The following is a 114602-nucleotide window of genomic DNA, read 5'->3' on the forward strand; positions in this document are numbered from 1 at the left end:
AATGGTCGCCTGTTGGGGAGAAATAGCGATATCGATCTCGCCCCCCTGCACCAAGTCCACATAGGCGGCGTTGTTGATCAGCGTCAGCACCTTCTTCGCACCTAAACGCTTGGCGAGCAGCGACGACATGATATTGACCTCGTCGTCGTTGGTCAGCGCGCAGAAGATATCGCACTCTTCGATATTCTCCTCTTCCAGCAAGCGCTTGCTGGTGGCGCTGCCGTGGAGCACCACGGTGCGATCCAGCCGCTCGGAGAGGGTAGTGCAGCGCTCCAGGCTGTGTTCGATGATTTTGACCTGGTGGCTATGCTCCAAATGCTCCGCCAGCCGCTCGCCAATATTGCCGCCCCCGGCGATCACCACGCGGCGGAAATCCCGCTCGACCCGGCGTAGCTCGCTCATCACTGCGCGAATATCCCGGCGGGCGGCGAGAAAGAACACTTCGTCGTCGGCTTCGATCACCGTGTCGCCGCGGGGAATGATCGGTCGGTTACGGCGGTAAATGGCGGCTACGCGGGTATCCACGTTGGGCATATGGCGGCGCAGAAAAGCCAAATCCTGGCCCACCAGCGGGCCACCGTAGAACGCTTTCACCGCCACCAGCTGTACCAGCCCACCAGCAAACTCCAGCACCTGTAGGGCGCCGGGGTGCTCAATCAGGCGGCGCACGTGGTCGGTGACCACCTGCTCGGGGCTGATCAGTACATCAATGGGGATCGCTTCGTGGGCAAAAAGGCCTTTACGCGTCAAATACGCCGTGGCGCGCACCCGGGCAATTTTGGTCGGGGTGCGAAACAGCGTATGGGCGACCTGGCAGGCGATCATATTGATCTCGTCGCTGTTGGTGACGGCGATCAGCATATCGGCGTCTTCGCAGCCCGCCTGGCGCAGTACAATGGGGTAGGAGCCCGCTCCGGTGACGGTGCGGATATCGAGTTTGGTGTGCAGGTCGCGCAATTTCTTGGCGTCAGTGTCAACGACGGTGATGTCGTTCTCCTCACGGGCGAGGTGTTCAGCCAGTGTGCCGCCGACCTGGCCGGCGCCGAGAATGATGATTTTCATTGCTGAGCATCGGTTCCATTAAAAGCGCCAGCGCGCGATGTCATTAAGACCAAGCGTTAAGGCCGGTCGGTGACCTATCATGCGCTGCAATAAAGACGGCGGCCAGTGTAAACCAGCCGCCGCCGAAAAGCAGGTGGGGATTACTCTAGCGTGAAGCCCACTTTAACCGTGACCTGCCAGTGGGCTACTTGACCATCTTCAATATGGCCGCGGGTATCGACGACTTCCAGCCAACGCATGTGGTTAATCGTTTCTGATGCTTTGGCCAGTGCGTTCTGTACCGCTTCCTCAATACCCTTCTCGGAAGAGCCGGTCAGTTCCACATGCTTATAGGTGTGATGACTCATAAATGTCTCCTTCCTTGTCATAAATTCACTGCCCCACGGCAACAGTTAGCGTCTAGGCAGTGCGCTTCTCTAGTCTGGCATAAAAAAAGCCATCGTGACTGCTCTGGGCCGGAAACAGTTGACGACCCGCACCGCTGGTGATTCCCCATGCAACGTCGTTAGGCGTGGTCACGTGGGCGTTGGGGGTACGGGCGAGAAACGCCTCAATCTGCTCACTGTTCTCTTCCGGCAGCACCGAGCAGGTGGCGTACAGCAGGGTACCGCCTTCGCGCAGCATGGGCCAAAGGTTGTCTAACAGCTGGCGCTGAAGCTTGGCAAGCGGCCGGATATCATCTTTGCGGCGCAGCTTTTTGATATCGGGATGGCGGCGAACAACACCGGTGCCGGAGCAGGGGGCGTCGAGCAGAATGGCATCAAAGGGGGTGCCGCTCCACCAGTCGCGCTCGGTGGCATCGGCGTGTTCTAGCACCGCCTCAACACCCAGGCGGGTGAGCGTATCTTCCACCCGCGCCAAGCGCTGGTTATCGCTATCGATCGCCGTTAGGGCAATATCAAACTGCTCGAGCAAGTGGGCCGTTTTACCGCCTGGCGCGCAGCATGCATCAAGTACGCGAGCGCCTGGCCGTGGTGCCAGGGCTGGGCCAAGCAGTGCCGCTGAGAGCTGAGCGGCCTCGTCCTGAACGCTAACGTGGCCCTCGTCAAAGCCGGGCAACGCGGTGACATCGCAGGGCGTTTCCAGGGTGATGGCGTCTGGTGCGTGGGGGCATAAGTGGCCGTTTAACCCCTGTTCGGTGAGCATGCCCAAATAGGCTTCACGGTCGTTGTAGCGCTGATTGACCCTTAATGTCATCGGCCCAGGGTGGTTGTTGGCCTCAATAATATTGCGCCACTGCTCTGGCCATGCTTGACGCAAGGCGTTGAGGAGCCACGGCGGATGTTCTAGCGCGACGCTCTCGTCCCGGTCTACCTGGGCCTGGAGTGCCTCGGATTCGCGCTGTAGCCGCCGCAGGCAGCCATTAAGCACACGAGTGGCCCACTCCTTATTCAGTAAGCGCGCCGCGCCAGCGGTTTCGCCTACCGCCGCATGGGCGGGAATGCGCATATACAGCAACTGGTAAATACCCAGCAGCAGCAGCGCCTGAATATCGCTGTCGCGTTTTTTAAACGGCTGCTTCAGCAGCACGCCGGCAAGGGCTTCCAAGCGTGGTAAGCGGCGGCAGGTGCCGAAGCAGAGCTCTTTGAGCAACCCGCGGTCGCGAGCCACCACGCTGTGCTCATCCAGCCCCGCCAGGGAACCCTGGTCGCTAAGCACCGGGGCCAAGGCGCGGGCCGCAGCAGCGCGTACTTCCTGACCACTGCCGCCACCTTGAGGGGAGCGCTTTTGGCTCATGGTGCTTCTCCTTCGCTGGCCTGGGCCGCTGGTTGATCAAAACGAGCACCAAGACGCGTGCCGGTAGCAAGGCGCGTGTGGCGCGCATTCAGTAAGTCACGTACGGCCATGGCTTTACCGCCAGGCAGCTGTGCGCTAGTCACGCACAGTACCTCGCGGCCGTTGTGCCCACAGGCAATCCGGAGATGATCGTCGCCGTGATCGAGTAGTGTGCCGGGCTCGCAGGCTGGCTGCTTGCCCTCTTCGACGTGCGCCATTAGCAGCCGCAAGCGATCATCGCCTAATGCGCACCAAGCCACCGGCCAGGGGTTAAAGGCGCGAATCTTGTTGGAGAGCAGGTGAGCTGGCTGGTCAAAGTCGAGCTCGGCTTCCGCTTTGCTCAGCTTGGCGGCATAGGTGACGCCCTCTTCCGGCTGAGGCGTGGCGTGAGTGGTGCCAGTGGCCAGATCGTCCAGGGTATTGATCAGCGCATTGGCGCCTTGAATGGCGAGGCGGTCATGCAAATCGCCGCCGGTGGTGCGCTCTGTAATAGGTGTACGCACTTCCGTGAGCATCGCGCCGGTATCCAGGCCAGCATCCATCTGCATAATGGTTACGCCGGATACCTTGTCGCCCGCTTCAATTGCGCGCTGAATCGGCGCCGCGCCACGCCACCGGGGCAGCAGCGAAGCGTGAACGTTAACGCAGCCGAGTCGCGGTATGTCCAGCACGGCCTGGGGTAGCAGCAGACCATAGGCGACGACAACCATAATGTCGGCCTCGAGCGCGGCCAGCTCGGCTTGAGCCTCGGGCGCTTTTAACGTTTGGGGCTGATAGACAGGCAGGCTGTGCGCCAGAGCCAGCTGTTTGACCGGGCTGGGCGTTAGCTTACGACCGCGACCAGCGGGGCGGTCGGGCTGGGTGTACACCGCCACCACCTCATGCTGGCTTTCCAGCAGCGCGGCAAGACTGGAGGCGGCGAATTCAGGCGTGCCGGCAAAAACAACGCGCAATCTTGACATAGAGAGAGGGCTACCTGGCTTAGCTGAAATGTAAGTAGAAAAAAGGCTTAGGCGTCCTGCATCTGCTTATGGCGTTTCTGCATTTTCTTGCGGATACGGTCACGCTTTAGCGGCGACAGGTAGTCCACAAACAGCACGCCCTCAAGGTGGTCGTACTCGTGCTGGATACAGTGTGCCAGCAGGCCCTCCGCTTCCAGTTCGTAGGCATCGCCATTACGATCCAGCGCGTTGAGCTGCACTTTAAGGTAGCGCGGCACTTCGGCGTAATGCTCGGGAATCGACAGGCAGCCTTCTGAAAGCGGCTCTTTCTCGTCGCCAATCGGGGTATAGCGCGGATTGATAAGCACCAGCGGCTGGGAGTTATCGTCGCTGACATCCATGACGACAACACGGCGATGGACATCGATTTGGGTCGCGGCTAAGCCGATACCCCGTGCGTCATACATGGTCTCCAGCATATCGTCGACGAGTTGGCGTACCTCATCGTCAACGGTTTCCACCGGAGCGGCCTTGGTGCGCAGGCGCTCATCGGGGAATTCAAGAATAGGAAGTTTGGCCATGGCGTTACAATCACCGTTATGCTGAGTCTGAATTAAGTCAAGCTAGGCAGTGACGAGCGTCTTCTAACCTAGGTACTTTATGATGGGTCACTATAACATGCTGTCAACGTTTCTGGGCATGCGCACCCGATACGCACAGGGTTTCAGCAGCAACATAATCATCGCGCTGATGCATTTTATTGGGGAGAGCAGAATGGCGGTAAAGCAATACGCCTATCGGTTAGCTTTGAGCGGTTTGCTGATGAGTGCAGTTATGCTTGTGAGTGTCGATGCCGCTGCTTGGGAGCGTGATCAAAGCGTCATTAAACTCTCTCCGCAGGTGCGTACTTTGCCCCATGGTGAAGCGATCGAGCCTATCGTCTTGGAGGAAGCGCGAGCCTTTCTACGCGAGCACCGCGTTGTCGATGATGCCGAGGCGCTGCAGGCGCTGGCTTATGTAGTGGCGGGAGACGATCGCCGCTTGATCAGCGGTGCGGGAGATCGGTTATACGTGCGGGGTGATGTGCCACGCCATGGTCAGTTGGGCATCTATCGGCAGTCGGAGCCCTACCTGGCAATGGATGGCACGCCGCTGGGCTTAGAGCTGATTAACGTGGGCATCGCTCGCCATATCAGCAGTGAAGGCGGTATTGCGCAGCTTGACGTCGTTAGCTCCCATCAGGAAGTACGGGTTAACGATATCGTGTTGCCATTGGAGGAGCGCGAGCTGAGCCGGGAGTTTTTGCCCCGTGCGCCGCTCAATGCCGTCGAAGGTCATGTGATTGCCGTGCCAGGTGGCGTGCGTTTTATTGGCCGTTTCCAGATCGTCGCGCTGGATCTTGGCACCCTGGATGGCTTACAGGCGGGCCATGTGCTGCAAGTCAATCAGCAGGGTGAGCTGATTAACGACCCGCGCACCCAAGAACTGGTTCAGTTGCCGAGCAGTGAAGCGGGCACAGTGATGGTATTTAAACCCTATGATCGCGTCAGCTATGCCTTGGTAACCCAGGCGTCCCGGATGCTGGAGGTGGGCGATGAGGTTGGGGCAGCGACGAACTAACGGGCGGTAAATAAAGAAGTTTAAAAATAGGAGGGAGTATGGACGCCCAGGCGTGGCTGGTGGTCAATGCGTTGCCGGGGATGGGGGCGCTGAGAATTGCGCAATTATTAGCTCGTCAGCCGCAGTGGCCGGAAGGCTGGCTGGCAGCACTGCCCAGCCGTGCAGCCAGCGAGTTGCGCCTGTGGCTTGAACATCCCTCCCGCAGCCCGTTGCAAAAGTTGGTTGATGAGACCCTGGCGTGGCAGCAGAGCGGGCCAAGTCGCCATGTGCTGCATCGCGACCACCCCGCCTGGCCTGCGCTGTTAAATGAATTGCCCGACCCACCTGTAGTGCTCTGGGCCCTGGGGGATCTTGGCGCCCTGGAGGGCCCTAAACTTGCCATAGTCGGCACGCGTCGTCCTACCGGCGAAGGCACCCACAATGCGCAAACCTTTGCCCGCGATCTGGTCCGCCGCGGTTGGTGCGTGGTCAGCGGCATGGCGTTAGGGGTCGACGGCGTAGCCCAGCGCGCGGCCCTGAATGCCGGTGGGCGCACAATTGCCGTACTCGGTTGCGGTGTGGATGTGATCTATCCCGCCTCCCACCGTGATCTTCACGAGCAGCTTAGCCGTCTACCCGGTGGGCTACTGTTATCAGAGCACCCGCCTGGCACCGTGGCCCGCCCGGCATTTTTTCCGCGCCGTAATCGAATAGTTACCGGCCTCTCGCTCGGCACGTTAGTGGTCGAAGCCACCGAAAAGAGCGGCTCGCTGGTGAGCGCGCGGCTTACCTTAGAGCAAGATCGGGAGCTGTTTGTGCTGCCCGGCTCGCTGCACAACGTCCAGGCCCGCGGCTGCCTGACGCTGCTGCGTCAGGGCAGTGCCCACTTAGCCTGCAGCGTCGATGACATCATTAGCGATCTTGGTCATTGGGCAGAGGCGTTTATCCCGTCCGATGACGTCACTCCGTCAGCCGCACCCGAGCAAACCGAGAAACCACCTGAACAAGCACCGCTGCCCGAGGCCTTACCTGACCCCTTATTAATGTCACTCTCGGCCACGCCGACGCCGATTGATCTGTTGGTGCACACCACCGGTGTGGCGGTCAGCGACTGCCAGCAGCGCTTGCTAATGCTGGAGTTAGAGGGGTGGGTAACCCAGCAGGCGGGAGGCTGGGTGCGGCTACCAAGGCCATGATAGGATAAAGCAATTAGAGGCATGTTAGCCGTGAGGAGAGAGCATGAGTTTGGCGACCGATCTAGCCCCAGCGATTAGCGCTTTACGTGCCGGTGGGGTGATTGCCTGCCCCACTGAAGCGGTTTGGGGGCTTAGCTGTGACCCCGAAAACGACGCAGCTTTAGCCCATCTAATGCGCATGAAAGAGCGCGATCCTGCCAAGGGCGTCATCCTCGTTGCTGCCAATATTGGCCAGTTCCAACCCTGGTTGAGCCAGCTCCCATTAGCGATGCATGCTCCTCTTGCGGCAAGCTGGCCGGGGCCCAATACCTGGCTAGTGCCTGATTATGGACGCAGCCATGGGCTGGTGCGCGGTGCCCACGAGCGCGTAGCGCTGCGGGTGACCGACCACCCGGTAATGAAAGCCCTGTGCGAAGCTTTTGGTGGCCCGCTGGTGTCCACCTCGGCTAACCGATCGGGGGAGCCGCCAGCGATGAGCGCCGCTGAGATCACCGCCATCTTTGCGGACGAAGTGGCCCATGTGGTGCAAGGCGAGCTAGGCGGCAATGCCAAACCCAGCACCATTAGAGATTTAGCCACCGGTAAAATCATGCGCCCCTAGACGCTGCTCAACTCACTATTCACCGATGACTACTCACGATTCACCCATTACGACTCACCAATGACCACCCAGGAGTTCACGTGGCCCACGAGCACCTTGATGACGTTAAACACTACCTTCTTGAGCTGCAGGATCGACTCTGCGCTGGACTGGCGAAAGCCGATGGGGGGGCGCAGTTCCAGGAAGATAGCTGGGAGCGTGAAGAGGGTGGTGGCGGACGTTCGCGAGTGATGACCCATGGCGGCGTGTTTGAAAAGGGCGGCGTCAACTTCTCTCATGTCTATGGTGCCCAATTGCCGCCTTTGGCCACCGCTGCGCGCCCTGAACTGACCGGGCGCAGCTTTCATGCGGTGGGTGTCTCCTGGGTACTGCACCCGGAAAACCCCCATGTGCCCACCAGTCATGGCAACGTGCGCTTCTTTATTGCCGAGAAAGCCGGCGAGCCGCCGGTATGGTGGTTTGGCGGCGGCTTTGACCTAACCCCGTTTTACCCCGTGATGGAAGACGTGGTGCACTGGCACCAGGTGGCAAAAGCCGCCTGCGAACCTTTTGGCGACGACGTTTATGCGCGCTATAAAGCCTGGTGCGACGAGTACTTCTACCTCAAACACCGCGATGAAACCCGGGGCGTAGGCGGACTGTTTTTCGATGACCTGAACGAAGGTGAATTTGACGACTGTTTTGCCCTTCAGCGAGCGGTGGGCGACAGCTTCTTAGCAGCTTATCTACCCATCGTCGAGCGGCGTAAAAACGACACTTGGGGCGAGCGCGAGCGCGATTTTCAGCTCTACCGCCGTGGCCGCTACGTGGAGTTCAATTTGGTATGGGATCGCGGCACGCTGTTTGGCTTACAGAGCGGCGGACGCACGGAGTCAATTTTAATGTCTATGCCACCATTGGCGCGCTGGGAGTACGCCTTTGAACCCGCCCCCGGGAGTGCCGAAGCGCGTTTACAGGATTTCTTATACCCCCGCGACTGGCTCGGCGAATTTGCTGAGGATGCAGGCCAACGAAAAAGCGGAGAGCTCTCATGACCGATCGCTACTGTGTATTTGGCAACCCGGTCAAACACTCCAAATCCCCGCAGATCCACGCTGAGTTTGCCCATCAAACCCAACAAGCGCTCGAGTACACCGCTGAAGAAGCACCGGTGGATGGCTTTGCCGGTGCCTGGCGGGCGTTTATTGATGCCGGCGGGCGCGGTGCCAATGTTACGGTACCTTTCAAGGGCGATGCCTTTGCACTCTGCGACACCTTGAGTCACCGCGCCCGTCGTGCGGGGGCTGTGAATACGCTGATTTTGGGCGGCAATGGACGTACCTACGGCGATACCACCGATGGCATTGGCTTGGCACGCGATTTGGCCTATCACCGCGTAGCGTTAATGGGAAAGCGTATCTTAGTGGTCGGGGCTGGCGGGGCAGTGCGCGGCATTCTGGAGCCACTGCTTGACGAGCAGCCAAGCGAAATCGTTGTGGTTAATCGCACCGCCGCCAAAGCTGAGCAATTGGCCAGCGATTTTGCCGATCTAGGGTCTATCCGCGGCGGCGGTTTTGATACCGTGAACGGTACGTTTGATGTAGTGATTAACGGCACCAGTGCCAGCCTCTCCGGCGATTTACCGCCGCTGCCGGATACGTTGTTTAATGCTAACGCCTGGGCCTACGACATGATGTACGGATCCGAACCGACGGTATTTTTACAGTGGGCGGGGCCACGGGGTGCGAAACTGCTCGACGGCTTGGGCATGTTGGTCGAACAGGCCGCCGAGTCGTTTTTCCTGTGGCGTAATGTGCGTCCAGAGACGGCATCGGTACGCGAAATGCTACGCCAGTCGCTGGAGTTTGACGCCTTTTAATGATGAAAGGCGTTAGTAAGGGACTCAAAGCGACTCAATATATGCCTCCACATCTGCATGTAGATTGCCAACTAAAGCGACTTCTCTCATGAATAGCTGAGTGGCTGGCGATAAGCTAGCCCCTTTTCGGGTGACTAATTCGTAGGGTTCGCTACGCGAGTGCAGTTGGATAGGTAGCCGAGACACCATGCCCGCATCAACAAAAGGTTTCGAGGCATCGACGGACATGAGCGCGACTGCTTCGCGGTCATGGCCAAGCATTGAGATGCTCGTGAAAGCGGATGCCGTTTCGATAGGGTAGAGCGGAAACGGTATCTTGGCCTCGTGAAACTCGCGTTCCAGCAGTAGCCGCATCGGCATGTTGGCGGGATACACAATCCACGAGGTGTCAGATAAATCGGCGAGTGTCAGCGCTGAATGGCGGGTGAGCGGATTGTCAGGATGGCAAATGACCGCCAGCTCCTCCTCGTGGATGTCCAGACTGGTGTACAGGTGCGGCCTTTGATTGACTCGCGACCGGCAGATGGCGGCATCGAGTCGACCACGGTCAAGTAAGTTGAGCAGGCGCGCGCTGGTATCTTCGACCACCTCGATGGAGATCGCCGGTTGCAGGCTGCGAACCCGCGACAACGCCGCCGAAATCAGCGGCACAGCCCCCATGATCAATCCCACCGCCAGTCGGCCTCCACGGCCTTGCTGCATGCTTTCCAACTCTTCATGGAAGTGAGCCAGATCCGTGTTGATCAGGCGTGCATAGCGCACCGCACAGAGCCCCATGTCCGTCGTTTCCAGCCCCTTATGCGTACGCTGAAACAGCTGTACGCCCAGCATGGCTTCGATTTCATTGAGAGCTTTGGTGGCCCCTGGCTGGGTCAGCGCCACGGACTCGGCCGCTTTTTGCACCGTGCCATGTTCATGCAAGGCAATCAGCAGACGCAAGTGGCGCATGCGCAGGCGGGAGATGATCGACGTTAGTGTAGACATGAATTTTCGTTATGCCGCTATCAGAGGTTGTCATTATCCAGCGTTGGGCTCCGTGAATATAGTCAATGCAGCAAGTCACTCTCTATTTCCGAATAATTAACAAAGACGACAACACGCTATGGCACTCATCAACTACGTAACCCAAGTACAGTTCGGCGACGGCAGCGTCGAGCTACTGCAAGACGAATGCAACCGCCTGGGCATCCATCGCCCATTGATTGTAACAGATGAGGGTATTCAACAAGCGGGGCTGCTGGAACGGATTCAGCGTGTCCTGGATCATCCCGCCGCCGTTTTTACCAAGACGCCGCCCAACCCGAACGAGGGCGCGGTACGCGAGGCGGTGGCGTTTTACCAGTCCCAGCAGTGCGATGGTGTGATCGCGTTGGGCGGTGGCTCGCCCATCGATCTCGCCAAGGGGGTGGCGGTGAGCGTGGCGCATCCCGGGCCGCTGCGCCAATTCGCCGTCATCGAAGGCGGCATGTCACGGATCACGTCGGCAACCGCTCCGGTGATTGCCATTCCGACAACGGCAGGCACCGGCAGCGAAGTCGGCCGTGGGGCCATTCTGATTCTCGACGATGGCCGCAAGGTGGGCGTGCTGTCGCCCCACGTGGTACCCAAGCTGGCGATCTGCGATCCCGAGCTGACGCTTGGCTTGCCTGCCCGCATGACTGCTGCGACGGGCATCGATGCCATCGCGCACTGTATGGAAACCTTCATGGCACCCTCGTTCAATCCTCCGGCGGATGGCATTGCCCTGGATGGCTTACGGCGCGCCTGGGCGCATATCGAAACTGCGGTCAACGAGCCTGGCAATCGTGAGGCACGCACGAACATGATGAGTGCCTCCATGCAGGGCGCGCTGGCCTTTCAAAAAGGGCTTGGCTGCGTGCACAGCCTGAGTCACTCGCTGGGTGGACTCAATCCGTCGCTGCACCACGGCACCCTGAACGCCATTTTGCTGCCCGCGGTCATTCGCTTCAACGCCCAGGCCGAGACGATGGTCAAGGAGGACAAGCTGGCCCGGATGGCGCAGGCGATGAACTTGCCAGCGGGCCAGGACGTGGCAGACGCCATGCAGGCAATGACGAAGCGCCTGAACCTCCCCACGGGTTTGGGCGAGCTCGGCATCACCCCGGCCATGTTCGACGACATCATCCTGGGGGCACTGGCGGATCACAGCCACAAGACCAATCCCATCGATGCCAGCGCCGACGACTACCGCCACCTTCTCGAATGTTCGCTGTAAATCTCGGCGAGCGATTCCTCTGAACCATCGGGAGAGCAAAGTATGAGTACCACGTTGACCGGCCAGCAGTTCATTGGCGGCGAGCGCAGCGGCCAGGGCCAAGCGTCGCTGGCCAGTGTGGCCGCTGCTGACGGCAGTCACCACGAGCTGGCCTACTTTCAGGCGACCGTGGAAGAGGTCGAACAGGCGGTGGCAGCTGCCACCGCCGCTTATCCGGTTTTTCGCCAATGCTCGCCAGAAGTGCGCGCGCAGTTTCTGGAAGCGATTGCCGACGAGCTCGACGCACTGGGCGATAACTTCATCAATGATGTCGTGCGTGAGACAGCGCTACCCGCCGCCCGTATCAACGGTGAGCGGGGGCGTACCAGCGGGCAGTTACGGCTGTTTGCCGAGGTGTTGCGCCGAGGCGACTTTTTGGGCGCGCGCATTGATCTGCCGCTACCCGAGCGCACGCCCATGCCGCGTCTCGACCTACGTCAGGTCAAGATGGGGCTTGGGCCGGTGGCGGTCTTTGGGGCGAGTAACTTTCCGCTGGCGTTTTCCGTGGCGGGGGGTGATACCGCCTCGGCGCTGGCCGCTGGCTGTACCGTCGTGGTCAAAGCCCACTCCAGCCACATGATGACCGCCGAATGGGTCGCACAGGCCATCGAGCGAGCGGCACGCAGCACCGCCATGCCTGCAGGCGTGTTCAACATGATCTATGGCAGTGGGGTCGGTAAAGACCTGGTACAGGCACCGGGTATCAAGGCGGTGGGCTTTACCGGTTCGCTGTCAGGGGGGCGGGCGCTGTGTGATATGGCCGCGCAACGCCCGGAGCCCATCCCGGTGTTTGCCGAAATGTCGAGCATCAACCCTGTCTGGCTGATGCCAGAGGCACTGCGGGTAAGAGGTGAGCGCATCGCCACTGAGCTAGCGGCGTCGGTGACCCTGGGGTGTGGCCAGTTCTGCACCAACCCCGGGCTGGTGTTGGCGGTGGACTCCCCGGAAACGGAGCAGTTCATTGCCGCGTTGGAGGATGCGCTGGCGAGTGCCGATGAGCAGGTCATGCTCAACCGTCAAACCCTGGAGCACTATCAGCAGGGCGTCGCGCGGCTCGCCGAGCTGCCCGAAGTCACTCAGCTCACCGGGGGCACGGCCGAGCCGGGTCGTGCACGGGCGCAGCTGTTCCGCGCGACGCCCGACGCTTTGTTCAGGCCGGATCGTCCGCTGGAGGACGAAGTCTTTGGGCCGACTACCATCGTCGTGACGGTGCCGGATACCGAAACGCTGGCGCGCTATTTCGAGATCATGCAGGGGCAGTTGACCATCACCCTGCAGGCCGAGCCGGAAGATCTCTCAGCCCACGCGGCGATGATGACGCAGTTAGAACATCGCGCCGGGCGCCTGCTGCTCAATGGCTACCCCACGGGGGTGGAGGTGTGCGATGCGATGGTTCATGGCGGGCCTTACCCGGCGACCTCGGATGCCCGGGGAACCTCGGTCGGCACGCTGGCGATCGACCGCTATCTACGCCCCGTCTGCTTCCAGAACTACCCCGACGCCTTCTTGCCGAGTGCCCTCCAAAACGCCAATCCGTTAGGGCTGATGCGCTTGGTCAACGGACAACTCAGCCGAGACTCACTCGGTTAGCACGCCGGTTCACGCGCAGCACATCACCACAATAAAACAACATAGGTTCTATAAAAATGATGTTCAAAACGCCAACTCTAAAACGTATCACGCTAAGTGCCTTGATTTTACCATTAAGCTTATCGGCGCTTCATGCGCATGCAGCGTATCCTGAACGCCCGATCCAGATGATCGTCCCCTGGGCCGCCGGAGGAGGCACCGATTCGATCGCAAGAACGATTGCGGTGGCGCTTGAACAGGAGCTCGGCCAACCGGTCAACGTGGTCAATCGAGCCGGTGGCGGCAGCGTCGTGGGTCATACCGTGCTCGCCAATGCGGCCCCAGATGGCTACACCATCGGCATGATGACCGGCGAGATCAGCATGATGCACTGGCAAGGCCTGACGGCGCTCGATTACGCAGACTTTACCCCTATTGCCCAGGTCAATTACGACTATGCGGGGGTTCAGGTCAGCGCCGAATCGCCCTACGCCAGCTTGGGCGAATTGATCGAGGCCATTCGCTCCCAACCAGAGGGTACCTTCAAAGCCTCTGGCGTCGGCCAGGGCGGTATCTGGCACGTGGCGTTTGGGGGGATGCTGGTCGACCAGGAGATCGATCCGCGCGCCGTGCGCTGGATTCCCAGTGAAGGGGCAGCTCCTGCTATGGTCGATCTGGTGGCCGGCGGTATCGATATCGCGCCTACGTCAGTACCCGAAGCACGCGCCATGATCGATGCCGGACGCGTCAAATCCCTCGCCATCATGGCCCCTGAGCGTAACCCCGTTTTCCTAGACGTTCCCACGCTGAAAGAAGAGATCAATTCCAATTACACCCTTGGCGAGTGGCGTGGCATTGGCGGGCCTGCGGGCATGGACGAGGAGGTCGTCGCAACACTAGAAGCCGCGCTGGAGAACGCCTTTGAAAGCGATATCTATCAAGACTTCATGAGGCAGCAGGGGTTCGGCGCGGTATGGCGTGATTCGGCCGACTTTGCGGACTTCATGCAAGAGACCGACGCCCTGATGGGCAATGTCGTAGAGAATCTCGGGCTCAAACGCTAGGGTATCGTCGCCATGCTCAATCGCTCTTCGCAAACGCTCGGTGAGTGTTTCGCAGGGGGTGTGGTGGCGGCGTTGGGCCTCTTCATCGTCATGGAGGCCCAAGGCTTTCCCACCTTGCCCGGCCAGCGCTACGGCGCCGCGCTGTTCCCGCTCATCATCGGCTATGCCATGGTCGTGGGCGGCGCCTGGCTGGCGTTGGCCAACCTTCGCCCCGTCATGCAGTGCTTCACCGCCTCTCGCCCAGTGAACCTCAAAGCGGCAGCCTTGAACTTTCATCGTCTGTTCCTACCCGTCTGGCTGGTCATTGGCTATTTGCTGTTGGCCGACACGCTGGGGGCGCTTCTGACGCTGGCGCTTCTGGTCGCTTTGCTCATGCTAGTGAGCGGCGTGCGGCCCTGGCTGGCGCTGGTGATGGCACTGCTGACGGCGGCAGTGATCTGGGGCGCTTTCGTTTACATGCTCAGGGTGCCTTTACCCCTGGGCACGCTCTTTAATGGATAATTGTATGGACGCCATTCTTAGTGGTGCCGAGCTGGTCTTCAATCTGCAAACGCTGGCCGTGATTCTGGCGGCGGCAGCCTTTGGTATGTTCGTGGGCGCCATTCCCGGGCTAACGGCGACCATGGCCGTGGCGCTGCTGGTGCCGGTCACGTACTTCATGGCGCCTATCCCCGCTATTGCGGCGATGGTTACTACTGCGGCGGTGACCATCTTCGCCGGCGATATTCCCGGCGCTTACCTGCGTATACCCGGCACGCCCTCTTCTGCGGCTTATGTCGATGAAGCCTATGCGTTTTCGCAAAGAGGCAAGGCCAGCGAGTGCCTGGGCATTGCCCTGGTGTGTTCCGTCACGGGGGGCATCATTGGCACCCTGGTGCTGATCTTCGTGGCCCCCTCTCTTGCCGAGTTCGCGCTCAATTTCAGTGCGTTCGAGTACTTCTGGTTAGCGCTGTTGGGCCTGAGTTGTGCGGTCTTCATATCGCCGGGTTCGCACTTGAAAGCGGTGCTATCGCTGTGTATCGGGCTCTCTCTGGCCACGGTAGGGCTGGATTCGACCACGGGGTCGCCGCGCTTTACGTTCGGCGTGACGGATCTGATGGGTGGGGTCAATTTCATTCCGGTGATGATCGGCCTCTTTGCGATTGCGGAAGTCATGAGGTTCACCGCCAAGCCCGCCGATACGCAGGCGGTGACGGTGAAAGACACCGGCAGCGTGTTCGGTGAGGTCAAGCCTTCGCTACGCAAGTACTGGAAATCCGTGCTGCGCGGTAGCGGCACGGGCAGCTTGATCGGGGTGTTGCCCGGTGCGGGGTCCGACATTGCCGCTTGGGTCTCCTATGCCGTCAGCCGGAAGTTTTCGCGCACGCCAGAAAAGTTCGGTTCGGGGCACTCGGAAGGCATCGTGGAAACCAGCTCGTCCAATAATGCCGCGGTCAGTGGCTCCTGGGTTCCGGCGCTGGTCTTCGGTATTCCTGGCGACACGATTACTGCCGTGGTCATCGGCGTGCTGTACATGAAGGGCATGAACCCTGGGCCCGCCATCTTCATGGAGGGGGGCAGCATGGTCTATGCGCTGTTCATGGTGTTCATCATCGCCAACTTAGTGATGTTGCCCGTGGGATATGTCGCCATTCGCCTGGGCAAAGGGTTCGTCGCCACCCCCACCCGAATCGTCATGCCTATCGTGCTGGCCTTTTGCATTGTCGGGGCGTACTCCATCAACAATTCGACGGTCGATGTCATGCTCATGCTGGGGGCTGGGGTCGCGGCCTACGGTTTGGGGCGCGCAGGCTTTCCGGCAGCGCCCATCATTCTTGGGTTGGTGCTCGGAGGGATGCTGGAGAAGAGCTTCATGAGCGCGATGATCCGCAGCAATGGCGATTTGTTGGCCTTCTTCTCCAGGCCCATCAGCGCCAGCCTGGGCGCGCTGGTGATCATGATCTGGCTGTTGCCGTCGTTGATACGTTTAACGCGATGGGCCACGGCCTATCGGCACCGCGTTAACGCATAAACAGCGCACTAAAGGAGGTGTTCAGGCCATCAAAGAAACTACAAAAACTATGTACACACTGCTCGTCAACCCTGTCTTTAACGGTCTTCGATACCGTAAGCATCACATCTAATAATTAAGGAGTAAGACAAATGAGCCACATTCACTTCGTTAAATTAGGCACGCTGACAGGTGCCTTGGCGCTCTCCATGAGTTGGGGCGTATCGTCGGCAATGGGTCAAACCGTGTTGACCGTCACCCACTCGTCACCTGCCGACAGCCATTTCGGCGAGGCGGCCATCGCGTTCGAGCAGAGCCTCGAAGCGCAAACCGAGGGTGCTATCGACGTCGTTATCCAGCGTTTGGACAATGAGCGCGAGGCGCTGGAGAGCGTCCAGTTCGGAACGCAGGAGTGCGCCATCGTATCGGCGGGCCCGCTAGGCAATTTCGTACCCGAAACCCGTGTGCTGGACGTACCCTTTCTGTTCGATGGTTACGAGCATGCGCGCGGAGTGCTGGACGGTGAGACCGGCCAGGAACTGCTGGCGCTGTTTCCCCGCTATGGCCTCGAAGGGGTGGCCTGGATGGAAAACGGCTTTCGCAACCTGACCACGGGTTCCAAGAGCATCGCCTCACCGGGCGACCTGGTGGGTATGAAGATCCGCACCATGGAGAATCCTATCCACATCGCGGCTTGGCAGGCGGCTGGCGTGTTGCCTACCCCGATGGCGTTCTCAGAACTTCCGCCCGCCCTGCAGCAGGGCACGGTGGATGGTCAGGAGAATCCGATTCCGGTCATTCTGGCGAACAACCTCGATATGATGCAGCAGCATCTCTATCTAACGCGCCACGTTTACTCTCCCGGCATTTTTGCCTGTAATCCTGATTTCGTTGCGGGGCTCGACGAGCAGCAACGAGCGGCCCTCGAAACATCCGGAGCGTTTGCGGCGGCCGCGAACCGTAAACGGGTGGAAAAGGATGAGCTGGTCGGCATCGAGACGTTACGCGACCGCGGTATCGATATCGTGGAGATCGATGATATCCAGGCGTATCGCGATGCCATGGCCAGTGCCTACGCCGATTTCGAAGCCGAGTTCGGCGCCGAGAGACTGCAAGCCATCCGAGACTGGAGCGCCGAATGAGCAGAGGCATCGCCACGATCCAGCGCATCGATCGAGGCATTGCAATGGGGGTGGCGTTAGCCGCCTCCTGCGCCTTGGCGATCGCCGTAGGAGCCAGCTTCTGGCAGGTGCTGGGCCGCTTCGTCTTCGAGGCGCCGTCGGTCTGGTCCGAAGCGCTGACCCGCCTGGCGCTGGTCTGGATGGTACTGCTGGGCTGTTCGGTAGCGCTGCGGCGGGGGGCATTCGTAGCCATCGATTTAGCCAAGGTGCTGACCTCGGGCCGAGTGCGTCGGTCGATCGAGCTGGTCACGCTGCTGTCGTGCCTGACGCTGTTTGCCACGCTGTTCTGGTTTGGCTGGGAGGTGGCGTCCCGAGTGCGTTTTCAGCAGATGGCGGGATTGAATATCTCGATGAGCTGGGGATACGCCGCCCTCCCGGTGGGGGCGGTGTTCGCCATGCTGGGCAGCATCGTTCACTTTATCCAAGCAGGTAAAGGAGAGCCGTCATGACCAGTGCGCTGATCACCTCCATGCTGATCCTGTTTGCGATATCGGTCCCTGTCGCCATTGCCATCGGTTTGGCCTCGATGGTCGGCTTGGTGGGATTTACCAGCCTACCGCTGATCGTGGTGCCGCAGCAGATCTTTATCGCGCTGGATAAATTCCCGCTGGCCGCTATTCCCTTCTTTATTCTTGCCGGCAATTTGATGGAAGTGGGCGGGCTGTCGCGCAGGCTGGTCGAGTTTGCGCGTGCCTTCACCGGCCAGCTGCAGGGCGGCCTGGCCATTACCTGTGTGCTGACCTGCATGATGTTCTCGGCCATTTCCGGGTCGAGTGTTGCCACTACCTTTGCCGTGGGAGCCATTTTGATTCCTGCCATGCGCGACTACGGCTATCCCATTGGCTTCGCAGCCGCCCTCATGGCCGTGTCTGCGGAGCTTGGCGTCATCCTCCCGCCTTCGATACCCATGATTCTCTACGGTGTCGCCACTCAGACCTCCATCCCGGATCTGTTTCTCGCGGGGGTGCTGCCTGGGGTATTGATTGCCGGTAGCCTGATGGCCACCATCTTTATCTGGTGCCGGCTCAAGGGGTGGGGCAAGCGCGATGGTGATGGAAGGCTCTCGCGCCTCGAGGCGACACGACGAGCGGTCTGGTCGCTGGTCATGCCCATTTTGATCATGGGCGGTATTTATGGCGGTGTGACCACGCCCACTGAGGCTAGCGTCATTGCAGTTGTCTATGCGCTGGTGGTGGGGCTTTGCCTGCACCGTGAAATGAGCCTCAAAGACCTTGCGCTGGCGTTTCGTAAATCGGTAGTCACGTCTGCGGTGATCATGTTCATCATCGGTGCCGCCAGTTTGATGGGCTACTTGCTGAATCGTCAGGGGGTGCCCGACGCCGCTGCGCTCTGGTTGACCAGCACCTTCGATGGCCCAACCTCGCTGATGCTCGCCATCAATGTCATGCTATTCGTGGTGGGCATGTTCATCGAGACAGGTGCCAGTATCGTCGTGCTCGCCCCGATCCTTCAGGACGCCGCGCTGCGCGTGGGTATCGAGCCGGTGCACTTTGGCACCGTCATGGTGGTGAACCTGGCGCTGGGGATGATTACACCACCGTTGGGCGTCAACCTGTTCGCCGCCGCGCAAATTGCAGGTTGCTCGATCACCGCCATGTTAAGGCCTTTGCTGGTGTTTCTGGGTGTCATCATCGTCTGTTTGATGATCATTACCTTCGTCCCTCAGCTATCACTGTTCCTGCCGGGCACGATGGCGCGTTAACAAAGCAATCAAAGCGTGCGGAGGGCGCTCTCCGATGTCGGGGCAGCGCACTCTGCTCACCACGAACATTATCGATGGGTATTCAGAGATGGCCAGTTCGCTCATTGCTCGGCTCCAAAGCGTCACGGGCAAGCGCTATGTGCATGTTGGCACCCGTGCGACCCACCGATTCCGTAAGGGGTATCGTTACGGCGACGGAGAAGTGATGGCCGCCGTCGAGCCGGGCACGCTTTGGGAGCAGTGGCAGGTATTGCAAGCCTGCGTGGACGCCGATGTTGCGATCATCATGCAGGCCGCCAATACCGGACTGACCGGCGGCTCTACTCCTTTCGGAACGGGCTATGACCGGCCCATCGTGATTGTCAATACCCTGCGGATTGACCGGGTCGATTTGATCGACGAGGGGCGTCAGGCTATTTGCCTTCCCGGGGCCACGCTGGATCGGCTGGAGCGTGCGCTGCGCCCCATGGGCCGTGAACCCCACTCGGTGATTGGGTCGAGCTGCATTGGCGCCTCGGTGACCGGCGGTATTTGCAACAACTCGGGCGGCTCGCTGGTACAGCGTGGGCCCGCGTATACGCAGCTATCGCTGTTTGCCCAGGTGACCCCGGAACGCAAGCTGGTGCTGGTGAATCACCTAGGGATTGAGCTGGGTAACTCACCGGAAGAGGTACTGACCCGCTTGGATAGAGGCCACTACTCACCAAGCGATATCCAGATGAGCGAGACCGCCTGGGCGTCCGATCGGGAATACCAAACCCACGTGCGCGATATCTCGGCCGCGACGCCAGCGCGCTTCAACGCCGACCCACGCCGCCATTATGAAGTATCCGGCTCTGCGGGGAAGCTGGCCGTGTTTGCGGTACGGCTGGACACCTTCCCCGCCGCGTCCAACGAGCGCGTTTTCTATATTGGCACCAATGATCCCGCCCAGTTGCAGCAGATTAGAAGAGACCTGCTCGGCCAGTTCCAGCACCTGCCCATCGCGGGCGAATATATGCATCAAGATGCCTTTGATATGGCGCACGTCTACGGCAAGGATCTTTTCCTGTTCATCCGCCGGTTCGGCACCCTGAACGTACCGAAAGCCTTTTCCGCGAAAAGCTGGTTCGATGGTGTCACCGAGTCGCTGCGCCTGGGCCGCCGACTCTCTGACCGGCTGCTTCAGGCCGCCTCCCGGCTGTTCCCCGAACATTTGCCACGACGCTTGCTCGACTACCGTGACCGCTACACACACCATCTGATGCTGCGCACAGGGGGAGAGTGCATCGAGGAAATGCGCGCCTATCTAGCGGAGCGTTTCCCAGCCGAGCACGGTGACTTCTTCGAGTGCACCGATGAGGAGGGCAGCGCCGCGTTTCTCAATCGCTTCGCCTCTGGGGGCGCCGTGGTGCGCTACCGAGCCGTTCATCCGCGCACGGTCGAAGATATCGTGGCACTTGACGTGGCGCTGCCGAGGGATGCCCTCGATTGGTTCGAGATCCTGCCGCCTGAGATCGAGGCACGGATCGAGCGCAAGTTCTATGTAGGGCACTTTCTGTGCCATGTTCTGCATCAGGAGTATCTGGTGAAAAAAGGCGAGGATTGTCACGCCTTGGAGCGGGAGATTTGTGCGCTGCTCGATGCCCGGGGAGCCGAGTACCCTGCCGAGCACAATGTGGGGCATCTCTATCACGCCAAGCCAGCGCTACGCGACTTTTATCGGAAGCTCGACCCCACCAACCATTTCAATCCTGGGATCGGTAAAACATCAAAACAGCGTGATTGGCAGTAAAACGAGCCTGCAAAAAGAGCATCGTGTCGATGGTTCTCGGCCTTAGGGGATGTCGCTAAAATGAGGCGTTAGCTATTTATATAGCTGACGCTTATGATCATGGAAACATAAAAATAATACTTAGGAGTTGTCATGAAACATCTTCCACAAATAGCAGTAATGACATTAGCGGTGGCTGGAGGGATGGGGTTAGCACCTGATACTCAAGCCAGAGTCACTGGGTTTGAAATTGGCAACACGGTCGTTGATTACGACGGTGAACGCTTTGGAGAGGCTGGTGCTTACGAGAGAATTGAGGCCGTGGCCAGCTTTGCTATTGACCCTACGAGTTCTAGAGCCAGTAACATTGCAGATTTAGAGAAAGCGCCTGTTAATGATCAAGGTGAAGTGGTCTTTAGTACGGAAGTGGTTATTCTACGACCTACTGAGCAAGCCTCAGGAGTGCTGTTCTACGAAGTCCCTAACCGTGGCCGCAACTTGAGTTTTCCGTTACTTAATCTAACGAGTATCTCGGGAGACTTTACAGTAGATGAGTCAGGTGATGGTTTTTTAATGCGCCAGGGTCACACCATGGTATGGAGTGGCTGGCAGACCGGTTTGAGCGATAGTTTGATCGAGATTGATTTGCCGGTTATTGAGGGGGTAACGGGGGAATCTCGTGAGGAGTTCGTTTTCGATAACCATGAGTCGGTAAGCGTTGCTTCCCTTACATACCCTGCTGCAGACCTAAACCCCGAACATGCCTCTCTGACCGTTAGGCCTACGCCGGATGCACCTCGTCAAATGGTGGAGGGTTTGTCGTTTCGTTATTTGGATGAAAATCGTATAGAGATTCAGCGGCCCGATAGTATGGATGGCGGCGCTATATACGAGTTTATTTATACCGCCAAGAATGCAGTGCCCGCCGGGTTAGGGATGCTCGCGACGAGCGACCTGGTCGCCTTTCTTAGAGGTGCGCAGGGACATGATGTTGAAACACCACTGAACAATATTGAGCATACCGTGGCAATGGGGATTTCTCAGTCAGGGCGCTTCCTGCGCGATTTAATATATCAAGGATACAATGCTGATAGTCAGGGCAACCGAGTATTTGATGGCGCTATGGCTCATATTGCCGGATCACGAAAGACGTTCACCAACTACCCTTTTGCTCAGCCTGGTCGCTTCTCCCGGCAGCATGAAGATCATGATGCGGTAGGTGATCAATTCCCCTTCAGTTATGTAGAGACGTTGGATCCACTGACGGGGCAGAGCGACAGTATTTTGGCCGCTTGCCGTGCAAACGATACGTGTCCGAAGCTTATGCACACCGACACCTCATCAGAATTTTGGCAGGCGCGTGCGTCATTAGTTGCTACATCCCCCACAGGGGATCCCCTCACTATGCCTGATGATGTGCGGTTATACTTTTTCGCTGGGGCGCCACATTTTAATGCGTGGGGAGAATCCTCTTCTGACAATGACGTGTGCCAATATCCCAGTAATCCCATTAGTGTGGCGCCTAGCATGCGTGCGCTCGTGAATGCGATGGCGTCTTGGGTCGTCGATGATATAGCGCCGCCAGCAAGCCGTTATCCCGGTTTGAATGGTGACGGGCTTGTGGTGAATGGGGAGTTGAGTTTGCCGCCCTTACAGGGAGAAGTGCCTAAGCCGCCGATAAACGAGCTGTATGCCAGAAACCATACTGTGGTGCCACCTGAAGTGGGTGAACAGTATGCGGTCAAGGTGCCAGAAGTGGATGAAGATGGTATTGCCTTGGGAGGCATTCGCCAACCCTATGTAGCTGCGCCACTAGGTACTTATTTAGGCTGGAATTTGCGCGATCAAGGGTATGCAGAAGGCCAGTTGTGTAATTTGTCCGGTAGTTTTATCCCTTTTGAAAGTAGTAATGACGGTAGACAGTCAATATCAAGCCGATACCCAAACCCAGAGTCATACCAAGCGTCCTTGAATGAAGCTATAGATGAGTTGGTAGAGACTGGCTTTATGCTTGAGCCAGATCGCCAATGGGTAATGGAGGGGGCTCCAGAACTATAAAGCACATGCTGAAATAGTCGTAAATGCGGCCTCTTTGTCCTCGCGAGCATGTACTCTCATCGAGCAACAACACGCTAAGAAAGCGGGGGCGGATACTGTATTCGCCCCCGTTGCTTAGTGACCCTGCTAAATACGTTTCACTTAGCGCGCTTAACGTACAATCCCACCGAGCACATCGCCAGTCCCACTACTGAAAGCAGCATGCCGCCATTGACTAACAGCGGCGAGCGCTGAAGCCAGGAGACAAATGGCTGTGGCGTGTCGCGACAGACACCCTCGATATAGTCCCAATGGCCACCATCAAGCTGGCACGCACGGACGTCGTTGAGCTCCCAAAAATAGACGCCCATCAGCACAAATAGCGGCAGCACTAGCAGCAGTAAACCTAACTTGATCATTTAAACCTCAAGCGCCGTTAAGGGCGTGGGCAGTTGGGGGTACGGCCATTGCTGCGTGCTTGTTCGTAGCGTGCCAGGGCACGATCCATATTGGCTTGTAGGCCTTCAATGCGCTGGCCCTGTCCTGGGTGGGTCGACATCCAGGGAGGCGGTGATGCGCCGCCCGAAACCGCCTGCATATTTTCCCATAGCGTGACGCTTTCACGCGGATCGAAACCGGCCTGTGCCATTAGATCCAGACCGATGACATCAGCCTCGCTCTCATGAGCCCGGGAGAACGGCAGTACGATGCCGTACTGAGCCCCCATACCGAGTACGCCCATGAGCTGCTGGCCACCGGCGGACTGCATTCCCGAGGTGCTGGAAATAACTGACAGGCCTAATGAGGTAGCGCTCTCGGTAGAGGCGCGTTCATTGGCATGATTGGCCAGGACGTGACCAATTTCGTGACCTACGACCGATGCCAACTGGTCTTGGTTAGTGGCAACATCCAGCATGCCGGTATTCACACCCATATAGCCGCCGGGTAGCGCGAAGGCATTGGGCTGCTCGGATTTAAATACACGGATTTGCCAGTCTAACTGTTGCTGCTGGGCGGGGAGCTCCGCCACGATGGCGTCGGCAATACACTGTACATAGCGATGACTGGCCTGATCGGCCGTGGGCAGTTCCTGCTGATACTGCGTGAATGCCTGACGGCCCATCTCATTTAATTCACTATCCGAGAGCAACAACAGCTGTGAGCGCCCGGTAGGCGAGGTAGTACAAGCGGCGATAGACGCACATAGTGCGGTAATAGCAAGGGGGCGAAGCCAGCGCATGAGACGGTTTCCTTCTAGACGGATAGGTTTCTTGGACACAAGATAACCGCTGATAGCAGTAAATCAATCCCCCATCATAACCCACCTTGAGGGTGAGTATGGATGCTGAATTGATTCGCCTCCAAACCAAGGCTAGGCCGCAAACGATTGGCTGCAAGCTCCTAGACATAAACCCTCAGCGCTGAGGTACTAACTGCCCATCGGCGCCGACATTTAGGCGAATGGTCGGTGTTAATAATCCTGCCGGAAGCCGCATGCCTAAACCGCGCAGATCCCCTGGTGTGATGGCCAGTTGACTGCCGGGCGGTAGCTCACCTTGGGAGGCCAACTGGCTGGCAAGCTCTATCACGGGCGCCATACGTTGGGTGTCGGTGGCGAGGACATCAAAGGCGACCGGTAGGCGCAAATTAGCATCGTCGCCAGAGGTCAGCGTGACGTCCTGTTCATAGTTACCTTCCACAGGATCAACGCCAGGCATGTCGAGCATCCAGCGAAAGCCCGACATCTCCACCGGGGGCATGCCCGCGGGTAAGCCCAGCCCCATGGCAATGGTGGCCTGAACGGGCAGGCTACCGGCGCCAAGGCTGGACGCAATCAGGCTGGTTAGGTCGCTCGTATCCAAACCAGCATTAATGCTGTAAGGGCCAACGCGTACATCTTCGACTCCCAGAGAAGTCACCGCCAAACGAAACGCAAACAAGCTAGTTTGAGGCAGAGCAATGCAACCAGCCAATAAGCTTGCCATGGCGAGCATAGCAATACCACGCCAGCGGTTAGCAGCATAAAGCATATGTTTATATCCTGATAAGGACTGAGGTGTCAGAGTGAGCGTTGCTGGTAGGTGCAGCTATTTAGGGGCCAGTCTCATCAATTGTCAATAGTGTTTTAGCGGAAGCTAATAGGCTGAATGTCTGATGTGAGGTTAGGCCAATAATTACTAATAGGATGACAAAAACGCTCTTCTTAATATAGAAATGATCATGAGTCCACGAAGCCCAGAGCTATTGCGTCATAGCGCTGGTCGCTTAGTTGGTATCCTTTCCCTCAGGGACGAGCTTTTACCGCTTGAGAGAGGTAATGCCATGGGGCATTTAACCCAGGAACAGTACGGGCTTTATAAAACCCTTCTAGAGTCGACCAAGGCGATCCCATGGAAGTTAAATTGGATCACGAAAGAGTTTGAGTACATCGGCCCCCAAATTGAGACGCTGCTAGGTTGGCAACAGGATAGTTGGAAAACCGCTCAGGATTGGATCGATCGCATACATTTGGACGAGCGCCAAGCGACTGCTAATTTATGTATTTCGCAGTCTGATTGCGGTATTGATCATGAGGCGGATTATCGTGCTCTGACTGCCAGTGGTGGATATGTGTGGGTACGAGATGTAGTACATATTATTCGTGAAAACGGCGTCACGACCGCGCTGGTTGGCTTTATATTCGATATTTCAGAGCGCAAAAAAATGGAAGATGTGTTGCTTCGTCTGAATAAGCAGCTTGAAGCACTCTCTTTTCACGATAGCCTCACTGGAATTGCTAATCGACGCATGTATGACGAGTCAATTCGCGTCGCTTGGGCGCAGGCCCAGCAGTACCGAACTCCGCTGTCGCTAGCTATTTTTGATGTCGACCATTTCAAAAACTATAACGATGAATACGGGCATGCCGCAGGGGATGACTGCTTATGTAAAGTGGCTGAGGCCCTCAATAGCTGTGCTGCCATGCGCTCGACCGACTTGCTCGCTCGCTATGGCGGTGAGGAGTTTGTGTTGATTATGCCAACCACGAGGGGGGAAGAAGCAGTTGAGATTGCAGAAACATGCCGAAGGTTGGTCGCCAATCAGAGAATTCCACATCCAAAGTCGGAGGTGGCGGACATAGTGACTGTCAGTATCGGGATTAACACTATTGTGCCTTCTGAAAACGATACGCTCGCGGCCTTTTTTGAAACCGCTGATCAGAAGTTATACCAAGCAAAGCGTAAAGGGCGTAATCGCCTCGAATTCGTGGATGCTTCATAGGTGGAAAGCTCCACCGGCTGATTCGTCACCATTAAAAACGCCTGCTGGTAAAAGCAGGCGTGATCAAGTACCTCTTCAGATCATCTCAGCGACGGCTTTTGCGCGCCTCTTTGGTGCGGTTAAGCTCGCGCTTTTTGGCTTTCTCTTTGTCGCTGGCGCCTGCCATGTCGTCGAACGGGTTGTTGCCCGAGCGGAACTCAAAGCGAATCGGCGTGCCGCGTACTTTCAATACCTTACGGAAGGTATTGGTCAGGTAGCGGCGGTAGGCTTCGGGTAGCGACTCGGTTTGATTGCCGTGGACGACGATAATCGGCGGGTTGCTGCCACCCTGGTGAGCCATCCGCAGTTTAATGCGTCGACCGTGCACCATCGGCGGTGGGTTTTGGCTTACCGCATCCTGTAGCAGGGTAGTGAGGCGGTTGGTCGACCAGTGGGCGTTAGCGGCATCAAAGGCACGATCGATCGAAGGGTAGAGATCACCCACCGCCGTGCCGTGCAGGGCCGAGATAAAGTGCAGTTCGGCATAATCCGCAAAGCCCAGGCGGCGTTTCACCTCGGTGCGCATTTTATCCTTGGCCTCGGTCTCTAGCCCGTCCCACTTATTGACTGCCAGCACCAGTGCGCGACCGGTGGTCAACACATAGTCGAGTAGATGCAAATCCTGCTCCACCAGACCGCTGGAGCCATCCAGTACCATGATCACCACATGGGACTCTTTGATCGCATCCAGGGTCTTGATGATAGAGAATTTCTCGGCGATTTCGCGCACGTTCTTGCGCCGCCGAATACCCGCGGTGTCAATCAGTACATAGGGCTTGCCGCGGCGCTCGAAGGGAATCTCAATGGCATCGCGGGTAGTGCCTGCTTCATCAAACACGACGACCCGGTCTTCACCGAGGAGGCGATTGACCAGGGTCGATTTGCCCACGTTGGGGCGACCAATGACACCGATGCGAACGCCTTTGCTGCCGGTGTCCGCGGGAATGCTGGCGTCGCGCTCGGGAAACGGTTCGAGTACCACATCAATCAAGGTGGAAACATTGCGCCCGTGAGCGGCCGCAATCGGCCAAGGATCACCTAGGCCGAGCGACCAGAAGTCGCCCATGGCCGAATGCTCTTCCAGCCCATCGGTTTTATTCACCACCAGCCAGGTTTTTTTCTGGTTAACCCGCAGGTGGTTGGCAATTGCCTGGTCAGCGGCGATAAGGCCAGCGCGGGCGTCGACCATAAACAGCACAATATCGGCTTCATCAATGGCGGCGAGGGACTGCTCCGCCATGGCGGCGTCGATACCCTCTTCGTCACCGCTGATACCGCCAGTGTCGATCACCGTATAGACCTTATCGCCCAGCATGCCATTGCCGTACTTACGGTCGCGGGTGAGGCCAGGAAAGTCGGCCACCAGTGCATCACGCGAGCGCGTTAGGCGGTTAAACAGCGTCGATTTGCCCACATTGGGGCGACCGACTAAAGCAATGACGGGTGTCATGGAGTGACTTCCAGGGTTTCCAGGCGACCATTGTTGGCCTGGACATGAATGGTGCTGCCTTCAGTGACCGGGCGTACGCTGATGCCCGAGCTGTGCACGCGAGTGCGACCCACGATATTGCCTTCGCGAGCGTCGATCAGGTGAAGATAACCTTCAAAATCGCCGACAACGAGGCGCCCATCAGCAAAGGCGGGCGCTGTCAGCCAACGATCTTCTAAATCATCATTGCGCCAAATTTCGCGGCCGCTGTTAGCGTCGAGGGCAACAATTTGGCTGTCATCGGTGACCACAAACAGAAAGTCGCCGACCAAAATCGGGGTGTGGCGGCTGGAGAGATCCGCTTCCCAAAGCACGTCACCTTGAGTTGCTTCAAGGGCCACAACACGGCCATTGTAGCTGGTCACGAATAGGCGCCCATCGGGGCTGATAATCGGCTGACCGGAAAGATCCACCAGGCGCTCTACTTCGCTACGTCCGCGCGGGGTAGCAATCTGCATTTCCCACAGCGGCTGGCCGCTGCGGTTATCCAGTGTTGCCAGGCGGCCATTGGCTAGGCCAACAAAGCTGACCGGATCAATGACCATCGGCGTACCGGTGCCGCGCAGGGTGAGTGAGGGCTGCGAACTGGTGTATACCCAACGCTCTTCGCCGCTGGCGCGATCCAAGGCAGTCACTCGGCCATCAACACTTTGTACCACCAGCAATTGCTGATTGGCCTGGGGCGCGGCAAGCACTTCGCTGGATACCCGCGAGCGCCAGTTTTCGCTGCCGTCACGTTGATTCAGAGAGATAACTTCGCCGTTACCGGTGGCCAGATAAACCTGACCGGCAATCGCCGTTAATGCGCTGGAAATAGTGGTATCAAGGTCGATTTCCCACTCGACATTGCCGTTATTGGCGTTCATCGCCATCACCACTCCTTCGACATCTGCCGCGAACACGGTGTCGCCTTCACGGGAAGGCGCGATGGGGTAGCGGGCATGGCCCAGGCCATCGCCCACATTGCGCCGCCACTGCGTCTCTAACGAGGAGGTTTCATCGAAACTGCGCAGCTCTTTAGGCGTATAGGCAGGCTCGCCTTTACTCGCGCAACCAGCCAGCAGTGCCAGCGTCAGCGCGCCCAAGCTTGCGCGTACTAGCTGTTTCGTTGGGATACCAAAAGTCATTGTGTCGCCTCCTCAGCGCCGAGATCATCAAGCTTGAACTGCACGCCGTAAAGCGGCTGGTCTTGAGTTTGTGCCAGTTCCAGAGCGGTTTCCCATGCATCGCGGGCCGCCGGAGTGTCGCCTTGGGCAGCGAATGCATCGCCGCGCACGTTGGCGCGTTGTGCCGCTAGCGCGTCACTTATTGGCTTGTCTAACAGTGCCAGTGCCTGGGTCGGGTTGCCGTCAGCGAGCTCGACACGGGCCAGACGCAGCCACGCAAGGCTTTGCACATAGCGGCGCGAGGAGTTGGCAGCGCTTTCCAGTGCGGTTCGTGCGCCCTCCAAGTTGCCTTGCTGAACCGCCAAGCGTGCGTCGAGCAGCAGGGCGAGTTCGGCGTAGAGCGTATCGCCATGCTCGTCGGTCAGTTCGCTGACCATTTCCCGCGCGCTTGCCAACTGCTCTTCGTCAAGCTCGTTGCCAGCGGTCATATTAACCAGCTGTTGATAGCGCATGGAGGCCGCTTCGGCCTGGCCTTGCTGATAGTTCTGCCAGGCATTCCAGCCGAATACCCCAGCCGCCGCCAGGACAGCGCCTGCGATCAACGACATGCCGTTCTCTTTCCACCAGCGCTTAACGGCGTCTAGCTGCTCTTCTTCGCTTCTCAGCTCCACCACGGGCGGGCTCCTATTTCTAGATGTTCACATGCGAAATGTTCATATGTGCAAACAGTCGTGTTCGAGCAGGCTAGCCGCCTGCCAGGCTTATGCGCGCGGCCTGGACTTACGCGTCACTGGTTAGTAGTTCGCGCAGCGTGTGGCCCAATGCTGCTTGGGAGACGCTTTGCTGTTCGCGGTCGTCGCGCAGAAATTTGACGGTGGCTGACTGCTGGTTGATTTCATCTTCGCCGAGCAGGATAGCTATTGAGGCACTACTCTTATCGGCTTTTTTAATTCGGCTTTTAAAACTGCCGCCGCCGCAATGAAGCTGCAGTCGCAGTTCAGGCAGCTCGCCACGCAGTTGCTCCGCCAGGGTGATGGCGGCCGTGGTGGCGCTATCATCCATGGGCAGCAAGTAGACATCGCAGCCGCCCAGGGCGCCCTCAGGAATCAGCTCAAGGGTGTCGAGCAGCAGAATCAGCCGCTCAATGCCCATGGCAAAGCCCACTGCCGGGGTCGGCTTGCCGCCCAGCTGTTCGACCAGACCATCGTAACGCCCGCCAGCGCAGACGGTGCCCTGGCTGCCCAGTGCCGTCGTGGTCCACTCGAAGACGGTGCGGCAGTAGTAGTCGAGCCCACGCACCAGGCGCGGATTGATCACATAACGTATCCCCGCCGCTTCGAGCATCTTGGTGAGCTGCTCGAAGTGTTCCCGGGATTCGTCATCCAGATGATCCATCAGCTGTGGCGCGGCGTCGAGCATCTCCGCCATGGCCGGATTTTTGGAGTCAAGAATACGCAGCGGATTACTGGTCAAGCGGCGCTTGGAGTCTTCATCGAGGATGTCTAGGTGCTGCTCGAAGTAGGCCACCAGCGTATCCCGATAAGCTGCCCGTGCCTCAGATGAACCCAGCGAGTTAAGCTCCAGAGTGACATGTTCCATCAGCCCCAGTTCTTGCCACAGGCGCGCCGAAAGCAGAATCACCTCGGCGTCGATATCCGGGCCATCAAAACCGAAGGTCTCAACGCCAATCTGGTGGAACTGGCGGTAGCGGCCTTTTTGCGGGCGCTCATAGCGGAACATCGGCCCCTGATACCATAACCGCTGGGTCTGGTTATACAGCAGGCCGTGCTCCATGGCCGCACGCACGCAGCTGGCGGTGCCCTCGGGGCGCAGGGTCAAACTCTCGCTGTTGCGATCGTCGAAGGTGTACATCTCTTTTTCGACGATATCGGTGACTTCACCGATAGAGCGTGCAAATAGCGCAGTTTGCTCAACGATAGGCGTGCGAATTTCATTAAAGCCATAACGCAGCATCAACTGGCGTACTTTGGCTTCAAAAAATTGCCAGCGTGGGCTATCGCTGGGCAGTAGGTCGTTCATTCCACGAATGGCTTGAATCTTTTTAACGGCGGACTTGCTCAAAGAAAACTCCTTATTCTGCCATCAGGCGTGGCTCACCCAGGCTGGCAGCCAGCCCCAGCGGTTAAACGCTGCGGGCAATCATAGCGTCTTGCTGCTGCTGTTTTTCGCGCACTTTTTCGCGAATCAGCTGCTCCAGGTCATCTACCAAGTGGTCGTTGCGCAGCTTGCTGGCGGGCTTGCCGTCGATATACACCAGGTTGGCGGGGCTACCGCCGGTCAGGCCGATATCGGTCTCTTTGGCTTCGCCGGGGCCGTTGACCACACAGCCGATCACCGAGACGTTGAGCGGCGTCATCACGTCTTCCAAACGCTCTTCGAGCTGGTTCATGGTGCTGATAACGTCAAAGTTCTGCCGTGAGCAGCTGGGGCAGGCGATAAAGTTAATACCTTTAGAGCGCAGCTTGAGGCTGCGCAGCATATCAAAGCCGACCTTGATCTCTTCCACTGGGTCGGCCGCCAACGAGACACGGATCGTGTCGCCGATGCCGTCCATCAGGAGCATGCCCAGGCCAATCGATGACTTGACCGTGCCCGAACGCAGTCCACCCGCTTCGGTAATGCCTAAGTGCAGCGGTTGTTCGATGCGTGCGGCAAGGTCGCGATAGGCGGCCACGGCCATAAACACATCCGAGGCTTTGACGCTGACTTTGAAGTCAGGGAAATCCAGGCGATCCAGGTAATCAATATGGCGCATGGCGGACTCCACCAGCGCTGCTGGCGTGGGCTCGCCATACTTCTTCTGTAGGTCTTTTTCCAACGATCCTGCGTTGACGCCGATCCGGATCGGAATGCCATGGTTGCGGGCGGCGCTAACTACCGCGCGTACCCGGTCTTCACGGCCGATGTTGCCTGGGTTGATGCGTAGGCAGTCAACGCCGAGTTCGGCGACCCGTAGGGCAATTTTGTAATCAAAATGGATATCGGCAACGAGCGGTACATTGACCAGCTTTTTAATCTGACCAAAGGTTTCGGCGGCGTCCATATCGGGTACTGAAACGCGCACGATATCCGCACCGGCTTTTTCCAACTGCTGGATCTGGGCCACGGTCGCGGCGACATCCAGGGTGTTGGTATTGGTCATGCTTTGAACGGCAATGGGGGCATCACCGCCCACCGCGACGTTTCCGACCTGAATCTGGCGGGAATGGCGGCGTTTTATCGGAGAAGGGGCGTGCATAAGACGGGTCACTCTCCCAAGGTAAATCGGGCAACGTTGTTGGCGCCTGCGCGGGCGGGGAGGTCGACTTCCTCGCCTTGATAGCGCAGTTCGACGCCGGTGGCATTACCCACGGTTAAACGAAACGGGGGCTCGCCCTCGACGGTCGTCGAGGTGCCGGGCGTTTGTAGGCCAACGAAGACGCGCTGGTTGGTGGCATCAAAAATTTCCGTCCATGACTGCTCGTTAAACGTCAGCTCAAGGACATTGGCATTGGCGGTTTGCTCGGCGGCAGCGGTTTGCTCACTCTCGGCGCTGTCCTGCTCGGTAGCGCTCTGCTCACCTTCACGCTGGCCAGTGCTGCTCTGCTCATCGCTTTCGTCGTCAGCGCCGCTGTCGCTATCCAGAATGGACTCGTCCAGCCCTGCAATAGTGTCAGCGTCATCCTGCGCACTGGGAGCTTGATCTTGCTCAGCCGTTGATGAAGGCGTGGCGTTGGTGGCATTACTGGGCAGCGTCGCGCTTTCGTCGCCACTGGTGAAGCTTGAACCGTCGCTCTCTTCTGTTTCAGCTGCTTCACTGGCTGGTTCTGCTGGTGCAGTAGAGGTCTCTTCCGGGGTAGTGGAGCCAAAGCCCGGCGGCTCGTTACCCCCCCGGCTTTGCCACCACATCACGGTGACGGCAATAAGCCCCACAATGACCAGCAGAGTCACCAGCTTAAACAGCCAAGCGCCAATGCGGGAGGGCGGCCTGGCAGTGGAGACCGGGGTGACTTTGCGTTCGGTGTCGGTGCCGCCGCTACGGGCTTGATAAGCCTCAAGCACCAGCCGGTCATCCATGCCCAGGTATTTGGCATAAGAGCGCAGGTAGCCGCGGCGATAAGTAGCGACAGGAATCTCTTGGTAGTCATCCTGCTCAAGCCCTGCCACCACGGCGGGGCGCAAGTTGAGCGCCCGGGCCGCGTCGGTGAGCGGAATGCCCAACTGCTCGCGCTGGCGTGCAAGTAGTTCGCCAGGAGAGGCGCTATTGGGTGTAACGTGAGTGCTTGGGCTATCAATAACGTTTTCTTGTGACTGTGTATCGCTCATGGCTGAGCATCCTTCATTAAATAAGCGGTGATCAGGGCGTCTATCAGTCAGTCGTTGCCAAGCAGGCGCTGGTATTCGGCGGCGACGCTATGCTCGCCGCGTGAATGAGCGATATCAACCGCCATTCTTAGCGCTGCTTGGTCGGGCTCGGCAAGCTGTAAATAGGTTTGCAGCGGTGCCCAGGCCTGAGAGTAATTGCCCTGCGAATATTCGAGTTCAGCTAACATTAAATAGCCGCGTGAGTTACGCGGATCAATACTTTGCGCGCGCTCCAACCGAGCACGCGCTTTGTCATATTCTTCCAGCGCCAGGTAGCACTGCCCCAGGTTAGTAAACAGCTGGGCACGGTTGGCGTACTGGGCATCCTGTGATGCGGTTTCTAACTGCTCACAGGCGGCATTGAACTGGCCCTGGCCGTACAAGAATGCGGCATAGTTATTACGGGCGCGGGTGAAGTCAGGTTCGGCATTCACCGCCTGTTGAAAATAGTCGTTGGCAAGGTCGCTTTCGCCCTGACGCTGGTAAACCAGGGCCAGTGCCTGCAGTGCTTCGGCATGGCGTGGGGCAATTTCAAGCGCCCGATCCAGTGCGTTGAGTGCGCGGGGAAGATTGTCACGCTCCAGATAGGCAACGCCTAGCTGGGTATAAGCGTCTGCCGCCGCGGGATTGGTTTGCGCTGTATGGTTGTTGGACGAGGCACAGCCGGCCAGCCACAAGCTACCGATCAGTACGGTGAGCATGGGCACCCGTGATGGGTGTTGGCGCCTGCAGTGAGCGATCATGTAAATCCTCGTGTGGTGAACGTCCAACAGCTCGTAAGGCAATACATACAACAGTGCTCATCTAAATAAAAACCGTGACCATCAAAGCGCCGTGCCAGGCGGAAGTCAAGACAAGGCCGGTTTTCTACCCTTTACCCTAGTCCGCATCAAGCTGTACTGACTGGATATAGCGTGCGCTGCGTTTGGTGCGGTCTTTCACGCGACCAACTAGCTGACCACAAGCGGCATCAATATCTTCCCCTCGGGTCGTTCTTACCGTGGCGTTGTAGCCTAAATCATATAACCACTGCTGGAAGCGCATCACCTGGTTGCGCGACGGTTTTTCGTAACCAGAATTGGGAAACGGGTTAAACGGGATCAAATTGATCTTGCACGGCAGCTCTTTAAGCAGTGCGGCAAGCTGCTCGGCGTGCTCCTGCTGATCATTGACGTCCTTGATCAGCGTGTACTCAATGGTGACCTGACGGTTATCCGGGCACTTGGAAAGGTAGCGGTGGCAAGCATCCAACAGCGCGCGAATATTGTACTTACGGTTGATGGGCACCAGCTCATTGCGCAATTCGTCAGTCGACGCATGCAGTGAAATCGCCAGACTAACGTCCATTTCGTCGCCAAGCTTGTCGATCATCGGCACCACGCCAGAGGTCGACAGCGTCACACGGCGTTTGGATAAGCCGTAGCCGTTGTCATCGAGCATCAGCTTCATGGCGGGCACAACGTTATCGAAGTTGAGCAGCGGTTCGCCCATGCCCATCATTACCACGTTGGTCACCGGACGGTTCGCCGTATCCCGCCGCGGGCCAACGCTGCGCTGGGCGACCCATACCTGGCCGATAATTTCAGCAGCGGTTAAGTTGCGCTGAAAGCCCTGCTTGCCGGTGGAGCAGAAGCTGCAGTCCAGCGAGCAACCGACCTGGGAGGAAACGCATAGCGTGCGGCGCTTGCCGTTCTCCGCCGGGATCAGCACCGTTTCTACATAGCTGCCATCCTCCACTTCCAACACCCACTTACGGGTGCCATCGCTGGAGGTGCCTTCATAGACAACCCCAGGGCCACGTATCTCTGCCAGCCTGGCCAGTTTTTCACGCAGCGCTTTGGAGAGATTCGTCATGGCAGCAAAGTCATCGCTGCCTTCCTGGTGAATCCACTTCATCAGCTGCGCAGCACGGAACTTCTTTTCGCCAATCGACAGAAAGAAGGCTTCCATCTGCTCGCGGGACATGCCAAGCAGGTTTTGACGCTCAGGGGGCGCTTTTGCAGCAGGCGTGCTGGCGGCATCTGAGCTATTGGCATCAGTCGGTGGGGCGGGCGTATGTTGGGCTACAGTGGTGGTCATGGCGGTCAGCGTTATAGAAAGGGGCGGGGGACTAGCCCCCGCAAAATGGCCGGCAACGAAAGTTGATTCGGCGGCGCTACCTTAAAGGCTTAGCGCGGGCAGATTTCGTCGTTGCCAAAGAAGTAGCTAATTTCGCGCTCAGCGCTTTCCGGAGAATCAGAACCATGGACAGCATTGGCGTCGATTGTTTCCGCGAAATCGGCGCGAATAGTGCCGGGTGCCGCTTCTTTCGGGTTAGTCGCGCCCATCAGGTCACGGTTTTTAGCGATGGCGCCTTCACCTTCAAGCACTTGCACAACTACCGGGCCAGAGGTCATGAAACCCACCAGGTCTTTAAAGAACGGACGCTCTTTGTGCTCCGCATAGAAGCCACCCGCCTTCTCTTCAGAGAGATGAACCATTTTGGCTGCGACGACTTTTAGGCCAGCTTTTTCAAAGCGGGCAATGATCTCGCCGATGGCATTTTTGGCAACGGCGTCAGGCTTGATAATAGAAAGAGTGCGTTCAGTAGCCATGTAAATGGTCTCCTTGAAAAAGGCTTAAGCAAAAAGTGCCGCCCTAGAAGGCCAGGGCGGCCCAGAAATGAGTCAGTTAATAGTGCTTCGGCAGCTAGCGTTTTTAAGCAGCAGTGCATTGAAAAAGCATGCTGGCGTAACCCAGCTACCGGAGCCTGTGTATCCAGGGGCGCGATTATAGCGCTTAAGCCCGGGGATGAATACCGGCGATGAAGTTGGCGTTAGACAGTAAAGCTTTCACCGCAGCCGCACTCATCTTTGACGTTGGGGTTATTGAAGCGGAAAAAGCGGTTCAACCCTTCGCTGACGTAATCCACTTCGCTGCCGTTGAGCATCTCCACCGCATCGGGGGCGACATAAACGCTGGCGCCATGGGCTTCAAAATGCACTTCGTCATCATTGACGGTGTCGGCAAAATCAAGCACATAGCTATAGCCAGAGCAGCCGCTTGGCTTGACCGAGACGCGTAGGCCAAGGCCTTGGCCGCGCTCGTCAAGCACGTGGCGAATCTGTTGTGCGGCAGCCGGGGTAATATTGAGTGTTGCCATGGGGCGTCCTCCTTAAAATAGTCAGCTAGTCAGCCGCTTGACGGGGCGGTGTACGTAAACCGCTCACCGCATGGCGTATGAGTGTTAGCGCATGGTCAATGTCGGCTTCAGTGGTAAAGCGTCCGAAGCTAAAACGCAGCGATGAGAGCGCCAGCGTGCGGGGCGTTCCGATGCCGAGCAGCACGTAGGATGGGTCGACGCTGGCCGAGTTGCACGCCGAACCGGTCGAAACCGCAACATCGCGCAGCGCCATTAGCAGCGACTCTCCATCCACGCCTTCAAACGCCAGGTTGAGAATATTGGGAACAGCATGGTCGAGAGGGGTATTGGCAAAAATGCCCTCGACGCCTTCCAGGCCGTCCAGAAAACGCTGTTGCAAGCGCGTAATATGGGCGTTGTCTGCGTCGTACTGCTGCTGCATCAGCGCAAAGGCTTCACCCATGCCGGCAATTTGGTGTGTCGGCAGGGTGCCTGAACGCATACCGCGTTCATGGCCACCGCCATGTATCAGCGCCTCAACGCGAATATCCGGGTGGCGTTTCACATACAGCGCCCCAACGCCTTTGGGGCCGTAGGTTTTATGGCCAGACAGCGACATCAGATCAATCTGCTGGGCGACCACGTCCAGGGGGATTCGGCCAACCGCCTGGGCGGCATCGGTATGAAACGCTGCGCCAAACTCATGGGCAACGGCCGATAGAGCGGCAATGTCGTTAATGCTGCCCAGCTCGTTGTTAACCGCCATTAGTGAGACCAGCGCGGTGTCGTCGCGCATCGCGGCGCGCAGCTGCTCGGGCTGAATACAGCCATCTCGCCCCGGCGTTAGCCAGGTGACCTCGAAGCCCTCTTGTTCCAGCGCATGGGCAGTATCCACCACCGCTTTGTGCTCAATGGTCGAGGTCACCAAGTGCAGGCCGCGCTCGCGGTTAGCGCGCATAAAGCCAATCAGCGCCAGGTTGTCTGCTTCGGTGGCGCCGCTGGTCCAGACGATCTCTCTCGGGTCGGCGCCAATGGCGTCGGCAACCTGGCGGCGCGCCTGCTCAATCACCTGTTCTGCCTGCCAGCCTAACATATGGCTGCGCGAAGCCGGGTTGGCAAATAGCTGGTCAACCGTCAGGTAGCGTTGCATCACCTCAACCACGCGGGCATCCGCCGGCGCGGTGGCGGCGTAGTCCAGGTAAATGGGCAGCGTGGGTGTGGTCATCGTTACGTTCCAGCGGTTGATCGTTTTGGGTAATCGGGTCTGTACTGTAGCGTCAGGGTGAAGAGGCGAGAATGCCTGCCTCAGCACGCTGTTTTTGTCGCGACGCAATACGTATGACATCAGGGCGGAGCATCAGTTGTGCCAGGGTCATATCGTCAAGGAAATGGCGTATCTGCACAGAGAGCTCGCACCACAAATGATGCGTCAGGCAAGTATCGCCCTGTTGGCAGTCGGAGAGTCCCTGGCAGCGGGTGGCATCAACGCTTTCATTCACCGCGTCAATCACCTTTGAAACGCTGATGGCATCCGCCGGCTGCGAAAGTAGATAGCCGCCGCCTGGGCCGCGCACGCTATTGACCAAACCTGCACGGCGCAGGCGAGCAAAAAGCTGCTCTAAATAGGAGAGCGATATCTCCTGGCGCTGGGAGATATCGCTTAAGCTGGTCGGGCCGTTGTGGGCATGCAAGGCTAAATCGAGCATGGCAGTAACGGCGTAACGGCCTTTGGTGGTCAAGCGCATGGCAAGCCCCTCGACGCTGTATGCTCAGCGCACTAACGGCAAATGTGCTGCCATTATGGGAAAACCTGAGTGCTTTGGTCAACCATTACGCGGCGGCAGCGTTTCTTGCTTACTGGCCGACGCGTCTGCCGAGTGCTTGCCAAGGCCAGCGCAGCCGGTATCGCCTTCGTCCAGGATGTCGGCAAAATCTTCGTCACGCAGCGCCGGTAGCTGGCCGTCGCGATAGTTGTCATCCAGCTTGCGCAGGGTCGAGCACATGCGCTCGATACGCTCATCCACGGCGTGCATATGATCCAGCATCGCCTGCATGGAGCGGGCCACGGGATCGGGCATATCCTGGCTGACGCCGTAGGCATCAAAGCCAAACTTCTGGCAGATCGCTTCGCGGCGTGCCGGATCTACATCCAGCGCCTCTTCTACATCGGGGTCGGCGCGTTTAACGATTTTACCGGGAATGCCCACCACCGTGGCGCCCGGCGGTACTTCCTTGGTGACCACGGCATTAGAGCCAATTTTCGCCCCAGCGCCGACCGTAAAGGGCCCCAGTATTTTGGCACCCGCGCCCACTATCACGCCATCGCCCAAGGTGGGATGACGCTTGCCTTTGTTCCAGCTGGTGCCGCCCAGGGTGACACCTTGATAAAGCGTAACGTTATCGCCCACTAACGCTGTTTCGCCAATCACCACGCCCATGCCGTGATCAATAAAAAACCGCCGACCAATTGTGGCGCCCGGGTGAATTTCAATGCCGGTGAGCCAGCGTGAAAATGTCGATAGCGTCCGTGCCAGCCACTTGAGGTTTTTTTTCCACAGCCAGTGGCCGCAGCGATGCAGCAATAGGGCGTGCAGGCCCGGGTAGTTGGTCAGCACCTCAAGAAAGTTACGTGCGGCCGGGTCGCGGTCAAATACGCTGTTGATGTCTTCACGTAGACGTTGAAACATGAGGTGTTCCTTGGCGTTAAAGGGCTGCGTCTGGCTATTGAACTATTAGAACGGATTCTTGAAATATCGCCGGTTCTTGGAATATCACCGGTTCTTGGAGTATCACCGGTTCTTGGAGTATCAATAGAGAAATCACGTTAGCAGAATAGCGAAGTTGGGGCACGCAGCGTCAACTTCAAGTTTAACGCTGCTGCTCTCACTGTTTACGGCTTGGGTGGCTTGATGTTCGCCGCCTTCTCGGTGGCCGACAAAATCCCGCGTAGAATATTCATTTCCATACGCTCTGGGCGTGCGCGCAGGTAGAGGCGGCGCAGTCTCGCCATTAGCTGCCGCGGCTGATCAGGGTCGTGAAAATCAATGCCAATCAGCGTGCGCTCCAAGTGTTCAAAATAGCGCTCAAGCTCTGCGTGGGTGGCTAGGTCATCGCTGGGCACTGTTGCAGTCGCATCCGCTTGGCCATATGCTTGATTTAACCAGGCCATACGGCACTCATAGGCGAGCACTTGCACCGCCGCAGCCAGATTGAGCGAGCTAAAGTCGGCATTGGTAGGGATATGCACGTGAGCGTGGCAGCGCTGTAGCTCGGCGTTGGTTAGGCCGCTGTCTTCGCGCCCAAACACCAGTGCCACGCGAGCATCAGCAGCCTGGCACTCGGTAGGCAGCCGGTCAGCTAATTCCCGCGGTGAGAGCATTGGCCAGGGCAGGGTGCGCGAGCGAGCGCTGGCACCCACGGCCAGGGTGCAGTCGGCTACTGCGTCTTCCAGCGTGGCGTGAACCTTGGCTTGGTGCAGGAGGTGATCTGCACCGGAAGCACGAGAAATACTGTCCTGGGTGATCACCTCACAACGAGGAGCGACCAGGGCCAAATCGGCCAACCCCATATTGTGCATGGCACGGGCGACGCCGCCGATGTTACCAGGATGGCTAGTGCCGATAAGAACAATGCGAATGCGCTCAAGCATGAAATAAGGCTCGGTGAATAAAAAGGCTCGGTGAATAAAGAAGGCGATTATTATCGCGTAAAGCGCGCAGTCTAGCATGAGTCGATGGCATGCCCGAGAGCGGTCTGCTAGAATTGCGCGCCAAAGGCGGCACCTGCGCCTACTTAATGCTCTATGCTTAGCATCACGTTCTTTAACATCACTGTCACAAGGCCCGATCATGAATCCGATGGTCCAATTTACGTTGCGTGCTGCGCGCGGCGCCGTTGAACACTTCCTACGCGTACGCGAACGTATTGAAAACGCGCACGATGAATTTAACCTTGACCGCCTGCTCGACGAGACGGCGCGCAAGGCCGAAGCGACGATTGTTCAGCAGTTGGAGCGCGGTTATCCCCAGCACGGTGTTACCGGCCGCTTCACCCCGCATCGCGCAGGAGAAGGCGAAGGCGCGGATATCGTCTGGAAAATTGAACCAATGCACGGCTACTCCAATTTAGCCGTCGCTGGTAAGGGCTTTGCACTCTCAGTGGTGTGTCTTATCAAAGGTCGTCCCGAACACGCAGTGATTATCTGCCCGTTCGCTGACGATGAGTATATCGCCAGCCGTGGTCGCGGCGCCCAGCACAACGACAAGCGCATGCGCGTTAGCAAGCCGACCGCCATTAGCGGTACACGCATGGCCATGAGCCTGCCGGAAGTTTGGCTGCGCCCGCGCAATTTACCTGCCTATTTAACCGTTTCACAGCAGCTTGCCCCACAGGTAGAAAACCTGCTGGCCACCGGCTGTGGGCTGCTGGATTTGTGTGAGTTGGCCACTGGGCGAGTGGATAGCGCTTTCGTGCTCGGCCTGGAAGAGCAGGATATGCTGGTAGGCACGCTGTTCCTGAAAGAGGCGGGCGCCTTGATGGGCACGCCGGACGGCCAGCCTGCGGTGAAAGTGGAAGGGCAGTTAATGGCCGCTGGGCCGCGTCTCTACAAGGCGCTGATCAAGCAGCTAACGCCGCACTTTTAAGTAAGTAGCCATTGCTAAGCTTTTAAAGGCAAAAGCGTTAAAGACGACCGTTTTAAAGACAAAAAAAGCCCCTGCTGGGTTTCCCAGCAGGGGCTTTTTTGTAGGCTAAATAAGAGGAGTAAAGAGATGCGCCGTTAAGGCAGCTCTTCCTCTTCTTCGTCGAGCTCTTTCTTGGTGGGAATCAAATCTTCCCGCGACAGCTTTAGCGGTAGCAGCAGCGCCGCGGCAATATAGATAGACGAGAACGTGCCCACTACGATACCGACCAGCAGCGCAATGGCGAAGTTCTCAATCATATCGCCGCCCAGCAGCAGCAGTGCGAGCAGTACCAGGACAGTGGTCCCAGAGGTGGCCAGAGTGCGCGAGAGCGTGGCGTTAATCGCTTCGTTGAAGATCTGCGGCATATCGTCGATGCGCGAGGTACGGATGGCTTCGCGGACGCGATCATAAACCACGATCGTATCGTTCAACGAGTAGCCGATCACTGCCAGGATGGCCGCCAATACGGTAAGGTCGAAATCGAGCTGAAACAGCGCAAAAACGCCCACCACAATCACTACATCGTGCAGTAGCGCCAGCAGTGCACCAATCGCAAACTTGTACTGAAAGCGGAAGGCGACATAGAGCATTACCACGCCGAGGGCGACCAGCATACCCAGCCCACTCTGGTCGCGCAGTTGGTCACCCACTTGGGCGCCAACAAACTCAGAGCGCACAAGATCCACGCTATCGCCACTGGATCGCAGCAGGTTAACGACCTCACCGCCTACGTCGGCATCAAACGCCTGCTGAAGACGAATCAATACTTCAGTTGAGGCTCCAAAGGTTTGCACGGAGACATCCTGGAAGCCGCTATCTTCAAGCAGTACCCGAATGGCATCTAATGAAGGGGCTGCGCCGTAGCGCACCTCAATTAGCGTGCCGCCGGTAAAGTCCAGCCCGAAATTCAGCTGTAGAATAATGATGGCAGCAATCGACGCGATTAACATGGCAGCCGAGACGATGTACGCAAATTTGCGCCGCCCCATAAAGTCGATTTGCAGATGTGATAGGGGTTTCATTACCACCTCTTAAGTTCTGGGCTAAGCGCGTGGATTAAATCCACAGCTTTTTGACGGGTTTGCTGCCATAAACCAAGTTGACCATGGCGCGGGTCACCATTAGAGCGGTGAACAGCGACGTCAAAATGCCGATAGAGAGCGTAACTGCAAACCCTTTGACGGGGCCGGTGCCAATCGAAAACAGAATAACGGCTACCAGCAGCGTGGTGATGTTAGCGTCGACGATGGATGAAAAGGCGCGTTCGTAGCCGGCTTGAATGGCCTGCTGAACGGACATACCGTTACGCAGCTCTTCACGTATTCGCTCAAAAATCAGCACGTTGGCATCCACTGCCATGCCCAGTGTCAGTACGATACCGGCAATGCCCGGCAGCGTAAGCGTGGCGCCCAGCATCGACATCACCGCGACCAGCAGCGTTAAGTTCAGTGCCAGGGCGATGTTGGCAAACACACCAAACACCTTGTAGCGCACCAGCATAAACAGCACGACCAGGAGCAGACCAATCTGCACTGAAAGCAGTCCACGCTCGATATTTTCAGCGCCCAGGCTTGGCCCAATCGTACGCTCTTGCACAAAGTAGATGGGGGCTGCCAGGGAGCCAGAGCGCAGCAGCAAGGCCAGTTCCGCAGCTTCCGTTGGCGAGTCTAACCCGGTGATCCGGAAGCTGTTGCCCAGGGCACTCTGAATCGTCGCCAGACTAATCAGACCACGCTCAACATAGGGCTCGCGCTCAATGGTCTCTTCGCCCGTTTCCGGGTCGACCACGACGGTGTCTTCACTCTTATGCTCAATGAACAGCACCGCCATATTGCGACCGATATTGGTGCGCGTGGCGCGATTCATCAGCGTGCCACCGGTGCCATCCAGGTTGATGTTGACCTGGGGGCGGCCATTTTCATCGAAGCTGTTGCTGGCACTGGAAACACTGTCACCGGTAATAATCACATCGCGCATTAGCTCTGCTGAACGTGCTGGGTCGTTACGGAAGGTGAGCGTTTCGGTTTCGTTCTCCGGTGTATCGTTGCGCGCTTCCAAACGGAATTCCAGGTTGGCGGTAGCGCCCACAATACGCTTGGCCGCCACCGTGTCTTGAACACCGGGCAGTTCTACAACGATTTGGTTGGGGCCTTGGCGCTGCACCATGGGCTCCGCAACCCCCAGCTCGTTGACCCGGTTGCGCAGGGTGGTCAAGTTCTGGTTGATCGCGTAATCCTGAATTTCGCTGACCGATTGATCGCTAAGCGTCATGACGAGCGTCGAGGCACGACCATCGCCTTCGCTGCTGTATTCAAAGTCAGGGAAGTCACGGCTGATCAGGCGCCTCGCTGTATCACGGTCTTCGCTGCTGGCAAAATCGATCGACAGCGTGCGCTCTTCGACATCGGTATTGCGATAGCGAATACGCTCACTGCGTAGCAGCTCACGCATGGCGCTGGCGTTAACTTCCAGGCGCTGGGTAAGCGCGGCATCCATATCCACTTCGAGCAGGAAGTGCACACCGCCGCGTAAATCAAGGCCCAGCGTCATGGGTGAGGCGGAGAACGCTTGAAGCCATTCGGGGGTGGCTTCGGCGAGGTTCAGCGCTACCGTTGCATCATCGCCTAACAGGTCAGAGGCAATGTCGCGTGCGTTGAGTTGATCATCGTCATGGCGCAAACGAATGAGCCACTGCCCGTTCTCTTCTTCGAGGGCTTTGATCTCAATGTCGTTTTCGCTAAGCGCGGTTTCAACGCGGTCTATCTGGCGCGCATCCAGCGAGTCGCCTTGGGCGCTGCTGATTTGGATGGCGGGGTCTTCGGGGAATAGATTGGGAAGCGAGTAGATAAGGCCAACCACCAGGACGACCAGTATCAGTAGATACTTCCACAGGGGGTAACGGTTGAGCATGCAAGCCCTGCCTTCAATTACAAACGGAATGCTGTGCACGGACACGCCGTGCACAGCAAAGTTCACCATCATTCATACCATGTCACCCCTGCCGGGGTGGCTGGCACTTAATCGGCAGGGGGCGTTACACGGCTTAGATGGACTTGATGGTGCCTTTAGGCAGTACGGCGGCAACGGCGTTCTTCTGCACGTTAACTTCGGTGCCTTCAGAGATCTCGATGGTGAGGAATTCGTCGCTCACCTTAGTGATACGACCCACCAAACCGCCGCCAATGACGATTTCGTCGCCTTTATCCAAGTTCGACACCAGCTGTTTGTGCTGCTTCGCACGCTTGGCCTGGGGGCGCCACAACAGGAAATAGAAAATCAGCACGAAGCCGACCAGCATGACGATTTGCGCAATACCACCGCCAGCAGCGGCTTCTTGGGCATGAGCTGGTGAGATGAAGAAATCCAGCATTGCAGAGAACTCCTGAGTTAGAAAAGCTTAGGTTTTTAGATGCTTGGTTTTTAAAAGCTTGGTTTTTTAAAACATGGCCAAACAGTTTAAACCACCCGCCAAGGCGCGTGGCGATTAATTCGTCAGGGCTGGCTTAGCGGAGGCACTGGTAAGCCGCGCCGTGCATAGAAGCCTTCCACAAAGGTCGTCAATGTACCCGCTTCAATTGCCGCGCGCAAATCAGCCATTACACGCTGGTAGTAGCGTAAGTTGTGGATGGTATTGAGCATCGAGCCGAGCATTTCATTACAGCGATCCAAATGGTGCAAATAGCCTCGTGAGAAATTCTGGCAAGTATGGCAATCGCACTCTTCATCGAGCGGGCGGGTATCAAAGCGGTGCTTGGCGTTACGAATTTTGACCGTGCCTTCCGAGGTGAACAGGTGGCCGTTACGCGCATTGCGGGTGGGCATTACGCAATCGAACATATCCACACCCCGGCGCACGCCTTCCACCAGGTCTTCAGGTTTGCCGACGCCCATTAAGTAGCGCGGCTTCTCATCAGGCATCCAGGTGGGCAGGTAGTCGAGCACCTTGATCATCTCTTCTTTAGGCTCGCCGACGGAAAGGCCGCCAATCGCCAAGCCATCAAAGCCGATCTCCAGCAGCCCTTTGAGCGAACGCTCGCGCAGCTCTGGGTGCATGCCGCCCTGAATGATACCGAACAGCGCAGAAGGCGAATCGCCGTGGGCGTCGCGGGAGCGTTTGGCCCAGCGTAGCGACAGCTCCATGGACTTCTCGGCTTCCTCAAAGGTGGCCGGGTAGGGCGTGCACTCGTCAAAGATCATTACCACATCGGAGCCTAGCGAGCGCTGAACCGCCATGGATTCTTCCGGGCCCATAAAGACTTTGCTGCCATCCACCGGCGAGCGGAAGTGCACGCCCTGCTCGGTGATCTTGCGCGTCTCACCTAGGGAGAAGACCTGAAAACCGCCGGAGTCGGTCAGAATCGGTTTGTCCCACTGGGCGAAGTCATGCAGATCGCCGTGAGCTTCAATCACCTCGGTGCCAGGGCGCAGCCACAGGTGAAAGGTGTTGCCAAGGATGATTTCGGCGCCGATCTCTTTGACGGAATCCGGCGTCATGCCTTTCACCGTGCCGTAGGTGCCCACTGGCATAAACGCTGGGGTCTCCACCGTGCCACGGGGGAAGTGGAGGCGGCCACGACGGGCGCGGCCATCGTCGGCCAGGCGCTCAAAGCGCATAAAGCATTCATTTCGCATATAAAGTAACTCGTTAATCTCGTTCGTTTGGCGCGACGGGTGCAGGGCAAGCGGGTCAACAATCAGCAACAATACCTAGCGGGTCAACAGCATGGCGTCGCCATAGCTAAAAAACGCATAGCGCTCGGCCACTGCCCGTTGATAGGCGTGCATGATGGTGTCATAGCCTACAAAGGAGGACACCAGCATCAGCAGCGTCGATTCGGGTAGATGGAAGTTGGTAATTAAAGCATCCACGCAGCGCCACTGGTAACCGGGATAGATAAAAATATCGGTATCACCACTATAAGGCGCGATCTGTCCATCGCTACTTTTCATGCAGGCGCTTTCCAGGCAGCGCACGCTGGTGGTGCCTACTGCCACCACGCGCTTACCTGCTGCCAGGGTCTCGCGTACTTGCTGGCAGGTGGCTTCCGTGACCTCAATCCACTCGCTGTGCATATGGTGTTCAAGAATATTGTCCACCCGCACCGGCTGAAAAGTGCCCGCGCCCACGTGTAGCGTGACAAAGGCACGGTTAATGCCTTTATCCGCCAGGGCATCCAGCAGCGGTTGATCAAAGTGCAATCCTGCGGTCGGCGCGGCGACGGCACCATCACGCCGAGCGTACACGGTCTGGTAGCGTTCACGGTCGCTGAGTTCGTCTTCGCGGGTAATGTAGGGCGGCAGCGGCATATGGCCGTGCTTTTCAAGCAGCGCAATCATCGGCGTATCGCCCAAAAAGCGCAGCTCAAACAGCGCATCACGGCGGCCTTCTACGATGGCGTGAATATCGCCCTCGAAAATCAGCTCGGTGCCGGGCTTCGGCGATTTACTCGAACGGATATGCGCCAAGCCACGGTGAGCATCCAGCGGGCGCTCCAACAGCATCTCCACTTTGCCGCCGCTGGCCTTATGGCCGTGCAGGCGCGCCGGAATTACCCGGGTGTCGTTAAATACCAGTAGGTCGCCGGGCTCTAAAAGCTCAAGCAAATCAGGAAAACGACGATGCTCCAGCGCACCGCTCTGGCCATCCACGCACAGCAAACGGCAGTCGCTACGCTGCTCAGAAGGGTAGCGAGCAATTAATTCGTCGGGTAGCTCGTAATGAAAATCCGCGCGCTGCATGGCGTATAACTCTTAGCGTTGATCAAACAGGCGGCATAGGATAGCGCTTTGGCTGCATAAAGTCAGTCAATGTGATTGACCTACCTCGACATTTACGTATAATGCGCAGCCATTGCCGGTGTGGCGGAATTGGTAGACGCAGCGGATTCAAAATCCGCCGCCTTTACGGGTGTGCCAGTTCGAGTCTGGCCACCGGCACCAAATTTAAAATCAGGCACTTAGGTGCCTTTTTTTGTATCTGTAATTCCTATCGTATGCGTGTTTGGTCGCGTTCTGGTCGCACCCTCCACAAAGATATTTGTTGACGCCTGCAAGATTGTAGCTTTTAGGCTACATTGTTTTATGACGTCTCTCTCGCATTACTTGACCGCGGATGGTCATGACCCCTTCCAAGCTTGGTTAGATGCTACCAAGGCGAAAGACCGGCAAGCTGCTATGCGCGTATTAACGCGCCTTAACCGGCTTGTAGCCGGTAATGCGGGCGATACTAAAAGCGTCGGCGACGGTGTGATGGAGCTTCGTATCGATTATGGCCCAGGCTATCGCGTCTATTACGCTAAAGTGGGAAGACGGTTGGTTCTTCTATTAACCGGAGGTACTAAAAAACGCCAGCAGGCTGATATTGAACAGGCGAAGGCATTTTTAGTGGACTACCGTAAGAGGTTGAAGAAATGAAAAGCCATGATGATGCTGTGATTACCATGCTTCGTGAAGATCCTGATATGGCTGTCGATTATCTACGCACCGCTTTTGATGAGTTGGATGAGGAAGGCGGGGAAACGGCCTTTCTTATGGCGCTTCGCCATGTGGTGGAGGCCCAGGGTGGAATGGCAGTCGTTGCTGAACGGGCCAAGCTATCAAGGGAAAGTCTGTATCGCGCGTTATCGCCTAAGGGGAACCCTACCTTGCGCACTATGACTGCGGTCATCAAAGCCACGGGCGTACACTTTCATGACTTAACCCGGCAGGCTTCGTGAGTTTAGCTAGATAGCTTGGGTCTGTTGGCGTTACTCGCATCACACTCTAATTGAGCCAAGCATTCCTGCATTTTCGCTTCGCTGATATCTCGAAACTGGCCTTTTAGCAGGGCAGACATTTTAGGCTGAGGTAAGCCTGTTAATTCAACCACTCTGCCCCGGGAAAGTCTGCGCTGTTTGATCACTTCGCCAATGGTGGCGGCAAGCCGTGCTTTGAATAGCGTTTCTTCAGCATTATGGCTGTGAATGTCGTCATAAACATTTTCAGTGCTTTCTTCAATGTGCATTAGTTTCCCCTTGGCGTGCTTTCCACCGATGTCAATCGTTTTCGAGTTTCCTGAATATTGAGCTTGGGCTGTAACTTTAAACTCGTAAGGAAAACTAGATTTTAGTGCTTACCTCCCCGCATTAGCCAACCGCTCATCCGTAAGCTTTCGGTAAAGGGTCACAAGGTTCTCGCTTTTGGCATCCTCGTGCCAACTGGCAGCATAGACTTGGGCACGCTGAGCTAGCTGTTGGCGCAGGGTTTCATCATTTAGCAGGCGATTGACCTTGGCGGCGAAGTCGTCATGGTTATCCTCGGCGATCAGGCAGCCTTCGCCTTCTTTTAATACATCCAGCGTGCCCATCATGGCGGTGGAAACCACCGGCGTGCCCAGTGCCATCGCCTCCAGCAGTACCAGCCCTTGGGTTTCCGTGCGTGATGCAAACACAAAAACGTCGGCGGCGCGGTAGGCGGCTTGCAGTGGGCCGTGGCGGTCGAGATAACCGAGAAACAGCACTGCGTCTGCCACGCCCACTTCCTGGGCGCGCTGAACAAGCGAGTCATGGGCCGGGCCTTCGCCGGTAATGATCAGCCGGGCGGTGGGGTGTTCGGTTAATACCTTGGGGAGCATGTCGATCAGAAAGTCTATGTTCTTCTCAAAAGCGGCGCGGCCGACATAAAGCAGCAGCTGTGCTTCCTGAGGCAGGTGGTAGTGAGCCCGAAAGTCGCTATCATCCTGGGTTCCCTGTGTGTGGCAGAACGACTCCAGCGAGAGGCCGGTGGGAATCACCTTGGTTGGCGTGGTTACGCCGTAGCGGGTTAGCGCTTGCTGCATTGCTTGGGAGGGTGCCACCAAGGCGTCGAGTTGCTGGCACTGGTGCACTGAAAGTCGGCGCGCGGCAAGTTGCAGCCAGCGTCGTGGCAGCCAGCGGATATAGTGATGAACATACTCCTCAAACAATGTGTGATAGGTCGCTACCACTGGAAGCCCGAGCCGACGCCCCAGCGCTACCCCGGCATAGTGGGCGGTAAAGGGCGTATGGACATGAATAAGGTCAAAGGCTTCGGCGGCAAGCTGCGGTTTCAGGGCCATCAAGTCCCGGTAGCGCATCATGCGATCCTCTGGGTCGCCGGGTACCTGGCGCGAGTGGATGCGCAGTACGCCCGGTTCGTCCACTTGGCCTACGGGATAATCGGGACAGATCAGCGTGACCGAGTGGCCCAAACGCTCAAGGGCACCGCGAAAACTGGCGATGGAGGTGGAAACGCCATTAACGCGGGGGAAGTAGACATCCGAAATCATCAGTATCTTCAAACCGCTCAACGGCGTCTCGGTCGTTGACGCCGCTGAGTGAAACAGCGTCAAAGCTGATGCCAGCCGTGCCTCTCGGTCGGCTTTACGCTGCAGGTGAAGGGCATTGCCGTTGGCTAATTGCATTAGGGCCGCGACTTCCTGGTCACTGAGAGGAGGGCTGAAAGAGGGGCGTCGGCGCTGTGGCATGTTGTTTGGACTCTTGTGGCAGCTTATGAACAAGCTATCTCGAGTCCATGACTGGCGGATGACAGCCGGCGCGCTTAGTCAATGCCCGTACACCTACCCGCCAGAGCGTTAGCTCACGGTTGGCTGCTCGCTCGCTTTTTGTTGCCTAGCCGTTTTATAGTGCTGAAATAGCATTCGACGAAATACGGTAACCTTCCATGGCCCTTTTTGAGCTGCACAGCCGCAACTTAGCCCAAGAGCAGGTGGCCCATACCCACGACTTCCATCAACTTATTCTGGCTACCTGTGGCGTTACGGAGCTCTCGATGGAGGGGCAAGGAGAAAGGGTGACCGCCCGCCGTGGCTGTCTGATTCCCTCGTCGCGCCACCACGAGTACCAGGGCGATGGCAGCAACCGTACCTTGGTGTTGGATATACCCGTTGCCCAGTTAGCGTCGCTTGAGAAAGGCAGCGAGATTGAGCGCCTCTTCGATAAACCGCGCTTTTTCAGCGTCCCTCCCGCGTTAAACCAGCTCACTCACGCCCTGGCCAATCAGCTTGAGCAGTGCCCTGGGCTGCAGAATGAAATTGCGATTCTGCTGCTACGCGCGCTGACCATGTATCTGCATGACGCGACTCCCGCAGCGGTTGGGCAGTTGGGCCAACACTGTATTAGCGAACGCCTCGACCTTGCTCGTTTGGATGCCTGGCTGGATCAACATCTGGCTGATGAGATCCGCGTGGAACAGCTAGCCTCCCTATGTGCCTTGAGCCCAGGGCACTTCCATAGCTGCTTTCGTGAGCTAACTGGCGTGACGCCGCTGGCGTATGTACAGCGCAGGCGCCTAGAGCACGCCCGTACGCTGGTTCGCCATAGCACGCTGAGCCTGGGGCATATCGCTATGCTGGTGGGCTTTCGCGATCAGGGCAGTTTCTCCCGCGCTTATCGGCGCTATTTTGAAGTCTCTCCTTCGTCTGATAGATAGACCCTCTCTTAGATAGCCATACCTCCCAGATAGCCGCTTTCAGTAAATGGCTTCTTCCTGAAAACTGCCTGCATGACTTCCGGGCAAATCTACCGCAGTGTCGGGCAAGTAATTTTGCGTTAAGCGTTTTAGTCTCTGAAGACATCTTTTTATAACGGCAAAACCTCTTTCAAGGAAAAACACCATGGGCGTGACCTATCAAGACAGCAATGCGCGTATGAGCCAAGTGGCGATTCACAACGGCACCGTTTACCTCGCAGGCCAGGTTCCCCCTGATGCCACAGCGGATATGCGCGGCCAAACCGAGCAGGTGCTGGCACGTATCGATCAACTGCTGGCTCAGGCGGGCACCTCGAAAGAGCATCTGATCTCGGCGCAAATCTGGGTCACCAGCATGGCGGAGTTCGACCAAATGAACGCTGCCTGGGATGCCTGGGTCGTCCCCGGTCGTCCGCCGGTGCGTGCAGCCCTTGAAGCCCAGCTCGCCAAGCCCGAGTGGAAAGTGGAGATCATGGTGGTAGCCGCGCTGCCGGAGGCCTGATATGCGGGTTGTTTCTGCTGAAGAGGTCACGCGCCACCTGACGTGGGAGGGCTTGATCAAGCGGCTACACACCACCTTCGTGAATGGCGTGGAGTCTCCTCCCCGCCATCACCATGCGATGCACCGGCCGGATGGCGAAGCCACCATGCTGCTAATGCCCGCCTGGGAAGCGGCGGGCTATATCGGCGTGAAAATGGTCAACGTGTTTCCGCAAAACGCCGACCACGGAATCCCGGCGATCTCTGGGCTTTATTTGCTCAGCGAGGGTAAACACGGCCAGCCATTGGCGTGTATCGACGGCAGCGAGTTAACCCGGCGTCGCACGGCGGCAGCCTCCGCGCTGGCCGCCCAAGCCTTGGCGGTTGAAAACGCAGAGACGCTGCTGGTAGTGGGTACCGGCAAGCTGGCACCCATGGTGATCGAAGCCCACGCCAGCGTGCGGCCTATCAAGCGGGTGCTAATTTGGGGGCGTAACCCCAGCAAAGCAGCAGCGATTGCCGACGAGTACGCCGAACGCTTCGAAACCCACGTAGTGGAAGACCTGGCGGATGCCGTGGCAGAAGCGGACATCATTAGCTGCGTAACGCTCTCCACCCAGCCGCTGATCAAGGGCGAGTGGCTAACGCCCGGCACCCACCTGGATCTGATCGGTGCATTTCGACCGCAGATGCGCGAGACCGATGCGCTGTGTCTGCGCCGCTCAGAGGTATTTGTGGATACCTACGCCGGTGCCAAAGGCGAGGCGGGCGACATTCTGCAAGCCATTGACGAGGGTGAGTTCCAGTTCGACCAGATTCAGGCGGAGCTTGCTGAGGTGCTAACCGGGACTAAAGCGGGGCGCTCCGTACCGGAGGCCATCACGCTATTCAAATCGGTAGGCGCTTCCCTGGAAGATTTAGCCGCCGCTATTGAAGTGTGGGAGTCACTGCCCGAACAGCCATAACGATTGCCATAACAACAACACCATCGCTACCCGATGGGTAGCCACGTCACTCATAACGAAGACCGATCAATAATCAAAACGAGGTGTGTTATGAACGCTAAAAAAACCGTATTTATCGCCGCCCTGGCGGCGCTCCCATTGGCGATTGCCAGCGCCAATGCACAGGCGCAGTCCTATGAAATGGTGATTGCCACGCAGTTGCCCGAGGATATGAGCAATAACGAAATCTATCCGGCGCTGGTGCACTTTAAGAACCTAGTGGAAGCACGAACCGACGGGGATCTTGAGGTTACGATCTTCGGCGGCGGCCAGCTAGGTTCCGAGGTGGAGAACGGCTCGGAAGTGCAGGGCGGGCGTACGCTACAGTCAACGATTATGTCCGCCGGGGCGATGTCCTCTTTCTACGAAGACTACCAGGTCGTCACCGCACCGTTCCTGTTCACCAACTGGCGTCAGGCGTGGAGTTTCTTTGATAGCGAATGGTTTGCCGACTTTATGTCCGGCACCGTCGAAGCTGCCGACATGCGTTACCTGGGAACCTTCGACGATGGCGGTGGCTTCGTCGCCTTCACCAATAACGTGCGCTTGATTGAGACCGTCGAGGATTTAGAAGGCCTCAATATTCGTACCGAAGAGAACCCCGCCCACGTGGCAATCATGCGCTCGCTTGGCGCTTCTGCCACACCGCTGCCTTGGGGCGAGCTGATCACCGCGCTGGAAACCGGTCTTGCCGATGGCCAGTTCAATGCGCCGGTGCTCAATACCACCTTCAACTTCGATGCGGTCACCGACTACACCACGCTCACCGGGCATGTGTATAACAGCGCCCCCTGGGTGGTCAGTGAGTCCTGGTACCAATCGCTGCCGGAAGAGCATCAGCAGGCGGTAATCAGCTCCGCTCGGGAAGCGATTCAACTGAGCCACGGTATGTCAGGCGCTTTGGCTACCGCAAGCTGGGTGGAGTCCTGCGAACGCTTTGAAGAGTGCTACCTGATGCCCGACGCCGAGCGTGAGCGGATGGCGGAAATTGCCCGGCCCGCTTGGCAGGAGTGGATCGTCGATGACTTCGGTATGGACGAAGCCCGCGTACAGGGGCTGCTGGACGAAGTTGAACGCGTCGGCCAGCAGTTGGCAGAGGACGACTACCGCATTTATGGCCAATAAAGTCTGGGTCAATATAACCGAGGTCAAAAAAAACAAGGCCAATAACGGTTAGCGAACGATAAACGCTGGGGCGATGTGAGGCCCCAGCGTGAGGAAAAACCATGGGCGTTTTAACTCCTTTGCGCCGCGTGAGCGACCTCGTCAATCAGGTGGCCATCGTGGTGTGTGTGGGCTGTATTCTGGCGATGCTGGGCATCTCGTTCACGGCGTTTCTCTACAAGCTGATCACCGGCAGTACGCTTAGCTGGACCTACTCGCTGGCGCGGCTGTTTCTGCCCTGGATCGGCTTTCTTTCCATGACGATTTCACTGCGCTATGGCGAGCACGTCGCCATGACCCTGCTGGTTCGCAGCTTGCCCCGCGTGATGGTGCAGGTGGCTGCCGGGCTCTGTTTGGCGGTGATTGGCCTGTTTGCGCTAATGCTGACGTGGTACGGCTGGGACTACTTTAGCAGCGCCACCCAGGTCTATATGGTCTCTGACCAAATCCGCATTCCCAGCAAGTTCACCGCCATTGTCATACCCATTAGCGGTGTGATTATGCTGCTGCATCTGGTGCATGGCTTTGCCCTACTGGAGCACTTCATCGATGAGCAAGACGTGATTGGCGGACTCATCGACACCACTGATCGGGAGCACCGCTCATGACCCCTGCAATTATTGCGTTTGTCGTGCTGCTGTTTATTGGTGCGCCGGTGGCCGTGGTGATGGCCATGTCGGGTCTAGCGGGTGGCTTTGCCATGGGCGGCGAGCGCATGCTCGGCATCATCGCCGACCGAATGTTCTCCGGCGTCTCCGGCTTTCTGCTGATTGCCGTGCCCTACTTTATTTTTACCGCTGAGCTGATGAATCAGGGCGGACTAACCCATAAATTGATCGCCTTCAACAATGCGCTGTTCGGCCGGGTGCGCGGGTCACTCTCCCACGTTAATATCTCGGTCTCGGTGTTCTTTGCGGGCCTCACCGGCGCGGCGGTCACCGATACCGTCGCCATCGGCAAAATCATGATCCCTGAGATGAAAAAGCAGGGCTACGATGCCGAATACGCCGCTGCGGTGACCGCCTGTTCTTCCATCATCGGGCCGATTATTCCCCCAAGCGTGGTGATGGTGGTGTACGCCACGCTGCTGCGGGATATTTCGGTGATTGACCTGTTTGCCGGTGGCATTATTCCCGGACTGTTGATGGCGCTGGCGCTGCTGGGCGTCAGCTTCTTCCTGGCCTGGAAGCGCAACTACCCGAAACAGGCTCCTACACCCTTTAAGGCGGCCATCATTGCACTGTTAGTCGCGCTGCCTGCGATGGTAGTGCCGCTGATTATTCTTGGCGGGATTCTCTCGGGGCTCACCACGATTACCGAAGCCTCGGGGTTTGCGGCGGTTTACGCCATCGTCATTGGCGTGGTGTTCTACCGTAATCTGACCTGGCGCAAAATCTGGGATGCGCTGGTGACCACGGTGCGCTTCTCCGGCGTGGTGTTTTTTCTACTGGCAACCTCGGCGGTATTGGGCTGGTTCGTCACCCGCTCAGGCATCGCCAGGGAGGCGGCCAGCATGATCACCACCTTTAGCGATGTAGCCTTTGTGCAACTGATGCTGGTGTGTCTGCTACTCTTGGTGATTGGCACGGTGATGGATGTGCTGCCTGCACTGGTGGTCATTGCGCCGGTGCTGGTGCCAGCGATGATCCAACTAGGCTTTGACCCGCTCCACTTCGCGATCCTGATGATCGTGGTGCTCAATATCTCCAATGTGACGCCACCGGTGGGAATGACGCTGATGACCGCCGCGCGAATAGCCGAGGTGCCCTATGAACGGGCGATAGTGGCCTCGCTGCCGTTTTACGTGTCATTTCTGGTGGTGATTGTGTTGCTGGCGGCGTTTCCGGCGCTCTCTACCTGGATTCCGTCACTGCTGTAATTTAGCTAAGGACTGCGACCCATGAAGTGTTTTTATCACCCTGACCAGGCGTTGCATGCGCCGCCGACCTTTCTGTTGCGCGGCCAGCCCGCGCCCTCGCCGGAAGGGCCGGTGCGCGCTGAGCTGCTTACCCAGGGGCTGGCATCGGCAGGGCTGACCCTGTCCACGCCTGCAGAGGCCGATTCGCCTACGCTGCGCAAGCGCCTGGAGCAGATTCATACGCCGCGTTATCTCGCGTTTTTGGACACCATTTACGCTCGCTGGCAGGCGCTGCCCAATGCGGCGGAAGTGGTTGCGCCCAACATTCACCCTTGCGGAGGTGGCTACCACTACCCGCGCCACCCGATTGGCCAGGCAGGCTGGCATTTGCACGATATGGCCTGCCCGCTGGGAGCAACGAGCTTTCAAGGCGCGCTCGCCTCAGCGGCTAGCGCCGAAGCGGCGGCAGAAGAGGTGCTTAATGGCGCATCTACAGCCTACGCATTGTGTCGCCCGCCGGGTCATCATGCCGGGCCGGAGCGCGCCGGGGGCTTTTGCCTGCTGAACAATTCAGCGCTGGCCGCCACGGTGCTGCGCGAACGTTTTGCCAAGGTGGCGATCATCGATGTGGATCTGCATCACGGCAATGGCACCCAGGATATTTTCTACCATCGCAGCGATGTCTGGACAGGTTCGCTGCACGCTGACCCCAGTGATTTCTACCCGTTCTTTTGGGGCGGCGCTGATGAAGAGGGCTTTGATGACGGCGTAGGCGCTAACGTTAATCTGCCCCTGCCGGTGGGCAGCGATGGAGACGTTTATCTCGATGCCCTGGCGATTCTGATTGATCACCTGCAGCGCTACGAGCCAGAGGCCGTGGTCGTCGCATTAGGCTTAGACGCCCATAAGGATGACCCGCTGGCAGGGCTCACCGTGGAAACAGAAGCCTTTGTCGAGCTCGGTAAACGTTTGGCTGCGTTGGCGCTGCCCACCGTTATTGTGCAAGAGGGCGGCTACCCCACCGAACATCTAAGCGCCAACCTGGCTGCCTTTATGCAGGGCTTTACGGCATGAGCACCACCGGTTTTTACTGGCACGAGCGCTGCTTTTGGCATGATTTAGGCGCCATTGGGGTGTTCTCCGCTCCTGGCGAGTTCTTACAGCCTCAGGCGGCGTCTGAAAGCCCTGAGAGCAAACGGCGGCTGAAGAATATCCTCGAAGTCAGCGGCCTGATTGACGAGCTCCGCGTGGTGAAACCGCCTGCCGCGACGCTGGATGATCTGCTGCGTTTTCATAGCCCGCGTTATTTAGATCAGCTGCAGGCGGGGGATAAAGCCCGGGGCGGCAACGGCGGCGACTGTGCACCTTATATGCCCGGCAGTTGGGCGGCAGCAACACACTCCACAGGACTGGCCATTGCCGCCGTTGAAGCCGTGGCACAGGGCGAGGTGAGCAACGCCTACGCCCTATGCCGCCCGCCGGGGCACCATGCGGAAGCGGATCAAGGTCGTGGGTTCTGCCTACTGGGCAATATACCCGTGGCGGTGATGCGTGCCCGCGCTTTAGGGCAGGTCAAACGCGTGGCGATACTCGATTGGGATGTTCACCACGGCAACGGCCAGCAGGCGGCGTTTTATGACGAGCCCGATGTGTTGACCCTTTCAATTCATCAAGCCGCAAACTACCCGCTGGAAACCGGCAGCTTTGACGAACAGGGCGAAGGAGCAGGCCTGGGCGCTAATCTCAATCTGCCGCTGCCCCCAGGCTGCGGGCTGGGCGCCTACGCCTACGCGATGGAGAAACTGGTGCTGCCCGCACTAGAGGCATTCAGGCCAGAACTGATCGTCGTGGCCTGTGGTTACGACGCCTGCGCTAAGGACCCGTTAGGCAAGATGCTACTGAACAGCCAAGCGTTCGCCACCATGACCGGTCAGCTAAAGGAGTTAGCCGAGCGCTGCTGTGAAGGCAAGCTGGTGTTTATTCACGAAGGTGGCTACTCCGAAGGCTATGTACCGCTGTGCGGCCACGCGGTGATCCAAACCCTGGCGGGTAGTGCGATTAGCGTGTCCGACCCGCAAAACGATGAAATTGCCGCTTGGGGCTATCAGGCCCTGCAACCGCACCAGCAGACGTTGATCGATGACTGGTGCCAACAGTGGGAGCAACGCAAACAATGACACCGCTTTATGACCGCGATGGCTGGATTTGGCAGGATGGCGAATGGCGCGCGTGGCGCGACGCCAAGGTGCATGTGTTGTCTCATACACTGCACTACGGCATGGGCTGTTTCGAGGGCGTGCGCGCTTATGCTGGCCCCAACGGAACGCATCTTTTCAGAGCCGCTGAACATACCCGCCGTTTAGCAGAGAGCGCCCATTCGCTGGATATGCCGCTGCCGTTTAGCGAAGCGGAACTGATAGAAGCCCAGCGCCAGTGCCTGGCGAAAAACAACCTGCGCAGCGCCTACCTTAAGCCCACAGTGTTTTTCGGCGCGGAAGGTATGGGGCTGCGTGCTCAAGGATTAACCACCCACGTCCTGGTGGCCGCCTGGGATTTGGGCCCCTACATTTCGCCCCAGGCCGCGACACACGGCTTGCGCGCGCTAACCTCCTCCTGGGCGCGTCATCACGTCAATATCAGCCTGTGCCGGGCAAAGACTAACGGCCACTACGTTAATTCGATACTGGCGCTGAATACCGCGATCAAAGCCGGGTTTGATGAAACCATTATGCTTGACCCGGAGGGCTATGTTGCCGAAGCCTCGGCCGCCAATATCTTCTTGCTCCGCGACGGCGTGCTGCACACCCCGGAAGTGACCTCCTGCCTTCAAGGCATCACCCGGGACAGCGTGATTCAACTGGCGCAAAAAGTGCTGGGTATTGAGGTGCGCGAGCGACGGATAACCCGCGACGAGCTGTATACCGCCGATGAGGCATTTTTAACCGGCACCGCCGCCGAAATACTGCCGCTGCGCGAGCTGGATGGCCGTCGTATTGGCGGTCGCGCGGGCGCACCGCCCGTTAACGAACCCATCAGTCCCGACAGTGTCACGGCTCAACTGCAGGGCTTATATCGCCAGGCGGTGCGTGGTGAGCTGGATGATTTCAGACACTGGTTAACGCCTTAGGGCTATAGGGGGTGGAAGTACAGACTATGCAACCCCTTTCACCCGCTGCGAGGGCAGGTTGAAGCGAGGGTCTTTTTCCAGGGCCGGAAAATGTTCCCAACCATTCCGGCATTCCCGCCATCCATGGCGGTCAGATGACAAAAGTAGCGCCCAGGGATGGGTTCACAGCGCCCTCGCGGAAACCTGCCCTCAATGCTCACAGCTATCCGTCGGCATATGTCCTGTATCAAATTTACCAAGCTCATCAGGCGTGCTCTTTAATCGCCTGTTCGAGAGCCGCCAATCTTCCCGGTTCCAGTGCGGCTTGTACCGCCGTAATGCGTATTACATTGGCCAGCTCTGGGTGCGCCAGGCGAGCGACCAAAACGCCTTCGGCGAGTAGCTGCTGGTGCACCTCAGCGGCGAGTTCAGCGCTGGGCAGGCGAATGCCGATAAAGTTGGTGGCGCTGGGCAGCACGTCCGCACCGAGGGCGTGAAAGTGCTCCGCCAACTGCTCCCGGCGGGCTTTTACATCAGCAACGTGTTGGTGCACTTCGTCAGGATGGTCGAGTACCACTTCGGCGGCGGCCAGGGTCAGTGACGATACCGCGTAGTGAATACGCACTTTCATCATCATCGCCAGTACGTCAGGGTCGGCGATGGCGTAGCCAATGCGCAGGCCCGCCAGGCCATGAGCCTTGGAAAGCGTGCGTAGGCGAATCACCCCCGGTATTGCTTTGGCAGCGAACTCGCTACCCACGTCATCTCGGAAATCCCCATAGGCTTCATCCAGCAGCAGCCAGCAGGTGTCGGGCAGCGCCTCGCGCAGCTTAAGGATGGCGCTGTCGCTATGTAAGTGGCCGCTGGGGTTATCCGGGTTAGCCAGATAGACCAGCCGGGCGTTTTCCTGATGGGCAGCGGCGGCCAGAGCTTCCAGGTCGGGGGCCAGCACGCCGGGTGCTTCATAATAGCTGGGCTCTACCAGATTGCAGCCCTGGCCTTTGGCAAAATAACCCAAGGTGGGGTAAGTGCCTGCAGTGCTCACCACGGTTTCACCCGGTTCGCAGGTGGTGCGCAGGGCCAGAGCGATCAAGCTGTCAGCACCGGCATCCACCAGCATCGTTTCCAGTGCAATACCTTGCTGTTCGCTCAAGCGCTGGCGCACGCCCAGCGCTTCGGCATCGCCGTAGCAGTAAACGTGTTCGGCTAGGGCATCGCCAAAGTGTTCGCGCAGGGCGCGGTGGGGCATATCCAGGCCTTCGTTAGAGCCCAACCGATGGGGGATCTCCTTTCCAATGCGGCGCTCTAATACTTTGATGCCTGGGAAGGGGTTATGCGGGCCTTCGCCAGTTAAGTGCTCGGGGTAACGGGGCATAGAAAGTCCTAAAACAGTAAACAGTGTTAATGATTAACTTAAAGCGTTTCTTGAAGTACTTTACCGCGATTTAAAAGATTGAGCGGGTCTAGCGCCTGCTTGAGCGTATGCATTAACTCAATCTCGGCGCTGGAGCGACAGGTGCTTAGCCAAGGGCGTTTCTCTAGGCCAATGCCGTGTTCCGCGGAGACCGAACCGCCCAGCGCGGCCAGCGGCTGATAGATCATGGCTTCCACTTCACGGCGCACTTCGGGATCGCCGCTCCCCACGCTAACGGAAATATGTAGATTGCCATCGCCGAGATGGCCAAATACCACCAGTTTCGCATCTGCCCAACGCTGGGTTAGCTGCGCTTCCAAGGCATTGGTGTAACGCTGCATATCGGCAATGGGCAGGCTAACGTCAAAGGTGAGCACCGGCGCCAAGCCTTTGACCAGCCCCTCAATATCTTCGCGTATCGCCCATAGGCCATCGCGCTGAGTACTGGATTGGGCAATCACCGCATCGACAATCAGCTCGCTCTCTAACGCACTTTCCAGTGCTTCGCTAAACTGGGTGGCATTGCGCTTGGCGTCGCTGCCCAGTGAATCAATGATCACATAAAACGGGTGCTCGGTGGCAATTGGCGGGGTGTGGCGGCCCAGGGTTTCAGTGAGTAGCCGGTAGTGGTTTTGCCACATCACCTCAAAAGCGCCGAGGCCGCCGCCAAGCGCTTTGCCCATATGGCTGAGCAACCCGGTGAGTGCCTCAAACGAAGGGCAGGCCACCATCGCCGTTTGCTCGCAGGGGGTAGGTGGCTGCAGGCGCAGTACCGCCCGGGTCACAATGCCCAGGGTGCCTTCGCTGCCGATAAACAGCTGCTTTAAATCGAAACCGGCGTTGTTTTTCAGCATGTGGTTCATGGAACTGACCACGCGGCCATCGGCCATTACCGCTTCCAGGCCGAGCACTTGCTGGCGCATCATGCCGTAGCGAATCACCCGAACGCCACCTGCGTTGGTGGCGATATTGCCGCCAATGGTGCAACTGCCCCTAGCACCCAGATCCAGCGGGAACTGCAGGCCCACCTCTTTGGCCGCCTCTTGAACCCGCTGCAGCGGAGCACCTGCCTGTACGGTGAGGGTGCCGCCCACTTGATCTATTTCTTCGATCGCGGTTAGCCGTTCCAGGGAAATCACCAGCTCATCCGGGCTAGCTTCTGCACCGTGCACCAACCCGGTTAATCCACCGTGGGTCACGATCGGTTGCTGCACGGCGTGACAAGCCCGCATCACCGCAGCGACTTGCTCGGTATCCGCCGGACGCACAATCGCCCCCGCCTGACAGGGCGCGCCGGTCATCCAATCAACGCGACGGCTATGTACATCGTCGCCCGTCAATACGTGGGCAGGGCCGACAATGGCGCGCAGCGTCTCCAGGGTTATTTGCATGGGTGTTCCTTAGCTTGTCTTGTCCATTCATTAAATTACGCAGTCGCTGCCACGGACGCTTCGCGGCCGGGAATCGCCCTGAGCAGGTCTTGGGTGTATGCCTCACGTGGGGCGAGGAAAATCTGCTCGGCGCTGCCTTGCTCCACAATGCGACCGTGCTGCATCACCACAATGCGGTCGCAAACCTGGGCCGCAACGCGTAGGTCATGGGTGATAAACAGCAGCGAGAGCGAAAGCCGCTGCTTCAACTCTTCCAGCAGTTCCAGCACCTGGGCCTGGATCGAAACATCCAGGGCTGAAACGGCTTCATCCGCCACGATCAGCTCGGGGTTGAGCGCCAGCGCCCTGGCAATACCGATACGCTGGCGCTGACCGCCGGAAAACTCGTGGGGGAAGCGCTCCACGGCGCTGGCGCCCAAGCCCACCATGTCTAATAGCTCGCCCGCTTGTTTAAGCGCCGCGGCTTTGGGCGTGCCGTTGGCAATCGGCCCCTGAGCAATCGCCATGCCCACTTTGGTGCGTGGGTTGAGCGAGGCGTAGGGGTCTTGGAAGATCATCTGTACCCGGTGGCGTTCTCGGCGTAGCGCATCGCCTTTGAGCTGGGAAAGATTCACCCCATCCAATAGCAGCTCGCCGCTATCGGGGTGCTCCAAGCGCACCACACAGCGGCCAAGGGTGGACTTGCCAGAACCGGATTCTCCCACAATCCCCACCGTTTCACCTCGCGCCAAGGTGAGCGATACATCCTCTAGGGCACGCACTTCGCGGGAAGGTTTAAGGAATCCGCCCCGTGAGCGAAACACCTTATTGAGCTGCTTGATCTCCAGCAGCGGGGCGACTTGGCTGGTCTCCCGGTGAGGCGGCACCGCATTGCTGGGAATCGCGGCAATCAACGCTTGGGTATAGGCGTCTTGAGGGTTCTCAAGCACCGGCTTGGCGTCACCCAGCTCGACAATCTTGCCGTGTCGCATGACGCAGACGCGATTGGCAATTTCGGCCACCACGCCAAAGTCGTGGGTAATAAACATCACCGACATGCCGCGCCGCTGCTGTAGGTCGCGAATCAGCTCAAGAATCTGCGCTTGCGTGGTGACATCCAGCGCCGTGGTGGGCTCATCGGCAATCAGCAAAACGGGTTCCAGCGCCAGGGCCATGGCGATCATCACCCGCTGGCGCTGGCCGCCGGAAAGCTCGAAGGGGTAGGCGCGAATAGCCTTCTCCGGCTGAGGGATTCCCACTTCGATCAATAGCTCCAACGCGCGGGCATGGCGCTCTTTGGGAGTGAGCTGGCCGTGGGCTTCGAACACCTCGGCAATCTGCGCACCTACACGCATCAGCGGGTTCAGGGCGGTCATCGGCTCCTGGAAGATCATGCCGATTTTTAGCCCACGCAGGGCACGGTGCTGCTTTTCACTCAAAGTAAGCAGGTTTTGCCCTTCAAACACAATCTCGCCCTGGGTGGCGCGAACGCCCTTGGGCAGCAGCCCCATCACGGCGTTAGCGGCCATCGATTTACCGGAGCCGGACTCGCCCACCACGCACATGATTTCGCCGCGCTTCACCTCGTAGCTAACGTCCTCCACCGCCAGGGCGCGATCCGCTCCTTTGGGGAGCGCAATGTTGAGGTCGCGAATGCTGAGGACGGTGTCAGCCGATTGGTTCTCTGTAATAGGCATATAATGTCCTTAGCGCTCGCGGGATAGTTTGGGGTTTAAAGCGTCGTCTAGCCCTTCACCCACCAGGTTTAACGCCAGTACGGTGAGCAGAATCGCCACGCCCGGGAAGAAGCTCAGCCACCATGCCTGGCGAATCACCGTGCGCGCAGCACCAATCATGTAGCCCCAGGACATCACGTTAGGATCGCCCAAACCCAGAAACGACAGCGCCGACTCCAGCAAAATCGCGGTGGCGACCATGAGCGAGGCCAGCACGATAATCGGCGACAGCGTATTGGGCAGAATCTGACGCAGAATAATCGTGGTGTTGGACTGGCCGACCAGGCGCGCGGCTTCGACATACTCGCGGTTGCGCAGCGACATAAATTCGGCGCGTACCAAGCGGGCCACTGGCGGCCAACTGACAATCGCAATCGCCAACACAATCGAAGTGATGCTGGGCTGCATAATCGCCACCAGGACAATCGCCAGGGCGAAGTTGGGGATGGTCTGAAAGAACTCGGTAAAGCGCATCAATATGTCGTCAATGATGCCGCCGTAGTAGCCTGCAATGGCCCCCAAGGGAACGCCAATCAGCAGTGCCACGCTGGTGGATACCAGCCCGATCAATAGCGATACCCAAGCGCCGTGCATCAAGCCGGATGCCACGTTGCGGCCCATGGTGTCGGTGCCCAGGGGAAAGCCATCCTGTGAGAGCGGTGGCAAAAAAGGCCGCTGAACCATGCGCCAGGGCGATTCCGGAAACAGCAGCGGGGCCAGTATGGCCATGGCGATAATGACCAGCAGAATAATCAGCCCGACGAGGGCGCCACGGTTTTGCGCAAAGCGTGCGAAAAAGCTCATGCGGCCCCCTTCTTGATGCGTGGATCAGCCAAGCTGTAGACCAAATCGGTGATGATATTGAAGACAATCACCAGTGCCGCCGAGAAGAAGAAAATCCCCAGCAGCAGGTTGTAGTCGCGCTGCTCAAGGGCTTCGAACATCAAGCGTCCGATGCCGGGCCAGGCAAACACGGTTTCGGTCAGAATCGCCCCACCGACCATCTGTCCCGCCTGCAGGCCCGCTAGCGTAATGATCGGCAGCAGGGCGTTACGCAACACATGACGCCGCTGAATAATGCTGGGCTTCAAGCCTTTGGCGCGGGCGGTTTTGACGTAATCCTGCTGGGCGGCATCGAGCATGGACGTGCGCGTCATGCGGGTGTAAATCGCCATAAAGAACAGCGCCAGGGTGGTCGCCGGTAGTACTAAATGCTTGGCAACATCGAGCACCAGGGCAAACCCCGTGTGACCGGCCCCCACGGTGTAGAGGCCGTAGGCGGGCAGCCAGCCCAGGTAGACCGAAAACACCACCACCGACATCAGCGCGACCCAGAACAGCGGCGTGGCGTAGAAGATCAGCGCCAGCGCCATAATGATCGAGCCAGAGGGTTTTTTAACCCGTGCTGCGGCCATGGAGCCCGCCACAATGCCCAGCACTAACGAAAGCACAAAGGCGGTGCCGGTGAGCAGCAGGGTGGCGGGTAAACGATCCATGATCAGATCAAACACCGGAACGCCCAGCCGGTAGGAGTAGCCAAAATCAAGCATGGCGATACCCGACACATAGCGCCACAGCTGCACGTACATTGGTTGATCAAGACCAAATCGCTCGCGCAGCTGATTAAGGAACTCCTGATCGGCAGCGCCCGCTTGCCCAGCCAAAATAGCCGCCGGGTCTCCAGGGGCCATTTGAATCAGCAGGAAATTAAAAATAACGATTAAAAACAGTACAATAACGGCTTTAAATAGCCGCATAAGAATGAGGCGAGCGTAAACCATAAGTAGTTTCCTGACGGATGCCTTCAAGACATAGCTGGAAAACCCAAGTAGCTCGCGCTACCTGGGTATAGTCGGACTTAGCGGTCTAGCCAAGCATCCTTAAAGCCGTCGTTAACCCCCACGCCGGAGGTGACCAGGTTCTTCACATCACAGCGATAAAGGGTCGGGAAGCCCAGCTCCATCAGCCAACCAACGGGCACGTCTTCGTGCAGGATTTCCTGCACTTCACGATAGAGTTTTTCGCGCTCTGCATCGGGGAATGCCGTGGCGGCCTCGTTAAACAGCTCGTCGACACGCTCGTTTTCGTAACCTTCCACGTTATTCCAGGGCGAGCCCTTGGCGATGTTGTCGGAAAGGTAGGTGCGTGAAATACCCAGTGCCGGGTCGCCGTATTGGTAGAGGTAGGTGAAGGCGAGATCGTAATCCCAATCGCCCAGGCGCTGGTTCCAGCCGCCCACGTCGGTGGCTTGGGTTTCAACGTTAATACCCACTTCGCGCAGGTTCTGCTGCACGGCTTCGGCCCAGCGTGTCCAGGTTTCGCCATAGGGCAGCGGCAGAATAGTGATCTCTTCGCCGTCGTAGCCCATCTCTTCAAGCAGCTCACGGGCGCGTTCGGGGTTGTGATCGTAGGGCTCCAGATCGTCGTTCTGGAAGCGCGCATTGGAGCCAAAGGCGGAGAGCGGGACATTGCCCAGGCCGTTCCACAACACATCTTTGGCGAACTCGCGATCCATGGCGTACATCACCGCCTGACGGAAGCGCTTATCCGCCGTGGGGCCTTCGCGGTTGTTCATCCACAGCATGGCAAAGGGGCTGAAGTACTCGTGGCCCTCTTCGGTCATGCAGACGTTATCCATCTCGGCCAGGCGGGGAATATCGAAGTTTTCGACGGTACCGCTGGGCAGCACGTCGATGGTTTCGTTCTCAAACGCCACCGCGCGGGAGGCGCCGTCGGGAATGATGTGCCAGTTTACGCCATCAAGGTAGGGCAGGCCCTCTTCGTAGTAGTCATCGTTTTTGACCAGCTCAATCACCGTGCCCCGCTCCCAGTTGGAAAACTTAAACGGGCCGGTGCCTATCGGCTGATCATTGTTTTCGTTATTGCGGAAATCTGTGCCCGCGTAGAGGTGCTCGGGCACCATGGTAAAGGTGCCCGCTTCAAAGGAGAGCAGGAAGGGGCCAAAGGGCTGTGTCAGGGTAAACACCACGGTGTGGTCGTCGGTGGCTTCGATGCTCTCCACATGCTGCAGCACAGCGCGGGCACTGGGGTTCAACTCACGGTGGAATACATCGGCGGAGAATACGACGTCCTCGGCGGTAAAGGGCTCGCCGTCGTGCCAGGTGACGTCTTCACGCAGATGGAAGGTGTAGGTACGGCCATCATCGCTGACCTCCCAGGACTCCGCCAATTGGGGCATCGGTTCCAGGTCGGTGGTGTAGCGCAGCAGCCCTTCGTAGATATTGCCCGATACAGTGCGCGTGGGCGCGTTTTGGATCATGCCCAGCACCAGGCCTGGTGGTTCGGGTTGTATGATGGTGTTAACCGTTCCGCCCGACTTGGGGTCATCGGCCAGAGCGGCGGAGGTAAAGGCAAGTGCTGCAGCGGAAATAGCCAACGCTAAGGGTTTTTTCATGTTTCCAGCTCCTCGGTTTATTAGAACGTAAGGGGGTTACGTCGTCGTTAGGCGAGCGAGGCGTGTCTGTTAGGCCCAGTTGTGATGGTTATTAAGAGCCTGTTTTGACCATAGCAGCCGCTGGTAAAACTGTCGACAGTCGGCAATCGTTCGTCGACACACGTGTATTTTCCGTCATACTGGAAAGTACGCACCATGCCTTATGAGTAAATTTTATGGCTTCATCAACGGTGGCTCCCAGGGCCTTTATTCAGCAGCAGAACCTGGTCGAGCAGGTGGCTGACTATTTGACCCAAGCGATTATTAGCCAACACTTTTTACCTGGCGAACGGCTCTCTGAAGTGCAGCTTTCCCGCGATCTGGGCGTTAGCCGTGCGCCGGTTCGAGAGGCCGCTCGTTTGCTGGAAAGCCGGGGGTTATTGATCTCAAAACCCCGGCGTGGCTTCTTTGTTCGCGCGTTGAATGCCGTTGAACTCGAAGATGTGTTTGATTTACGGCTGTGTCTTGAACGCCATGCCTTTCACCGCTTGGTGGAGCGCTATACGCCTGAAGCCAAGCGTGCGCTAGCGCAGCAGGTGGAGGTGCTGTGTGAGGCAGCGGAAAGCAACGATGGCACCCGGCGCATTGAGGAAGATCTGCAGTTTCACCGGCTAATGCTGCACTACGGGGGGAACGAGCGGCTGCTGCGTGCCTTTGATGACCTGTCTCACGAGCTGCGCCTGTGCATCACCCTAATCACCAAAACCCATGAAGCCCCCGAGACCATCGCCACTAGCCACTATAAGCTGCTCGACGCGCTGGATAGTGGCAGTACCGACGCCTGCCGTGAGGCGATTGATTACCATATAGGCGTTGCCCGCAAATTTGTGGTCAAGGGGGTGGGCGAAACCGGAGATGGTTCTGATGAAGAGAGTGCCGATGAAGACGTTCTTCCACGCTGACCAACTGCTTCATCAGCCGCAAACCTACTTCTCCCGTGGCAAGATGCGCACACCCCAGGAAGTGCCCGAGCGTGCCACGCACCTACTGGCAGCCGCCAAGCAGCTAGGGTTTGATATTCAAGCACCCGCGGATCATGGCGTGGCGCCGTTAAGGGCGGTGCACTCGCTGGCCTATCTGCGCTTTCTGGAGAGTGCCCATCGGCGCTGGCATGTCCTTGGTGAAGACTGGGGCGAAGAGGTTATCTCCAATATTTTTGTGCGTTCGCCCAATGCTCTGCACGGCATTTTGGCGGAAGCCGGGCGTTATCTAGCCGACGGTAGCGCTCCAGTAGGCCAGCATACCTGGCAGGCTGCTTACTGGTCAGCGCAAAGCGCGGTGGCCGGTGCCGAGGCCGTGCTGGCCGGTGATCGGTTTGCCTACGCGCTATCGCGCCCACCGGGCCACCACGCTGGCATCGACTCCGCCGGTGGTTTCTGCTTTCTCAATAATGCCGCCATTGCCGCGCAGCATCTGACCTCGCGCTACCCACGTATCGTCGTGTTAGACCCCGATATGCATCACGGGCAGGGCATTCAGGAAATTTTCTACCAGCGTAATGATGTCATGTACATTTCGATCCACGGCGATACCACCAACTTCTACCCCGCTGTAACTGGCTTTGAAGACGAGCGCGGGCAGGGCGCTGGGCTGGGCTATAACCTCAACCTGCCGATGCCCCATGGATCAGAAGAAGCGGTGTTCTTTGATCGCCTGGAGGAGGCCTGCCAGGCCATCCGTCTGTTCGAGCCTGATGCCATCGTGCTGGCGCTGGGGTTTGATATCTATGAGCGCGACCCCCAAGCCAAGGTCGCAGTTTCTACCGCGGGGTTTGATGAACTTGGCCGCAGGGTAGCGGGCCTGAACGTACCCACGCTGGTAGTGCAGGAAGGCGGCTACTACTTGGAAGGATTGGAGGCCAATGCGGTAAGTTTTTTTGAAGGGTTGCTGGGCAGAGTAGAAAGCACTGACAATTAAGTCAGTATTTCCAATCCCTTTTCCGCCACTAGGTTTAGCAGCTTAAGCGAAGGGCCATTGGGTTTCTTCTGGCCTTGTTCCCACTTCTGAATCGTGGACACACTGGTATTCAGGTAGGCCGCGAACACGCCTTGGCTGGCGTGATTCTTGGTGCGAATCCGCTTGATCTGTATCGCTGTGTACTCTTTTACTGGCGGCAGACAGAGCGCATCGAACTCGCGCAGTGTGGTTTCTTTCATCACACCAGCCGCGTGCAGGTCTTGAGCAGTTTCATGCACCATATCTAAGATTGATTTATCCATCGTTTTTTACCTCAATCAATGCGCCATGCTTAATTGCTTCGGCTAATGCTTTGTCACCGTAGCCCAGCAATTCTTTTGCTAAATGTTTTAACGCTTTAAGCTCTTCGGCACTGATGTTAGCGCGGGCATTTTTGGCAAAACCATAAACAAAGAACGCCTTATTACCGACCTTATAAGCCAACAGGGTTCTGGCCTCGCCGCTCTTGCCTCGACCACCGATTGCCACGCGTTTTTTCACCACATGACCACCTAGGTCGGCATCAATCAGGCCGCGCTCCATTTCCACAACTGCGGCTAGCAAAGCAGCATCATCCAGTCCTTCCTTTGCTGCCCACTTACTGAACACTTTGTTTTTAAATACTCGCATCTGATACCTGTACTGTTATCCTCAACATATAGCACTAGGTGTTATAGTTGGCCAGCTTTTTTTAGCCGCGTAGCCGCTTTGATCTGTGTCTGGCAAACTAGCCACTTTCAGCGATCAGCAAAACGATCCGGTTAGCCCTTGAAATAGTCATTGAAAGGACACGGCATGGCCCATCTGCTACGCATCGTGATGATTCACGGCCACCTGGAAGGGGTGGTTGAACTGAGTGTGGATGGTCACACCAATATTTGTGGCACCAACGCCTCCGGTAAAACCACGCTGCAGCGGCTGGTGCCGGTGTTTTATGGTGAGCTACCCAATAAAGTAGTGCCCAAAACGCGCATGAAGTTCGATGCGTTCTACCTGCCCCACCGCAACAGCTACCTGGTGTACGAGTACCGCCGCGAAGCGGGCAACATCTGCCAGGCGGTGCTCACGCGTAAACAAGAAGGCGGGGTGGAGTATCGCTTTGTCGGCGCGCCCTACCAGCCGGAAGACTATCTGGTCGAGAGCGACGCGGGCGTGGCGGCGCTGGACTACACCCAGTGGGCCAGCGGCCTGCGGCGCAACGGCACGCCGGTGTCGCCCAAGCTGGGCGCGACCTCTGAATTCCGCTCGGTCATTCAGAACGACTTTACCCAACTGCACGGCAACAGCCGGGACGGCCTCAAGCTGCGCCAGATCGCGTCGCAGTTCAGCCTGGTGAAACCCGAGCGGCGCATCCGCCATATCGAAAAGCTGGTCTCGGCGGTGCATGCCAAAGAGGGCAAGATGGACACCCTCAAAACCATGCTGGCGGCGATTTTCGAAGAGGATGGCGTCGAGCTGCCGGTGACCCGGATCCGCAACACCAAGGCGCGGGAGTGGATTGCCCAGATGCGCCAATCCATGCGCCTGGAACCGCTGCAGGCCTCTCTCGCCCGGCTCGCCGGTATTGACCGTGAACTCGCCGACCTGGATGCCACGCTGTGGCAACTGAAGCCCCAGCTCGAAGATGACCGCCAGCGGGCCGAACGCCAAATGGCCGATGTGGATGCTGAGTTGGCCCGCCACCAGCGCGAGTTCCAACAGCGAGAGAGCGACTATAGTGAGGCGCGGGATAAGCTGAACGACCGCCACAGCGAAGTGGTCAGCGATCTACAGCAGACCCAGCGCCGTCTCAACGACCTGCAAGCCCAGTACGAGCAATACGCCGAGGCGGACATGCCTGCCCTGGAGCGCGACATCAACGCGCTGCCCCAGTGGCGGGAGCAGCGCGATCAGCTGCAAAAGCACCTGAACGTGATGCAGGACGCGGTAAAAGAGAGCCAAGCGCGTCTCGACGGCCGCCTGCGCGAGCTTTCCGAAGCACTGGCCCGCCAGACCCGTGAATCCCAGGAGCTGATCGACGCCCTGGTCGAAGAGAAAGCCCTGCGCCGGGAGCAGCAGTGGGAATCCGAACAGCAGCTCAACGAACGCTACCAGCAGGAGCGTCAACGCCTGGAGGGCGAGTATCAGGCGCAGCTGGAACTGGGCGTCGAGCAGCTAGCCGAACTGAAAGCGCAGCTCTCGCTCTCGACCCAGACCGCCGAAGAGGCTTCCGAGGCGGAGCTTGCCCAGGCGCGCCTGGATCAGGCCCAGCAGGAGCGCAACGCCTCGGCCGCTACCCTGGATGGCCTGCGCCGGGAGTTTGAAAGCCGCAAACGCGAGCGCGACAGTGCCGAACAGCAGCTGGTGCAACTTCGCCAGCAGTTGGAGCGCGCCGAGCAGCGCTGCTTTGCGCTCTATCAGCAGCGCGACCCGGAGCAGGGCAGCCTGCGCCACTTCCTGCGCTACCATCGCCCCGGTTGGGAGCAGCAGTTAGGTAAGGTGATTGCGCCAGAGCTGCTAGAGCGGCGTGACCTCGCCCCGCAGCTGGCGGAAGGCGCAAGCGATGACCTGTTCGGGCTGGCGCTGGATCTTTCCGCCATTGCCCTGCCCGATTACGCCCAGGATGAAGCCAGCCTGCTGGCCGCCATCGAAGAAGCCGATAGCGCCAAACGCCGGGTGCAGTCAGAGAGCCAGGCCGCCGAGAAATCGCTCAAACAGCATAACGAGCGGGTGCAGCAGGCCGATGAAGCCCAGGATCAGGGTCGCATGGCCCACAAGCGTGCCGAGCAGGAAGTCGAGTTTGCGATAGAGGCCCGCCGCCAGCAGCAGGAGCGCCACACCAAGCGCCAGCAGGAGCGTCGCGCCGCCCATCAGGCCGCGTTAGCCAGCCAGGAGCAGGCGCAAAAGGAGCTGCGCGAAGAGAAGCAGCAGGCGCTCGCCGCCCTTAGCGAGACCCACCAAAGCCAGTTGCTGGAGCTCAAGGCCGATGGCCAGAGTCAGGTAGATAGCCTGGATGCCCAACTGCGCCAGTATAAGCAGCAGTTGAGCGACGCCAACACCGAACACCAGCGCCAGCGCGCGGAACTGGAAGAAGCCTTTAGCCAGGAACTGGCCGAGCAGGGCGTCGACCCCGCCAAGCTAAAAGATACCAAGGAGCGGCTGGCAAGCCAGGATGAACGCATTCGCGTCACCGCCGCCCGTCAGGATGAACTCACCGAATACACCCGCTTTATGCGCGTCGAGTGGGGCCAGCACAAGCCGCAGCTGGTCGCCCAGGAGGCAGAGCTGGAGCAGGCGGAGCAAAAGCTGCAGCGTGATAAAGAGCACCTGAAAAATGACTTCCAGGCCGCGCGCAAAACCCACCAAAGCACGGTCAGCACACTGAAAACCCAGCGGGAGAGCGAATACGCCTGCCTGGAAGCCTTGAAGCCGCTACTCACCCAGCTGGAAAGCTTGGCCATCGAGCCCGACGGCCAGGCGCCCGGCACGCCACTAGGCGATGTGGATGAGCGCATTGAGCGCGCCCGCCAAGCATTGGGCAATCGCCACCAGCAAATCGAGCAGCTGCGCCGTGGCTGCCTGGAAGTGGAAAGCCAACTAATCAAGGATGCCAGCAGCGGCTTCGCCGAAGCGCTGGAGAGCGAGCGCAGCAAGCTGCAGAGCGACAACCCGCGCCTACAACTGCCGCTACTGCGCGACATGCTCAAACTGCTCGAAGATCAACAGCAGCAGCTGATTCAGGAAGGGCGCAACCTGAGCGACGATCTGGATAAGTTCTTCACCGTATTCCGCGACCTGAACCGACGCATCAGCGCCCAGAGCCGCCGGCTTTCTGAAGAGGTTGCCGATGACCTGCGCCTGGAAGGCATTACCAAGGCCGAAGTGCGCATCCAGTCCACCATCGACGAACTGGGCTTCTGGGAGCCGCTAAAGCTGTTCGCCCAGCGCTACAAAGAGTGGCGGGAATCCGGCCAGACGCTACCCAGCGACGACTACCTCAACGCCCTGGCGGACGTGGTCGATCTGCTGCGCAGCGACCAGCAGTACAGCTTCGAAAGCCTGCTGCGCTTGGAGCTGCACCTGAACGAAGGCGGCACCGATCTGGTGATCAAAAACGACCGCCAACTGCTGGAGTCCTCCAGCCACGGCATGGCGTATTTGATTCTGTGCAAGTTCCTGCTCGCCTTTACCCGCCTGCTGCGCGGCGATGCGGAAATCGCCATCCACTGGCCCATCGATGAGATCGGTACCCTGGCGTACCACAACGTCGAAAAACTCTTCGACGCCTGCGACAGCAACCGCATTCATATCGTTGGTGCCTTCCCCAACCCCGAGTCCGATGTGCTGCTGCTGTTCGCCAACCGCTACCTGATCGATCGCGATGAGGCCAACCCCAACAAGCGGGTGTTAAAACGCATCGAGCCACGGCTAAGCCGCCTGGCCGAACGGCTCCAGGAACGTCAGCAGGAGGTGACGGTATGATCGAACATGGCCCACTGCTAGAGCGCCTGCTGGCCGGGGAGTTTGTTTGCCCGATCAGCGATGAGAGCGGCTATCGTCATCTCACCAATGAAGAGACCCGCGAGGAGATCGATACCTACCTGCGGCCGCTTAACCGGCGGCTGGCCAGCAACGAAGAGGGCAGCGTCTACTTTCTGGCCTGGCGTCAGCTCAACGACAGCGCCCGGGATCAGCTCTCCCGCCAGCTCGGTGATACGCTCAATAGCCTGCTGCCGCTGCTGGAGTGGCTGCAACTGGTTCAAGAGGCGCTGGGCCGCGATACCCTTGCCGCCCCCGGCGATGTGCTCAAACCCGCCGAATTCAGCGCCAAGTGTGAAGACAACCAAAGCCTACGCGAACGCCTGGAGCGACTGGCCACCGACAGCTTTTTTGGCTCCCAGAGCGACCAGCTTGATGCCCAGGTAAAGCAAGTCTTCAAGCGCCTGAAAGAGCACGGCTACCTGCTCCAGCCCCATTCAGAGCGGCAGGTGTTCGTGGTCACCGGCAAGATCGACTACTTGGTGGATCTGGTGCGCTTTATTCGCGATGAAGAGAACCTGCCCATCGAAGAGGGCAGCGAGGAGGGCTCCGGTTCCCAGGAGGCCCTGTTGTGAGCATGGGTTCTAATGGGGAACACGCCCTGGAAAGCCGCCTGCTCAAAACCGGCAGTGAGCGGCTAGCACTGCTCGGCAAGCACGCCGATGTACTGATGCAGGCCTACACCCGCGATGAAGTGCCGCTGGAATCGCTCAGCGATAGTGCGCTGCGTAAGCTACTGGCGGCGCGCATTCTATGGCGACCGGATGAGCAGAGCGGCGTGAAGCTGGCACCCAAGGTGCGCGAACTGATCGCCGAGATGCTCGCCGACGAGACCCGTCGCCATGTGAATGCCGATGTAGCGGAAACCCTGGAGCTGATTCGCGCCCTGGTACACAGCTACCGGGAGGCGCGCAGCCGCGGCGAACACTGGCGGCTGGAGCAGCAATTGATGCGCTTGCGTCAGGAAGTCGACGACCTGAACGGGCGCTTCGCCGATGCCATCGACAGCTTATGGCAGCGGCTCAATAGCGATTTTGGTTTCGTCAGCCAGCTTAACGACAAAATCCGCGAAAATGATCGCGCCCAGAAGCAGATCGCTCGGCTGTTGGACGGCCTGGCGCTGATCGACTTCGACGAGCTGATAGAGCTGGTAGGTAGCGACGGCGGCCTACGCAAACTGTTGATCAGCCAGCTTCAGCAACAGTTGAGCCACCACTACACCAGCCTGCGCGAAGTGCAGCGCCGCTTGATCGAACTAATGGCGCGCTTTCGCAAGCAGCAGGCGCGCAGCCGCCTGATCAGCGGCATGGCCGCCTTTATGCGCGAACACCCAGGCTTTGTGCCGGGCAACTACGCAAGACGCAGCGAGGTACCAGGGCTGGTCAATCAAGCCGCACCGCTAAGCGCCGCCGCCGCCCCGGCGCTGGATCGCAATCTGGACAGCCGGTTGCTCGCCGAGCTGCTGCACCAGCTACCCCAACCGCGCCACACCACGCAAACCGTTGAAGCTGCGGCCCCTGCCCAAGCCCAGGAGAGTAGCCTCGCCGCTGCCCGCCAGCAGGCGCTCAAGCAAGATGTGGAACACTTCTATTTGAGCGTGATCGACCAGCCCCAGGCGGAGCCGGTCAGCGCCCTTGAGTACCTGCACGCAAGCCCGCTGGAATGGCCGGATGAGATATGGCTCTTCCAGGTGATTTCCGAATACCAGGGCCTGCCACGCAGCGATCAGAAGGCGTTCCGGCTCAAACAGCAGGAGAGCCAGGCCAGCCAATTCAACCACCTGCGCCTGATCCACGATGTAGAACTGCAGCTGGCCGTATGAACCTACCCGGTCGCGCCCGCAATGGGCTAAACGGCGTCGCCCGCGAACTTCTCCGCCAGCCCACGGTGGAGAAACCCCGCCGCCAATGGGTAGACGACGTAGTGGCCTGGTGCCACCAGCACGACATTGACCTGGCCTCACGAATTAACAGTAAAGCGCTGCGCTTTGACGCCGTCTTGTTGGCGCAGATCAACGATGTGTTAGAGAGCGCCCGCCTAGCACCACTAGGCCGCTCACTCAGCGGCCTGAGCAGCAGCGCCCAGGCGAAAGAGGGCCTAGAGGAAGACAAGGCAACCCGCGAAAGCCCCCGTGCGCGGCGGGTGCTCGTCAGCTTTCCACCCCAGCCAACAACGGGGCTTGCCAGCGAGCCACGCACTATTCGCGATGTGGATGTGCTGGGGTTAAAACTGAGCGCGTTTGGCGCGTTAGTTCAGGTCGAAAACCTGGACAGTTTCTATGAATTTTCGCCGGAACTACTCGCACTAAGCGGTTACGCAAACCCGCTGGTCGTCTACCGCGGCGACAGCCACTACGGCGGCGGCTTTGCCTTGCTGGCTGAGGCTTGGCGCAAAACCCATCGACCGCACATCTATGCCGGTGACTTCGATGTTAAAGGTGTGACGCTAGCGCTCGACAGCAACGCCACTCACTTGCTCCTGCCCGATATCGAATGGCTTACTCAAAATGCCACGTCGCTGCACGTGCCCGCTGAACAGTTTCCTTACCAACGGCGGCTTCGCAAATACCTTGCGGCTCTACCATCCGGCCACCCACTGCGCGATTATCTGACGCTGCTTCTGGAAAAGCAGCGGGGGCTTAAGCAGCAGTGGTTTGGTGGGGAGATGGTTTGTGTGGCGCTTGGCTAGAGGTCGGCATTTCATCAAATCGACAGTGACTCTTTCAGGAAGAGCAAAACGCACCAACATGCGACTTTTGGATATGTGGCCAACATTTTCTTTGCCCCCAAGTGAAGCAATGGGATAGAGTGAAATCAGGTAGCTACATAACTTAAATAAATGGGCTGGGACGTTTATTTAAGTTATGCAGCCTTTCGTATTAATACTGTTAGGCGCGAGCAATAATTGAGGGAAAAATGAAATTTTCTGATTATTTTAATTTGAATCGAAATCAGCCATATCTTGATTTTATTGATATCCCTCTAGATACCGACCTTCCTGTCTTCCTGGAACCAGGAGCGATCAAATCTTTGGTTTCGCCCTGGGGAAACGAGCTTTCTTCTCTACTGCAAACGTTTTTCGATACTGTACTTCGTTTAATTCATTCAGGTGATCATGCAAAGGCACAGCAATTACTATCATCTCTGAACGAGAGGAATGAGTTTCATTTGGGGTATTCATCGGGAGAGTCTCGTGGTCATGGTTTTGGTTCAGGTTCAGCCGAAACCGTTTGGGGAGCACTAAGCAAAAGTAATGCTACAGTGACCGGTCTTCTTAAAGATCTTGAAGATACAGCGCTATTAATTCCGGGAATTGGTACAGACATGATCTCAGATGCTGTCTGTAACATTATCAGGGGGCCTTTAATAAAGTATACGCAAGACATGTGCGTATATTATGGTGTGCCTTTGACCCCTGATATTGCATCTGGGCCTATATGGAACCCAGAAGAAGAACGTTGGGTAGAATCACTGATACCACTACCAATGACTGATTACGGTAAAGTAATTCTTGTGCCCAAGGTTTTGGTACGCCATCGGCTTACTTATCAATATGATGAGTATTATAGGCATTATATACTTCCTGAAATGCAACACGAACATCTTCAGGCTCGCTCTCCATTAGTTGAGGTGCTTAAAGATGGACGTGAGCGAGTAACTAAAAAAGCTCTTATTGAAAAGTATGGAAACGATAAGCTTGCTGTTGTTGAGCAAACTAAAATCCGTCCAAATATTCTCCAAGAATATAAAGACCAAAAGATGGTGTCTCCATCTAAGCCGTTGACACAAGAGCAATTGTGTGAGATTGAAGCTTCCGATCTGCCTGATTTAGACCCTTTAGTAGAGGAACTCAAGTGCTTAGCAACGGGTCGAGATATGGCAGGCAGATACGAAGATATAATTGAAAAGATCTTATCCGTAATTTTCTATCCGTCATTATGCAATCCAAAAAAACAACACAATATTCATGAAGGTCGTAAACGTATTGATATTACTTACACTAATGAAGCCAAGTCAGGTTTCTTTTACTGGTTATCAATGCATTATCCATGTCCTCTGATATTCGTTGAATGCAAAAACTATGGCAAAGAAGCCGGAAACCCAGAAATTGATCAGCTTGCTGGTCGGTTCTCTCCAAGCCGAGGACAAGTAGGATTGTTAATTTGCAGAAAAATCGAAAACAAAAAACTAATGTATCAACGCTGCATCGATACAGCTACAGATCGGCGCGGCTATATGTTGGCATTAGATGATGAAGACATAATCGCATTAGTAGACTCGTATAAAGATAATGCAGAAGATCAGAAGTTTAAGATGTTGAGGGAGTTATGGGCGCAATTAATAGATTGATGTGTCTAACAAGCAGCCGCTGTTGGATTGTTAATGCTCCGCCTTGGCTTCCGCTTTTCCCAGTCGAAGAGCAGGGTGTTAAATACAATCGGAGTTATTTAATATAGTGGCAAAGATAAGCTTATTCATACGGTTTAAAATGCTAACTCTGTGGAATAAAATCGGAGCGTTAGGGTCTCTAGCATCTATCGTTGGTCTGTTTCTTTTTTTTGTTCCATTAATTTTTAATAAAGCCAATGACCCAGTAGTGACTTCCGATCTGTATATAAAAAGCGCCCGCTTTCGGCCGATGGAAACATTTTTCCTAAGGCCTGTAGAAGGTGAAGTGAATGATTTTTTTGAGACGGCCTTTTTATATATAACAGTGCTAAACCTTGGTGATTCAGATCTATTTCTTACGTCAATGGAGGTTGCTGATGTTGATAGTAAAGGTATATTGTCAAATGCTTACTCTAGCTCAGGGCTAGGGCCAGATATAAGTAAAAACACTCCCGTTAGAATACCCGCCGGAAAAGAAGTGGAGTTAAGCTTTTCTGGCGGGTTTAAGTTTAATGGGATGGTTGATTTATTTGATTTGGATAGACTGTCAAAAGAGCCGTATTTTTCAGATTTATCACCGCGAATATCTTTAAGAAATGATTTGGTTGAAGAGTTTAATGAGATTTTGGTAAGTCTTTTTTCTGGCCAAGCAAATATTAGAGTTGCGTTTTACGTTGGGAATGAGAATTTACTTACCGAACATGATTTTACTATAACTAAAGGTGTAGATATTTTTGATAACACAGGAAAAGTACAGCATTCATACTTTTTAGGTGACTTGATTCATTGGTTACGATCACCTTATTCAGAATATGTGCTTACCAAGTAAAACATGTGGACTTCTTGAATGCCTATGCATGCTCTTAATTCTTTGATTGTCAACGTAAAAATAAAAATGTAGTTCAGTGGTTATCCACTAAGAAATTAGAATATTTACCATCGCTTGGAAGTGTTTGATTCACACCTTGAGGGCGCTGTGTGCATGCTTTAAAATGAAAAAGTAGTGGGTAATAGACTATTAATAGACAAAATCTCTGATCATATATGGGTAGAAGTATTTGAAACGGTAGTAAATAAATCGGACTAAAGCTAATGAAGGCCTGTGTATTGCTACTCAGGCTGCAAAATACCCGATGAGCTATTGTCATCTTCTAATTCACGGCTACTTTGTCCCACTGGCTAGCACCTCGATGTATATATGTAACCCTAATAGAGCGGTAAAATACGCAATTGAGAGGCTGGAGATGCAGATAGATGATAATATTGGTGACCTAAAAGCTGATGCAACTTGTGATTTTAGAATGGTTATCGCTGTAAAAAGTTATCTGAAGACAGCGATTCTTAAAATATGAAAGCTTTTTAGCCCGAGGCTCGCCGTATTAAAGATAATGAGAGTGAAGTGCAACATATTACAGCATTAATGAACTACGAGAAATATAAATGAGTCAATTCAACTTTAACAAGGCTAATTAAATAGTTGGCTTTTAAGCTGCTGATTCGTCTCAACTTAAAAGCCACGCTTGTTGATAGCACCAATGCTTTAACTGAAGTGGCGTCAGCCAAAATTGGTGGAAAGTTAGGTAGCCACATCTGTATTAATATATGCCTAATAATAATTTAATAATCACTGCTATTTGAATTTAACTAGCTATCAATAAAAATCCTTTTTATCAAAAATAATATATAAGAGATCATCCAGAAGATATGAACTTACTCTTCCTCGGCACCTCCGCCGGTGTCCCGACTAAAACAAGAAACGTCTCCGGCGTCGCTCTACGAGAGAGCAAGGGCAAAGGCTGGTACCTGATCGATTGTGGTGAGGGCACCCAGCATCAGGTTTTGCACACGAAGCTGTCGTTCCATTCATTGAAAGCCATCTTTATTACCCACATGCACGGCGACCACTGCTATGGGCTGCCGGGCATACTGGCGAGTTCAGCCACCTATGTGCATCGTAATTTGGACTATGCTGGGGAAACTAGTTTTTCTTAACGTGGCATCCTTCAGCTCAAGGATACGGTGATATGAGCATATAAATAACAATGGTTGTACTGCTCGCTGCCATCTTTAATGCCAGTTGGAATGCGATCGTTAAAGTGAGTGGCGACAGGATCGCCGTTATGGCGGTGATCACCCTGTTGGGCAGTTTGTTATCTGTGTTCGCACTGCCTTTCGTGGCGCTCCCCGATCCTGCCAGTTGGCCGCTGCTTGGCTTGGCCATCTTGATTCATACCGCATATCACTTCAGTTTGCCCATGGCTTACCACTATGGCGATTTCGGCCAGGTCTATCCCATCGCTCGTGGGTCGGCGCCTTTACTCGTTACACTAGGCGCTGCCGCGTTCGCTGGCGAAATATTGGGGTTTCTCCCGTTACTCGGCGTGCTGTTTCTTGGGGTGGGCGTGATGTCGTTAGCCTTTGATACAAGCACCGGTATCACCAGGAACCCCCGCGCTATCCTCCTAGCGCTCGGCACGGGTGCCTTAATCGCTTCCTACACGCTGGTGGGTGGTCTCGGCGCACGACAAGCTGGCTCGGTGCTCGGCTTTGCGGTTTTATTGACCCTCGGCAACGGCTTGCTGACGTTTGCAATTGCTCTGACGTGGAAAGCCAAAGAGATAAAAAGAGTTATCTCCAGCAATTTGGTTCCCGCCGTTGTCGGCGGTGGAATGCAGGTGGGTGCGTACTGGATCATTATCTTGGCCATGGCCTACGCCCCGCTTGGCATGGTCTCGGCTCTACGAGAAACCAGCGTGCTGTTCGCAGCGCTGATTTCCACCATCATTCTGAAAGAGGGCTTCGGCGTGTGGCGGTTTGTTTCCTCTGGCTTGATTGCTTGCGGCATTGCGTTGACGCGCTATAAGCCTTGAAACTCATCCGCGAAGTCATCGGTGGGGAATACACCTTTTTATTGTTGCTTGGTGCGCAACATGCTATATTTTCTTCATGATTAAATCATTCCGTCACAAAGGACTGAAGCGGTTCTACGTTAGTGGCAGCACCGCTGGCATACAGGCGGATCATGCCAAGAAGCTGCGTATGCAGCTTGCTGCTCTGGATACAGCTATTTCAGTAGAAGATATGGATATCCCAGGTTTTCGGCTCCACCCGTTGAAAGGGAAAGACAAGGGGCGATGGTCGATTTGGATCAACGGAAATTGGCGCATGACGTTCGAATTTCGGGACGGCAACGCCTACATTCTTGATTATGAGGATTATCACTGATGACGATGCATAATCCGCCGCATCCAGGCGAGTTTATTCGGGAAGTTTACTTGGAACCCTTTGGTATTAGTTCCCGTCAGCTTGCGTCCAGTTTGGGGGTTTCACCTTCCACGCTGTCGCGGTTGCTCAAGGGGGATAGCGGCATTAGCCCCGAAATGTCTTTGCGTCTATCCAAAGTGCTTGGGCGTACCCCAGAAAGCTGGCTGGCGATGCAGGATATGTATGATCTATGGATGGCTCGCAGCACAATTAATTTGGACGACCTTCACCCATTGGATTTTGAAGCCGCTTAACGGTAGCTATCGTTGCTTCTGATCCTCCTGTCGAAAAAAGTCCGAGAAACCGAACTTATTGGAAGTCTATATGCCTGCAACCCAGGTTTGGGGTTCTAAAAAGAGAGCATGGAAGCGATATGAACCTACTATTTCTCGGCACCTCCGCCGGCGTACCCACCAAAACAAGAAACGTCTCCGGAGTCGCTTTGCGTGAAAGCAAAGGGAAGGGCTGGTACCTGATCGATTGCGGTGAGGGCACCCAACATCAGGTCTTGCATACGAAGCTGTCGTTCCATTCATTGAAAGCCATCTTGATTACCCACGTGCACGGCGACCACTGCTATGGGCTGCCGGGCATACTGGCGAGTGCGGGAATGGGTGGCCGGAAAGCACCGCTGACCATTGTGGCGCCCGCAGGCATCAAGGCATGGTTGGAGGCCACCTGTGAGGCCACGCAGCTATGCTTACCCTTCACTTTGGAGTTTATCGACTCAGACGAGCTGCCCAGCGTTGAGTTTGGGAGCATTGCGGTTACCACCTGCAGGCTTTCACACCGGGCGCCATCCTATGCTTATGGATTTACGGAGAAAAAGGTCGATGCTGCCTTGGACGTGGATAAGCTAGCGCAAAAGGGGATTCCGAGAGGGCTGTTGTGGGGGCAGTTGAAGCAAGGGTTTGACGTTGAGTTTGAGGGTGAGCAGTTAAAAAGCCATGACTTCTTAATCTTCAAACACAAGCCGAGAAAAGTGGTGATCGCTGGGGACAATGACCAGCCTGACTTGTTGATGGATGCGTGCACGGGAGCGCAGGTGCTAGTGCATGAAGCCACCTACACCGAAGAGATGGCCCAGAAGGCCGGTGATGTCGGGCATAGCTACGCTAAGCTTGTCGCCGCGTTTGCCGAAACCGTACAACTGCCCAATCTGGTGCTGACCCACTTCAGCCCCCGTTACCAGCTCAACCCCAATGCGTCGCCCTCTATTGAGGAGATTCGCAAAGAAGCCCAGAGCGCCTACTCGGGCTCGCTTTATTTAGCGAAGGATTTTGCCGAATACACCCTGGATAAAGCGGGTCACTTTTCTGAACTGGCGGGCGAATAACCGATTTCATCCCACCGCTCCTTGAGTGCTTGCTACGTAGGTCATTCGCGCAGATCAGTCACGACAATAGCCTTCACCTGTTTTAACTACCAGGCAGTCTTCCTTTTCCAATAGCCACTTCATGCCGGTGGCTTCACCGTCGCCTGCACGAAGCAGCTGGGAGCCGTCCCCGCGGTTGAAGCTAATGCCCTCGGCGGTGGCCTGCCCTTCGAAGGTGCCGATTTGGTCGGCATCCAGGCCGTAGCGCATGTGAAGGAGATAATGGCCCGGGCCTGCAAAATCGTCCTTACTGATTTCCAGGAATAACCCTTCAACGCCTGTCCATCGGCCGACCCATTGATCGGTCACTTGGTGGGTCTGGTTTTGCTCGGTTGCAGTATCTGAAGCGGGCGCGTTTGATGCGGTGGTGTTGCTGTTGCTACACCCGCTTATCAGCATCGTAGCGATTAGCGCTAATAATGCTTTTTTCATAGCTGGCTCCTTATCATTACTGGGTGTTGCGCAGTATAGGACGAAATGTACTTTCATCAGTTTGAACGTATTTTGGTATATGTCGATGGGCTATGTACTGCTGAGGTGTTTTAAAAAGTTACACACCGGCTTGCTGATTATGAACAGGGGTACGCCCGGTGGTTGCTTCAAACACTGCTGAATTTATTTTTGTTCGTGAGGGAATCAATGGGGTAGAGTTAAATTAATTTATGAAATCACTGTTAACTAGATATCTTCAGGATTTCCCATGTCTTCAGACCCCTGGCTTCAACGCTGGTTACCTCTTATCACTGATCGAGCTGACTGCGGGCCAGTCCTAGAGCTTGGCTGTGGTGCTGGTGAAGATAGCGCAATCCTTGTTGGAGCTGGCGTCGACCTTGTCGCACTCGACTTATCTGAAGAGTCCGTAACAACAGCTAGAGACCGCATACCCAATGCGAGATTTTTTGTTCAAGACCTACGCGATCCTTTCCCGCTTGAGAGTGAAAAAGCCAGCGTGGTTGTTGCGAGCCTATCGTTGCACTATTTCCCTTGGGCTGAGACGCTGCGTCTTGTCACTCGTATACGTGACACCCTGAACGATAGCGGTATTTTCCTTTGTCGGTTGAACTCGACAAACGATCATAACTTCGGCGCCTCGGGACACCCCTTAATCGATAAAAACTACTACTCCGTTCATGGCGAGCCCAAGCGTTTTTTTGATCGAAGTTCCATCGAGCACCTTTTCCAAAGCGGCTGGAATATGCTCAGTTTAGAAGAAATGATCACGCACAAGTACGCTATGCCAAAATCGATATGGGAAGCTATTCTAGTCAAAGACGTCTAACGAGTTAAACGGGCTACTGCTTTTGATACTTCGGCAGCGAGCTGGCTGAATCAGCCGTTCCAATATGCGCTTTGGTATGCTGACCAATATCGCGAAGCGCTCAACGTGAAGAAGCTTGTTGCGGCCTGAAATAGCACATAGCTAGGTCATTCTCCAGGTTCTATATCCTTCGAGTTGCAGCGTTTTGCCACTAGTGATGGCAGGCGTTATAAGCTTCTATAGCGCCTGCGATTGCAGACTGCAGACGGTTTCTCAAAATAGGAAACTTAAATATTACTTAATATTCCAAGTAGGTCTCGGTTAAACTGCTGGTTAGTGACAACACCCTGCTCTAAGTCAAAATTGTCAAAAAAGCTGGGTAAGGAAAGCGCGCCTATAACGGTTGCTGCAAAATAGGGCGCTGACGCTTGTGCGGAAGCTAAGACACTTTGTGCCCCACTTTGGCCAGGGGAGGTAGAGAGCATAAGAACGGGTTTGTTTTGAAATACTTTCATATCTATTCGTGATGTCCAGTCAAATAGATTTTTATAGGCTGACGTATAGGATCCGTTGTGTTCCGCGAATGACATGACAATGACATCTGCCTCACCGATAGCGTTGTAAAAAGCGTGCGCCAATGCAGGGATGCCAGACTCTTTTTCTCTCTCTTCGCTAAATATTGGCATTTCAAAGTCGTTAAGGTCGATTAACGAAATATCTGCGTTGTTGATCTGTTGTGCTGCATAAAGCGCCAGCTTTTTGTTAATGGAGTTATTGCTGTTGCTAGCGCCGAAGGCAAGTACTTTCATTTTAAAATCCTCTGGGTTTATTTTTTCAAGGGCGTTGGTTTGGTTTTTAGCTACACGTTTTTAATAAAAGTGTTATCTGAAGCTATAAGCTTGAGTTGGCTTTGACGTAGGGCTATTCTGAAACCTCAACTTAGGTTGAGGTCAAGAGGGGGGTGAAAAATAAACTGATAGGCATTTTATTTGAGCTTGAAGAGCTTCCGAATCGTACCCGTGTCACTCTTGTTGATTGGGACAAATTGGGCTCTAGGTGGCGAGGCGAGCTAAACAGGAAGATAACGCAGTTAATTGAACTGAGAGGTATGATGACAGACTGCATCGTGTGTGGTTGCCTTTCTCTTGATCGCCGCGTTTGCCGAATCAACAGAGCTGCCCACCTGGTGCTGACGAACTTTAGTCCTCGTTATCAGTTCAGCCCCCAGCGTTGTACCCAGTAAGATGCTAAACCGTGTGTAAGAGGCTTTTGCTTTCCAACGCCGTCAATGGGTTGGAAAAAGTGCACAACCGACTGGGCGGATTGCGTTTAGGTGTTGCTTGATAAAATCCAAGGCTTAGCGCAGTTTGTGCGCTGATGACCGAACCCAAGGAGGAGATCCATCATGCAGAAGGTAAGAATTGATCTAGTATCCGATGTCGCCTGCCCGTGGTGCGCGATCGGCTATCGGCGCTTGGAGCAAGCGCTAGAAATCCTTAAGGGCGAGATCGACGTTGAGCTCTTCTGGCAGCCCTTTGAACTCAACCCGGATATGCTGCCCGAGGGCGAGCCGATTTTAGAGCACTTGTGCCGCAAGTACGGTAAGGATGCTGCCAGCATGGCGCAGTCCCAGCGCGAGATTATGGCGGTGGCCGAAGAGCTTGGCTTAAATTTTCGTGGCGCCCAGGAGCGTCGAGCGAACAATACCTTCGCTGCCCACCGCGTGCTGGCGTGGGCCGCCACGCAAAATCTAGAGACGCCCCTGCAGTTAGCACTTTTCGATGCCTACTTCGGTGAGGCGAAAAACCCTTCAGACCCAGAGGTTCTGCGGGAGAAGGCCATTGAGGTCGGGCTTGACGGTGATATTGCCGAGGCCATCGCCCGGTCTGATCAGTACGCAGACGAAGTACGCGCGGCAGAGCAGCATTTCATGGAAGCGGGTGTAAGCGCCGTGCCGGGATTCATTCTGGATGGACGTTACCTGATTCCTGGTGCCCAGCCAGCTGACGTGCTTGTCGATGCGCTTCGCCAGGTGGCCGAAGAGAACGCCAACCGATAATGTTTTAGAGGCTCTGGCCTGAGATGAGGATAGCTATCGTTGTCGCTGCTAAGCGAGCATGGACGCAATAATTTTGAACCTTAAATCCCAGTAACGGCGAGATTAAGCGCACCTACAATCGGGCCCCTAAAATGTGAAAGGGTACCGACGGGGGTTTTGAGGTGTTTCTCTGGTACGGATGAGACCTGCGGTGTCAGTAACAACAGCTCCTGACCGTTGAACGTTATTTCCGGCGTGAGGCCTTGCATGGCGTTGCCACTAAAAGCCGCCCGATTACCCAGTGGGATCACAATGCGGGTTGCCAGATCCGTGAGGAGGCTACTTTGGATATCCACCAGGTAGGGGGAGTGCGCCCTGCTGGTCTTGCTGGGGTTAGGGTAAACATCGAACTGAGCCGTCAAAACTCCCGAAATTCGTCACCGAAGCAGCCATGCTGCTCGACAAATTCGTTGTAGCTTGTGATTGCAGCTCGGTTTTCTTCAACCCACTGGGAAGCCTCGCATTTTGCCAACTCTTCTCTCAATGCGCGTTCTAGTGTGGCCGAGAGGTTAATGTTCAACGCGCGAGATTTTTGAAGCAAGTCGCTGTTAACTGACAAATTTTCGGCCTTTTTCGGTGCTGCGGTGTTAAATAGCGCGGCCATTGCAGCCCCCTGTGCCTGTCATAAGCATAGAAATAGGATATGCGCACGGTAGTGCGCACTCAAGCGGTTAACACCATAAATATTGTCAGCTGCACTTGGGCGCTGGCTTTAACCAAAAAGCCAGCGCTCACTCAGTTAGCGCAAAAACGCCCGCAGCGTATCGCTCGCTTGCTCGATGGAAACAACGCCATCCAAGTGGCCGCGATTACCTTCCAGGGTTTCAAGCGTCACGTCGGTGCCGTCTGCTTCAATCAGCTCGGCGGTACGGCGCACGCCTTGGGGGGCGAAGACGAGATCGTTTTCGCTATACAGCATTAGCGTTGGTGCTTCGATAGCGGCAAGTCCTTCCTCTAACGATTCGCCGTGGCCCGCCATAAAGGTTTGGTTGGCGCGCACCAGGTAGAGCAGGTGGTTGGCGTCAGAAGTGGCAGCGCGTGCGGCAGCAATGTCATCCAGCGTTTTCTCGATGGCGTAGCGGGCGTTGATATCCTCAGCCGGGTCGCGTTCTTCATCGGCCCAATCGCGGTTGAAGGTTTCGTTGGCCCACTGCCAGTGGTTGGCGTTGAGTGTCACCAGCTTCAGCGCCTCTTTTAGCCCGTCGGTGGGCGGCTCGCCGTCGTAGTAGTTACCCTCGTTCCAGTTGGCATCCAGCCGAATCGGCGCGCCCCAGGCGCTTAGCGTTGCCAGCAGCCAGGGGTCGGCAACGCCGCCGCCAATCACTGAGATTAGCCGTTCGACACGGTCAGGGTAGGCGCTGGCCCATTCGATGGCCTGCAGTGCGCCCATTGAGGCACCCATCACCGCATGCAGCGATTCAATGCCTTGGCTTTCCAGTAGCTCGCGCTGCACCTCGACAAAGTCACGAATGGTCACCACCGGGAAAGCCATCCCCCAGGGCTCGCCGGTATCGGGGTTGATGGAAGCGGGCCCGGTGGTGATGACGTTGGGGTCGTTAGCACCGAGGTTCACCAAGGTGTCCGAAGAGATAATGTAGTACTCATCGGTATCCAGCGGCTTGCCGGGGCCAATGATCGCATCCCAGTAGCCGGTGGGTTCGCCATCTTCCTCATAGCGACCTGCCGCATGGCTGGTGCCGGAGAAAAAATGGGTGATCAGAATTACGTTGTCGCGGGCGTCGTTAAGTTCGCCGTACGCTTCCCAGCCTACCGTGACGTTGGGAATGGTCTCGCCGCCCTGGGTAGTGAAGCTGTCCATTTCGAAGGTTTGTTTTTCGACGATGCCGTCCCAGGCCCAGAGCGGGGAGGCTATCAGCAGGCCAAGGCCTGCGATTATACAAGAGTGACGTTGTATGCGTCGCATGAGGCGTCCTTTACTGAAGAATTGTCATTGTTCTTGGCCGCCAGAGGCGGCCCTTATTCAGCATAGTCAGGTCTGGCGCTCTTTATACAAAACAGCCCACTGATGAGTGGGCTGTTTAAAGAGGGGGGGCTAGTAGGCGTAATGGGCCAACGCTATTGAATTATCCTCTTCGCTAACCTTGAAGCGGCCCACCATGTCGGCCATATCGCCCGCCTGATCGTCGAGCGAACGGCTCGCGGTGGCCACTTGTTCGACCAGCGCCGCGTTTTGCTGGGTTACTTCTTCCAACTGCGTCAACGCTTGGTTGATTTGCTCAATGCCGGAAGATTGCTCTGACGTGGCCGAGGATATTTCCGACACCAGGGCGGCAGTATGCTGAGCGCGTTCTGCAATGGCTTTTAGCGTTTCGCTGGTTGACGTGACCAGGTTCCCGCCCTCTTTGATGCTTTCAACATTGTTCTCGATGAGCTTGCGAATCTGCTTGGCTTCTTCGGCACTTCGGCTCGCCAGATTACGCACTTCTGAGGCCACTACCGCGAAGCCGCGTCCTTGCTCACCGGCACGCGCTGCTTCAACGGAGGCATTCAAGGCCAGAATGTTGGTCTGAAAGGCAATGTTATCGATGGCTTCCACTATTGCTGTGACTTTCTGGTTGGCCTCTTCGATCTGCTCCATCGCCAGGCGCGCCCGGTCGGCGATATCGTTCGCTTCATTGGCCTGATCAGCCATGTCCTGCGTAGAGCGGCGCGCTTGTTGAGCGGTATCCGCACTCTGTTTTACGGTCGCCGTAATCTGCTCCATGCTGGAAGCTGTTTCGACTAGCGAAGCGGATTGCTCTTCCGTGCGTTGTGCGAGATCCGCATTGCCTTTCGCAATTTCCTTGCTGGCTAGCTCAACGGACAGGGCGCCCTGTTTAATGCTGGCCACGAGCTCTTCTGTTTTAATCGTCGATTCGTTGAATGCGAGGTAAAGCTGAGAGAGTTCGTCACTGCCTGGAACGGCCAAACGCTGAGTAAGATCGCCACCGCGTGTTTGGATGTTTTCAAGCGCGACATTTAGCGGCCTAGCGATACTACGAACTATGAACACTGCCAATAGAATAGCGAGAAGCGCGGCGGCCAAAGAAAGAACGAGGTAATACACCAGCTCGCTTATCGCTTCATCTCGCAAGTTCTGAGCAGTATCCAGCAACACTGCAATTGCACTGTCTCCAACCGCTGCTAGTTGATCAATTAGCCGGGTCTGCTGTTCAAACCATTGCTGGTGGTCGAGGTTAAACGCTCCCCTCGTGCCTCGTTCGATTGCGATGCTACGCATATCCGCCAGGTTGCTGGCAAGATCACTTGCCAATACCTCTGCCAGTTCGTTTTGAATAGCTTCATTCGAAAAACTATTAAAACTGTTGATGTAGACGCTGGATCGGCCTGTCAGTGAGAGCAGGTTGGTGTACATCGCTGGAGACAGAGTATTGGTACTGAAAGCGGTCGTTAACATGGCACGCTCTATACCCGCTAACTCTTTAATATTCAGAAGGTTATAGTAAGCATTGAGCTGCCTGATAACTTCGCCTTGTTCAACGCTAAACGTTAATTGGCTAACAGTGCTAATTAAGAAGTTATTAATATTTGTGTAGTAAGCGTTGGACTGCTCACCAGATATTTCCTGGTGGTCAACGCGCTGGCGGTGGGTGGTTAACTCTTTTAAAAGATTGTTGGCCTGATTCACTTGGGCCTGAACCGCGGCATCATCTTCAGAGTAGGTTAGGCTAGTGGTATAGGTGTTGAATTCGTCAAGACGCTCATCAGTTTTCCGGCGCTGGTTGGGTAGTTCCGCGCGAAAATTTTGCCCTTTACTACCTAAAAATGCGGCTGTCATGCCTCGCTCGCGCTGCAACTCATGAACCAGATCCCCGGCATATTGGCTCAGCACCGTCATTTCCTGCAGATGGTTCATTTCCGAGACAAGTGATTTACGTTCCAAAATACCCGACACGGCTAACCATGCCATGGCTATCAGCGGTAAGGCGAGCACCAGTACAAATTTACGCCCTAAGGAAACACGGTGTAGTGCCTGCAGCATTCTGTTTTCTCTCATGGAAAGGGGAGTTCATGAGGTTTTCGGGGCGCGAGCCCTTATCAACAACATGAAGGGGTGAGCACCAATGGCTCATTTTCCATGTATCGGCACTACTGATTTGATACTAAAGTCGTGATGATAGTTATCTGTCATAAAATTGACTCGCATCAATTTTCTTAGGATCAGGGCTGCTCACGAAGCAGGTGGGAGCGCTATAACGCCTTCCTGATCATGCACTTGGTGATCCGAAATTGACGAGTCTCACGTGCTCGTTTTTTGCCTAGCCCGATGCGCTGCCGCTTTCATTCTGTTTCCGCAGGAGGCCATGCTACACCAGCGGCGCCGGTGCGATTTTGTTTGATCGTGGAACAGTAGAACGCAGTCTGAGGCTTCGCACTCTTTCACGAGCTGTAGATCTTCCTCGGTAAGCAACTGGACTAACGCGGAAGCGACAGGCTGCAACAGGCTCTCGCTTTCCATGTTGCGCTGATAGATTTTTTTCTGAAACGCCGACGCCGTTGGCTGCCATTCGATTTTCTCTAGGGGATAACCCCGTTCCAGCACGTGATTCACCACTGTGGGATCTGCGGCCCGCCCTTGCTGGGCCGAGATCAGGAGATCCCGCATGTTGTCGCGCAGTTCCCGCGCAAGGTGGGCTATTCCAGCTGGGGGGCTTTCACACTCTTCCGACAACACGCACGCCTGTTGAAGCCACGCAATGACACTGCGGTCGTCCTCCAGGCACTCTTGCTGCTCCTCCCCTACGCCAAACTGCGTGTTGATGAAATCGATGGCGAGATTGCTGGCGATAAACGGAGGCGTAATTTTTGATGTCATATTTAGTAACCCTTAATTCGATATTTGACAGGTTACTATTATTCTGTGTAACCTTCAAAAATTGCTATTACCGGTTACCAAGGAGTATATCCATGACATCTAAAAATACCTCGGTCTCTGCGACTATCGAGGAAGCACCGGCGACCAGCGCTGAGCACTCCTCTGGCTCGACAGCTGAGCAGGTTCATTATCGTTTCGAGAAAGTCGGCGATGTGGAGGTTTTCTATCGTGAAGCGGGGGATCCGGCGGCGCCGACAGTGCTGCTGCTCCACGGCTTTGCTGCCTCCTCGTATATGTGGCGGGATGTGATTGAGGCGCTTGCCGATGGCTATCACGTCGTGGCACCGGATTTGCCCGCGTTTGGCTTTACCCAGTCACCGGCACGCGGTGAGTATGAGTACACCTTTGCCAACCTGACAAAGACGATTGATCGGTTCACTGAGCAGTTGAAGCTCGACCGCTATGCCATCGCCGTTCACGACTATGGTGCCCCTGTTGGTTGGCGTTTGGCGGTGGCCCACCCATCAAAAGTCACCGCTATCATTTCGCAAAACGGTAATGCCTATGAGGAGGGGCTTTCAAAAGGGTGGGAGCCGATTCAAACGTATTGGAATACACCTTCTCAGGCGAATCGTGAGGCGCTGAGCGACTTTCCAACACCGGCGTCGATCAAGTGGCAGTACGTGGAGGGCGTAAGCGATACCAGTGTCGTAGCCCCGGATGCCTATACGCTGGAAGGAACTCAGATATCGCAACCTGGCATGGCCGATATCCAGCTCGATCTATTGCTGGATTACGCCACCAACGTTGCGAAGTATCCCGAATTCCAGGCCTACTTTCGGGAGCAACAACCACCGCTGCTCGCGGTGTGGGGGAAGCATGATCCGTTCTTTCTGCCGCCGGGTGCGGAAGCCTGGAAGCGAGATATTCCGCAGGCGGACATCCGCTTTTACGACACCGGGCATTTTGCACTGGAAACCCATGGCGATGTCATTATCCCGGTGATGCGTGAATTTCTGGATAAACACCTGAAAGCATAAACACCCGAAAACATAAACGGCTGAAACACACTCACGCCCCCATCAAGCGGCGGTCACGGTGGCCGCCGCTTCATGTTTGGCTTCTCCATTTGCGGGAAGAGAAGGGGAGTATCAGCGTCTAACGCATTTTGAACGGATTCAAGCCGTTGGCTTGCTGCATCATCATGCGTTTGGCGAATGGGAAACGCTCGGCGAGCTGCAGACTTAGATCGCCTAGCTGGCGTAACGGTTTGGCACCGGTAAACAGGTGGTGAAAGCTATCGGTGGCGGCGATCATCGCTTGGTTAGCCGCGCGGCGCTGGCACTCAAAGCGGAGTAGGTTGAGGTAGTCGCCGGGGTCGCGGCCCTGAATAATGATCTCGGCAAGGGTGTCGGCGTCGTGCAGGCCGATATTTAACCCCTGGCCTGCCAGCGGGTGCACCACATGGGCGGCATCGCCAATCAGCGCCAGACGTTTGCCGATATAGCGGTGGGCGTGCTGGCGCTTGATGGGGAAGCTGGCCCGGGCGACGATGCGGATGAGGTTACCCAGGCGTTTAGGGAAGGCCATTTCAATCGCTGCTTTCAGCGCTTCATCGTCCAGCTGTTCACGGTCTTGGGTGGCTTGCTCGGTGTCGTACCACACCAGGGAAGCGCGGTGGCCAGGCAGGGGCAGCATGGCGATGGGCCCGGTGGGGGTGAAAACCTGCCAACTGACATCCTGCTGGGGCAGTTCGGTTTCCACATTAATGATCATCGCCCGCTGGTGGTAGTCGTAGCTGCTAACGCTGATTCCTGCTAGCTCACGCAGGGTCGATTTTGCGCCGTCGGCGCCGACGATTAAGCGGGCGCTGAGGGTTTTGCCGTTATCTAGCTCCAGCAGACGGCCAGTGCTCGAGGTGATCGTGCTTAATGGCGCGCACTGGGTATAGCAGGCGACGCTGGGCAACTGTTGCAAGCGCTGCCATAGGGCGTACTGCAGCGTGCGGTTTTCGATAAAGATACCGAAATCATCCATGCCGCTATCCTGTGCGGAAAACAGCGAGTGGCCGGTGCCGTCCTGGTTGGAGACATCAATATGCCGAAACGGGCAGCTACGCTCTTCCGGCAGCGCTGTGCCGCTGGCCTTAACAAAGGCTAACGAGCGTGCGTTCAGCGATGAAATGCGCAGGTCATAGTCACCGCTAGGTTCAGCAGGGATGTCGCCTTGCTCCACCAGCCCGACGGAGAAGCCAGCATGACCCACACGAGCCGCCAGAGCGGCGCCCACCATGCCGCCGCCGACAATAATAATGTCATGATCGTGCTGCATAAGAGTATCTCCTGGGTGCACAATAAGCGTTGAAGGGCGCGTTGTTTAGCCCGCTGTTGCACTACAGTATCGTTGAGTTTGAACCACATTGCCTAGAGGTGAACGATTGACGCAGGCCGTGGAAATGGCAGAAAGCATTGCTCAGGCGGGAGAGGAGCTGGCGGCGTTTATTCAGCAGCACCCCAAACTGTGGGTGATTACTGGCGCCGGTGTGAGTACCGACAGCGGTATTCCGGACTATCGCGATGCGGATGGTCAATGGAAGCGGCCGCCCCCGGTGCAGCATGGCGACTTTATGAGCTCTCACCACGTTCGGCAGCGCTACTGGGCACGAGCACTGATCGGCTTTAGCGCCATGCGCGAAGCCCAGGCCAGCGGCGCGCACCGGGCGCTGGCCGCGTTGGAGTCACAGGGGTATATCCAACAGTTGGTGACCCAAAACGTTGACCGCTTGCATCAGCGCGCTGGTTCGCGCCGGGTGATCGACCTGCATGGCCGGGCGGATATGGTCAAGTGCATGGTTTGCGACTACCAAATGATGCGCCACGCCATGCATGCCGAGATGGCGCGCATGAATCCTAGCTTTGTAGGCTTGCAGGCCGGCCACGCCCCAGATGGCGACGCTGACCTGGAAACCGACTTCAGCAGCTTTCATATTTTCGACTGCCCGCGCTGCAGCGGTATTTTAAAACCTGATGTAGTGTTTTACGGCGATGTAGTGCCCGCCGAACGGCGGTTGGCAGCCCAGGTAGCGTTAGCTGAGTCGGATGCAGTGCTGGCCGTGGGCACTTCATTAATGGTGTTTTCCGGCTACCGCTTCTGCCGCGCCGCCCATGAGCGGGGCATACCGCTGGCATCGCTCTCCCTCGGCGTGACCCGGGCCGATGCGCTATTGACCCACCAGTGGCGGACGCCGTTGACCCCGGTGCTGGAGCAGGCTGTTCGCTGTTTGCAGCGGCGTTAACTTGACTAAAGTGCTAGGGTATTAGCTATATAACGCCATCAATAGCGGAGCCTGTCGTGCTGCCATTCGAACATCTCTATTCCACCTTACCCGAACCCCTGTGGGTTGCCACCCAAGCAACGCCTGTATCCAGCCCTGAGCTGATCGCGTTTAATGCCTCGCTGGCTCATGAGCTAGGCGCCAAAGAGATACCTGACTCCGAAACGCTGGCCCAGTGGTTTAGCGGCAACCAGCTCATGCCAGAAGCCAAGCCGGGGGCGTTAGGTTACGCAGGCCACCAGTTCGGAAACTTTGTGCCGCAACTGGGCGATGGCCGCGCACTGCTGCTGGGGGAAGTGATCGACCAGAATGGCATTCGCCGCGATGTGCAGCTAAAAGGCAGCGGCCGCACGCCGTTTTCCCGTGGTGGCGATGGCCGTTCCCCCTTAGGCCCGGTGCTGCGAGAATATCTGGTCAGCGAGTTTATGGCCGCGATGGGCATTCCCACCACTCGGGCCTTGGCTGCGGTGACCAGTGGGGAGCGTGTGGTGCGACAGATGGCCGAGCCCGGGGCGGTGTTTACCCGCGTGGCCAGCAGTCATATTCGCGTGGGCACCTTCCAGTTTATTGCTGCTCGCCGTGACGAGCAGGCGTTAAAAGCGCTGGCAGATCATGTCGTTGAGCGTCATTACCCGGAAGCCGCCAGCGCCGAAGACCCTTATTTGGCGCTGCTGGAGGCAGTGGTCGCCCGCCAAGCGGTGCTGATTGCCCGCTGGATGAGCGTCGGCTTTATCCACGGCGTGATGAATACCGATAACTGCAGCATCGCCGGGGAAACCATCGATTACGGCCCCTGTGCCTTTATGGAGCAGTTTGATCCCCAGAAGGTGTACAGCTCCATCGATCAGGGTAAGCGCTATGCATTTGATAACCAACCGGCGATAGCCCAGTGGAATCTGGCCCGCTTTGCCGAAACGCTGCTTCCGTTAATGAATGAAGAGGGAGAGGCATTGGTGGAGCAGGCCACTGATGCCATTCACCGCTTTGAGCCATTGTTCAGCGCCGAACAGCGTCGTCTGCACGCCGATAAACTCGGCCTTGCAGCAGGCAGCGACCAAGCCGTGCCACTGATGGAAGCGTTGGAAAGCCAGATGCATCATGGGCGGATGGACATGACGGCCACCTTTGATGCGCTCACCCAATACGCCTCGTCGCTGAGTGATGAGCATCGCGAGGCACTGCTGGCGCTGACGACGCAGCCCGATGAATTATCAACCTGGCTGGATACCTGGCAGCAAGAGCAAGTGGTCAATCAAGATGGCGAACGATTCACTGCCATGCGTCACGCCAACCCAGTGATTATTCCCCGTAACCATCGAGTTCAAGAAGTCATTGATGCCGCTTACGACGGTGATTTTTCGCCTTTCCATACCCTTCTCGCGGTGGTGACCAAGCCGTTTGATGAATCGGTTGAAGCGCGCCGCTTGGCAGCGCCTGCAACGGAAAATGAGCAGGTGCTAAGAACCTTCTGTGGTACATAGCGCCTATGCTAGACTGTGTTTTTTTACAGTTAGGCGGGTAGCCGGTGCGCAAGATTATTCACTGCGACTGTGACTGTTTTTATGCTGCTGTGGAAATGCGCGATAACCCCGCGCTGCGGGATATCCCGATTGCCATTGGCGGCAGTGTGGAGCAGCGCGGAGTGGTCGCCACCTGTAACTATCCTGCCCGTGAGTTTGGCATTCACTCCGCAATGCCCATGGGCCAAGCGCTCAAGCGCTGCCCGCATCTAACCGTCATTCGTGGCGATATGGCCAAATACAAAGAGGTCGCCCGCCAAGTCTTCGCCATTTATCGCGATGTGACTGAACTGATCGAACCGCTCTCCTTGGATGAGGCCTTTCTGGATGTCTCGGAGGTCACCCAGCATCACGGCAGCGCGACACTCATGGCCGAAGCGATTCGCGAGCGGGTGAGCCGCGAAGTGGGCATCACTGTCTCTGCAGGCGTGGCGCCCAATAAGTTTCTGGCCAAGATCGCCAGCGACTGGAACAAGCCTGATGGTCTCTGCGTCATCACGCCGGACAAAGTCGACAGCTTTGTGCAGCAGCTACCGGTGAAAAAAATCCATGGCGTTGGCCCGCGCACCGCTGAAAAGTTGGCGGGATTGGATATCCACACCTGTGCCGACCTGCGTACCCGCACGCTAACAGACCTGGTCGAGCATTTCGGCCGCTTTGGACGGCGGCTACACGAGCTAAGCTGGGGGCGCGACGAGCGCCCGGTGAAAACCCACCGTGAGCGCAAATCGGTCAGTACCGAACAGACCTACGCTCAGGATTTACCCAGCCTGGATGCCTGCCGCAGTGAGCTACCGGCGCTGATCGAGGATTTAGAGCGTCGCTACGCACGGCTTGACCCACCTCTGGCGGTACGCGGGTTGATCGTAAAAGTGAAGTTCAACGACTTTACCCAAACCACCGTCGAACACGCCGACCCCGCGCCTAACCTTGAGCAGTTTGAAACCCTGCTTAACGTTGGCTGGGCCAGGGGAGAGCGGCCCGTGCGCCTGCTGGGGGTAGGCTATCGGCTGGCGGAGAACAGTCAGGAGCATCAACTGTCGTTGTTTTAATTAGCCTGTTAATCCTTTGCCCGATTGACCACGTGTCGGGAGCACGTTAAAACAGACGTATGATAGTTTGAATAATTCATTTTCCGTTTGGCCACCCACGAGCCCCGCTATGTCTGTCGATGCCGCTTCACGTCCCCGTTTAGTGTTTGCCCACGCCAATGGTTTCCCAGGGTTGAGCTATCGCAGCCTGCTAAATCCACTGGCAGAGATGTTTGACCTCCATCCTCTGGATCGCCTGGGGCACCACCCTGACTACCCCGTAAACCACAACTGGGGCAACCTGGTGGATGAGCTGCTGAGCTACCTACCTGAGAGCGATACGCCGCTGCTGGGCGTGGGGCACTCGTTGGGTGGCACCTTGATGGCCATGGCCGCCGATAAACAGCCTGAGCGCTTTTGCGGGGTGATCATGCTTGATCCTCCCTTGATGCTGGGAACGGACGCCTGGGCAATGAAAGCTGCCAAGCGGTTTGGCTTTGTAGACCGCGTCACACCAGCAGGTAAAACCTTGGGCCGGCGCACCGTGTGGCCGAGCCGCGAAGCGATGGCAAGCTCGCTGGGTCGCCGTGGTCTGTTTCGCCGCTTTACCCCCGAGGCACTCAACGACTACATTGAAGCAGGGACGCGCTTGTTAGACGACGGCAGTGCGCAACTGACCTTTGATCCGCAGATTGAGGTGGAGATTTTCCGCCATCTGCCCGATCACCTTTCGCGCCTACCGAAACGTTTGGGTGTGCCGCTTGAGCTGGTGGCGGGTAAAGAGTCCCATCTGCTGACCGCTTCGCGGATCAAACGCTTGAAGCGAAAGGGCTTATCGGTCAGTGAAGTCCCTGGCACGCATATGTTTCCTATGGAGCATCCGGATGAAACCCGTGCCGCTATTTTGTCTGCTTGGCAGCGATTGTCCGCAGCTAGTAGAGCATCAAATACAGCGTAAGGAGGCGTTATGTATCTTTCCGTACAGCTTAGCTACTACCCACTGGCCGATGACTTCAAGCCGGTGGTCAAAGAGGTGGTAAAACGTCTTGAGGCAACGGGATTGGAAGTACACCCCAACCGTATGAGCACTCAGCTATTTGGCGAGTTCGATGCCGTCATGGCAGCGCTAAGCGAGGTGATGAAGTGGTCGTTTGAAACCCATGGCAAAGCGGTATTTACGGCTAACTTTTTGGAAGGCGATCGTCGGCCTAGGTAAGGGGGCGGTCGAAACAGCCCTAGGCGGGGGCGCTGTAAACCCCTCCCTGGGCGCTACTTTTGCCATCTGACCGCCAAGGATGGCGGAAATGCCGGAAAAGTCGGGAACTCTTTTCCGGCCATGGCAAAAGACCCCCGCTACGGGCTGTGTCGACCTTTTAAGTTATCTGCCCGTTTAAACCAGTGAATCCAGGCAGGACTCAATAATATCCAGGCCTTCATTGAGCACGTCATCTTGAATGGTGACGGGCATCAGGAAGCGGATGGTGTTGCCGTACATGCCGCAGGAAAGCAGGATCAAGCCCTCTTCGCGGGCTTTCTTGCACAGCGCGGCAGCCAGTTCAGGGTTAGGCGTGTGGTCGGCTTTGTTCGATACCAGCTCAAATGCTGCCATGGCGCCCATGTTGCGCACGTGGTCGATACAATCAAACTTGTCGGCCCACATATTGAAGCGCTTGGCCAGCTTGTCGCCCAATGCTTGGCTCTTCTCCAGAATGTTCTCTTCTTCAAACACGTCCATGACCGCCAATGCGGCCGCACAGGCGGTGGGGCTGCCGGTGTAAGTGCCGCCCAGTGAGTTGGGGCCAGAGGCGTCCATTACCTTGTCAGTGCCCACGATGGCGGAGATCGGCATGCCGTCGGCCATACTCTTGGCCATGGTCATAATGTCCGGCTCAACGCCGCTATGCTCGATGGCAAACATTTTGCCGGTACGGCCAAAGCCCGACTGCACTTCATCGATGATCATCAGGATGCCGTGCTCATCGCAGATTTCGCGAACCTTGGTCAGGAAGCTGGTAGAGGCTGGGTAGAAACCGCCTTCGCCCAGCACCGGCTCAAGCACGATGGCTGCGGTGTCTTTGGGGTTGGCATCGGTTTTTAGCGTCATTTTCAAGCCGCGAATGGCCTCGTCTTCGCTAACACCGTGGTAAGGCACCGGGTAGGGCGCACGGAAAACGGTGCCCGGCATCGGGCCGAAGTCGCTCTGATAAGGTGCCACTTTACCGTTCATGGCCATGGTGAAGAAGGTACGTCCGTGGTAGCCACCATCGAAACAGATAACGTTAGAACGGCCTGTAGCGGCGCGGGCGATCTTGACCGCGTTTTCCAGCGCTTCCGCACCCGAGTTGGCCAGCATGACTTTGGCATGGCCACGCACCGGAACGATCTGGCTGAGCTTCTCCGCGACTTTCACGTAGCCTTCATAAGGCATGACCGTTTGGCAGGTGTGCATCAACTTATCGAGCTGGGCTTTTACCGCCGCGACCACTTTGGGGTGGCGGTGGCCTACGTTGAGTACGCCAATGCCGCCCGCGAAGTCGATAAAGCGGTTACCGTCCGCGTCCCAAATCTCAGCGTTTTCAGCGTGGTCGGCGAACGCCGTTGCGGGGCTTGCGGCGCCAGCAGCGACGTATTTATGTTTCAGCTCGTTCAGTTCGGCATTGCTGCTCATGGCTTACTTCCTAGTTGATGAGGATTGATCTTTTAGCATAGTGCTTAATAGTGGTGCCTGATAGGGGGTGCTGATGGTGATAATAAATAACGTTGCTTACGTGGATGACGAGGCAATGACAACACGGTTACGCCCCGCCTTTTTAGCCTGGTACATCGCTTTGTCGGCATGGTCGAGCAGTCTTGAGCCCGAGCCTTCAGCGTAGCTGACAATCCCCGATGAAAGCGTTACCGTTAATTGATGTTCGGTAAACGACTGTTGCTCTACGCTTTTACGCACACGTTCCATGCCCTGATAGGCCTCTTCTGCGTTTACGCCCGGCATAATGATCAGAAACTCTTCGCCGCCCAGGCGGATATGCAAATCGGTGTCACGCAGTATCTCGCTGACCAAGGTCGTGATCTGTTGTAGAACGCTGTCGCCTGCGCTGTGCCCGTAGGTATCGTTGAAGGCTTTAAAGTCATCCAGGTCATACATGGCGATACTTAAGGGCGTTCCATAACGCTTAAAGCGCTTAATTTCTTCATCCAGGCGCTGCAAACCGGCACGACGATTGAGCAGTTCGGTTAGCTCATCGTGGTGGGCCAAGTGATCTAGGCGTTCATTGGCCTGCTTTAGCCGCTCCTCGAGCTGCTTGCGCTGGGTAATGTCGATTATAAAAGTGACTTTACGCGGCTCTCCATCGTCAGCTTCGGTGCGCGCAGCTTCGGCGATAACGGTGCGCCTTTCGCCGTTTTTAATGACGACATCCCACTCTTGGCGCAGTTCCTGGTTCTCGTTGCCCTGCATGAACTCTTCATGCAACGCTGATAAAACCGCCCGGTTCTCTTCCGGTACTACCTGGGTAAAGTGTTGTCCTAACAGCTCTTCTTGCTGGTAGCCATAGAACTCGCAGTACGCTGGATTGACCATTTCAAAGTGGCCAGAGGGAGTCGTAATGCAGATCCCGATCGGCGCCGCTTTGATAACGTTTTCGGTATTACGCTTTGAACGGTTAAACAACTGGTAGAGTTGATCAGGGCTAATCTCTTTCATTCACCGCTCCTGAGCTGCTCTCTACTTCGCTTTTTAACCCTATTAAGAGCGGAGTAATATCGCTACACAAAGCATTAATCGCGGGTTTGGCGAAATAGAATCCCTGCTGGCGAACAATACCGGCGCGGGCCAGCCAAAGCGCCTCGGCACGAGTCTCGACGCCTTCGGCAATCAGTGTCGTGTCCAGTTCTTGTGCCAGTAATATAATCGCGTTTAACAGCGCTTGGCGGCGACAATCGCTATCGCAGTTCATCACCAGCTCGCGGTCGATTTTGAGCTTGTCCGGCGTTAAATCGGTGAGTAAGTCCAAATTAGCGTAGCCATTGCCAAAGTCGTCGAGCGCCGTTTTGAAGCCCATGGAGCGGTAAGCATCAATAATATTGCGTAGGTGCTGCCGGTCACGGACGCGTTCGGTTTCGGTAATCTCAAAAATAAGTCGGCGGGTGGGCCAGCCCACGCGCTTGGAAACGTCTAACGTCGCCTGAATACAGGCTTGTGGCTCATAAACGGCGTTGGGTAAGAAGTTGATCGAGAGGTCGGTTTGCATATCCAGTGTGCTGGCCATTTCGATCGCTTTTACCCGGCACGCTTGGTCAAAGCGATACAGCAAATCATCCGTGACTTGTGAAATAACGCTCCACGCGGATTCGCCTTGCGGGCCGCGTACCAGTGCTTCATAGGTGACGATTTGGGCCAGCGATAGATCCACAATGGGCTGAAAGGCCATGGTGAACTCGAAGGGCAAGTCGCCTTCACAGCGTTTGCAACTGCCATTGACGCGTGCGCACTGGCTCATAGCTGCTCCTGGCGGGATGTGTGTTGGACGACGCTGTTAATGTCATAACATTAGATAACATAATGCCAACAGCCTACGCTGAAGCATTCAACGCTCTTAACTTTAGTGCTCAATATACATTTTGTATAGATTCTGTACAACTATGGGCGCAAAGCATTAGCCAGCTGCTCGCCTCATTGGCTTGCCATGTTGGTCGCTGCTTTTGGCTAAAAAAAGGCGCCAAGTGAGGCGCCTAAGAGGGAAGTACATAAACCGAGTGTAATAAACCATTAGTGCTATTAAATGATGCCTGCTGCGCGTAGCGCAGTGCGCTGTTCCAAGCTGATACCGAGTTCATCCAGTACGCTCTCGGTATGCTGGCCCAAGTGGGGCGGGGCCGTAGTGGCACTCATTTGGGTACCATTAAAACGGATCGGATTAGCGACCAGATCCACCTGACCCGCTTGGTCATGGGGCAGGGTCTGCTTAAGCCCGCGGGCTTTCACATGGGGGTCGTCAAACACCCGATCCAGCGTATTAATTGGCCCGCAGGGCACGCCAACGGCTTCAAAGGCGGCTAGCCACTCATCAGTGCTGCGTTGCGCCAACGCCGCTTCCAACTGCGGCACGAGCAGCGCACGATTGTTTACCCGAGCGCCATTGGTGGCAAAACGTGGGTCTTCTGCCAGCGCCGGTAACGAAAGCACCGCGCAAAAACGCTTGAACTGCTCGTCGTTGCCGACCGCCATAATCATATGGCCATCCTGGGTGGCAAACGCCTGATACGGCACGATGTTGGGGTGAGCGTTACCCAGCCGCTGAGGCACATTGCCAGAGGTTAGGTAGTTGAGCGCCTGGTTGGCGAGTACCCCCACCTGGACATCCATTAGTGCCATATCAATATGACACCCCTCGCCGCTATCTCGGCGCTGATAAAGCGCCGCTAAAATCGCATTGGCGGCATACAGCCCAGTGAAAATATCGGTAAAGGCGACGCCGCTTTTTACTGGCCCACCGCCTGGCTCGTTGTCAGGTTTGCCGGTCAGGCTCATGATCCCGCCCATGGCTTGGATCATAAAGTCGTAACCAGCGCGATGAGCGTAGGGGCTCTCTTGGCCAAAACCGGTGATGGAGCAGTAGATCAGCCTGGGGTTCAGCGCCTTTAAGCTGGCGTAATCCAGACCGTAGCGTTTCAGGCCGCCGACCTTGAAGTTCTCTATCAACACGTCTGATTGAGCGACCAGCTGTTTAATGACCGCCTGGCCTTCGGGCTTGGCCATATCAACGGTGACCGAGCGTTTACCCCGATTAGCGCATAGGTAATAGGCCGACTCTTCGCTGCCCGCCAGCCAAGGAGGTCCCCAATGGCGAGTGTCATCGCCGCTACCGGGGCGCTCAACCTTGATCACGTCCGCGCCCATATCCGCGAGCATTTGTCCGCACCAAGGCCCGGCCAGCACACGGGAAATATCGAGTACTTTAATACCGGCCAGTGGTTTGGTTAGCTCGCTCATAGGGGCTCCGTTAATAAGTGACAAGTGGTCAAAATGCGGTGATCAAAAGAACGACTGAATGCCTGTCTGAGCACGGCCCAGAATCAGTGCGTGCACATCGTGGGTACCTTCGTAGGTATTCACCGACTCCAGATTGACCATATGGCGAATAACACCGTACTCATCAGAAACGCCGTTACCCCCGTGCATATCGCGGGACTGACGGGCGATATCCAGCGCTTTGCCACAGTTGTTGCGCTTGATCAGCGAGACCATTTCCGGTGCCCAGTTGCCGCTATCCATCAGGCGACCTACTTGCAGGGCTGCTTGCAAGCCCAGAGTGATCTCGGTCTGCATGTCGGCGAGCTTTTTCTGGATCAGCTGGTTGGCGGCCAGTGGGCGGCCAAACTGCTTGCGGTCGAGGGTGTATTGGCGCGCCGCGTGCCAGCAGAACTCGGCCGTGCCCATCACGCCCCAGGCGATGCCGTAACGAGCTTTATTAAGGCAGCCGAACGGGCCTTTCAGACCGCTAACGTTGGGCAGCAGGTTCTCTTCGGGAACGAAGGCGTTATCCAGCACGATCTCACCGGTAATCGAGGCGCGTAGGGAGACTTTGCCTTCGATTTTGGGGGTGGTGAAGCCTTCGGTGCCGCGCTCAATGATAAAGCCTTTAATCTGATTGTCGTGGGCCGCTGATTTCGCCCAGACCACCGCGATATCGGCAATCGGGCTGTTGGTGATCCACATTTTGGCGCCGGTCAGGCGGTAGCCGCCGTCGACTTTTTCCGCCCGAGTAATCATGTTGCCGGGGTCGGAGCCGTGATCGGGCTCGGTCAAGCCAAAGCAGCCGACCATTTCACCGCTGGCAAGCTTGGGTAGGAATTTTTGCTTCTGCTCTTCCGAGCCGTAGGTCTCGATGGGGTACATCACTAGCGAAGACTGCACGCTCATGGCCGAACGGTAGCCGGAGTCTACGCGCTCTACTTCGCGGGCAATCAAACCGTAGGCCACGTGGTTAACGCCAGCGCCGCCGTACTCGGGGGAAACGGTAGCACCCAGCAGACCAAGCTCGCCCATTTCGGTCATGATTTCGCGATCGAACCGCTCTTCACGGAAGGCGGTCAGTACGCGGGGCTGAAGGTTTTCCTGGCAGTAGTCGTAGGCCGCATCACGAATCTGGCGCTCTTCATCGGTGAGCTGTTGTTCCAGAAGTAGCGGGTCGTCCCAGTTGAAATGCGTCATGGCGTAGATTCCTCGGAGAGTGGGCAGGAATAGAGGCAAAATAGCTTGCAGTCAATGTATCGCCGTTTTTTAAAAATATCTACATTTTTTTAAAACGAAGAATTTAACTGATGCCTCGTGCTTCGAGGACACGAGTGATAATCGGTACTGGGGTCATCAAATGATCGCGCATTAAGGTGTCAGCCTGGGCGGTGTCACGAGCCAGAATGACATCCACCAGGGCGGCATGCTCCTGGCGTTTAAGCTCTAACGCTTTAGACGACATCACCGTTTCCTGGAGCCACAGGTGGCGGTAGCGCTCCACCTGATCAAACAGGGTATTGCGCATTTGCAGCAGGTGAGGGGAGTTGCAGCCACTGGCAATGGCGGTGTGGAACGCTTTGTGTCGCTGATCCCAGAGGTCGAGCAGGTCGTCGGGGGTGTTGACGTCGGTAACCTTGGCCAGCCGATGCGCAGTGGCCAGCACCGTGGCTTCCCAGTCATCGTCGCCGCGCTCGATAGCCAAGCGCAGGATCAGCCCTTCGAGCTGTGCACGGGCGTCATAAATGTCGTTGAGTTCGGCCAGCGACATTGGTGCTACCCGGTAGCCGCGCTGACTAATGGCCACCACCAAGCGGTCAGCGACCAGCTGTGAGAGTGCTTCCCGCAGTGGCCCGGTGCTGGCGCCGTACTGCTCTTTCAGACGGCTCATCAATAGCTTCTGTTCCGGCGCATAGCAGCCGCGAATAATGTCATGCTTGAGTTGACGGTAAGCGCTGATGGCGAGATTTTGCCGCGGCGCGTCTTTCTCCCGACTGGTGTCCGCTTTAAAACCGGGCTCCATAGCAGTGTGGCTCCTGTCCTGAATCAATAATAAAGATGAGGCGGGGAATTGATGGTCATTATCAATAAATATTAACAATTTGGCACAGTGTAAGACATTTATGCAGCGTTTCATGATGTTAATACGTCGCTTTTTGACTCAACGGCTGGGCGGTCACGCCCCTGCAGCGCTGATAACCTCCTATTAGCATCAAACGCATTAGCCGTGCTAACTTCTCCTTCACCGCTTGCGGTTGCCTGTTAGTGGCAAGCCGAAGCAGGGATTCAACACTTCCTTTATCGTCAACCATACCTATAAGTCCAAGCAGGACGGAGGAAACGCTCATGCGAACTCTACGCTCTCTATACACCACGGCAGCTGCCGCTTCTATGCTAGCGGTCGCGCTTCCAGCAAGCGCTCAACAGCTCTCAATCGCGACGGGTGGTACCGGTGGCGTTTACTACCCTATCGGCGGTGGTTTTGCCGAAATGATCAACAACCATATCGAAGGCGCCCAGGCGACCGCCGAAGTCACTGGTGCCTCGGTTGAGAACATGGGCCTGATCATGCGCGGCGATGCGGATCTTGCCCTGGCACTGGCCGATACGGTCTATCAAGCCTACAACGGCACGGATGACTTTGAAGGTCGTCAGGTTGAAAACATCCGCGCGCTCGCCTCGGTTTACCCCAACGCGGTACAGCTGGTGACACTGGCCGAGTCGGATATCGAAACGATTGCTGATCTAGCAGGCAAGCGCGTCTCCGTCGGTGCGCCGGGTAGCGGTACCGAGCTAAACGCCCGTGCTTTGCTGGAAGCCAATGGCATCAGCTATGAGGACTTCACACCCCAGCGCCTTAACTTCAACGAAACCGCTGATGCCATTCGCGATGGCGATATCGACGCCGGTTTCTGGAGCGTTGGGCCGCCGACCAGCTCGATTCTTAACCTGGCAGCAACCCGCGATATTCGTCTGATTAGCTTGTCTGATGAAGAAGTGGCTAATGCTCAGGCTGAAGAGGAAGTGTTCGCCCCCTACGAGCTTGCCGCCGGTATGTATGACGGTATGGATGAAGCCGTACAGACCATTGGTATTCCCAACGTGCTCGTCGTTAACTCTGAGATGGACGAAGAGCTGGCATACCAGTTGACCCAACTGCTGTTTGAAAACACCGATGAGCTGATTGCGGTTCACCCGGCAGCGAACGACACCACCGTTAAGTTCACCATGGACTCTACCCCGGTGCCGTTACACCCAGGTGCGTTGCGCTATTTCGAAGAAGTGGGTGCCGAAATCCCGGATCGTCTGCGTCCGTAATCGTTAAAGTGCATTGAAGGATATTGCCATGCAGTGGCAGCAACGACTGGTGGCGCTACTCATTGCATGTTGTCCGTTCGCCGAAGTGGGGGCTTCCCCCGCTTCGGCGTCTGCGTTTATGCGCTTAGCTGTGGTGACTGAGCAGGGCGACACCCTGGTGAATGAAGCGGTGCCTGCTGGCGGTCGCTGGTGTATCAAGTGGCAGCACTCCGTTGAGCATTTCACAGTGTTGGACTGCTATCGCAATGCGGCGGGTGTCATGCAACTGGAGCGTAGCCATCAACCCGACTTTGCCGCAGGGCTTGGGCATATTTTTGGCCGCGGCGAGCAGGTCTCTGACGGTGAAGGCGGTTACTGGATTAATGCCATTAACGAGCCTGTCACCAATAACCGGTATGTGTTGAGGGTAGGGTCACCTGCTGTCAATCATCGCGTGGTATGGCCAAATGGTGAACATGCGCCAGTAAGCCTAAGTGAGCATGCTGCTGGACAGCGAGTGACCATTCAACTGATAGATCCTCACGCATCCCCGCGTGAATAAAAACGACATTAGTTAACGCTTCCGAGGACTTCATGAGCGAATCCAATCAACCGTCGAGCGTGGTGCCGGGCGGTAATGCGATTCAACCCCGCATGGTGCTGTGGTCGATCACCATTGTGGCGGTGGGTCTTTCCCTGTTCCAACTCTATTCAGCTGGCATTCAGCCTTTAGGGCTTTTTTATCAGCGCAGTATTCACCTAGCATTGATCATGGTGCTGGCTTTTTTAATGTTTCCAGCCTTCGGCCCCACCCGCAAGCGTGGTGTATTAGGCTGGGGGCTTGATCTGCTGTTTTTTGCTGGGGCTATCCTCACCGGTGGTTACTTAGTACTCAATCTGGATGCGATTTTTAGCCGTGCGGGATTCTGGAATGACACCGATATCCTGGTTGCCTGTATTGCCACGGTAACCGTACTGGAAGCCAGCCGCCGCGCGGTGGGGTTTGGTATGACCGTGATTGGCTTACTAGCGATTATCTATGCCTTTGCTGGCCCTCGGGGCGAGCTGCCTTGGCTTGGCGAGTGGATGCCGGGCATTCTGGAGCACCGCGGCTACTCCATTGACCGGGTCGCCGGTCAGCTCTACCTGGGTCAAGAGGGCATCTTTGGCCTGCCGTTGGGGGTCGCGGCGACTTACATCTTTATCTTTGTGCTGTTTGGCGCTTTTTTGGAGTGCACTGGGGCGGGCAAGTTCTTTATCGATATGGCCTATGCGGCGACCGGTCGCCAGCGCGGCGGACCGGCTAAAGCAGCGGTATTAGCCTCGGCGGGTATGGGGTCGATTTCTGGCAGTGCGATTGCCAACGTGGTCACCACCGGTGCCTTTACCATTCCGCTGATGAAGCGTCTAGGCTACAAGGCCAAGCAGGCAGGTGGTATCGAAGCTGCGGCCTCCACCGGCGGGCAGATTATGCCGCCGCTGATGGGGGCCGGGGCATTCTTGATCGCTGAGTACACCAATACGCCGTACCTGGACATCGTCAAGGTCAGTATCCTGCCGGCGATCATGTATTTCGCTACGGTCTATCTGTTTGTGCATATCATTGCGCTTAAGCAAGGCATGCAGGGGCTGCCCAAGGATGAGCTGCCGCAGATGCGCCAGGTCATGAAGGATGGCTGGCACTTCCTGCTACCGCTGGCCGTGCTGGTCTGGCTACTGGCGATGAGCATGTCGCCCATGCGGGTAGGCTACTATGCGGTGGTGACCATCCTGGCAGTGGCGGTATTGCGCTATGTGCTGTGGTTCTTCTTTGTAGCGCCTCGGCAGGGACAGCCGGTGACCGCGTCGGCCGTTAAAGATGTGGTGCGTACAGGTTTTGCCAAGCTGATCGAGGGCTTGGAGCTTGGTGCCCGTAACGCGGTAGCGGTTTCTATGGCCTGTGCGGTCGCCGGGATTATTGTCGGCGTAGTTGGACTGACCGGATTAGGGCTTAAGTTCTCCTCCATGATGCTGGCGTTCTCCGGCGGCAATCTGGTGTTGGCGCTGGTGATGGTGCTGTTGGCCAGCCTGGTGCTGGGGATGGGGCTGCCCGTTACCGCCAGCTATATCGTGCTTATTGTCCTCGTCGGGCCTGCATTGACTGCTGAGTTTGGTGTGCCGCTACTGGTCGCCCACTTGGTGGTGTTCTGGTACTCCCAGGACTCCAACGTGACGCCGCCCATCGCCTTGGCAGGCTTTGCCGGGGCGGCGATTGCGGGTAGTAAGCCGATGGAAACCAGCTTTCAGGCGTGGAAGTTTGCTAAAGGCCTCTACTTGATCCCGCTGTTTATGGTCTTCAATCCCGAAATCATTATTGGCGGCCCCGTGCCGGTGGTGGTCTGGAACGGGGTGATCGCCATTCTGGCGTTAGGCGCCTTTGCCGCGGCGTTGGAGGGTTATCTGTTTACCAAAATGTCGTGGCTACCGCGTATTGCGATTACTGCCGCCATTTTTGGGGTGTTCTATCCTAACCTGATGACCGAAATTGCTGGGGTGGTGGTCATGATCGTTGCTATAGGCGCTAACTGGCTGGCCAGCAGGCGCGAAGCGCCTGCAACGCCCGTTAGTGGTTAAACGTTAGGCGACCCTACATACCGACCAAAGGTAGCCAGTAACAGAAAAGGCCCGGAGCGATAATCTCCGGGCCTTTTGCTTGGTGAGCCTTTTGCTTGGTGTGCTACGGGTTTGACTGGTTTAGAAGATCGACTCAGCGGTGCCTGAACCCTGAGAGCCACTGGCCTCTTCCAGCTCGCGACTAATGCGGCGCTGCTGATAATCCGGCAGGTGATCCTGATGGAACAGCTCGGTAATCCCGCCAGACTGGCCGTCCGCTAAGCGTTGGCCAGTGTCCGGGTCCACACGGGCGGTAACAATCGTCGCGGGGCGCTCAGGCACGGCATTCGGGGTTCCTTCCAAGGCATCGCCCATGAACTCTACCCATATGGGGAGGGCGGCCTGAGCGCCATACTCAGAGATGGTTTCGTTGCTGTCTTTACCGACCCAGACCGTGGTCACTAGGTTGCTATTAAAGCCCGCAAACCAAGCGTCGCGCTGGCTGTTAGTGGTACCGGTTTTGCCGACGATATCTTCACGGTTAAGGCTCAGTGCCCCGCGGCCAGTACCCGAGGTGATTACGTCACGCAGCATATCACGCAGGATATACACAGCCGCCGGGTCGGCTACCCGTTTGGCGATTGGGTATTCGCGGCCATCGATTTCTACCGTTTCCTGATCTTCGGCACAGCTGGGACAAGCCACCTGCGGTGTGGCTTCGTCGATTACTTCTTTGTCATCGTCACGGGTTACCCGCTCAATGAACCAGGGTGATACCTGAAAACCACCATTGGCGAGTACCGCGTAAGCGTTGGTCATCTCCATGGGCGTTAAGCTTGCGCTGCCCAGCGCCAGGGATAAGCCACGAGGGAGCTGGCTGGGAGAGAAGCCGAAGCCTTCCAAAAAGTTAATCGTGTAATCCAACCCCATGGTTTGCAGAACGCGAATAGTGACTAGGTTGCGCGAACGGGCAAGGGCCGGGCGTAAGCGCATGGGGCCTTGGAAGTCACGGCTGGAGTTGACCGGCCGCCACAACGAGTTACTACCGTCGTCGAGTACCACGGGGGAATCGTTAACCACGCTGGCGGCGTTCATCTCACCCTCTGCAAGGGCCGCTAAGTAAATAAACGGTTTAAAGATTGAGCCCGATTGACGCCTTGCCTGTACTGCACGGTTGAATTTGCTGGCGTTAAAGTCGAAACCGCCCTGGAGTGCCAGGATAGCACCGGTTTGCGGGTCTTGAGCGACCAGCGAGCCTTCCGCATCCGGCTGCTGAGAGAGGCGTAGCGACCCGTCTTCATTCTCAACTACGCGGATCATATCGCCCCGAACGGCAATCTCTTCCGCCGAATTGGGCGCAGCTCCGCGGCTTCGCGGGCTTAGGTAAGGGCGAGCCCAGTTTAGACCTTCCCAGCCGATTGTCTGTAGACCATTGTCGCGAGTGAGTACCTGCATTTCGCGGCCGCTGCTCTCTACCACGATGGCGGGCTGGAGCAGGCCATAGTTGGGCGTGCGCTCAAGCACCTGCACCCAGTTACTGACGTCGCCATCGATGCCTTCGACTTCGGTCTGACTGCGCTGGGCGGCTTGGCGTGCGGTCTGACGAATCTCGGGTGACTCGGCAAGCTCCTCTTCAAGGCCTTGGGTGGCAGTTTGCTCTTGGGCTTCCACAAGGCTTGCAGCAATCTCACGCTGCTCCGGCCCGCGCCAGCCATGGCGCAGGTCGTAGGCCGTTAGCCCGTTGGCTAGTGCTTGGCGGGCAAAGGGCTGCAGCTCGCTATCAATAGTGGTGTAAATGCGATAGCCGCCGGTGTAAGCCTCATCGCCGAAGCGCTCCACTGCATACTGACGCGCCATCTCGGAGATATAGGCGGCATCGACCTCTGCTTGGGTGTAGTGACGACGAGCCGTGACGGGTTCCTGAACGGCAGCTTGGTAGGTGGCGTCATCAATATGCCCCAGCTCGCGCATGCGGAAGAGGATCCAGTTGCGACGAATCAGCGAACGCTCGGAATTAGCCAACGGGTTAAAGGCCGACGGTGCCTTAGGTAAACCGGCAATCATGGCCGTTTGTGCCAAGCTAAGCTCAGCAAGCGGTTTGTCGTAGTAGGTTTCAGCGGCGGCGGCGATACCGTAGGCGCGATTGCCCAGGAAAATCTTGTTCACGTAAAGCTCGAAGATTTGCTCTTTATCGAGTATCTGCTCCATCTGCAGCGCTAGCAGGATTTCGCGAATTTTACGTGTAAACGTCTGATCGAGCGTCAACATATAGTTACGCGCAACCTGCATGGTGATCGTCGAGCCGCCGGATTGAATGTCGCCACTCATCGCCAGCTGAACCACGGCCCGCGCCAAGCCACGCGGATCCACCCCGGCGTGGTCGAAGTAGCTGGCATCTTCGGCCGCGGTCAAGGCGTCGATCATATCTTGTGGAATTTCGTCAAAGTTGATCGCCATACGGCGCTCTTCACCGAATTCGCCAATCAGCTTACCGTCCTGGGTAAAAATACGCAGCGGCGTATGCAGTTCAAAGTCCTGCAGTTGGCGTACATCTGGCAGACCCGGCGCAAAGTAAATGGCGGCTCCCACTACGGCTAACGCACTAGCACCGACCAACGACACGATGAGAAAAAACAGCGACACAATAAGGTTTCGAAGAAACGTCATGTACGGAGAGCACCCTGGGAAGAATGAAAAGATCGGCATCTAAACGGCCGTATCATGCAATTGGCAGCCATTATAGGAACCTGAGGCGGCGGCCACCAGTGTTGATATTCGCTAAGTTGATCCACGTGTGACGTCACTAAAAATCATGTAACCTCAAACCACATGTGAAAAATGGGCGATAAGCAGGCGGAGCCAGACCCAATATGCGCTTTCTAAAACCTGGTAAAGGGTTGATCGGCGTCGATATTACCTCGGCGACCGTCAAGCTGCTTGAGCTTAAACAGTGCCATGATAATTACCAAGTAGAAAGCTATGCCGTACGACCACTGCGTGAAGGGGCCGTCGTGGAGCGCCGAATCCGCGATATTGATGACGTGGCCAGCGTGCTTAGCCGCGCCGTGGAGCACGCCAAACCCTCTACCCGTAAAGCGGCGGTGGCTGTTCCCGCCAGCGCCGCAATCACCAAGACGCTTAGCTTCCCTAACGGGCTAAGTGAAGAAGAAATTGAAGAGCGCATCGTGGCCGAATCAGACCGCCATATTCCGTTTCCGTTCAATGAAGTGGCATTTGATTTTGAGTGCCTTGGCCCCGCCCCCTTTGACGATGAGCAGCAGCAGGTGGTGCTGGTTGCCTGTCGGCAGCAGGATGTGACGCAGCTTACCGACACGCTTGAGCGAGCGGGCTTAGAACCCGCGGCAGTGGACGTGGAAACCTTTGCCATGGAGCGTTCACTCGCCGAGTTGCATCGCCAGCTAAATGTAGAGAATGACCCCACCGCCTGCGTTGGGTTGGTGGATATTGGCGCCAATATGAATGCCTTCCACGTCGTTCGTGGTGGGCATATCGTCTATACCCGCGACACCGTGTTTGGCGGCCGCCAGCTCACCGATGCGATTCGTGACCGTTATGACTTAAGCATGGAGGAAGCGGGCTTCGCTAAAAAGCGCGGCGGACTACCCGACGATTACCATGAGCGTGTCCTTAACCCTTTTCTGGAAACCGTAGTGCAGCAGGTGGGGCGCTCCCTGCAGCTTTACTACACCGCCGGACGTCAGCAAGAGGTGAAACACATTGTACTGGCGGGTGGCTCGAGTGTTATTCCCGGGCTTGCCGAGCGCATTGCTGAAGATAGCGGTATGTCGGTGACCATTGCTAACCCTTTCCAGCGCATGCGGGTCAATAAGCGGTTAAATCTTCAGGCCTTAACCAATGATGCCCCGGCAATGCTTACCGCGGGGGGGCTGGCCATGAGGGTTAGTCAATGAGAGTTAACCAATGAGCATGACGATTAACCTGTTGCCCTGGCGGGAAGCGCAGCGTGAACGGCGCACCCGCAAATTCTACGCCGTGGTGGCGGGTATGCTGGTGCTTGGCGTCGTGCTGGGTTTGCTTGTCGCGTATGTTTATCAGCTCAAGCTGGCCGCCCAGCAGCAGCGTAATGCCTTTATTAGTGACCACATCGAGCGTCTTAATACCGATATCGAGGGCGTCTCACACTACGCCAGCGACGCGCAACGGTTAGGCGAGCAGATCGCCGTTTTTCAGGCGCTGCAGGCCGAACGAACGGATGCGGTGCAGCTATTTAATGACGTGGCGGAGAGCGTGGCCAATGGCGTCATTTATCAACGCTTAGCGAAAAACGGTAACAGCGTCAGCGTTACAGCGGTGGCAGGCAGCGAGCGTCAGGTTTCCGAACAGCTGCGCCGTATTGCTGCTCTGCCAGGGTTGGCCGTTCCCTCGCTCTCAGCAGTAGAGAGTGAGCAAGATGGCTCAGGCCGGGTATTTCGTTTTGAAGTGGAGCAGCTCACCGCTCCATTGCCGCAAAGTGTTGAGGAGGCGCTTCCATGACCCTGAACCGGGAGCAGTGGGCGCTTGAGTGGCAGCGTCTGCGCGAGGTTGACTGGCGGGATATGGATGTCAAAGAAGCTGGCAGTTGGCCGTGGCTGTTAAAAGTAGTGTGCTGCTGCTTGGCGCTGCTGGCGGCCTTATGTGTGATGATGTGGTTCGTGGTGAGTGAGCAGCGTGAGGCCTATACGGCGGCCCAGCGCCAGGAGGTCAGGCTGTTGAGCGAATACCGCAGCAAAGCCTCTCAAGCGGCCTTCCTGCCGGAAATGCGCGAGCAGTTGGCGACCCTGGAGGGGCAGATGGGGCGTTTGCGTACCATGCTACCTACCGATGCGGAAATCCCCTCGCTACTGGATAGCATTAGCGACGCTGCCGTCGACAACCGCCTCACCATTGAAACGATTCGGCTGCGCCCAACGCAAACCCAGCCCCACTATATCGAGCAACCGCTGGATATACAGGTGCGCGGTGGCTATCACCAATTGGCGCGCTTTAGTGCTGACATTGCCTCGCTGCCCCGTATGGTGACCCAGCACGATTTTACCCTGGAGCCCGTTGATGGTCGTGGTGACACGCTGCGGCTTTCGCTACTCGCGCGTACCTACCGCTATGTAGAGGAGAGCGAAGCACCCTCTACTGAGGGGGCGGATACGCCATGACCGCTAAACAAAAAACAGCGCCCCCTGCAGTCAGGGCAGTTTCGGCTATTACCCTGGCGTTCTCAGCGGCAGCGCTAACGGGCTGTGCGGATGCCGATTTAGCACAGCTAGAAGATACGTTGGCGGCCATTCGTCACACCCCTGGGGGGCAGCCGCCGGTTATGGCCGTGGCGCTGCCCGAAAGCCAGGAGCTGAGCTACTTGTATAGCGACGGACGTAGCCCCTTTCTGCCGCCAGAGGCGTTGGCGCAGGAGGGCGCCAGTCGTAATGAGGGCGCTCTAGCACCTGACCTGCAGCGCACCCCAGAGCCGCTGGAGCGCTTCTCACTGCAAGAGCTGCGGTTGGTCGGTACCATGCGTATGGGAGGGCGGCAGGTGGCGTTGATTGCCTCCCCGGATGGCAACGTGACCAGCGTGAAAGAGGGTAACTATCTGGGCACCGACTATGGGCGTATTGCCCAAATCAACGCTCAAGAGATACGCGTGACAGAACGGGTGTTCACCCAGCCTGAAGGGTGGCAGGAGCGGCAAGTGTCGCTAGTCATCAACGAAAACAACGAGTAAGCGGATAATAGCTCATGGCAGTTACAGCTTGGCGAATGACTTTCTACATGGCCATGGCCGCACTATTTTCACTATTGCCCTCATTGGCGACTGCCTCGGTGCTGACTGATATTGATGTTCAGCCCGCTGAGAACGGAGGCACCCACCTTGACCTGCGGTTTACGGGCAGCGTTCCGGAGCTGCGCAGCTACCGCTTGGACTCTCCACCCCGGGTGTCGCTGGATTTGGCGGCAACCCAGAGCGGGCTTGCTGATCGGCGCATCAATGTTAATCGTCACGGTATCGAGCAAATTACCGCGCTGGAGGGCAATGGCCGTACGCGTTTGGTGATCAATCTCAGCGAGCCCCAGGCGTTCACGTCCCGCGTGCTGGGGGATCGTCTACGCATTACCTTTGCTGCAGACGCCAGCCGCTCGTCTAATGCTTCTCCCCGTGTCGCTTCAGCGGGGCTTGAAACGGACGAAGGGCCGCAGATTGAACATATTGATTTTCGTCGCGGCCCGGACGGCGCCGGACGGTTGATCGTCACCTTTGATCGCGAAGGCGTCGAGGCCAAGGTGCGGGAAGGCGGGCCCGATCAAGTGATGGTAGATCTGCGCGATGTGGCGATTCCAGACTCGCTGAACCAAGTCTACGATGTCACCGATTTTGCTACCCCCATCACCCGGATTACTCCCCGCGCCAGCCAGGGCGCCACCCAGTTAGCGATCGCCACGCAGGGCGCTTATGCGATGATCTCCTCGCAAAGTGGCCGCACGCTGACCGTAGAAGTTCAGCCCGCCAGTGAGGAGACACAACCCTCCCAGGCGACCGGTGAGCGCTTCACCGGCGAGCGTTTGAGTCTTAACTTTCAGGATATAGAAGTCCGCTCGGTGCTAGCGACGCTGGCCGAATTTACCGGACTAAATTTAGTCGCCAGCGACAGCGTAACGGGGCGTGTGACGCTCAACTTAAACGATGTTCCCTGGGATCAAGCGCTAGCGCTGATTCTGCAAAGCCAGCAGTTATCGAGCCGTGAGCAGGGCAATGTGATTGTGGTGGCCCCCGCCAATGAGCTGGCCGATTTTGAACGCCAGCAGCTAGAGGCGCGTAACCAGCGTGAAACGCTCTCGCCGCTGGTCACCGAGTTTATCGAGATCAAGTATGCCCGGGCCGAAGATTTAGCCCAGCTGCTGCGCGGGGGCGATGGCTTTGGGCTGCTTACCGAACGCGGCCGAGTGAGCGTTGATAACCGCACCAATACACTGCTGGTTCAGGATACCGCCGACCAAGTGCATGATATCGTACGCACCATAGACCGCCTGGACGTGGCCGTCCGCCAGGTACAAATAGAGGCGCGCATTGTCATCGCCAGGGACACCGCTTCCCGCGAACTGGGGGTTAACTGGGGAGTGTCGAGCACCCGCGGCTTTCAAGAGGGGGAAGACGGCACCTTCAGTCGGCGCGATATCAACCCGGATGGCATTAACCGAGCGCAGGGAGGTTTGGCAGTGGATTTAGGCGCCGCCACAGGGCCAGGCACCGGCTTTAGTTTTGGCTACTTATCCGGCGATATCCTGTTGGATCTGGAGCTGCGCGCACTGGAGAGCGAAGGCAAAAGCCAGACTATTTCTCAGCCTAGAATTAT

109 protein-coding genes, 1 tRNA gene and 1 pseudogene (1 of these 111 cut by a window edge) are annotated in these 114602 nt (G+C 56.8%); 58 read left to right on the forward strand and 53 right to left on the reverse strand.

Annotation, left to right across the window (positions count from 1 at the left end):
• The 5 genes from trkA to def form a co-directional block, all read right to left on the reverse strand.
• Positions 1 to 1062 (reverse strand): Trk system potassium transporter TrkA (trkA, locus tag JI62_RS12825; RefSeq protein WP_088701325.1); only part of this gene is annotated, 1062 nt, incomplete at its 3' end.
• 140 nt (positions 1063 to 1202) lie between these two features.
• On the reverse strand, positions 1203 to 1409 hold the full coding sequence (locus tag JI62_RS12830; RefSeq protein ID WP_088700538.1) for a dodecin: 207 nt from the start codon (positions 1407 to 1409) through the stop codon (positions 1203 to 1205).
• A 52-nt stretch (positions 1410 to 1461) separates the two neighbouring features.
• On the reverse strand, positions 1462 to 2799 hold the full coding sequence (rsmB, locus tag JI62_RS12835; protein WP_088700539.1) for a 16S rRNA (cytosine(967)-C(5))-methyltransferase RsmB: 1338 nt from the start codon (positions 2797 to 2799) through the stop codon (positions 1462 to 1464).
• Positions 2796 to 3800 (reverse strand): methionyl-tRNA formyltransferase, encoded by a 1005-nt coding sequence (gene fmt, locus JI62_RS12840; protein WP_088700540.1) that lies wholly within the window; start codon positions 3798 to 3800, stop codon positions 2796 to 2798. The genes rsmB and fmt overlap by 4 nt, the downstream gene beginning before the upstream one ends.
• A 47-nt stretch (positions 3801 to 3847) precedes the next feature.
• Positions 3848 to 4360 carry a peptide deformylase gene (gene def, locus JI62_RS12845; RefSeq protein WP_088700541.1) on the reverse strand — a complete coding sequence of 171 codons (513 nt, stop codon included), beginning with the start codon at positions 4358 to 4360 and terminating at the stop codon, positions 3848 to 3850.
• A gap of 193 nt (positions 4361 to 4553) precedes the next feature.
• Here def and JI62_RS12850 point away from each other — a divergent pair, with 193 nt between their 5' ends.
• The 5 genes from JI62_RS12850 to aroE all read left to right on the forward strand — a co-directional run bounded on the left by JI62_RS12850 (position 4554) and on the right by aroE (position 9033).
• Positions 4554 to 5399, forward strand: coding sequence for a peptidoglycan-binding protein (locus JI62_RS12850; RefSeq protein WP_088701326.1), 846 nt, complete (start codon positions 4554 to 4556; stop codon positions 5397 to 5399).
• A 38-nt stretch (positions 5400 to 5437) separates the two neighbouring features.
• On the forward strand, positions 5438 to 6574 hold the full coding sequence (gene dprA / locus JI62_RS12855) for a DNA-processing protein DprA (protein ID WP_088700542.1): 1137 nt from the start codon (positions 5438 to 5440) through the stop codon (positions 6572 to 6574).
• A 43-nt stretch (positions 6575 to 6617) separates the two neighbouring features.
• A complete protein-coding gene (locus JI62_RS12860; protein WP_088700543.1) occupies positions 6618 to 7175 on the forward strand; it encodes an L-threonylcarbamoyladenylate synthase in 558 nt (185 codons plus the stop codon).
• A gap of 80 nt (positions 7176 to 7255) precedes the next feature.
• The gene (hemF, locus tag JI62_RS12865; RefSeq protein ID WP_088700544.1) at positions 7256 to 8209 is read left to right on the forward strand and encodes an oxygen-dependent coproporphyrinogen oxidase; all 954 of its coding nucleotides are present in this window, start codon (positions 7256 to 7258) and stop codon (positions 8207 to 8209) included.
• Positions 8206 to 9033 carry a shikimate dehydrogenase gene (aroE, locus tag JI62_RS12870; protein ID WP_088700545.1) on the forward strand — a complete coding sequence of 276 codons (828 nt, stop codon included), beginning with the start codon at positions 8206 to 8208 and terminating at the stop codon, positions 9031 to 9033. The genes hemF and aroE overlap by 4 nt, the downstream gene beginning before the upstream one ends.
• 24 nt (positions 9034 to 9057) lie before the next feature.
• On the opposite strand, the gene JI62_RS12875 is transcribed toward aroE, so the two are convergent.
• Positions 9058 to 10017 carry a LysR family transcriptional regulator gene (locus JI62_RS12875; RefSeq protein WP_088700546.1) on the reverse strand — a complete coding sequence of 320 codons (960 nt, stop codon included), beginning with the start codon at positions 10015 to 10017 and terminating at the stop codon, positions 9058 to 9060.
• A 118-nt stretch (positions 10018 to 10135) separates the two neighbouring features.
• Here JI62_RS12875 and JI62_RS12880 point away from each other — a divergent pair, with 118 nt between their 5' ends.
• The 10 genes from JI62_RS12880 (at position 10136) to JI62_RS12925 (ending at position 22646) form a co-directional block, all read left to right on the forward strand.
• Positions 10136 to 11269 (forward strand): iron-containing alcohol dehydrogenase, encoded by a 1134-nt coding sequence (locus JI62_RS12880; RefSeq protein WP_088700547.1) that lies wholly within the window; start codon positions 10136 to 10138, stop codon positions 11267 to 11269.
• A 42-nt stretch (positions 11270 to 11311) separates the two neighbouring features.
• Positions 11312 to 12898, forward strand: coding sequence for an aldehyde dehydrogenase (NADP(+)) (locus JI62_RS12885; RefSeq protein ID WP_088700548.1), 1587 nt, complete (start codon positions 11312 to 11314; stop codon positions 12896 to 12898).
• 56 nt (positions 12899 to 12954) lie between these two features.
• Entirely contained in the window at positions 12955 to 13941 is a 987-nt protein-coding gene (locus tag JI62_RS12890) for a tripartite tricarboxylate transporter substrate binding protein (protein WP_346425902.1), read from the forward strand.
• Between the two features lie 12 nt (positions 13942 to 13953).
• Positions 13954 to 14442 (forward strand): tripartite tricarboxylate transporter TctB family protein, encoded by a 489-nt coding sequence (locus tag JI62_RS12895; RefSeq protein WP_088700549.1) that lies wholly within the window; start codon positions 13954 to 13956, stop codon positions 14440 to 14442.
• A gap of 4 nt (positions 14443 to 14446) precedes the next feature.
• A complete protein-coding gene (locus tag JI62_RS12900; RefSeq protein ID WP_088700550.1) occupies positions 14447 to 15952 on the forward strand; it encodes a tripartite tricarboxylate transporter permease in 1506 nt (501 codons plus the stop codon).
• Between the two features lie 131 nt (positions 15953 to 16083).
• Complete coding sequence (dctP, locus tag JI62_RS12905) at positions 16084 to 17073, forward strand: TRAP transporter substrate-binding protein DctP (protein ID WP_088700551.1); 990 nt, start codon at positions 16084 to 16086, stop codon at positions 17071 to 17073.
• Positions 17070 to 17561 carry a TRAP transporter small permease gene (locus tag JI62_RS12910; RefSeq protein ID WP_088700552.1) on the forward strand — a complete coding sequence of 164 codons (492 nt, stop codon included), beginning with the start codon at positions 17070 to 17072 and terminating at the stop codon, positions 17559 to 17561. Before dctP (JI62_RS12905) ends, JI62_RS12910 begins: the two co-directional genes overlap by 4 nt.
• Positions 17558 to 18835: a TRAP transporter large permease gene (locus tag JI62_RS12915; RefSeq protein WP_088700553.1), complete on the forward strand. Its 1278-nt coding sequence runs from the start codon at positions 17558 to 17560 to the stop codon at positions 18833 to 18835. The genes JI62_RS12910 and JI62_RS12915 overlap by 4 nt, the downstream gene beginning before the upstream one ends.
• A 34-nt stretch (positions 18836 to 18869) precedes the next feature.
• Positions 18870 to 20609 carry a D-lactate dehydrogenase gene (gene dld / locus JI62_RS12920; protein ID WP_240513236.1) on the forward strand — a complete coding sequence of 580 codons (1740 nt, stop codon included), beginning with the start codon at positions 18870 to 18872 and terminating at the stop codon, positions 20607 to 20609.
• A gap of 132 nt (positions 20610 to 20741) precedes the next feature.
• Entirely contained in the window at positions 20742 to 22646 is a 1905-nt protein-coding gene (locus JI62_RS12925; RefSeq protein ID WP_088700554.1) for an alpha/beta hydrolase domain-containing protein, read from the forward strand.
• Between the two features lie 137 nt (positions 22647 to 22783).
• On the opposite strand, the gene JI62_RS12930 is transcribed toward JI62_RS12925, so the two are convergent.
• The 3 genes from JI62_RS12930 to JI62_RS12940 form a co-directional block, all read right to left on the reverse strand.
• A complete protein-coding gene (locus tag JI62_RS12930; protein WP_088700555.1) occupies positions 22784 to 23044 on the reverse strand; it encodes a hypothetical protein in 261 nt (86 codons plus the stop codon).
• A gap of 17 nt (positions 23045 to 23061) precedes the next feature.
• Positions 23062 to 23865, reverse strand: a complete 804-nt coding sequence (locus JI62_RS12935; protein WP_088700556.1) for a M48 family metallopeptidase — start codon at positions 23863 to 23865, stop codon at positions 23062 to 23064.
• A 175-nt stretch (positions 23866 to 24040) separates the two neighbouring features.
• The gene (locus JI62_RS12940) at positions 24041 to 24655 is read right to left on the reverse strand and encodes a hypothetical protein (RefSeq protein ID WP_088700557.1); all 615 of its coding nucleotides are present in this window, start codon (positions 24653 to 24655) and stop codon (positions 24041 to 24043) included.
• A gap of 190 nt (positions 24656 to 24845) precedes the next feature.
• On the opposite strand from JI62_RS12940, the gene JI62_RS12945 reads away from it, so the two are divergent.
• Positions 24846 to 25886, forward strand: coding sequence for a GGDEF domain-containing protein (locus JI62_RS12945; protein WP_240513237.1), 1041 nt, complete (start codon positions 24846 to 24848; stop codon positions 25884 to 25886).
• A gap of 85 nt (positions 25887 to 25971) precedes the next feature.
• On the opposite strand, the gene der is transcribed toward JI62_RS12945, so the two are convergent.
• From der to JI62_RS13015, 14 genes are all read right to left on the reverse strand, one after another.
• A complete protein-coding gene (gene der / locus JI62_RS12950) occupies positions 25972 to 27375 on the reverse strand; it encodes a ribosome biogenesis GTPase Der (protein WP_088700559.1) in 1404 nt (467 codons plus the stop codon).
• Positions 27372 to 28541, reverse strand: a complete 1170-nt coding sequence (bamB, locus tag JI62_RS12955) for an outer membrane protein assembly factor BamB (RefSeq protein WP_088700560.1) — start codon at positions 28539 to 28541, stop codon at positions 27372 to 27374. Before bamB ends, der begins: the two co-directional genes overlap by 4 nt.
• Complete coding sequence (locus JI62_RS12960; RefSeq protein WP_088700561.1) at positions 28538 to 29194, reverse strand: YfgM family protein; 657 nt, start codon at positions 29192 to 29194, stop codon at positions 28538 to 28540. Before JI62_RS12960 ends, bamB begins: the two co-directional genes overlap by 4 nt.
• Before the next feature lie 106 nt (positions 29195 to 29300).
• The gene (hisS, locus tag JI62_RS12965) at positions 29301 to 30602 is read right to left on the reverse strand and encodes a histidine--tRNA ligase (RefSeq protein ID WP_088700562.1); all 1302 of its coding nucleotides are present in this window, start codon (positions 30600 to 30602) and stop codon (positions 29301 to 29303) included.
• A gap of 61 nt (positions 30603 to 30663) precedes the next feature.
• Positions 30664 to 31779 (reverse strand): flavodoxin-dependent (E)-4-hydroxy-3-methylbut-2-enyl-diphosphate synthase, encoded by a 1116-nt coding sequence (gene ispG / locus JI62_RS12970; protein ID WP_088700563.1) that lies wholly within the window; start codon positions 31777 to 31779, stop codon positions 30664 to 30666.
• Between the two features lie 8 nt (positions 31780 to 31787).
• Positions 31788 to 32846, reverse strand: coding sequence for a RodZ domain-containing protein (locus tag JI62_RS12975; RefSeq protein ID WP_088700564.1), 1059 nt, complete (start codon positions 32844 to 32846; stop codon positions 31788 to 31790).
• A 47-nt stretch (positions 32847 to 32893) separates the two neighbouring features.
• Complete coding sequence (gene pilW / locus JI62_RS12980; RefSeq protein WP_088700565.1) at positions 32894 to 33628, reverse strand: type IV pilus biogenesis/stability protein PilW; 735 nt, start codon at positions 33626 to 33628, stop codon at positions 32894 to 32896.
• Positions 33629 to 33764: 136 nt separating this feature from the next.
• Positions 33765 to 34964: a 23S rRNA (adenine(2503)-C(2))-methyltransferase RlmN gene (gene rlmN, locus JI62_RS12985; protein WP_088700566.1), complete on the reverse strand. Its 1200-nt coding sequence runs from the start codon at positions 34962 to 34964 to the stop codon at positions 33765 to 33767.
• A gap of 89 nt (positions 34965 to 35053) precedes the next feature.
• On the reverse strand, positions 35054 to 35479 hold the full coding sequence (ndk, locus tag JI62_RS12990) for a nucleoside-diphosphate kinase (RefSeq protein ID WP_088700567.1): 426 nt from the start codon (positions 35477 to 35479) through the stop codon (positions 35054 to 35056).
• Positions 35480 to 35700: 221 nt separating this feature from the next.
• The gene (locus JI62_RS12995) at positions 35701 to 36027 is read right to left on the reverse strand and encodes a HesB/IscA family protein (protein ID WP_088700568.1); all 327 of its coding nucleotides are present in this window, start codon (positions 36025 to 36027) and stop codon (positions 35701 to 35703) included.
• A gap of 25 nt (positions 36028 to 36052) precedes the next feature.
• Entirely contained in the window at positions 36053 to 37231 is a 1179-nt protein-coding gene (locus tag JI62_RS13000) for an aminotransferase class V-fold PLP-dependent enzyme (RefSeq protein WP_088700569.1), read from the reverse strand.
• 52 nt (positions 37232 to 37283) lie between these two features.
• On the reverse strand, positions 37284 to 37751 hold the full coding sequence (iscR, locus tag JI62_RS13005) for a Fe-S cluster assembly transcriptional regulator IscR (RefSeq protein WP_022520074.1): 468 nt from the start codon (positions 37749 to 37751) through the stop codon (positions 37284 to 37286).
• 78 nt (positions 37752 to 37829) lie between these two features.
• Positions 37830 to 38693, reverse strand: a complete 864-nt coding sequence (gene cysE / locus JI62_RS13010) for a serine O-acetyltransferase (RefSeq protein ID WP_088700570.1) — start codon at positions 38691 to 38693, stop codon at positions 37830 to 37832.
• A 203-nt stretch (positions 38694 to 38896) separates the two neighbouring features.
• Complete coding sequence (locus JI62_RS13015; protein ID WP_088701329.1) at positions 38897 to 39655, reverse strand: RNA methyltransferase; 759 nt, start codon at positions 39653 to 39655, stop codon at positions 38897 to 38899.
• A gap of 199 nt (positions 39656 to 39854) precedes the next feature.
• Here JI62_RS13015 and JI62_RS13020 point away from each other — a divergent pair, with 199 nt between their 5' ends.
• On the forward strand, positions 39855 to 40649 hold the full coding sequence (locus JI62_RS13020) for an inositol monophosphatase family protein (protein ID WP_088700571.1): 795 nt from the start codon (positions 39855 to 39857) through the stop codon (positions 40647 to 40649).
• Between the two features lie 134 nt (positions 40650 to 40783).
• Here the strand turns inward: JI62_RS13020 and secF are convergent, their stop codons facing one another.
• From secF to queA, 5 genes are all read right to left on the reverse strand, one after another.
• Entirely contained in the window at positions 40784 to 41710 is a 927-nt protein-coding gene (gene secF, locus JI62_RS13025; protein ID WP_088700572.1) for a protein translocase subunit SecF, read from the reverse strand.
• A gap of 34 nt (positions 41711 to 41744) precedes the next feature.
• Positions 41745 to 43598: a protein translocase subunit SecD gene (secD, locus tag JI62_RS13030; RefSeq protein WP_088701330.1), complete on the reverse strand. Its 1854-nt coding sequence runs from the start codon at positions 43596 to 43598 to the stop codon at positions 41745 to 41747.
• 133 nt (positions 43599 to 43731) lie between these two features.
• Positions 43732 to 44058, reverse strand: a complete 327-nt coding sequence (gene yajC / locus JI62_RS13035) for a preprotein translocase subunit YajC (RefSeq protein WP_071695382.1) — start codon at positions 44056 to 44058, stop codon at positions 43732 to 43734.
• Between the two features lie 122 nt (positions 44059 to 44180).
• The gene (gene tgt, locus JI62_RS13040) at positions 44181 to 45302 is read right to left on the reverse strand and encodes a tRNA guanosine(34) transglycosylase Tgt (RefSeq protein WP_088701331.1); all 1122 of its coding nucleotides are present in this window, start codon (positions 45300 to 45302) and stop codon (positions 44181 to 44183) included.
• Between the two features lie 93 nt (positions 45303 to 45395).
• Complete coding sequence (queA, locus tag JI62_RS13045) at positions 45396 to 46427, reverse strand: tRNA preQ1(34) S-adenosylmethionine ribosyltransferase-isomerase QueA (protein WP_009286722.1); 1032 nt, start codon at positions 46425 to 46427, stop codon at positions 45396 to 45398.
• A gap of 114 nt (positions 46428 to 46541) precedes the next feature.
• Between queA and JI62_RS13050 the strand changes: the two genes are divergently transcribed.
• From JI62_RS13050 to JI62_RS13060, 3 genes are all read left to right on the forward strand, one after another.
• A tRNA-Leu gene (locus JI62_RS13050) sits at positions 46542 to 46628 on the forward strand.
• A 21-nt stretch (positions 46629 to 46649) separates the two neighbouring features.
• Positions 46650 to 47102: a type II toxin-antitoxin system RelE/ParE family toxin gene (locus JI62_RS13055; RefSeq protein WP_240513238.1), complete on the forward strand. Its 453-nt coding sequence runs from the start codon at positions 46650 to 46652 to the stop codon at positions 47100 to 47102.
• Complete coding sequence (locus tag JI62_RS13060; protein WP_088700574.1) at positions 47099 to 47404, forward strand: addiction module antidote protein; 306 nt, start codon at positions 47099 to 47101, stop codon at positions 47402 to 47404. The genes JI62_RS13055 and JI62_RS13060 overlap by 4 nt, the downstream gene beginning before the upstream one ends.
• A gap of 2 nt (positions 47405 to 47406) precedes the next feature.
• Here JI62_RS13060 and JI62_RS13065 read toward each other — a convergent pair whose 3' ends face one another.
• Together JI62_RS13065 and JI62_RS13070 are read right to left on the reverse strand one after the other, a co-directional pair.
• Positions 47407 to 47691, reverse strand: a complete 285-nt coding sequence (locus tag JI62_RS13065; RefSeq protein WP_088700575.1) for a helix-turn-helix domain-containing protein — start codon at positions 47689 to 47691, stop codon at positions 47407 to 47409.
• Positions 47692 to 47799: 108 nt separating this feature from the next.
• On the reverse strand, positions 47800 to 49170 hold the full coding sequence (locus JI62_RS13070; RefSeq protein WP_088700576.1) for a glycosyltransferase: 1371 nt from the start codon (positions 49168 to 49170) through the stop codon (positions 47800 to 47802).
• A 197-nt stretch (positions 49171 to 49367) separates the two neighbouring features.
• Here JI62_RS13070 and JI62_RS13075 point away from each other — a divergent pair, with 197 nt between their 5' ends.
• The 9 genes from JI62_RS13075 to JI62_RS13115 all read left to right on the forward strand — a co-directional run bounded on the left by JI62_RS13075 (position 49368) and on the right by JI62_RS13115 (position 57807).
• Positions 49368 to 50135, forward strand: a complete 768-nt coding sequence (locus JI62_RS13075; protein WP_088700577.1) for a helix-turn-helix transcriptional regulator — start codon at positions 49368 to 49370, stop codon at positions 50133 to 50135.
• A gap of 184 nt (positions 50136 to 50319) precedes the next feature.
• Entirely contained in the window at positions 50320 to 50676 is a 357-nt protein-coding gene (locus tag JI62_RS13080; protein ID WP_008959745.1) for a RidA family protein, read from the forward strand.
• Position 50677: 1 nt separating this feature from the next.
• The gene (locus JI62_RS13085) at positions 50678 to 51619 is read left to right on the forward strand and encodes an ornithine cyclodeaminase family protein (protein ID WP_088700578.1); all 942 of its coding nucleotides are present in this window, start codon (positions 50678 to 50680) and stop codon (positions 51617 to 51619) included.
• A 90-nt stretch (positions 51620 to 51709) separates the two neighbouring features.
• On the forward strand, positions 51710 to 52783 hold the full coding sequence (gene dctP, locus JI62_RS13090; protein ID WP_088700579.1) for a TRAP transporter substrate-binding protein DctP: 1074 nt from the start codon (positions 51710 to 51712) through the stop codon (positions 52781 to 52783).
• 101 nt (positions 52784 to 52884) lie between these two features.
• Positions 52885 to 53430, forward strand: a complete 546-nt coding sequence (locus tag JI62_RS13095) for a TRAP transporter small permease (RefSeq protein ID WP_088700580.1) — start codon at positions 52885 to 52887, stop codon at positions 53428 to 53430.
• Positions 53427 to 54701, forward strand: coding sequence for a TRAP transporter large permease (locus JI62_RS13100; RefSeq protein WP_088700581.1), 1275 nt, complete (start codon positions 53427 to 53429; stop codon positions 54699 to 54701). Before JI62_RS13095 ends, JI62_RS13100 begins: the two co-directional genes overlap by 4 nt.
• 21 nt (positions 54702 to 54722) lie before the next feature.
• Complete coding sequence (locus JI62_RS13105) at positions 54723 to 55754, forward strand: histone deacetylase family protein (RefSeq protein ID WP_088700582.1); 1032 nt, start codon at positions 54723 to 54725, stop codon at positions 55752 to 55754.
• Positions 55751 to 56857, forward strand: coding sequence for a class II histone deacetylase (locus tag JI62_RS13110; RefSeq protein ID WP_088700583.1), 1107 nt, complete (start codon positions 55751 to 55753; stop codon positions 56855 to 56857). Before JI62_RS13105 ends, JI62_RS13110 begins: the two co-directional genes overlap by 4 nt.
• Positions 56854 to 57807, forward strand: a complete 954-nt coding sequence (locus JI62_RS13115; protein ID WP_088700584.1) for a branched-chain amino acid transaminase — start codon at positions 56854 to 56856, stop codon at positions 57805 to 57807. The genes JI62_RS13110 and JI62_RS13115 overlap by 4 nt, the downstream gene beginning before the upstream one ends.
• 244 nt (positions 57808 to 58051) lie before the next feature.
• On the opposite strand, the gene JI62_RS13125 is transcribed toward JI62_RS13115, so the two are convergent.
• From JI62_RS13125 to JI62_RS13150, 6 genes are all read right to left on the reverse strand, one after another.
• The gene (locus tag JI62_RS13125; protein ID WP_088700586.1) at positions 58052 to 59161 is read right to left on the reverse strand and encodes a pyridoxal phosphate-dependent aminotransferase; all 1110 of its coding nucleotides are present in this window, start codon (positions 59159 to 59161) and stop codon (positions 58052 to 58054) included.
• A gap of 38 nt (positions 59162 to 59199) precedes the next feature.
• Positions 59200 to 60591: an FAD-binding oxidoreductase gene (locus JI62_RS13130; protein ID WP_088700587.1), complete on the reverse strand. Its 1392-nt coding sequence runs from the start codon at positions 60589 to 60591 to the stop codon at positions 59200 to 59202.
• A gap of 35 nt (positions 60592 to 60626) precedes the next feature.
• On the reverse strand, positions 60627 to 62267 hold the full coding sequence (locus JI62_RS13135; RefSeq protein WP_088700588.1) for an ABC transporter ATP-binding protein: 1641 nt from the start codon (positions 62265 to 62267) through the stop codon (positions 60627 to 60629).
• Positions 62268 to 62276: 9 nt separating this feature from the next.
• Positions 62277 to 63110: an ABC transporter permease gene (locus tag JI62_RS13140; protein ID WP_088700589.1), complete on the reverse strand. Its 834-nt coding sequence runs from the start codon at positions 63108 to 63110 to the stop codon at positions 62277 to 62279.
• Positions 63107 to 64087 (reverse strand): ABC transporter permease, encoded by a 981-nt coding sequence (locus tag JI62_RS13145; RefSeq protein ID WP_088700590.1) that lies wholly within the window; start codon positions 64085 to 64087, stop codon positions 63107 to 63109. Before JI62_RS13145 ends, JI62_RS13140 begins: the two co-directional genes overlap by 4 nt.
• A 77-nt stretch (positions 64088 to 64164) precedes the next feature.
• Complete coding sequence (locus JI62_RS13150; protein ID WP_088700591.1) at positions 64165 to 65721, reverse strand: ABC transporter substrate-binding protein; 1557 nt, start codon at positions 65719 to 65721, stop codon at positions 64165 to 64167.
• A 215-nt stretch (positions 65722 to 65936) separates the two neighbouring features.
• On the opposite strand from JI62_RS13150, the gene JI62_RS13155 reads away from it, so the two are divergent.
• Both JI62_RS13155 and JI62_RS13160 read left to right on the forward strand, forming a co-directional pair.
• Positions 65937 to 66662: a GntR family transcriptional regulator gene (locus tag JI62_RS13155; RefSeq protein WP_088700592.1), complete on the forward strand. Its 726-nt coding sequence runs from the start codon at positions 65937 to 65939 to the stop codon at positions 66660 to 66662.
• Positions 66640 to 67677: a histone deacetylase family protein gene (locus JI62_RS13160; protein ID WP_088700593.1), complete on the forward strand. Its 1038-nt coding sequence runs from the start codon at positions 66640 to 66642 to the stop codon at positions 67675 to 67677. Before JI62_RS13155 ends, JI62_RS13160 begins: the two co-directional genes overlap by 23 nt.
• Here JI62_RS13160 and JI62_RS13165 read toward each other — a convergent pair.
• Positions 67674 to 67979, reverse strand: a complete 306-nt coding sequence (locus tag JI62_RS13165; RefSeq protein ID WP_088700594.1) for a helix-turn-helix domain-containing protein — start codon at positions 67977 to 67979, stop codon at positions 67674 to 67676. The genes JI62_RS13160 and JI62_RS13165 overlap by 4 nt on opposite strands.
• Positions 67972 to 68346, reverse strand: coding sequence for a type II toxin-antitoxin system RelE/ParE family toxin (locus tag JI62_RS13170; RefSeq protein ID WP_088700595.1), 375 nt, complete (start codon positions 68344 to 68346; stop codon positions 67972 to 67974). The genes JI62_RS13165 and JI62_RS13170 overlap by 8 nt, the downstream gene beginning before the upstream one ends.
• Before the next feature lie 165 nt (positions 68347 to 68511).
• Between JI62_RS13170 and JI62_RS13175 the strand changes: the two genes are divergently transcribed.
• The 11 genes and pseudogenes from JI62_RS13175 to JI62_RS13225 all read left to right on the forward strand — a co-directional run bounded on the left by JI62_RS13175 (position 68512) and on the right by JI62_RS13225 (position 81222).
• Entirely contained in the window at positions 68512 to 72177 is a 3666-nt protein-coding gene (locus tag JI62_RS13175) for an ATP-binding protein (RefSeq protein ID WP_088700596.1), read from the forward strand.
• On the forward strand, positions 72174 to 72809 hold the full coding sequence (locus JI62_RS13180; protein WP_088700597.1) for a condensin complex protein MksE: 636 nt from the start codon (positions 72174 to 72176) through the stop codon (positions 72807 to 72809). The genes JI62_RS13175 and JI62_RS13180 overlap by 4 nt, the downstream gene beginning before the upstream one ends.
• Positions 72810 to 72811: 2 nt before the next feature.
• Complete coding sequence (locus JI62_RS13185; protein WP_088700598.1) at positions 72812 to 74056, forward strand: hypothetical protein; 1245 nt, start codon at positions 72812 to 72814, stop codon at positions 74054 to 74056.
• A complete protein-coding gene (locus JI62_RS13190; RefSeq protein WP_088700599.1) occupies positions 74053 to 74922 on the forward strand; it encodes a DUF7281 domain-containing protein in 870 nt (289 codons plus the stop codon). The genes JI62_RS13185 and JI62_RS13190 overlap by 4 nt, the downstream gene beginning before the upstream one ends.
• Positions 74923 to 75149: 227 nt before the next feature.
• Positions 75150 to 76583, forward strand: coding sequence for a hypothetical protein (locus tag JI62_RS13195; RefSeq protein WP_088700600.1), 1434 nt, complete (start codon positions 75150 to 75152; stop codon positions 76581 to 76583).
• A 139-nt stretch (positions 76584 to 76722) separates the two neighbouring features.
• Positions 76723 to 77451, forward strand: a complete 729-nt coding sequence (locus JI62_RS13200) for a hypothetical protein (RefSeq protein WP_205737520.1) — start codon at positions 76723 to 76725, stop codon at positions 77449 to 77451.
• A gap of 875 nt (positions 77452 to 78326) precedes the next feature.
• Positions 78327 to 78560: pseudogene (locus JI62_RS13205) on the forward strand (MBL fold metallo-hydrolase); the annotation flags it as partial.
• 104 nt (positions 78561 to 78664) lie between these two features.
• Positions 78665 to 79492 carry an EamA family transporter gene (locus JI62_RS13210; protein WP_205737521.1) on the forward strand — a complete coding sequence of 276 codons (828 nt, stop codon included), beginning with the start codon at positions 78665 to 78667 and terminating at the stop codon, positions 79490 to 79492.
• Positions 79493 to 79568: 76 nt separating this feature from the next.
• Positions 79569 to 79847, forward strand: a complete 279-nt coding sequence (locus tag JI62_RS13215) for a type II toxin-antitoxin system RelE/ParE family toxin (RefSeq protein WP_088700603.1) — start codon at positions 79569 to 79571, stop codon at positions 79845 to 79847.
• Positions 79847 to 80140 (forward strand): HigA family addiction module antitoxin, encoded by a 294-nt coding sequence (locus JI62_RS13220; RefSeq protein WP_088700604.1) that lies wholly within the window; start codon positions 79847 to 79849, stop codon positions 80138 to 80140. Before JI62_RS13215 ends, JI62_RS13220 begins: the two co-directional genes overlap by 1 nt.
• A gap of 119 nt (positions 80141 to 80259) precedes the next feature.
• A complete protein-coding gene (locus tag JI62_RS13225) occupies positions 80260 to 81222 on the forward strand; it encodes a ribonuclease Z (protein WP_088700605.1) in 963 nt (320 codons plus the stop codon).
• Between the two features lie 54 nt (positions 81223 to 81276).
• Here JI62_RS13225 and JI62_RS13230 read toward each other — a convergent pair whose 3' ends face one another.
• Positions 81277 to 81693 (reverse strand): hypothetical protein, encoded by a 417-nt coding sequence (locus tag JI62_RS13230; protein ID WP_088700606.1) that lies wholly within the window; start codon positions 81691 to 81693, stop codon positions 81277 to 81279.
• A 268-nt stretch (positions 81694 to 81961) separates the two neighbouring features.
• On the opposite strand from JI62_RS13230, the gene JI62_RS13235 reads away from it, so the two are divergent.
• Complete coding sequence (locus JI62_RS13235) at positions 81962 to 82540, forward strand: class I SAM-dependent methyltransferase (RefSeq protein WP_088700607.1); 579 nt, start codon at positions 81962 to 81964, stop codon at positions 82538 to 82540.
• Between the two features lie 266 nt (positions 82541 to 82806).
• Here JI62_RS13235 and JI62_RS13240 read toward each other — a convergent pair whose 3' ends face one another.
• Positions 82807 to 83328, reverse strand: a complete 522-nt coding sequence (locus JI62_RS13240; RefSeq protein WP_088700608.1) for an NADPH-dependent FMN reductase — start codon at positions 83326 to 83328, stop codon at positions 82807 to 82809.
• A 596-nt stretch (positions 83329 to 83924) separates the two neighbouring features.
• On the opposite strand from JI62_RS13240, the gene JI62_RS13245 reads away from it, so the two are divergent.
• Positions 83925 to 84578, forward strand: coding sequence for a DsbA family oxidoreductase (locus JI62_RS13245; protein WP_088700609.1), 654 nt, complete (start codon positions 83925 to 83927; stop codon positions 84576 to 84578).
• An 80-nt stretch (positions 84579 to 84658) separates the two neighbouring features.
• On the opposite strand, the gene JI62_RS13250 is transcribed toward JI62_RS13245, so the two are convergent.
• The 5 genes from JI62_RS13250 to JI62_RS13270 form a co-directional block, all read right to left on the reverse strand.
• Positions 84659 to 84979 carry a CcdB family protein gene (locus tag JI62_RS13250; RefSeq protein WP_088700610.1) on the reverse strand — a complete coding sequence of 107 codons (321 nt, stop codon included), beginning with the start codon at positions 84977 to 84979 and terminating at the stop codon, positions 84659 to 84661.
• Positions 84976 to 85221, reverse strand: a complete 246-nt coding sequence (locus tag JI62_RS13255) for a type II toxin-antitoxin system CcdA family antitoxin (RefSeq protein WP_088700611.1) — start codon at positions 85219 to 85221, stop codon at positions 84976 to 84978. The genes JI62_RS13250 and JI62_RS13255 overlap by 4 nt, the downstream gene beginning before the upstream one ends.
• Positions 85222 to 85356: 135 nt before the next feature.
• The gene (locus tag JI62_RS13260) at positions 85357 to 86541 is read right to left on the reverse strand and encodes an E22 family MetX-like putative esterase (RefSeq protein ID WP_088700612.1); all 1185 of its coding nucleotides are present in this window, start codon (positions 86539 to 86541) and stop codon (positions 85357 to 85359) included.
• Between the two features lie 129 nt (positions 86542 to 86670).
• Complete coding sequence (locus tag JI62_RS13265; protein ID WP_088700613.1) at positions 86671 to 88620, reverse strand: methyl-accepting chemotaxis protein; 1950 nt, start codon at positions 88618 to 88620, stop codon at positions 86671 to 86673.
• 258 nt (positions 88621 to 88878) lie between these two features.
• Positions 88879 to 89454, reverse strand: a complete 576-nt coding sequence (locus tag JI62_RS13270; RefSeq protein ID WP_088700614.1) for a CGNR zinc finger domain-containing protein — start codon at positions 89452 to 89454, stop codon at positions 88879 to 88881.
• 92 nt (positions 89455 to 89546) lie between these two features.
• Between JI62_RS13270 and JI62_RS13275 the strand changes: the two genes are divergently transcribed.
• The gene (locus JI62_RS13275) at positions 89547 to 90494 is read left to right on the forward strand and encodes an alpha/beta fold hydrolase (protein ID WP_088700615.1); all 948 of its coding nucleotides are present in this window, start codon (positions 89547 to 89549) and stop codon (positions 90492 to 90494) included.
• A 118-nt stretch (positions 90495 to 90612) separates the two neighbouring features.
• Here the strand turns inward: JI62_RS13275 and JI62_RS13280 are convergent, their stop codons facing one another.
• Entirely contained in the window at positions 90613 to 91785 is a 1173-nt protein-coding gene (locus tag JI62_RS13280) for a UbiH/UbiF/VisC/COQ6 family ubiquinone biosynthesis hydroxylase (RefSeq protein WP_088700616.1), read from the reverse strand.
• A gap of 124 nt (positions 91786 to 91909) precedes the next feature.
• Between JI62_RS13280 and JI62_RS13285 the strand changes: the two genes are divergently transcribed.
• The 5 genes from JI62_RS13285 to JI62_RS13305 all read left to right on the forward strand — a co-directional run bounded on the left by JI62_RS13285 (position 91910) and on the right by JI62_RS13305 (position 96555).
• Complete coding sequence (locus tag JI62_RS13285) at positions 91910 to 92749, forward strand: NAD-dependent protein deacetylase (protein ID WP_088701332.1); 840 nt, start codon at positions 91910 to 91912, stop codon at positions 92747 to 92749.
• 56 nt (positions 92750 to 92805) lie between these two features.
• Positions 92806 to 94269 carry a protein adenylyltransferase SelO gene (locus JI62_RS13290; protein ID WP_170938553.1) on the forward strand — a complete coding sequence of 488 codons (1464 nt, stop codon included), beginning with the start codon at positions 92806 to 92808 and terminating at the stop codon, positions 94267 to 94269.
• A 44-nt stretch (positions 94270 to 94313) separates the two neighbouring features.
• Positions 94314 to 95360 (forward strand): DNA polymerase IV, encoded by a 1047-nt coding sequence (dinB, locus tag JI62_RS13295; RefSeq protein WP_088700618.1) that lies wholly within the window; start codon positions 94314 to 94316, stop codon positions 95358 to 95360.
• A 109-nt stretch (positions 95361 to 95469) separates the two neighbouring features.
• A complete protein-coding gene (locus JI62_RS13300; RefSeq protein ID WP_088700619.1) occupies positions 95470 to 96297 on the forward strand; it encodes an alpha/beta fold hydrolase in 828 nt (275 codons plus the stop codon).
• A 9-nt stretch (positions 96298 to 96306) separates the two neighbouring features.
• The gene (locus JI62_RS13305) at positions 96307 to 96555 is read left to right on the forward strand and encodes a YkoF family thiamine/hydroxymethylpyrimidine-binding protein (RefSeq protein ID WP_088700620.1); all 249 of its coding nucleotides are present in this window, start codon (positions 96307 to 96309) and stop codon (positions 96553 to 96555) included.
• A gap of 174 nt (positions 96556 to 96729) precedes the next feature.
• Here JI62_RS13305 and gabT read toward each other — a convergent pair whose 3' ends face one another.
• The 6 genes from gabT to csiR form a co-directional block, all read right to left on the reverse strand.
• Complete coding sequence (gabT, locus tag JI62_RS13310) at positions 96730 to 98007, reverse strand: 4-aminobutyrate--2-oxoglutarate transaminase (RefSeq protein ID WP_088700621.1); 1278 nt, start codon at positions 98005 to 98007, stop codon at positions 96730 to 96732.
• 96 nt (positions 98008 to 98103) lie between these two features.
• Positions 98104 to 99042 (reverse strand): sensor domain-containing diguanylate cyclase, encoded by a 939-nt coding sequence (locus tag JI62_RS13315; RefSeq protein ID WP_088700622.1) that lies wholly within the window; start codon positions 99040 to 99042, stop codon positions 98104 to 98106.
• Positions 99029 to 99838 (reverse strand): EAL domain-containing protein, encoded by an 810-nt coding sequence (locus JI62_RS13320; RefSeq protein WP_088700623.1) that lies wholly within the window; start codon positions 99836 to 99838, stop codon positions 99029 to 99031. The genes JI62_RS13315 and JI62_RS13320 overlap by 14 nt, the downstream gene beginning before the upstream one ends.
• Positions 99839 to 100116: 278 nt before the next feature.
• Positions 100117 to 101331: a CaiB/BaiF CoA transferase family protein gene (locus JI62_RS13325; RefSeq protein ID WP_088700624.1), complete on the reverse strand. Its 1215-nt coding sequence runs from the start codon at positions 101329 to 101331 to the stop codon at positions 100117 to 100119.
• Between the two features lie 42 nt (positions 101332 to 101373).
• Positions 101374 to 102552 carry an acyl-CoA dehydrogenase gene (locus JI62_RS13330; RefSeq protein ID WP_088700625.1) on the reverse strand — a complete coding sequence of 393 codons (1179 nt, stop codon included), beginning with the start codon at positions 102550 to 102552 and terminating at the stop codon, positions 101374 to 101376.
• Between the two features lie 103 nt (positions 102553 to 102655).
• Entirely contained in the window at positions 102656 to 103375 is a 720-nt protein-coding gene (csiR, locus tag JI62_RS13335; protein ID WP_088700626.1) for a DNA-binding transcriptional regulator CsiR, read from the reverse strand.
• A 323-nt stretch (positions 103376 to 103698) separates the two neighbouring features.
• On the opposite strand from csiR, the gene JI62_RS13345 reads away from it, so the two are divergent.
• The 3 genes from JI62_RS13345 to JI62_RS13355 are packed head-to-tail and all read left to right on the forward strand — an operon-like array spanning position 103699 to position 107262.
• Positions 103699 to 104670, forward strand: coding sequence for a TAXI family TRAP transporter solute-binding subunit (locus JI62_RS13345; RefSeq protein ID WP_088700628.1), 972 nt, complete (start codon positions 103699 to 103701; stop codon positions 104668 to 104670).
• Between the two features lie 28 nt (positions 104671 to 104698).
• Complete coding sequence (locus JI62_RS13350) at positions 104699 to 105211, forward strand: DUF1850 domain-containing protein (protein WP_088700629.1); 513 nt, start codon at positions 104699 to 104701, stop codon at positions 105209 to 105211.
• A gap of 32 nt (positions 105212 to 105243) precedes the next feature.
• A complete protein-coding gene (locus JI62_RS13355) occupies positions 105244 to 107262 on the forward strand; it encodes a TRAP transporter permease (RefSeq protein WP_088700630.1) in 2019 nt (672 codons plus the stop codon).
• A 120-nt stretch (positions 107263 to 107382) separates the two neighbouring features.
• Here JI62_RS13355 and JI62_RS13360 read toward each other — a convergent pair whose 3' ends face one another.
• The gene (locus tag JI62_RS13360) at positions 107383 to 109908 is read right to left on the reverse strand and encodes a penicillin-binding protein 1A (protein ID WP_088700631.1); all 2526 of its coding nucleotides are present in this window, start codon (positions 109906 to 109908) and stop codon (positions 107383 to 107385) included.
• Positions 109909 to 110111: 203 nt separating this feature from the next.
• Here JI62_RS13360 and pilM point away from each other — a divergent pair, with 203 nt between their 5' ends.
• The 5 genes in view from pilM to pilQ are tightly spaced (at most 14 nt apart) and all read left to right on the forward strand, a layout consistent with a single transcriptional unit that may run on beyond the window.
• Positions 110112 to 111173 carry a type IV pilus assembly protein PilM gene (pilM, locus tag JI62_RS13365; protein ID WP_088700632.1) on the forward strand — a complete coding sequence of 354 codons (1062 nt, stop codon included), beginning with the start codon at positions 110112 to 110114 and terminating at the stop codon, positions 111171 to 111173.
• A 10-nt stretch (positions 111174 to 111183) separates the two neighbouring features.
• Positions 111184 to 111756 (forward strand): PilN domain-containing protein, encoded by a 573-nt coding sequence (locus JI62_RS13370; protein WP_088700633.1) that lies wholly within the window; start codon positions 111184 to 111186, stop codon positions 111754 to 111756.
• On the forward strand, positions 111753 to 112412 hold the full coding sequence (locus tag JI62_RS13375; RefSeq protein ID WP_088700634.1) for a type 4a pilus biogenesis protein PilO: 660 nt from the start codon (positions 111753 to 111755) through the stop codon (positions 112410 to 112412). Before JI62_RS13370 ends, JI62_RS13375 begins: the two co-directional genes overlap by 4 nt.
• A complete protein-coding gene (locus JI62_RS13380; protein WP_088700635.1) occupies positions 112409 to 112975 on the forward strand; it encodes a pilus assembly protein PilP in 567 nt (188 codons plus the stop codon). Before JI62_RS13375 ends, JI62_RS13380 begins: the two co-directional genes overlap by 4 nt.
• 14 nt (positions 112976 to 112989) lie before the next feature.
• Positions 112990 to 114602, forward strand: partial view of a type IV pilus secretin PilQ gene (gene pilQ / locus JI62_RS13385; protein WP_088700636.1) — the 5' portion only. It continues 442 nt past the right edge of the window; only the first 1613 of its 2055 coding nucleotides appear in the window; its start codon is at positions 112990 to 112992; its stop codon lies off the right edge, out of view.

This window comes from Halomonas campaniensis (assembly GCF_002211105.1).
GTDB lineage: Bacteria > Pseudomonadota > Gammaproteobacteria > Pseudomonadales > Halomonadaceae > Vreelandella > Vreelandella campaniensis_A.

Coding starts and splice junctions, on each gene's coding strand:
- JI62_RS12830 (WP_088700538.1), bottom strand. CDS start 1,409: ATGAGTCATCACACCTATAAGCATGTGGAACTGACCGGCTCTTCCGAG.
- rsmB (WP_088700539.1), bottom strand. CDS start 2,799: ATGAGCCAAAAGCGCTCCCCTCAAGGTGGCGGCAGTGGTCAGGAAGTA.
- fmt (WP_088700540.1), bottom strand. CDS start 3,800: ATGTCAAGATTGCGCGTTGTTTTTGCCGGCACGCCTGAATTCGCCGCC.
- def (WP_088700541.1), bottom strand. CDS start 4,360: ATGGCCAAACTTCCTATTCTTGAATTCCCCGATGAGCGCCTGCGCACC.
- JI62_RS12850 (WP_088701326.1), top strand. CDS start 4,554: ATGGCGGTAAAGCAATACGCCTATCGGTTAGCTTTGAGCGGTTTGCTG.
- dprA (WP_088700542.1), top strand. CDS start 5,438: ATGGACGCCCAGGCGTGGCTGGTGGTCAATGCGTTGCCGGGGATGGGG.
- JI62_RS12860 (WP_088700543.1), top strand. CDS start 6,618: ATGAGTTTGGCGACCGATCTAGCCCCAGCGATTAGCGCTTTACGTGCC.
- aroE (WP_088700545.1), top strand. CDS start 8,206: ATGACCGATCGCTACTGTGTATTTGGCAACCCGGTCAAACACTCCAAA.
- JI62_RS12875 (WP_088700546.1), bottom strand. CDS start 10,017: ATGTCTACACTAACGTCGATCATCTCCCGCCTGCGCATGCGCCACTTG.
- JI62_RS12880 (WP_088700547.1), top strand. CDS start 10,136: ATGGCACTCATCAACTACGTAACCCAAGTACAGTTCGGCGACGGCAGC.
- JI62_RS12885 (WP_088700548.1), top strand. CDS start 11,312: ATGAGTACCACGTTGACCGGCCAGCAGTTCATTGGCGGCGAGCGCAGC.
- JI62_RS12890 (WP_346425902.1), top strand. CDS start 12,955: ATGATGTTCAAAACGCCAACTCTAAAACGTATCACGCTAAGTGCCTTG.
- JI62_RS12895 (WP_088700549.1), top strand. CDS start 13,954: ATGCTCAATCGCTCTTCGCAAACGCTCGGTGAGTGTTTCGCAGGGGGT.
- JI62_RS12900 (WP_088700550.1), top strand. CDS start 14,447: ATGGACGCCATTCTTAGTGGTGCCGAGCTGGTCTTCAATCTGCAAACG.
- dctP (WP_088700551.1), top strand. CDS start 16,084: ATGAGCCACATTCACTTCGTTAAATTAGGCACGCTGACAGGTGCCTTG.
- JI62_RS12910 (WP_088700552.1), top strand. CDS start 17,070: ATGAGCAGAGGCATCGCCACGATCCAGCGCATCGATCGAGGCATTGCA.
- JI62_RS12915 (WP_088700553.1), top strand. CDS start 17,558: ATGACCAGTGCGCTGATCACCTCCATGCTGATCCTGTTTGCGATATCG.
- dld (WP_240513236.1), top strand. CDS start 18,870: ATGTCGGGGCAGCGCACTCTGCTCACCACGAACATTATCGATGGGTAT.
- JI62_RS12925 (WP_088700554.1), top strand. CDS start 20,742: ATGAAACATCTTCCACAAATAGCAGTAATGACATTAGCGGTGGCTGGA.
- JI62_RS12930 (WP_088700555.1), bottom strand. CDS start 23,044: ATGATCAAGTTAGGTTTACTGCTGCTAGTGCTGCCGCTATTTGTGCTG.
- JI62_RS12935 (WP_088700556.1), bottom strand. CDS start 23,865: ATGCGCTGGCTTCGCCCCCTTGCTATTACCGCACTATGTGCGTCTATC.
- JI62_RS12940 (WP_088700557.1), bottom strand. CDS start 24,655: ATGCTTTATGCTGCTAACCGCTGGCGTGGTATTGCTATGCTCGCCATG.
- JI62_RS12945 (WP_240513237.1), top strand. CDS start 24,846: ATGAGTCCACGAAGCCCAGAGCTATTGCGTCATAGCGCTGGTCGCTTA.
- der (WP_088700559.1), bottom strand. CDS start 27,375: ATGACACCCGTCATTGCTTTAGTCGGTCGCCCCAATGTGGGCAAATCG.
- bamB (WP_088700560.1), bottom strand. CDS start 28,541: ATGACTTTTGGTATCCCAACGAAACAGCTAGTACGCGCAAGCTTGGGC.
- ispG (WP_088700563.1), bottom strand. CDS start 31,779: ATGCACGCCCCTTCTCCGATAAAACGCCGCCATTCCCGCCAGATTCAG.
- JI62_RS12975 (WP_088700564.1), bottom strand. CDS start 32,846: ATGAGCGATACACAGTCACAAGAAAACGTTATTGATAGCCCAAGCACT.
- pilW (WP_088700565.1), bottom strand. CDS start 33,628: ATGATCGCTCACTGCAGGCGCCAACACCCATCACGGGTGCCCATGCTC.
- rlmN (WP_088700566.1), bottom strand. CDS start 34,964: ATGACCACCACTGTAGCCCAACATACGCCCGCCCCACCGACTGATGCC.
- ndk (WP_088700567.1), bottom strand. CDS start 35,479: ATGGCTACTGAACGCACTCTTTCTATTATCAAGCCTGACGCCGTTGCC.
- JI62_RS12995 (WP_088700568.1), bottom strand. CDS start 36,027: ATGGCAACACTCAATATTACCCCGGCTGCCGCACAACAGATTCGCCAC.
- JI62_RS13000 (WP_088700569.1), bottom strand. CDS start 37,231: ATGACCACACCCACGCTGCCCATTTACCTGGACTACGCCGCCACCGCG.
- iscR (WP_022520074.1), bottom strand. CDS start 37,751: ATGCGCTTGACCACCAAAGGCCGTTACGCCGTTACTGCCATGCTCGAT.
- cysE (WP_088700570.1), bottom strand. CDS start 38,693: ATGTTTCAACGTCTACGTGAAGACATCAACAGCGTATTTGACCGCGAC.
- JI62_RS13015 (WP_088701329.1), bottom strand. CDS start 39,655: ATGCTTGAGCGCATTCGCATTGTTCTTATCGGCACTAGCCATCCTGGT.
- JI62_RS13020 (WP_088700571.1), top strand. CDS start 39,855: ATGAATCCGATGGTCCAATTTACGTTGCGTGCTGCGCGCGGCGCCGTT.
- secF (WP_088700572.1), bottom strand. CDS start 41,710: ATGAAACCCCTATCACATCTGCAAATCGACTTTATGGGGCGGCGCAAA.
- secD (WP_088701330.1), bottom strand. CDS start 43,598: ATGCTCAACCGTTACCCCCTGTGGAAGTATCTACTGATACTGGTCGTC.
- yajC (WP_071695382.1), bottom strand. CDS start 44,058: ATGCTGGATTTCTTCATCTCACCAGCTCATGCCCAAGAAGCCGCTGCT.
- tgt (WP_088701331.1), bottom strand. CDS start 45,302: ATGCGCTTTGAGCGCCTGGCCGACGATGGCCGCGCCCGTCGTGGCCGC.
- queA (WP_009286722.1), bottom strand. CDS start 46,427: ATGCAGCGCGCGGATTTTCATTACGAGCTACCCGACGAATTAATTGCT.
- JI62_RS13060 (WP_088700574.1), top strand. CDS start 47,099: ATGAAAAGCCATGATGATGCTGTGATTACCATGCTTCGTGAAGATCCT.
- JI62_RS13065 (WP_088700575.1), bottom strand. CDS start 47,691: ATGCACATTGAAGAAAGCACTGAAAATGTTTATGACGACATTCACAGC.
- JI62_RS13070 (WP_088700576.1), bottom strand. CDS start 49,170: ATGCCACAGCGCCGACGCCCCTCTTTCAGCCCTCCTCTCAGTGACCAG.
- JI62_RS13075 (WP_088700577.1), top strand. CDS start 49,368: ATGGCCCTTTTTGAGCTGCACAGCCGCAACTTAGCCCAAGAGCAGGTG.
- JI62_RS13080 (WP_008959745.1), top strand. CDS start 50,320: ATGGGCGTGACCTATCAAGACAGCAATGCGCGTATGAGCCAAGTGGCG.
- JI62_RS13085 (WP_088700578.1), top strand. CDS start 50,678: ATGCGGGTTGTTTCTGCTGAAGAGGTCACGCGCCACCTGACGTGGGAG.
- dctP (WP_088700579.1), top strand. CDS start 51,710: ATGAACGCTAAAAAAACCGTATTTATCGCCGCCCTGGCGGCGCTCCCA.
- JI62_RS13095 (WP_088700580.1), top strand. CDS start 52,885: ATGGGCGTTTTAACTCCTTTGCGCCGCGTGAGCGACCTCGTCAATCAG.
- JI62_RS13100 (WP_088700581.1), top strand. CDS start 53,427: ATGACCCCTGCAATTATTGCGTTTGTCGTGCTGCTGTTTATTGGTGCG.
- JI62_RS13105 (WP_088700582.1), top strand. CDS start 54,723: ATGAAGTGTTTTTATCACCCTGACCAGGCGTTGCATGCGCCGCCGACC.
- JI62_RS13110 (WP_088700583.1), top strand. CDS start 55,751: ATGAGCACCACCGGTTTTTACTGGCACGAGCGCTGCTTTTGGCATGAT.
- JI62_RS13115 (WP_088700584.1), top strand. CDS start 56,854: ATGACACCGCTTTATGACCGCGATGGCTGGATTTGGCAGGATGGCGAA.
- JI62_RS13125 (WP_088700586.1), bottom strand. CDS start 59,161: ATGCCCCGTTACCCCGAGCACTTAACTGGCGAAGGCCCGCATAACCCC.
- JI62_RS13130 (WP_088700587.1), bottom strand. CDS start 60,591: ATGCAAATAACCCTGGAGACGCTGCGCGCCATTGTCGGCCCTGCCCAC.
- JI62_RS13135 (WP_088700588.1), bottom strand. CDS start 62,267: ATGCCTATTACAGAGAACCAATCGGCTGACACCGTCCTCAGCATTCGC.
- JI62_RS13140 (WP_088700589.1), bottom strand. CDS start 63,110: ATGAGCTTTTTCGCACGCTTTGCGCAAAACCGTGGCGCCCTCGTCGGG.
- JI62_RS13145 (WP_088700590.1), bottom strand. CDS start 64,087: ATGGTTTACGCTCGCCTCATTCTTATGCGGCTATTTAAAGCCGTTATT.
- JI62_RS13150 (WP_088700591.1), bottom strand. CDS start 65,721: ATGAAAAAACCCTTAGCGTTGGCTATTTCCGCTGCAGCACTTGCCTTT.
- JI62_RS13155 (WP_088700592.1), top strand. CDS start 65,937: ATGGCTTCATCAACGGTGGCTCCCAGGGCCTTTATTCAGCAGCAGAAC.
- JI62_RS13160 (WP_088700593.1), top strand. CDS start 66,640: ATGAAGACGTTCTTCCACGCTGACCAACTGCTTCATCAGCCGCAAACC.
- JI62_RS13165 (WP_088700594.1), bottom strand. CDS start 67,979: ATGGATAAATCAATCTTAGATATGGTGCATGAAACTGCTCAAGACCTG.
- JI62_RS13170 (WP_088700595.1), bottom strand. CDS start 68,346: ATGCGAGTATTTAAAAACAAAGTGTTCAGTAAGTGGGCAGCAAAGGAA.
- JI62_RS13175 (WP_088700596.1), top strand. CDS start 68,512: ATGGCCCATCTGCTACGCATCGTGATGATTCACGGCCACCTGGAAGGG.
- JI62_RS13180 (WP_088700597.1), top strand. CDS start 72,174: ATGATCGAACATGGCCCACTGCTAGAGCGCCTGCTGGCCGGGGAGTTT.
- JI62_RS13185 (WP_088700598.1), top strand. CDS start 72,812: ATGGGTTCTAATGGGGAACACGCCCTGGAAAGCCGCCTGCTCAAAACC.
- JI62_RS13190 (WP_088700599.1), top strand. CDS start 74,053: ATGAACCTACCCGGTCGCGCCCGCAATGGGCTAAACGGCGTCGCCCGC.
- JI62_RS13195 (WP_088700600.1), top strand. CDS start 75,150: ATGAAATTTTCTGATTATTTTAATTTGAATCGAAATCAGCCATATCTT.
- JI62_RS13200 (WP_205737520.1), top strand. CDS start 76,723: ATGCTAACTCTGTGGAATAAAATCGGAGCGTTAGGGTCTCTAGCATCT.
- JI62_RS13210 (WP_205737521.1), top strand. CDS start 78,665: ATGGTTGTACTGCTCGCTGCCATCTTTAATGCCAGTTGGAATGCGATC.
- JI62_RS13215 (WP_088700603.1), top strand. CDS start 79,569: ATGATTAAATCATTCCGTCACAAAGGACTGAAGCGGTTCTACGTTAGT.
- JI62_RS13220 (WP_088700604.1), top strand. CDS start 79,847: ATGACGATGCATAATCCGCCGCATCCAGGCGAGTTTATTCGGGAAGTT.
- JI62_RS13225 (WP_088700605.1), top strand. CDS start 80,260: ATGAACCTACTATTTCTCGGCACCTCCGCCGGCGTACCCACCAAAACA.
- JI62_RS13230 (WP_088700606.1), bottom strand. CDS start 81,693: ATGAAAAAAGCATTATTAGCGCTAATCGCTACGATGCTGATAAGCGGG.
- JI62_RS13235 (WP_088700607.1), top strand. CDS start 81,962: ATGTCTTCAGACCCCTGGCTTCAACGCTGGTTACCTCTTATCACTGAT.
- JI62_RS13240 (WP_088700608.1), bottom strand. CDS start 83,328: ATGAAAGTACTTGCCTTCGGCGCTAGCAACAGCAATAACTCCATTAAC.
- JI62_RS13245 (WP_088700609.1), top strand. CDS start 83,925: ATGCAGAAGGTAAGAATTGATCTAGTATCCGATGTCGCCTGCCCGTGG.
- JI62_RS13255 (WP_088700611.1), bottom strand. CDS start 85,221: ATGGCCGCGCTATTTAACACCGCAGCACCGAAAAAGGCCGAAAATTTG.
- JI62_RS13260 (WP_088700612.1), bottom strand. CDS start 86,541: ATGCGACGCATACAACGTCACTCTTGTATAATCGCAGGCCTTGGCCTG.
- JI62_RS13265 (WP_088700613.1), bottom strand. CDS start 88,620: ATGCTGCAGGCACTACACCGTGTTTCCTTAGGGCGTAAATTTGTACTG.
- JI62_RS13270 (WP_088700614.1), bottom strand. CDS start 89,454: ATGACATCAAAAATTACGCCTCCGTTTATCGCCAGCAATCTCGCCATC.
- JI62_RS13275 (WP_088700615.1), top strand. CDS start 89,547: ATGACATCTAAAAATACCTCGGTCTCTGCGACTATCGAGGAAGCACCG.
- JI62_RS13280 (WP_088700616.1), bottom strand. CDS start 91,785: ATGCAGCACGATCATGACATTATTATTGTCGGCGGCGGCATGGTGGGC.
- JI62_RS13285 (WP_088701332.1), top strand. CDS start 91,910: ATGGCAGAAAGCATTGCTCAGGCGGGAGAGGAGCTGGCGGCGTTTATT.
- JI62_RS13300 (WP_088700619.1), top strand. CDS start 95,470: ATGTCTGTCGATGCCGCTTCACGTCCCCGTTTAGTGTTTGCCCACGCC.
- JI62_RS13305 (WP_088700620.1), top strand. CDS start 96,307: ATGTATCTTTCCGTACAGCTTAGCTACTACCCACTGGCCGATGACTTC.
- gabT (WP_088700621.1), bottom strand. CDS start 98,007: ATGAGCAGCAATGCCGAACTGAACGAGCTGAAACATAAATACGTCGCT.
- JI62_RS13315 (WP_088700622.1), bottom strand. CDS start 99,042: ATGAAAGAGATTAGCCCTGATCAACTCTACCAGTTGTTTAACCGTTCA.
- JI62_RS13320 (WP_088700623.1), bottom strand. CDS start 99,838: ATGAGCCAGTGCGCACGCGTCAATGGCAGTTGCAAACGCTGTGAAGGC.
- JI62_RS13325 (WP_088700624.1), bottom strand. CDS start 101,331: ATGAGCGAGCTAACCAAACCACTGGCCGGTATTAAAGTACTCGATATT.
- JI62_RS13330 (WP_088700625.1), bottom strand. CDS start 102,552: ATGACGCATTTCAACTGGGACGACCCGCTACTTCTGGAACAACAGCTC.
- csiR (WP_088700626.1), bottom strand. CDS start 103,375: ATGGAGCCCGGTTTTAAAGCGGACACCAGTCGGGAGAAAGACGCGCCG.
- JI62_RS13345 (WP_088700628.1), top strand. CDS start 103,699: ATGCGAACTCTACGCTCTCTATACACCACGGCAGCTGCCGCTTCTATG.
- JI62_RS13350 (WP_088700629.1), top strand. CDS start 104,699: ATGCAGTGGCAGCAACGACTGGTGGCGCTACTCATTGCATGTTGTCCG.
- JI62_RS13355 (WP_088700630.1), top strand. CDS start 105,244: ATGAGCGAATCCAATCAACCGTCGAGCGTGGTGCCGGGCGGTAATGCG.
- JI62_RS13360 (WP_088700631.1), bottom strand. CDS start 109,908: ATGACGTTTCTTCGAAACCTTATTGTGTCGCTGTTTTTTCTCATCGTG.
- pilM (WP_088700632.1), top strand. CDS start 110,112: ATGCGCTTTCTAAAACCTGGTAAAGGGTTGATCGGCGTCGATATTACC.
- JI62_RS13370 (WP_088700633.1), top strand. CDS start 111,184: ATGAGCATGACGATTAACCTGTTGCCCTGGCGGGAAGCGCAGCGTGAA.
- JI62_RS13375 (WP_088700634.1), top strand. CDS start 111,753: ATGACCCTGAACCGGGAGCAGTGGGCGCTTGAGTGGCAGCGTCTGCGC.
- JI62_RS13380 (WP_088700635.1), top strand. CDS start 112,409: ATGACCGCTAAACAAAAAACAGCGCCCCCTGCAGTCAGGGCAGTTTCG.